Here is a 115,343-nt window from a genome sequence, read left to right on the forward strand (position 1 = left end):
ATCTGGAAAAGCTGATATGCGGTGGAGGCAGAAATTCTGTTTTCACCGTAAAACGTACCACAGGGTTATGGAAAGAGCTTGTTACGTTTTTTAACGCTTATTGCCGCTCATGGAGGCACCGGCAGAAGGTGCAAGGCTTGCCGCAAACGGCACAGCCAGCAGAGAGACCGCCCCGGTAACCAGAAAACCTACAGAAAAATCCCCCAAAGTGGGTGTGGCGTGGCCGTATATCTGGCCCAGCACCGTAAGCGTGCCCGCGGCAATGCATATGCCGGCAGAAAGCATGATCTGCTGCATGGTGGAATACAGGCTGGTGGCTGCGCTCATGTTGCTGGCGGGCACATCGGCATAGGCAATGGTGTTATAGGCCGAAAACTGGATGGCTTGCGCCGCCCCGGCTCCCGCCAGAATGAGAGAAAACAGCCACAGCGCATACGGTTGCCGAAATCCGGCGACCAATACAAACACCACCGCTGCGGAAACACCATTGAACATCAGCACTTTGCGGAAGCCCCAGCGCTTTAAAATGGCTGGCACAAAGGGGCGTGTTATCAATGCGCCAACAGGCGCTGTAAAAGTGACCAACCCGCTTTGTGCTGCATTCAGCCCCATGCCAATTTGCAAAAAGGACGGCAGCAGAAAGGGCAGGGACCCCACAGCAACGCGTGAGGCCGCGCCAGCAAAAACGGACACCCGGAAAGTGGCAATGCGCATGAGCCGGAAATCCAGCAAGGGCGCAGGAACCCGAAAGGCATGAAAACAGTAAGCCAGCATTAACAGGCTGCCAGCTCCAAGCATCAGCAGGCGTAGAGTTATCGAACCTTCTGCATGGCTAAACAGTTCTGCAAAAACAGAAAGCAGGGCCAGGCCGCCGCCAGAAAGCGCCATGCCCTTTAAGTCAAACGGTGTGGGGTTTGGTTCACGAATTTGGGGAATATAGCGCCATGTCAGCCCCAGCCCGATAAGCCCGATGGGGATGTTGAGGTAAAAATTCCATCGCCATGAAAACCAGGTGGTAACAAACCCGCCAATAACCGGCCCCAGCAAAGGGCCGAGTGTGGCGGGCAGCATCATCCACGTCATGGTGCGTACAAGCTGGTCACGCGGGGTGCTGCGAATAATCACCAACCGGCCTATGGGCACCATAAGTGCGCCCCCAATACCTTGGAGTGTGCGCATGCTAGCCAGAAAGATGAGGGAATTTGCCTGGGCGCACAGCAGGGAGCTGAACACAAACGTGCAGATGGCCACCATAAGCACGGAACGGCTGCCCAGCCTGTCTGCCAACGCGCCAGAAGCCGGTATGAAAATGGCCAGACCAATAATATACGATGTAAGTGCAACAGACGTTGCAACTGTATCAACGTTTAAACTGTTAGCGATAGAAGGCAGGGCTGTTGCCAGAATGGTGCCATCAAGCTGTTCCATAAACATCATGGAGGCAACGATCAGGGCGGTGAACTGCGCTTTGGTCGGGCGTGGCATGCCTAGTCAGAAACGTGTTTTTGCGGTCTGATGCAAGACATGATCCTGTAAGCACTGCCGTGTTACAGCAACAAAGCGTGCAGGATTGCACTCAAGTTTAAGGGATAAAGTCATGGCTGAAGATAAAATCAAGGATATTGAAAGCAAGGTTAAAGGCGCTGCCACAGATGCCAAAGGCCACGTTAAGGACGCCGTAGGCGGCCTGACAGGCAATGTTGGCATGCAGGCTGAAGGCAAGTTTGACCAGTTTGCCGGCCACATGCAGCAGGATTTTGCAGACCTGTATGAAGAAGGTGAAGGTGTGATGGAAAAAGCCGCCACCTTTGTGCGGGATAAACCCCTGCTTTCATTGGGTATTGTATCTGCTGTGGGCCTCATTCTGGGCTGGCTGATCTTCCCGCGTCGCAAGCGTTCGTGAAAATTTAGTTTACCGGGACTCTTGCGCTCCTAGGTAAAAAAATGCTTCTCCTTTCCTGCGGAGTCGCAGTTGATGCGACTCGGTTAATTTAGCCGAGTCGCATCAAATGGATGAAAAGAGAGGCAATGCCGGACTTTACGCGGGAACAGAAGCTGGGTGGCCGGGTGGCCGGGGTGGATGAAGTGGGCCGTGGCCCACTGGCAGGCCCCGTGGTGGCTGCCGCCGTCGTGTTTGGCGCGGGTGTTCCCGATGATCTTGCCGCCATTATTGATGATTCCAAAAAATTAAAACCAGCTGTGCGCGAAGCCATAGCGGAACGCCTGCCACAGGTGCCGGGTATAGAAATTGGCATTGGGGCAGCTTCCACTGCGGAAATAGATAAGCTGAACATCCACCATGCAGCTCATCTGGCCATGCAAAGGGCGGTTGGCCGCCTGCCGCGCCTGCCAGACCATGTGCTGGTGGATGGCAACAAGCTGCCGGATTTTGGCTGCGATGCACAGGCTATTGTGGGCGGAGACAGGGTGAGCCTGTCTATTGCTGCGGCATCCATTGTGGCCAAGGTGGTGCGTGACCGTGCCATGGCCCGGCTGGATGCGCGCTGGCCTGATTACGGCTGGGAGAAAAACGCGGGCTACGGCACGGCTGTTCATCGCAAGGCGCTGATCAGCGTGGGTATTACACCGCACCACAGAAAGACGTTCGGCACAGTGCGCCGGCAGCTAGAAGAACATTATTCGGCGGAGAAGCAGGTATGAGCGGCGCAAAATCAGCATCCATGGAACTCCCTCTTGATCAGATCCTCCGTGGTGAATGTGTGGAGACCATGCGCTCCCTGCCTTCTGGCTCTGTAGATTGCGTGTTTGCAGATCCGCCATACAACCTTCAGCTGCGCGGGGAACTGCGCCGCCCCGATGACACGCTAGTGGACGGTGTGGATGATGATTGGGACAAGTTCTCCGATCTGGAAGAATATGACCGCTTCACCCGTGCGTGGCTGTCTGAAGCGCGGCGTGTGCTGCACAAGGATGGCACAATCTGGGTGATTGGCTCCTACCACAACATCTACCGCATTGGTGCCATTTTGCAGGATCTGGGCTTCTGGATTCTGAATGATATTGTGTGGCGCAAATCCAACCCCATGCCTAATTTTCGGGGGCGCCGTTTTACCAACGCGCATGAAACCCTTATCTGGGCCGCGCGTGGGCAGGATAGCCGCTACCGCTTTAACTATCAGGCCATGAAGGCGCTGAATGATGATGTGCAAATGCGCTCAGACTGGTATCTGCCCCTTTGCACAGGCAATGAACGCCTGCGGAATGAGCACGGGCTGAAGCTGCACCCTACCCAAAAGCCGGAAAGCCTGCTGCACCGCGTGTTGCTGGCCTCTACCACGGTGAATGACGTTATTCTGGATCCATTTTCTGGCACCGGCACCACAGCCGCCATGGCGCGCCGTTTGCGGCGGCATTTTGTGGGGATTGAACGGCATCCGGATTACGTGGAAGCTGCCATGGCACGTGTGGCCGCAGAAACGCCGCTGGAAGCCGATACCGTGCAGACCACGCAGGACAAGCGGGAAGCACCGCGTATTCCTTTTGGTTCCTTGGTGGAGCAGGGGGTTATTACAGCCGGCACTGTGCTGTGCGATAAAAAGCGCCGCGTGCATGCAACAGTCTCGCCAGATGGTACGTTGGTCAATGGTGCCAAGCGCGGTTCTATCCATAAGTTGGGTGCGCAGCTTACAAATGCACCATCCTGCAATGGCTGGACGTTCTGGTATTTTGAGCGGGCAGGAGAGCTTCTGCCGCTTGATGTATTGCGGCAGGAAACACTCCAGAAAACAGCGCAGGTCTAACTGCGCCCGTTTTGGCTTTAGAAAAGCTGTGCCAGCATTCTACGACTGTTTGTTAAGAAGTAGCTTTATTAGCTGCCGCCAAAGCCCAGAAAACCAATAGAGGGCTGGGCGGTGCCACCTGTGCTATCATACCGTTTGTCTTGCTGCCGTTCTTCCTGTTCGTAACGGGCATTGTTGATGCCGCCTGAAACAACAGGTTCCGCACCCCCATCATCCATATTGCCACCATAAGAACGGGAACTGTCTGGCGGAGAGCGCAGGGACAGCAGAAGGAAGGTAATGGGGTTTCGGTTCAGGTCGATGGACATATCCAAAGGGGTCTGACCCAGAATATTATGCCCGTGTAAGTCCGCCCCACGGTTGATGGCATCTTTTGCAGCAGAAATACTGCCGCGGTTGATGGCATCAAACAGGGCTGCTGTGGGTTCTACATCCTTGTTGGATTTATCCCCATCATCTTCATCCAGCCCAGCCGCACCGGGAATATTGGTAGGGGGCGCGGCCCGTTTGGCATCCTGGGCTGCTTCGGCTTTTTTGGCGGCTTCTGCTGCCTCTGCTTCCTCACCCCCCTGTGCCCAGACAGGAGTGGCGGCAAAACAGGCAAAACCGCCCATAAGCAGGGCAGAAGAAGCAAGGCGGCAGAAACGGGTCATTGTCTGTCCATCATTACACGTATGCGTCATGCTATCACACCGCATAATGGCGGGAAAGTGGAGAGAGCATGTGCATACTCACTCTTTCCATCCGGCATCAGTTCCGTCCTTCACGCCACCATCCGGCAAAAAGGAAGGCTAGAGATAAAAGCATCATGCTCCATGTGGGCAAGAGGGGCTCAGCACTTTTGCCTGTTACAATATGTGCGCCACGCTGCGGAAAGGCCAGCCAGTCTGTGCCGTGCAGGGTGCCGGATTCTGCCATCCGAACAGTGGGGATGGACAGTTTGCCGGGTGCGCCCAACCAGAACACACCACCGCCAGACTGTTGCGCAACAGTGGCCAGTTTAGAAGCCGTGGCCCGTAAATCTGTCATTTCACGTAGGTCACTCTGCACAGGGGCGGCGTAGGCGGCATGGATGCCATCACTCACCTGCCAGATGCCGGATTCATTTGCTGGGAGAGTAGCCGTCTGGGTGCCATCCTGTGGGGCTGCATGCAAATGCACGGTTGTTTGTGTGCCCGAAGGTGCCGTTACAGTCACGGATGGCGGAGTGGCTTCCGGGCTGATGCTGTGACGTGTGATGGTTAACACATTGTCGGTAATGCTGGCGGTCAGTTGTTCTTCTTCCAGTTCCGGCTCTTTCATCAACCAATGAGAAATCCGGCGCAGCAGTTCCGCCTGTGGTCCTCCGCCACCTTCCCCGCGGGACCAAAGCCAGATCTGGTCTGAAAGAAGCAAGGCTACCCGGCCCTGATCCACCCGGTCCAGCACCAGCAGAGGAGCGGCATCTGGTCCGTTCATCAGCACTTCACCATGGGTGCTGTCTGGCTTTAGGGCGCGGTACCATGGACCCCATGCCCCGGTAACGGTTGTAATGTTATCCGGCACGTTGGCATCTGGTGCGCCGGAAAGAGCAGCCGTCACCGGGTGCTGGCGGCCCTGAGCCGTCAATCTGGGTCGGAACTGACGTTCCACCATACCGGTTTCTGGTGGCACATGCGCGGGCAGTACATCACCCACCGGCGTTTCCTGAAGGGATCCGGGGCCAACAAATTCTGGCCCGGCAGTTAGCAGCAGTCCGCCGCCACGGCGTACAAAATTGGCAATGTTTTCCAGATATGTGTGGGGCAGAATGCTCCGGTTTTCAAACCCATCCAGAATAATCAGATCAAACTGGTTGATCTTGTCCTGAAACAGTTCCTTTACGGGAAAAGCGATCAACGCCAGATCTGATAGCGGGGTGCCATCATCTTTTTCCGGTGGGCGCAGAATGGTGAAGTGGATGAGGTCCACCGCAGGGTCAGCCTTCAGCAGCCTGCGCCAGATACGTTCCCCTTGGTTGGGGGTGCCGGAAATCAGCAATACGCGCAGCCTGTCTCGTATGCCCATAATATGGGTAATGCTCTGGTTATTCAGTTGCGAGACTTCGCCCGCCAGAGGGGAGATGGAAAGGCTGATAAGCATCTGCCCCGGCCGGGCAACGGGAATACTGATATCCTGCGGCGTGCCTGTGGTTACAGGTATCGCCACAGGTTCTTCGCCATTCACGCGCAGGGTGAGCTCAGCTGGCGTGCCTGTATGTGTGCCGGGGCCAGAATCTTCGGCCAATACACGCAAATGCGCGGGCTGCCCGGCAATGGCATAAGGCGGAGCTTCCAGTATCTGGAGCTTACGGTCTGTTTCCTCCCCTTTGGCGCTCAGGAGCACATGCAGGGGCAGAGTGGTTTGTGCTCCTGTAGCCGTGCGTGGGCGCAAACGCTCTGGCAGAGTGGGGGGCACATCGGCCACCTGCCCATCTGTTATCATCATGGCGCCTGCAAGCTGATCAGGCGGAATATCCGCAGCGGCCTGATCCAGAGCTTCAAACAGGCGGGTGCCATCATGCCCGTTCTGGCGCACGGTAACAGTACGGACATTCAGTCCATCTATCTGCATATGGGCCAACGCATCTGCTGCCTGCCGGGCAATGGCCGCCCGCTGCCCGATGGCCATGGAGGGAGATTGATCCACCAGCATAAGGGCAGTTTGGGGCAGGTTGTGCCAGCTTTCGCGCAGATGTTGCGGGCCTGCCAGCCAGAACAGAAGCGAGGCAATGGCCGCCAGACGGAACAAAGCCCCACGCGCGCCATTATACAGGTTCCATGCACACAAAAACACGCCCGCAATGCCGAGCAGAGCCAACACCCATAAAGGCAGCAGGGGCGCAAAGCCGATGGATTGCATCAAACTGTTTATCATGGCCGGTCTTCCAGCCGTTTTAGCAGCATGGGCACGTGTACCTGATCCGCCTTGTAGCTGCCGGTAAGTGCGTAAATAACAATATTAAGCCCAAAGCGATAAGCCAGCAGGCGCTGTTCCGCTCCGCCGGGAATAACCGCAAATGGCGTATTGCCAGATGAATCAACAGCCCACGCATGCGCCCAGTCTGCCGAGCCAATAATAATGGGGCTGACCTCATCATTCCCGGCATCGCCTTCGCGCGCCACCCAAATGGGGTTTCCGGCATAACGGCCCGGAAAATCATGCAGCAGATAAAAAGTATGCGCTAACAGATGGTGGTCATCCATTGTCACCAAAGGTGGCACTGTCAGCCCGGTTGTGGCGCGGCGCAGGGCTGCGCGTGTGCCGGGGGCATCTCCGGCAAAGCTGGTGTCATCTGCGCTACCGTCTGGCGTATCCTGCCCCTGTGTATCAATCAGCAGAATGCCCCCATGCGCCATAAAGCGGTTAAGTGCCGCTATCATGGCGGGAGAGGCGTGGGCATCTGGCGTAATTGGCCAGTATAGTAGGGGGTAATAGGCCAGATCATCCGTTTCCGGGTGCACGCCATCGGGGTGCCCCAACACGGCAGATGTGCGGGCATTGGTAAAATCCGCCAACCCCTGAAGCCCTTGGCAGGAGGTTTCATCCACATCATTGTGGCCAGTCAACACATAGGCTAGGCGTGTTTCAAGCGCTGCACCGGGTACGGTAGATGTGCCTTGCGGGGCAGGCGGAGGCGTATCTGCAGCATGGGCTGGCGCAGCCAGCCCCAACAGCATGCCGCCCATAACCCATGTGGCCGCATGGGTGCGGCTGGATGCCAGCAGCCCCTTGCGCATGAGTGGAATAAGCACACCATCAAGCAACAAAAGAACAAGAGCTGCCAGAAGGCAGAAGCGCCCCAATGGCACATCCGGCTGCTGGCCTGCCGGATCTGTAATAATGCCCACAGCCTTTTCAGGATACAGTGCGGCAATGTGGTCTGCCGTATTTAAGGCGCGGCGGCCGGAAGTGGGACCGTACAGGCCCGGAGGATGCGCTGGGGAAACATTCGTGGTGGCAAAGGCAGAGGCTTTCAGCCCGCGTGCATAAGGTGGCGGAGGGCCCGCAACGCCCGCACCATCCAGCGTGAGGGCTGGCTGCAATATGGCATCATCTGCGGGTACGCTTACGCCATTTGCATGGTCTGTCAGCCTTTGCAGCATGGAAACAAACAACCCGGAAAGCGGTAGGTTAGACCAATCCGTTGTGCTGCTGACATGAAATAGAACAATTTCGCCTTTCCCCAATGCGGCGTGTGTTACCAACGGCGTGCCATCTGCCAACCGTGCCCATGTATGCTCGGTAAGAGTGGCGGAAGGGCGCGCCAGAACCTGGCGGGAGACCGTGACATCATTGGGGGGTGTTAGCCCCGCAAAAGGGGATGTTGCATCAAATGCCGCAAGTTTTTGCGGTGTGCCCCATGTCATGGAGCCGCCAAGTTGGCGCGCGCCATCCAGCAGAGGCACGGGTAACAGGTCTTGCGTGGTTTGTTGGGGGTTTTCACGCTCTGGGGGTTCAGAGCCATCATCATGCTGGGCGCCGGCAAGGGCCGGGCCAGCAAAGCGGATGAGCGTGCCACCATTTTTCACCCATTCGCGCACTTTTTCCCGTGTTTCGGGGTCTGCCAGCGTGCCATCGGGCGCGATCAGAACAGAAAGTGGGCGGCTTAAAAGCGAGGTAGGCGTGCCTTCATGCAATTCGGCAGAAGGTGCCAGAGCGCGGCGCAAATAGAACAGGGATCCAACCAAAGGTGTATCCGCGCCGCCGGATGCCAAAAGCCCTACCGGATGCAGGCGGCTACTTTCGTCCATCAGTGTTGTGGTGGCCGCACTGGCTATACCTGCAAGGGTCAAGCTGTCTATGCGGTTGCGTATAGTGACGGGAAGGCTGACGGAAATATCGGCATGGCCAGATTGTGCGGGCAAGGTTACAGGCACCACTGCCAGCGTGCCGCCATCCTGTGTGTGTGCAATGGCATTAAAGGTGCGCGGAGCCGCCATTGGCATAGCCACAAGGCGTGCCATGACGTTGCCGCCTTTTTCTACAACCGGAGCCAATGCCACCGCATTTTTGGGCGGGAAACGCACTTCCCGCACGCTGCCCAGGTTTTGTAGAGCATGCGTAAACACACCATCACCCGGTGTGGCAATACCATCTGCCAGATAGAGCACGCTGCCAAATGTCTGTGTTGTCAGATGCTCCAAAACATGGGCCGTCGTTTCTCTGTCAACCTGCCAGGGTTCTGGGCGCAACGCGTTGAGATGTTGCCTGACTTGAGCCGCGGGAAGAGGCGCATGGTTTTCTGTTACAGATGTTTCTGCTTCTGGCGCAGTGCTCAGCAGTAATACAGGGCGTTTTGCGCGTTCGGCATCATCCAGCAGGTTGTGGGCAGCTGTTAGCCGGGTATTCCAGTCTGCGGCGCTGAACATGCCATTATCTATAACAAGCAGCACCGGCCCGGCGCCTTGTTGGGCCACGTTGTGCCCCGGCAATACAGGCCGGGCAAGGCCAACAACCAGCAAGGTAACGGCCGCAAGGCGCACCAGCAGTAACCATAAAGGGGAACGTGCAGTTTCTGTCTGGCGCGGTTTTAAAGTGGCCAGAAGTTTTACGGGCGGAAACACCTGTTGGCGCGGGCGCGGAGGTGTTGCGCGTACAAGCCACCATACCAGCGGAAGCGTAAGCAGGCCCAGCAGGGCAAAAGGCGCCAGAAAGATCATGCGCGGCGGCTCATCAGATTATGCAGGGCCAGTAAGGTGGGTGTGGCTGGGGTATCTGTAACGTGGCAGAGGTAATCATGCCCAAGGCTGATGGCCATGTGCTCAATCTGGCTGCTGCGTGCTGCTGCCAAGTGGGTATAGTCTGCACGTAATGTCTGCACATGTGGCAGTTCAATGGGTGGTTCATGCTCCAGCCCCGTAAATTCAACACGCCCTTCATAGGGAAGCGAAAGTTCTGCCGGGTCTGCAATATGGAGCATATGGGTGCGCACGCCGCACGCTGCGCATTGGTGCAGCAGCCCACGCAATGCCTCTGTTTCGCACAGCAGATCGCTGGCCAGGAGCAAATGAGCGTAGCGAGGGAGAGCCGCTGCGGCTGGCAGAGCGTTTTTTTGTGGTGTGGATGCCTGAAAGACCAAGGCCAGCGCCAAACGTTCCAGCAGGCTTCCGCCGGGGGGCAAATGCACCATACCAGATGCGCAAAGCAGGCGGATACGCTCTCCACCGCGGGCCAGAGCGGCAGCCATTGCCAGTGTTAGCAGAATGGCGCTTTCCTGCTTGGTGGGAATGTTAGTGCGGGATTGCCAATTCATGGAGCCAGAAAGATCACACCATAGCAGAATGGTTTGCGCGCTTTCGGCTTCTGTTTCGCGCACATAGGCGTGGGTGCTGCGGGCAGATTGGCGCCAGTCTATATGCGCGGCGGCCTCTCCCGGCTGGGCTGGACGATATTGCCAGAAGGTATCTCCCCATCCTGCGCGATGTTGCGCATGCTGCCCTGCGGCCAGCGTGGCGGCAGTACGGTTTGCCTGCACAATCAGATCGGGCATGCGGGCCGCCAGAGCCTGCGCCTGTTGGGTAAGGGCGGCAGGTTGGCGGATATCAGCAAAATCCGGCTGCGTGGCAAAGTGTGCGGCCTGTGTAGTGCCAGCCTTATTGCGGTGGAATGCGGCAGTCAGAAAGGAAGGGCCACGCAATGGCTTTAACCCAGCCGTTGCAGAAGGCGAGAGATAACATCCTGTATCTGCACCCCTTCCGCACGGGCGGCAAAAGTAAGTGCCATACGGTGGGCCAGAACAGGCTGGGCCAGTGCGGCAACATCATCAAGGCTGGGTGAGAGCCTGCCATCCAGCAGGGCACGGGCGCGCGTGGCCAGCATAAGCGTTTGGGCAGCACGCGGGCCGGGGCCCCATGCAATCTGTTCACGCAATGTGGCATCCTGCGTGGTTTCTGGCCGGGCGTTACGTACCAAATTGAGAATGGCATCCAGCACTTTTTCACCCACCGGAATACGGCGCACCAGCGCCTGTGCTTCTAGCAGGCTTGCGGCGTCCATCAGGGTTTGGGGCTGTTCTGTTTGTGCGCCGGTGGTGGCCAGAAGCATCTGCCGTTCTGCTGCTTCATCGGGGAAGGAGAGCGGAATTTGCAGCATAAAGCGGTCAAGCTGCGCTTCTGGCAGCGGGTAGGTGCCTTCCTGCTCCATAGGGTTTTGGGTGGCCAGCACATGGAATGGGCGGGGCAGAGGGTATTCTGTTCCGGCCACGCTGACGCGGTGCTCCTGCATGGCCTGTAGCAGAGCAGACTGTGTGCGTGGGCTGGCGCGGTTAATTTCATCCGCCATCAGCAACTGGCAAAACACGGGGCCGGGCACAAAGCGGAAGCTGCGATGGCCGGAGGCATCTTCATCCAGAATTTCGCTGCCCGTAATGTCAGAGGGCATAAGGTCTGGCGTAAACTGCACGCGGCGCGAATCAAGCCCCAGCACTGTTCCCAAAGTTGTGACCAGCAATGTCTTGCCCAAACCGGGTGCACCCACCAAAAGCGCGTGCCCACCAGCCAGAATGGTAGCAAGCGTTTGGCGGATAACCTGTTTTTGGCCAAAAACAATGCGAGAGGTTTCCTGCTGCACGGCTTGCAGCCGTTCGCAGATACGGTCTGCCTCCCGCACTTCGGGAGGAGAGGAGGGCTGGTGCGCGGGCTGCGATGCGTCTGATGCGGTCATGGTTCCAGTGTGAAGCACATACGGGGCTTACATCAAGCGGGGTATCATCCCTATATCATCAGGATGACGGTATGGACACGTATTACAGGATGATAGGCCAGTGAAAGGCGAACACGCAGCACGTAGCGAGGGTCTGGCCTGTTCAGGGCATCAGGAAAGCCCGGAAAGAAAAAGGCATGACTTGGGATATCTGCCTTTTCTGGTCCGGCGCGATGGCGTGTGGCTTTACAGGGGCACGCCCATAAAGCGTAAGGCCATGCTGTGCATGTTTGGCTCCATGCTTACGCGGGATGAAAAAGGAGCATATCTGCTCCGCTCTCCGTTTGAGACCGGGTATATCGAGGTGGAAGACGTACCTTTTCTGGCGGTGGAGCTGGATTGGTCTGGTTGCGGCAAAATGCAGCGCCTGTGTTTTCGCACCAATATGGATGAAGTGGTGGTGGCTGGCCCCGACCACCCGATTCGGACAGAGTGGGATATGCCGCCAGAGGCCTGCCCGGAAAGTTGTCCCCCCTATATTCGGCTGCGGGAGGGGGATGGGCGTTTTCCGCTAGAAGCACGTTTGTCTCGCCCAGTGTGGTATGAACTGGCAGCTTTGGCAGAGCCGGGCACATGCAAGGGTGTGCCCTGCATGGGGGTATGGAGCTGCGGCTGCTTTTTCCCGCTTGCCAGGCAAACATCCGGCACAGATTGCGACGCATGACCGCAAACCTGTTGGCGCGTTTGGAGCCCGCACGTCTGCATGCTCTGGAGCAAATATGGGCTGTGCTGCCTCAGGCCCGGCTTGTTGGCGGTGTGGTGCGTGATCTGATGGCACAACGCCCCATTGCAGATGTTGATCTGGCCGTGCCGCAACCGCCAGAAGAGGTGATGCAAAGCCTGCAAGCGCAGGGCATAACTGTTGTGCCTACAGGCTTGGCGCATGGTACCGTAACAGCGGTTATTGCGTCTGCCCCCTATGAAATCACCACCCTGCGGCGTGATGTGGAAACAGATGGGCGGCACGCCGTGGTATGCTGGACGGACAACTGGCAGGAAGACGCTGCACGGCGCGATTTTACAATCAATGCCATGTCCTGTGATAGCGCAGGCACTGTACATGATTATTTTGGCGGCCAGCATGATCTGGCAGAGGGTATTGTGCGCTTTGTGGGCGATGCCACGCTACGGATACAAGAAGATGCCCTGCGTATTCTGCGGTTTTTTCGCTTTTGGGGGCGTTACGGCCAAGGGCAGGCAGATACACAGGCCATGCAGGCCATTACCACACAGGCAGAATTACTGAATGGTCTGTCTGTTGAGCGGATATGGTCCGAACTCAAGCGTATTCTGGTGGGGCCGAGAGCATTGGATGTTGTGTATCTAATGCAACAGGCCGGTATTTTGCCTGTGCTTTTGCCAGAAGGGTCACATGTGCACCTGTTTGCGCAACTTATGGCATTTGGTCCACCAGCAGATGCCATATTGCGCTTGGCAGCCTTGGTGCCGGAAAAAAGTGCTGATCTGGCGCGTCGTCTCAAATTTTCCCGTGCCGAAGCCGCGCGCCTGAAAGCTATGCAGGCCGAACCTGTGCCTTTGCCCACGATGTCGGAGGTGCAATTACGCCATTTGCTGGCAGATACCCCGCCAGATATTCTGGCGGCACGCAGTTGGCTGTATCAGGCGCGGCATCCTGACGTTTCAGGCACAGATCTGCGACAACGCCTGGCACAGCTTGAAATTCCTGTTTTTCCATTGGCAGGGCGGGATCTTCTGGAGGCAGGCTGCCAGCCGGGGCCGCATATTGGCCGGGTGCTGAAAGATGTGCGTAACTGGTGGCAGCAGGGCGGTTGCAATGCGGATAAACAGGCCTGTTTGGCCCATGCATTAGACATGGTAGGCAGGGGGCCGTGAATAAAACCATGCGTCAGCCTCTTACGCGATAGGGCGGGAGGCTGTTAGAGAAGACGCATGACGTCACAAGCATCTGCTTCCTCTACGCGTTCTTCCCGTTCTTCCCGCGATATGTTGCCGGATGATACACGTGTCCTTCTCAAGAGGTTATGGCGCGAGCAGGTGCGCCATTATCCCGGCAATCTTACGGCCGTTGTGCTGCTTACGGTGCTAACTGCCGGGTTAACGGCATTGTATCCGCTGGTTATTCAGCGGGCGCTGGATATGTTTTCCAGCCACGATTCCCGTATTCTGTATCAGGTGCCCTTACTGGTGGTGCTGATTACAGTTGCCAAGTCCATTTCCCAATATGCGCAAACGCTGGCGTCTCAGGGGTTGGTGCTCAAGGTCATTCGCGGTTTGCAGGGTGAGATGTTCGCACATCTGGTGCAAGCGGATATTACCGATGTAGAGCGTGAGGCCCCGGCCAAGCTGGCAGCCCGCTTTACCACGGATGCTGTTTCTATTCGTGAAGCCATGATCCGGGCCGTGAACTCATTGGGGGATGTTGTCACCGTGGTGGGGCTGATTGCCTCCATGTTCTACATGGATTGGGAACTCAGCTTAATTGCCGGTCTGCTTTACCCCATTGCTGCGGTGCCTATTCAAAAACTGGGCAAGCGCGTGCGGCGTGCCTCTGGCGGCATGCAGGAACGGATTGGGGAAACAGCGGCGTTTTTAACAGAAAGTTTCAGTCAGGCGCGTACAGTCCGTGTCTATCGGCTTGAACAGCGTGAGGAAGAGCGGGCCGCCATTTCTTTCGATCATCTGCATCAGGCCATGCTGCATATTACGCGGGGCCGTGCGCGTGTTGACCCCTTGCTGGAGGCTCTGGGTGGGTCTGCCGTAGCGGCTGTGCTGGGGTTTGCGGGCTGGCGGGCCGCCATGGGGGGCGCCACGCTGGGCGATTTTTCCGGCTTTGTGGCGGCTTTGCTGTTGGCGGCGCGTCCGTTGCGGGCATTGGGGGCACTGAATGCCGCCTTGCAGGAAGGTCTGGCCGGGCTTGTGCGCATTTTTGAAATTATTGATGAAAAACCCGCTGTGGCAGATAGCCCAAATGCGGTGCCGCTTGGAGCCGGACAGGGTGATCTGGTTTTTGAAAATGTCGGCTTTGTTTACCCCGATGGGCGAGTTGGTCTTTCTGGCCTGAACTTTGAGGCCAAGCCGGGCTTTACCGTGGCGCTGGTGGGGCCATCTGGGGCAGGTAAATCCACTGCACTTTCTTTGGTACCGCGGCTGCATGATGTGACTTCAGGCCGTATTCTGCTGGATAAGCAGGATCTGCGTGATCTTACACTGGCCAGCCTGCGTGATGCCATTGCCTATGTTAGCCAAGACCCGCTGCTGTTTGATCTTTCTGTGCGTGATAACATTCTGATAGGCCGCCCTAACGCTACACAAGCAGAGGTACAGGCTGCGGCACAGGCCGCAGCGGCAGAAAAATTTATTCTCACTTTGCCCGCAGGGTATGAAACCATAGTGGGGCCGGGCGGGCAGCGCCTATCGGGCGGGCAAAGGCAGCGCGTGGCTCTGGCGCGGGCTTTATTGCGTAATCCGCGCCTTTTGTTGCTGGATGAAGCCACCAGCGCCCTGGATAGTGAGAATGAAGCCGCAGTGCAGGATGCCTTGGCTACCTTGCGCAAAGGCCGCACCACGCTTGTGGTGGCGCATCGGCTTTCCACAGTGCGCTCGGCAGATCTGGTGGTGGTCATGCAGGAAGGCCATGCTGTGGAATGCGGGAATCATGATGAGCTTATGACGCAAAATGGCCTGTATGCTCGTTTGGTAAGAACGCAGGGTCTGGAGCGCTAGATACAGCGCGCCAGACTGCGTCTTTTTTACAGCAGGATATTAAAAACCAGACCATATATGTGCTGAGAGCCAAGAGCGACTTGATGCCTGCCTTTGAACATGCCACAAAACTGACCGACCAGTTCGGTCAGAAGCAGATTGACCGAAAAGCAGGGTATGCGCCGTGCGTTTGAGATGGCAGGGAACAGAATGACCGACGAGCACAACGACCAGTCTTCCGCAAATTCCGGCGCGCCAGCCAAGCCAGAAGAAAAGAAAAAAGAGAATCCCCGCCGCAAGATCATTCTTACCGGAATTATTGCCGTGCTGGCTGTGGGTGCCGGTGTGTACTGGTTTATGACCAGAAATGAAGTTGAAACTGATGATGCCTTTACCGCAGGGCGCGCCATTACTATTGCGCCGCATGTCAGCGGATATGTGACAGAACTGTTGGTGAACGATAACCAGTTTGTACGCAAAGGCCAGCTTCTGGCGCGTATAGACCCGCGAGACTGGAAAGCCGCGCGGGATCAGGCCGCTGCACAGGTTGAAAGCGCACAGGCCGCCAAAAATGCCAGTGACATGATGCACATGGTGGCCATGCTGGAGTTTCCCGGCAAGCTGGTGCAGGCCAAAGGCCAGTTGGCAGAAGCTCAGGCCCAGCAGTTTAGGGCGCAAACAGATTTTCGCCGCCAACATGTGGTGGAACGCGCAGCCACATCGCAGCAGGATATAGATTACGCCCGCGCCGCGCTGGATGCCGCCAAGGCCCGCGTTATGGAAGCACAGGGTGCCGTGCAGATGGCCATGCCCGTGCAACCCAATATTCAGAATGCCGCCATTCAGATCAGTCAGGAAGAAGCAGCGGTTAAAACTGCGCAGGCCCGGCTGGAAACAGCAAACCTAAATCTGGAATGGACAGAAATTCGTGCCCCGCATGATGGCTGGATCTCTCAGCGTAATCTGGAGCAGGGCAATTACGTGCAGCAGGGGCAGAATATACTGTCCATTGTAGAGCCGGAAGTGTGGGTGGTGGCCAACTACAAGGAAACGCAGATTACCCGCATGAAGCCCGGCCAGAAGGTGGATATCAAGGTAGATGCCTATCCATCCCTCAAGGTGCATGGGCATATTGATTCCCTGCAAAAGGGCACGGGCGCGCAGTTCAGTGCCTTCCCGCCAGAAAACGCAACAGGCAACTACGTAAAAATCGTGCAGCGTGTGCCGGTTAAAATCCTGATTGATGATGGGCTGGACTCCAACCAGCCGCTGGCACTTGGCATGTCCGTGGTGCCAACGGTGCATGTTGATACACAAGGCCATTCCGATGCTCCGCCGCGTGATGGCGCAGATCCTGCAACTCCGGCCCCGGCTGCGCAATGAGCACACAGGCCGAAGTAGCCCCCGGCGGGTGGAAGCCAAAGCATAATCCGTGGACTGTCGCCTTTGTTGTCACCATGGCGGCGTTCATGGAAATTCTGGATACAACCATCGTGAACGTCTCTCTGCCACATATCGCAGGGAGCCTGTCCAGCACGTATGATGATGCTACGTGGACACTCACGGCCTATCTGGTGGCCAACGGAATTGTGCTGACAATTTCTGGCTGGCTGGGCAAGGTTTTTGGCCGCAAGAATTACTTTCTTATCTGTATTGTTATGTTCACCGTATCATCGTTTTTGTGCGGTACGGCCACCAGCCTTGCTGAACTGGTGATTTTTCGGCTTTTGCAGGGCTTTTTTGGCGGAGGGCTCCAGCCCAACCAGCAATCCATTATTCTGGATAGCTTCCCGCCTGAAAAGCGTGCCGCAGCCTTTGGTCTTACTGCCATTGCTGCCGTTGTGGGGCCGGTTATTGGCCCAACGCTGGGTGGGTGGATTACGGATAACTTCTCATGGCGCTGGATCTTTTTCATCAACGTGCCATTCGGGTTTTTAACAACCCTGGGGGTGATGGCGCTGGTGGAAGACCCGCCGTGGGCGCGTAAGCAGAAGGCCCCTGTGGATGCCATAGGCATCAGCCTGATTACCATTGGCTTTGCCAGCCTTGAAGTAATGGTAGACCGTGGTGAGGATGCAGATTGGTTTGGCTCCACCTTTATCCGCATTATGGGTGTTCTGGCGTTTCTGGGCATTGGTGGCGCTATTTTGTGGCTGCTGCACACCAAAAACCCGGCAGTGGATTTGCGTGTGTTCAAGGATCGTAACTTTGCGGTGGGCACAGCGCTTATGGGGGCAATGGGGGCACTGTTATATGCGTCTGCCATTATTGTTCCGCAGTTTGCCCAGCAGGTTATGGGATACACGGCCACCATTTCCGGCCTGCTGCTTTCTCCGGGTGGGATTGCCGTTATCTTCCTGATCCCGATTGTGGGGAAGTTGATGACGCTCATGCCTGTGCGCAATGTGATTGCACTGGGTTTTGGGCTTATGGGTATAGCCCTGTTCTGGTCTGCCCATTTGCTGCCATTGCTGGACTTCCACCACCTCATGCTGTTCCGCATGAGTCAGACGGCCTGTTTGGCCTTTCTGTTTGTGCCACTTTCCACCATTGCGTATTCCACCATTCCCGAAAGGCTGAATGCAGATGCCTCAGCCCTGTTCAGTATGGCGCGTAACGTATTGGGGTCTTTGGCGATTTCCGGCGCTACAGCGTTGCTGACAGAACGGCGGCAGGCGCATCAGTCCTACATGGTGCAGTGGATGACGCCGTACCATCAGCCGTATAATGATTATCTGGCACAGGCCAAAGGCGTGGCCACAGCGCACGGATATGCCCCTGGTGCCGCGCAGGCCGTGGCCCAGCACACCCTGTTTCAGGAATTTACCCGGCAGGTAGCCATGCTTTCTTACAACGAAGTGTTTATGATCTTGGGTATCGGCTCGTTCCTGTGCGTGCCGTTCTGCTTCCTGTTTTCTGCCATTACAGGCAGTGGCAAAACGACTGGCGCACACTAAAAAGCGCAGCAGAAAGCCAATAAAAAGCTCCCTGACTATGGTTGGTCAGGGAGCTTTTTATTGTGCGTTATGTTTATGCACGGGGTTTTGCAAACTGTGCAAAATCCTGCACCAAGCGTTCATAAATCGGTTTTTTAAACCCGACATTCTGCTGGGGCAGGGTGGCAAGGTCTATCCACTGCCACGCATCAAATTCCGCAGGGGTTTGGGCATCCAGCCGGATATCGGCATCCGTACCTTCAAAGGCTAAGGCAAACCATTTTTGTGTCTGGCCCCGATATTTCCCCCCTAATGCGCGGCCTATAAGCTGCTGTGGCAGATCATACGTAATCCATTCTGGATGTTCGGCCAGAATACGCACTTTGTCTGTGCCAATTTCTTCCGCAACTTCACGCAGTACGGCTTTTTCTGGTGCTTCTCCGGCATCAATGCCGCCTTGGGGGCATTGCCATGTACCTTCGCTCAATGGCCCACCCGCGCCGGGCATATCCGTGCGCCGGGCAATGAAAATGCGCCCATCGGTATGAAAGATCATGGCCCCCACATTGGGGCGATACGGGAGAGATGGAGAGTTTGCGTCTGTCATTGTTGCGGTTGGCCTTGTTGCTGCTGCACACGTGGGTTGGAAAGGTTCACATGCATGCTGCCATCTGCGGCGGCAGGGCCATAGGCGGACATATCTGGCGGCAGAACAATCTGGCTGACTGGCACCAAGGCAATACCCATATCTTTCAGGTGCGGTAGCCATGCGCGCAGGCAGGCCATGGCTACAGGCCGCAACGGCCCTAAAATACCAATGGCGCGCCCATTCTGCCGTGCCATCTGCTGAAGTTTGAGCAACTGGATATCAATATTTACAATATCTGTATCCGTATTCACCACAACATCGGCGGTGGCTGCACTGCTGGCCCCTTCGGCTTGTGTGCCCGGTGTGGCATCCAGATAAAGCAGGCCGCGCTGATCTATGGCTTTTACCAGAGATTTAAAGTTTTCAGATTGTGGAAAGCTGCCGCCATTCTGTCCGGCAAAAGCATTGGTAACCCCCACATACCCCGCCAGATGAGAAAGCGCCCAGTTCAGATTATCCATATTCTGCTGGGGTGAAAGCAGTAGCCCAAGCGCTTTGGGGCCTGCATCTGTGTTCTTGCTGGCGTTGTCCTGAATGGGGAGTGAAAGCAGCGTTTCATGCCGGTGCTGGCGTGCTGCGTTCATCAGTTCTTCAGGGTTGGCGGCATAAGGTGAAATACCCAGAGAAACCGGGCCGGGTAGAGCGTTTATGGCTTCTGTTGTCAGCTCATCGGTCTGGTCTATGCCGTCAATCAGCAGGGCCACCATGGGGGTGCCGGGGGGCACATCCACAGCAGGGGCGGCATAAACCTTTTTGGGTGTGCGATCATGCGCGCCCACTTTGGGGAGGGGAAAACCCCCAGGCCCATTTTTACTTTCCAGCAGATCTGCCTGCGGGCCCGGAATGGTGGTGCGTTGCGCCGGGGAGGATTGTTTGGCAGCAGAATCTGCCGAAACATCAATATCCTGCCCTTCAATGGAAAGGCCAGGTGGCCCCATAACCTGTAGCCCTATGGCAAGGGCCACGGCAGCTGTGGCGCACCCACCCCAGAAGCGAATAAAGGCACGTCCGTTAGCAGGCAGTTGCTGCCAGAGCGATGGCGTGTGCATGGCCTTTCCCTTTCGCGCCCTTAGTGGTGCGTTGCACTATCCGTTTTGGCGGGTTGTTTGGCAGGCGGCAGAGAGGCCGCGGGGTCTGGTGCGGGCAGGCCTGCCATAGAGCGCACAATGCGCAAGCCTTCCTGAAGCTGGAAGTCTGTTGCAGGCTTGTCATATTCAAACTCTGGCCAGTTTGCTGGCGGCTCGTTTGGAATATCCTTGGCAATGGCAGGCAGATCTGTGCGGGGCTGTGCCTTGGTCTGGTTGCCACCCTGGTTTTTCAAAATATGTTCCAGATCGGCTTCACGCAGGCTGAAAGCAGGATCTTCCCGCGTTTCCTTCACCACAATATCGGGGGTAATGCCCAGCGCCTGAATAGAGCGGCCAGAAGGTGTATAATAACGCGCGGTGGTTAGGCGTACGGCGCCATTGCCCGGAATGGGGATAATGGACTGCACAGACCCCTTGCCAAACGTGCGGGTGCCAATAAGCACCGCGCGGTGATGATCCTGCAATGCGCCAGAAACAATTTCGGAGGCAGAGGCAGAGCCACCGTTAATCAGCACCACCAGTGGCAGGCCATCTGTAATATCGGTGCCGTGGGCATCCCACCGCTGGCTGTCTTTGGGGTTACGCGCGCGGGTGGAAACAATTTCGCCCGAACGGATGAAGTTGGAGGACACATCTACAGCCTGATCTAGCAGGCCGCCTGGATCATTCCGCAGATCCAGCACCAATCCGGCCAGTTTGCCGCCAGCCTGCTGCTTGAGACTGTTATAGGCCTTCAGAAGCTCTTTTTCCGTGGTTTCGTTAAACTGTGCTACGCGAATATATCCTACCCGGTCATACAGCGCGGATTTAACAACATCGATGTGAATCACTTCACGCGTCAGCGTTACCACAATCGGCTTGGGGGTTTTCTCGCGCACCAGTGTCAGGGTGATTTTGGTGTTGGCCTTGCCGCGCATTTTCTTCACGGCTTCATCCAGCGGGGTGCCGTCAATCGGGTGGCCATCTACGGCAATAATGTAATCACCCGGCTTGATGCCAGCCCGAAAACCCGGAGTGCCATCAATGGGGGACACAACGCGAATATGCCCATCCTGCTGCTGAAGTTCCAGACCAAGGCCGCCGAACTCGCCCTTCATCTGCACCATCATGTCATCATACTGTTTTTGCGTCATGTAGGAGCTGTGCGGGTCCAGCCCGCTCAACATGCCATTCAGCGCATTAGTAATCAGATCACGGTCTGAAACAGGTTCTACATACTGCTGGCGGATCATATCCATAACCGTGCCAAACAGGGTGAGCAGCCGGTATGTTTCAGCATGGTTTGTGGTGGGCGTGGCATCTGGCGTGGTGGCCGCCTGCGCGGGGGCTGCAATAAGGGCAGAGCCAGAAAAGTGGCCCGGATGAAAAGCCAGGGCAAGGCCGGTTAAGGCAGTGGCGCCGAACATCAGACCTGTGCGGAACTTCATGCGATCGTCTCTCCTGTCGCAGGGCTGTATGTGGCCCGTGCGTGTTCTTCCTGTCTTTTCAGCCAGCACAGTAGTGGTGTGGCCAAGGTTTTACGCGCATAGCCAGATGTTCTGGCGCTTGTTGGGCAGAGTAACCTTTGTGCCCCTGCTTGGCAAAGTGTGCGTGTGTTTTCTGCCATTACAGAAAAGGCGCGGGATTGATGGTTTTCTGCCCATAGCGCAACTGAATGAACAGCGTGCCAGAGCCACCGGAACTGCCCATCTGTCCTATTGGTGCGCCCTTTGTCAAACTCTGGCCCATATCTACGGCCAATCCGCTCAAGCCGGCCATGATAAAGCGGTAATGGCGGCCACAATTTAAAATCAGCATTTGCCCATAGGTGCGGAAAGGGGCTGCAAAATCAACCGTGCCAGCGCAAGGGGCGCGCACACTGGCACCGGGGGGCGTGCGGTAGGTTATGCCTGTGGCGGGGCCAGATTCGGTGGGAGAACCCCATGTGGAAACAAGTGTGCCTGCAACAGGCCGCAGGCCAGACCCGGCAGAAGGATGCTCTGCCAGCCCAGGCCCCTGGGTTTTGGCCATGGCCGCCATTTTACGGCGTGCGGCTTCTGCCCGCGCGGCTTCGTGCGCGCGTTCTGCGGCAGTGATTTCTTTTTGCAGGGCGGCCTCGGCCTGTGCCTGTAAGGCATCCAGTTTGGAGACAGCATCCTGCAAAGTAGCGGCGCGTTGGGTTGCTGCCTGTAATTGGTGATCAGTTATTATAGCCGCGGCAGAGGCCTGCTTTTGCGCTTCCCGCGCAAGGGCGGCCTGCTGGCTTACGGTATCACGCTGATGGCTTTGGGTTTGCTCAAGTTGGCTTAGTTGCGCCAGCTTGTTTGTAAGTGTTGTGTTCAACGCCACAAGCCGGGTCTGACGGGTGCGCATGCCTTGGGCTTCCTGCTCCATCTGGCGGGAAAGGCCGCGCAAAACCAAAAAACCGGTAATGGCATCACCCTGCGGCATGGGGGCTGCCAGCAAGGTATCGGAAGGGTAAAGAGACAGGCGCTCCGCCAAAGGCAGAATAGGGGCAAGAGCGTGGGCATCCTGCACAAGGGCGGCTTGTAGGGAGGCCTGTTCCTTTTTTACATCCGATATCTGATCCTGCAGATCTGCAAGCTGCTGTTCTGTATCATGCAGTTGAGATGTGGCGCTGACTGTTGCGGCAGAGAGTGCAAGGGCACGGCTTTTGGCTTCTTCCGCAGTTTCTCGCGCAGCTTCATTCTGGCTGCGAGATTGCGCAACGGCTGCGGCTTGCCGCGCCTTTTCCTGCTCCATGGCCTCACGCTGTGCATGGGTTGCATTTACGGCAGCCTGTGCCGCCCGCACAGAACGATCAGACATGACAGAAGCGGCTTCGGTTTTGCGGCTTTTGCGCGCATGTGTGCTGTGGGGCTTGCTTTCCTGTACCGTTGCCTTGGCTGAAGTGTGCGTGGCGTGATGTGCAGATGCTGTTTTTTTATGGTGTGTGGATGCAGCCTGCCCAAGTGTTGCCGTACACATGAGCAAAGCAGGAGCAGCAACCAGAATGGCCGTATATCCAGCCAGTTTTCCCCCATGGGAAGAAGAAGGGCAGGGAGGGAAAGAAAATGGCTGGATACGTTTCATTCAGCGTTCAAGCAGGGAAGAACCCGTCATTTCCGCAGGCTTTGGCAGGTTGAGAATGGCCAGCAGCGTGGGGGCAATATCTGCCAATCTGCCTCCATCACGCAATGCAGAAGCGCCAGAGCCATAGGCAATAAACGGTACAAGGTTAAGCGTGTGCGATGTATGTGGCCCGCCGGTTTTGGGGTCTTTCATGGTTTCGCAGTTGCCATGGTCTGCTGTGACCAGCAACGCGCCATGCTGTTCTGCTATGGCCTGCGCAATGCGGCCCAAACCGGTATCCACGGCTTCAACAGCCTTTACAGCGGCATCCAGCTTGCCCGTGTGGCCCACCATGTCCGGGTTGGCAAAGTTGAGAACAAGCAAGTCATATTCACCACTTTTAATGGCGGCTACGGCTTTGTCTGTCAGTTCCGGGGCGGACATTTCGGGCTGAAGGTCATAGGTGGCCACTTTGGGGGAGGGCACCAGAATACGGTCTTCTCCTTCAAACAGCATTTCACGCCCACCATTCATGAAGTAGGTGACGTGGGGGTATTTTTCCGTTTCCGCCATGCGGATCTGCTTGAGCCCAGCGCGGGAGACAACCTCGCCCAACAGGTTTGTCAGCACCTCTGGCGGGAACAGGATGGACATGCGTTTGGAAAGCGTATCGCTGTAATGTGTCATGGCCACAGCGGCGGCAAATTGAACAACCTTGCCACGTGTAAAGCCATCAAAATCAGGTTCCAGCAAGGCATCCATCAACTGGCGGATGCGGTCTGCACGGAAGTTGAAGGAGAGAATGCCATCTCCATCCTTCATGCCGGCGTAGCCTTCCAGCACGGTGGGGATGATGAACTCATCCGAAATATCGGCCTTGTAGGCGGCGTTCACCACGTCTTCCGGCGTGGCAGCATTTGGGCCTTTGGCGCTGACAATGGCATTGTAGGCTTTTTCTACCCGGTCCCACCGTTTATCGCGGTCCATGGCGTAGTAACGGCCGGAAATGGTGGCGAGCTTTACGGAAGAAGGCAGATCCGTCCGTAGTTTTTTCAAAAACTCCAGCGCGGAACGTGGTGCGGTATCGCGCCCATCTGTAAACAGGTGGAACGCCACCGGCACACCCGCTTGCGCAACAATATGTGCAAGGGCTGCGGCATGATCCTGATGGGAGTGCACGCCACCGGGAGAAACAAGGCCCATCAGGTGGCAGGTGCCGCCGGTTTTTTTCAGCGTGGCAATAAAGTTTTCCATCACCGGGTTACGGGCAAGGCTGCCATCCCGAATGGCGGTAAAAATGCGCGGCAGTTCCTGCATGACTACGCGGCCTGCGCCAATATTCAAATGGCCCACTTCGGAATTACCCATCTGGCCATTTGGCAAGCCCACATCTTCGCCACTGGTGCGCACAAAGCTATGCGGGTTGTTCTGCCAGAGCTTGTCAAAATTGGGGGTGCGGGCAATCTGCACCGCGTTGTCGGACTGATCCTCTCGCCATCCAAACCCATCAAGGATGACAAGCATAACTGGTCTTTTTTGTGGGTGCGATGTGGAGGTCATAGGTTAAGCCTTTTTATGTTTTTTGTTTATGCGGGAATAATGCCACCAAATTGCAGGAAGACAAAGAGGGCAAGTGCAACCGTAATGGCCCGCCCAAATGCAAAGGGCAGCCCCACATAATGGAACTGCCCCTGTAAAAGCCTTAACACCTAAAAGTTTTCAGGCGCGGCGCACAATGTAGGATTTACCCAGCTCCTGTGTGATAAGGGCCGCGTGTTCAGGGTCTCGTGCCTCTATCATCACTTCCAACTGCGCAGCCTGCACGGAAGGGGCTGCAAACAGGCGCTGGTGCGATACTTCGATAATATTGCCGCCAGCTTCCCCAATGCTTTTGGAAATATCGGCCAGAACACCGGGGCGATCTGGAATTTCCATAATCAGGCGCAAAATGCGGCCATCACGCAGCATGGCGCGCAGCAGGGTATTGGCCAGAATACGGCTATCAATGTTGCCGCCAGAAATAGGCAGGGCCACCTTTTTGCCGCGGAACAGATCCGGGTAGGTCAGCAGGGCGGCAAGCCCCGCAGCGCCTGCGCCTTCACTCACCTGCTTGGCACCTTCGGCCAGCAGGGTAATGGCGTTTTCAATAGCGGATTCAGAAACAACCAGAACCTGATCAACCAGCTTGCGGATGACTTCATCCGGCTGGCGGCCAATTTGCAAAACGGCAATACCTTCCGCAATGGTTGCGCCGCCATTGGGGTGCGTAGCTGGGCCGGGGAAGGCGCAAAGGGAATCATACTTTTCCACCTGCACGCCAATCAGCTTGATATCCGGGCGCATGGCGCGGGCTGCTACAGCGCAACCAGAAAGCAGGCCACCCCCGCCAATAGGCACCACCAGTGCATCCAACGGCCCGGCATCCTGAAAAAGCTCCAGCGCGCAGGTGCCTTGGCCCGCCATCACTGCAGGGTCATCATACGGGTGGATAAAGGTACGGCCTTCACGCGCTTGCAGGTCTTCTGCAAACATCAGGGCCTCTGCAAAGCTTTCGCCTTCCAGAATAACGCGCGCGCCCCAGTTGCGGGTGCGCACCACTTTGCCTGCCGGTGTAAACTTGGGCATGACAATAACGGCATCAATACCCAGCAGGCTGGCATGGCGGGCCACGCCCTGCGCATGATTGCCAGCGGATACGGCAATCACACCACGGCTGCGTTCTTCGGGTGTCAGCAGGGCCAGCTTGTTGGCGGCACCACGCTCCTTGAACGACCCAACGGCCTGAAGATTTTCAAGCTTAAGGGTAATATCAGCCCCGGTGGCCTTGGAAAGCGCGTGGGACGCAATGGTGGGCGTGCGGATCACATTGCCACGGATACGGTCTGCCGCGGCTGTGACATCCTCAAACGTGATCATCTTAGATGAATTTGACGGAAAGGATTTCGTAAGTCCGATCTCCGCCCGGTGCGGGCACGGAAACGGTATCACCTTCCTCCTTGCCAATCAGCGCCTTGGCAAGCGGAGAGGAAATGGAAATTTTGTGCTGTTTGATGTCTGCTTCGTGCAGGCCAACAATCTGGTATGTAATTTCCTTGTCCGTATCTTCGTCTACAAGGCAGACGGTCGCCCCGAACTTGACCTGCTTGCCGGAAAGGGAGGTGGGCTCAATAACTTCTGCGGTGGAAATAAGTTCTTCCAGCTCCAGAATACGGCCTTCAATAAAGGACTGCCGTTCCCGCGCTGCGTGATATTCCGCATTTTCAGAAAGATCGCCGTGGCTACGGGCTTCCGCAATGGCGCGGATAACGGCCGGACGTTCTTCTGCTTTCAGCTTGCGCAACTCATCTTCTAGCTGCTGCAGGCCCTTGCCCGTCATTGGAGTTTTCTGCAAGACGCATCCCCAGACTTAAAAAAGCGGCCGGAACCAGCGGGTTCCGGCGCAAAAGTTAAACAGTTACACGGGCAAGGCATACCCTGCAAAAGCAGGCTGCCACCCGAACATGGCTAAGGGGGCGCAGGCAGGTTATGCCTGCACCTTCAGCTTAGAATGTTCCACTAAAGTATGACTGAAGTGGCGCAACATCAAGCGGTCCTTCACGCATTGCCGCAATTGCATGAATTGCAGCACGTGCTCCGGCCATGGTGGTGTAGTGTGGAATACCCAGCACAAGGGCAGAGCGGCGGATATCAAAGCTGTCTGCCACAGACTGCGCACCCTGCGCCGTGTTGATAACCATCTGCACCTCGCCAGAACGGATGGCATCCACACAGTGTGGGCGGCCTTCCAGCACCTTGTTGACAAGATGCACCTCAATACCGGAATCGCGCAGTTTTTTGGCGGTGCCACGGGTGGCCATGATACGGAAACCCATGGAAGCCAGCAGGCGGCCCAGTGGCGGCAGCTGGGGTTTGTCACTTTCACGCACGGACAGGAACACCGTGCCTGATGTTGGCAGTTTAACACCCGCCCCAAGCTGGGATTTGGCAAAAGCACGCTCGAAGGATGTATCCAGCCCCATCACCTCACCCGTGGAGCGCATTTCTGGCCCCAGAATGGTGTCTACTTCCGCAAAGCGGTTGAAGGGGAATACGGCTTCTTTCACCGCAACATGCGGCACCACAGCCCGGTCATCCAGATTAAAGCCGGAAAGTTTGGCGCCAGCCATAACGCGTGCACCAATCTTGGCCACCGGAACACCCGTTGCCTTGGCCACAAACGGCACGGTGCGGGATGCGCGTGGGTTTACCTCAAGAACAAAGATTTCCTGATCCTTGATGGCGTACTGCACGTTCATCAGGCCCACAATACCCAGTTCCCGCGCCATGGCTTCTGTCTGGGCTTTCAGCTCAGTGACAATCGCGGGGGAGAGGGTATAGGGCGGCAGGGCGCAGGCACTATCGCCAGAGTGGATGCCTGCTTCTTCAATGTGTTCCATCACGCCAGCCACATACACATCCGTGCCGTCTGCAATGCAGTCCACATCAGCTTCAATGGCTTCGTTCAGGTACCGATCAAGCAGGATCGGGCCGGAAGAAATATCGTGCCCGGCCATTGTCAGCACATCGCGCATGTAGCGCTGCAGGCCGTTACGGTCGTACACAATTTCCATGGCGCGGCCACCCAGTACGTAGGAAGGGCGGACCACAACCGGATAGCCAACTTTTTCGGCCACGGCTTCGGCTTCTTCCGGCGTGCGGGCAATGCCGTTTTCTGGCTGACGCAGGCCTAGTTTGTGCAGCATGGTCTGGAAGCGTTCACGGTCTTCTGCCCGGTCAATGGCATCTGCTGGGGTACCCAGTAGCGGAATGCCTGCGGCTTCCAGAGCGCGGGAGAGTTTAAGAGGTGTCTGCCCGCCATATTGCACAATGCAGCCCTTAACCGTGCCTTTCTGCTGTTCGCAACGGATAAGGGAGATCACGTCTTCAGCCGTCAGCGGTTCAAAATACAGACGGTCGGAGGTGTCATAGTCGGTAGAAACCGTTTCCGGGTTGCAGTTGACCATGATGGTTTCATAACCGGCTTCACGTAGAGCGTAAGCGGCATGAACACAGCAGTAATCGAACTCAATACCCTGCCCGATACGGTTGGGGCCACCACCCAGAATAACAATCTTTTCCCGGTCGGTCGGGTTGGATTCACAGGTTGGCGGCGCAAACTGCCCTTCGTAAGTGGAATACATATACGGGGTGGAGGATGCGAACTCACCCGCACAGGTATCAATGCGCTTGTAAACCGGCGTAACACCAGCTTCTGCCCGCAGTTTGGCTACTTCTTCAGGCTGCGTGCCAGACAGGCGAGAAAGCTGCACATCCGAGAAGCCAAGGGCCTTCAGGCGGCGCAGGCTCTGGGCATCCTTGGGCAGGCCGTGGTTTTCCACTTCCCGTTCTGCGTGAATGATTTTTTCCATTTCACGCAGGAACCAAGGCTCAAACTTACAGGCTTCGTGAATGTCATCCACGGAAAGGCCCGCACGTAGCGCCTGTGCGGCCATAAGGATGCGTTCCGGCTTGGGCTGGGAAAGCGCTGCGCGGAAGGCATCTTCCCCACCATCGCCGGGTTGTTCCACTGGGTCCAGCCCGTGCAGGCCGGTTTCCATGGAGCGCAGACCCTTCTGCAAGGCTTCTGGGAAGGAGCGGCCAATGGCCATGGCTTCCCCAACCGATTTCATGGAGGTGGAAAGCAGAGCTGGTGCGCCGGGGAACTTTTCAAACGTAAAGCGCGGGATCTTTACCACCACGTAGTCAATGGTGGGTTCGAAGGAGGCTGGAGTGGTGCGCGTGATGTCGTTTTTCAGTTCATCCAGCGTGTAGCCCACGGCCAGCTTGGCGGCCACTTTGGCAATGGGGAAGCCAGTCGCCTTGGATGCCAGCGCAGAGGAGCGGGACACGCGGGGGTTCATTTCAATCACCACCATGCGACCATCTTTGGGGTTGATCCCAAACTGCACGTTGGAGCCACCTGTTTCCACGCCAATGGCCCGCAGGCAGGCAATGGAGGCATCGCGCATGCGCTGATATTCTTTGTCAGTCAGCGTGAGCGCTGGGGCAACGGTGATGGAATCCCCCGTATGCACACCCATGGGGTCAATATTTTCAATGGAGCAGATGATAATGCAGTTGTCCGCCTTGTCGCGCACAACTTCCATTTCATACTCTTTCCAGCCCAGCACGGATTCTTCCACCAAAACTTCCGTGGTGGGGGAGGCATCCAGCCCGGAAAGCACGATCTGGTCGAACTCTTCACGGTTATAGGCAATGCCACCGCCGGAACCACCCATGGTGAAGGAAGGGCGGATAATGGAGGGAAAGCCAATCTGCTTAAGCGCATCATGCGCTTCTGCCAGCGTGTGGGCAATAAAGCTGCGCGGGCTTTCAATGCCAATGGCATCCATGGTTTCACGAAACTTCTGGCGGTCTTCCGCCCGGTCAATCACCTCGGCGTCTGCGCCAATCAGTTCCACGTTGTGCTTGGTCAAAAAGCCCGAGGCATGTAGCGCCATGGCGGTGTTCAGCGCTGTCTGGCCGCCCATGGTGGGCAGCACGGCATCTGGCTTTTCCTTAAGGATAATGCGTTCCACCACTTCCGGCGTAATGGGTTCCACATAGGTGGCGTCCGCAAGGCCGGGGTCTGTCATGATGGTGGCCGGGTTGGAGTTTACCAGAATAACCCGGTAGCCTTCTTCCCGCAGGGCCTTACAGGCCTGTGCGCCAGAGTAATCGAACTCGCACGCCTGCCCGATAACAATGGGGCCAGCGCCGATGATGAGGATGGAGCGGATGTCTGTCCGTTTGGGCATGATACGTTCGTTCCCGTTATTTCTTGGCGCTGTTAAGGTCGATCAGGGTGACAAAGCGTTTGAACAGATAGAAGCTGTCAGACGGGCCGGGGCTGGCTTCGGGGTGATACTGCACGGAAAACGCCGGATATTTGTCTGATGCCAAGCCTTCGTTTGATCCATCAAACAGGCTGACATGCGTTACATGGGCATCGGCGGGCAGGGTATCGGCATCCACGGCAAAACCGTGGTTCTGGCTGGTAATTTCCACCCGTTTGGTGGCCAGATCCTGCACCGGCTGGTTGGCCCCGCGGTGGCCGCGTTCCATCTTGTAGGTTTTTGCACCCAGCGCACGGGCCAGAAGCTGATGGCCAAGGCAGATGCCAAACAGTGGCACGCCAGCATCCAGCACAGCTTTAATGGCAGGCACAGCATATGTGGCTGTTGCTGCCGGATCTCCCGGGCCGTTGGAAAGGAACACGCCTTCTGGCTTAAGGGCCAGAATTTCCTCACCCGTGGTGGTGGCAGGCACAACGGTGACATCACATCCAGCGGCCACAAGGCAGCGCAGGATGTTACGTTTTGCGCCGTAATCCACAGCCACAACCTTGCGGCGGTTTGTGGGGGCTTCCTTGCTGCCTTTAGGCCATTCCCACACGCTTTCTGTCCACGCATAGGGGGCAGAGCAGGTGACTTCCTTGGCAAGATCCATGCCTTCAAGGCCGGGCCATGCTTTGGCTTCTGCCAAAACGGCATCCAGATCAAACTTGCCATCCTGCGGGAAAACCAGCGCAGCCGTTTGCGCACCCTTGTCACGGATTTTCAGGGTGAGGGAGCGGGTATCCACCCCGGCAATGCCGGGAACGCCGCGTTCCTTTAGCCACGCATCAAGGCTTTCTGTTGCGCGCCAGTTGGCCGGTGCTGTGGGGTCTTCCTTTACCACAAGGCCACGGGCAAACACTTTTGCGGCTTCATCATCTTCAGCATTCGTGCCCACATTGCCAATATGCGGGAAGGTGAAGGTAATAATCTGCCCAGCAAAAGATGGATCCGTCAGTGTTTCCTGATACCCGGTCATGCCGGTTGAAAAGCAGATTTCTCCAATAGAGGGCTTGGAGGTAAAAGCGCCAAAGCCTTTCCCCCACAATACGGTGCCATCTGCGAGAACAAGCGCGGCGGTTGCGCCATCGGGGCGGGCGTCGGGCATGGATGATCCTGTCTTGCTGTCTCCCGCATGGGGGGCGGGGCGGTCTGTTGGAATGGGCTGGAGGTCTTCCAGGGAAAGGCCTGTGGCCTGCGCAATAACTGGCCAATGGCGGGGCGGAATGGCCTGCGCCTGCCGCCATTTACGGATGGCTTCTGTGCCAACGCCTGTCAGCTTGGCTGTGGCGTCTGGGCCGCCAATCCGGGCAATAATGGTATCTATGGACAAGGGCATGTACGTGCTTGTGCCTCCCGAAGCCGTCTTCTAGCACTCGATTTCCAAGGTGGGAAGAAATTTCCCACGCGCAAGATGGGGTGATGGAAATGGGTGGGAAGTTTTTTCCCGCAGTGTTGCATACGTGCCGCGCAGGAGGAGATGAGGTTCTTTATTTTCCACCAGATGTTTTTTGTGAGTCTGGGTGATAAGGTGCGCCCGATTGCAGCACAGAAAGAGCGGAGCAGATGCAAATGACACTACGTGAACGCCTGATGGCAGACCTGAAAACCGCCATGAAGGCAGGTGAAAGCGCCCGTGTGGCCACAATCCGCATGATTACGGCTAAGCTGAAAGATGTGGAAATTGCAGGCCGCGCCAAAGGGCAGGAAGGGCTGAATGAGAATGAAGCCATTGCCGCCCTGCGCGGAATGGTAAAGTCCCGCACGGAATCTGCTGGCATGTACCGTGATGGCGGCCGCCCGGAACTTGCGGAAAAAGAAGAAGCGGAAATCAAGGTGATCCGTGGCTATCTGCCGCCGGAAATGGATGAAGCCTCCCTGAAGGCTGCCGTGGAAGAAGCTGTTGCCGCCGTAAAGGCCGAAAGCCTGAAGGATATGGGCAAGGTGATGGCTGAACTGAAAAGCAAGTTCGGCGTGGCGCTGGGTATGGGCAAAGCCAGTGCTGCTGTCAAAGCACGTCTGGGCTAGGCATTTTTTAAACGTAAATCTTGCACCAAATACGTATCGGCCCGATCTGGAATGGCTTTGTGCCCTCTGGTCGGGCTGCGTGATGAAACGGACAGTCAATGGCGATTGATTCAGCTTTTCTGGATGAATTGCGGGCTCGCACGCCCATTGCGTCCGTTGTCGGGCGTCGGGTCAAACTGGCCCGCTCCGGGCGGAACTGGAAAGGGTGCTGCCCCTTCCACGGTGAAAAAACGCCGTCCTTTTATGTGTATGATGATCATTTCCACTGCTTTGGTTGCGGTGTGCATGGAGATGTCATCTCCTTTGTCATGCAGATGGAAGGCAAGAACTTCCCTGAAGCTGTAGAGGAATTAGCCTCCAGCGCAGGCATGGAAGTGCCCAAGGATACGCGCCGCACGCAGGAAGAAGTGGCGCATGTGCGCTCGCTGGAAGATGTGCTGGTAGCTACACAGGAAATCTGGTCTCACGCCTTATACAGACCGGAAGGGCGTGCCGGGCTGGATTACCTGTTGGGGCGTGGCCTCACGCGGGAAACGCTGGAAACCTTCGGCCTCGGCTGGGCGAGCGAGAGGCGGGGAGAACTGGTTTCTGCCCTCGCGCCCAAAGGCATTACGCCCGAAATGATGGCTGAAGCCGGCCTGATGCGGGTGGATGAGCACGGCCACCCCAAGGGCGAGTTGTTCTGGGGGCGTGTTACTTTCCCCATTCGGGATCGCAAAGGGCGGCTGGTTTCCTTTGGTGGGCGTATTCTGGGTGATGGGCAGCCCAAATATCTTAACGGGCCGGAAACCCCTGTTTTTTCCAAGCGGCGGCTGTTGTTCGGGCTGGATCGTGCCCGGGCTGCCGTGCGTGCGCCGCGGCCCAAAGGTGTATTGGCGCCGGATTTGGTGGTGGTGGAAGGGTATATGGATGTTATTGCCCTGCATCAGGCCGGTTTTACGGGGGCTGTGGCCCCGCTGGGCACAGCGTTAACGCCTGAGCAGCTAGAGGCGCTCTGGCAGGTCGATCGTGCACCCATTCTGTGTTTTGATGGGGATGCAGCCGGGCGCAGGGCTGCGGTTAAGGCGGCGGAAACCGGGCTGCCGCTGCTCAAGCAGGATTATTCCCTACGCATTTGTCTGCTACCCGATGGAGAAGACCCGGATAGCTTGGTGCGCACACGCGGGCACCAGGCCGTGGCGGAAATGTTTGCGGCTGCCCAGCCTTTGTCTGAGGTGCTGTTTGATCTGCTGAGCGCAGGCATCAACAATCCGGGGCCAGAAGAGCGAGCGGCACTGCGGCGCAGGCTGACAGAAGTTGCCGCCCTTATTCCAGACAAGGTACTGGCATCCGAATATCGGTCCACGTTGCTGGATCGGTTTTTTGCAACATTTCGGCGTGGCGGTGGCAAATGGGGCGGGCAGGGCCGTAACAAAGCCAATGTGCCGGCCTCTGTGCCCGGTGCGCTGCCAGTAGAGATGGACCAGGCGCGTGAGCGTCAGCGCCTGATGCTGGAATTGCTGCTTTTACATCCAACGTTGGTGCCAGAGGTAGAAGAGGCTCTGTGTCGGCTTGATCTGCCCGCGGATTTTGCCGAGATACGTGCCCTTTTGCTTGATCTTTCTGCCGAAGGTGAATTGCCACAAAGCGGTGCCGCGTTATATGTATGGCTGCGGGAAGAAAACGCGGAAGAAACCATTCGCCCCGTAATGCGTGAAAGCTGCGCGGCTATGGCAGAAAGTAAGGCAGAAGACCCTGCACGCACTGTTGCGGCAAGAACACAGTGGTGGCATTTTTATGGTTTGCTTTACGGCCCGCAATTTATTCAGGAAGTCAATAGGGAGGTTGCGCGGTTTGTTGAGAAAGGCGGAGATTCCGCTGAATGGCAACGCTTACAGGCGCGACTGCAGGCGATGGAACGCCTAAAACGCGGCGGTTTGGACGACGCCGAGCTATAAGGCAATAAATGTGTTCAGGGCGTGTTCCCCTTGACTTCACGCGCAGGATATCCCACGTCCTGCCCGCCCTGAAAAGAGAACAGTACATAGTAAACTGGTCGTTCTGCATTCTGTTCGGATGCGGGCGGGGAGGAGCAGGTCTGGCATGGCGACAAAAACGGCATCAACCAACGCAGCGCAGGAACAGGATGGGGATACCACTCTGCTTGATACGCGGTCTTCTGCAGTCAAAAAACTGATTGCCAAAGGGCGTGAGCGGGGATGCATCACGTTTGATGAGCTGAATGCCGTGCTCCCGCAGGACAAGATGTCTTCTGAACAGATTGAAGACATTATGGCCGTGCTGTCTGAAATGGGTATTCAGGTTGTCGAAAACGAAGATAACGACAACGAGGAAGCCGAACCCAAAAAAGCTGCCGCGGAAAGCGAAGATGCAGAGGAAGAAGCCGAGGCCGAATCCGAAACGGAAACCGAAAGCCCAACCGGCAATGTAAATGCCGAAAGCGTAGGCCGTACGGATGACCCCGTGCGGATGTATCTGCGTGAAATGGGCACGGTGGAATTGCTCTCTCGCGAGGGCGAAATTGCCATTGCCAAGCGGATTGAGGCCGGCCGCGATGAAATGATTGGCGGCTTGTGTGAAAGCCCGCTGACATTCCGCGCCATCATCTCGTGGCATGAGATGATCCGGAACAATGAAATGCTGCTGCGTGACATTGTAGATCTGGAAGCCATGCAAAGTGGCGGCAACCCGCTGGAAGAAGGCGGAGACGGCACGTTTAGCGAAGCCGAATCTGATTCGGATGCGGAAGAAACAGAAGAGCCGGAAAACGAGGGCGAAGGCGATATTGAAAGCGAAGGCAGCGGCCTTTCCCTTTCTGCGCTGGAAGAAAAGCTCAAGCCGGAAATTCTGGCGCATTTTGATGAAATTGAGCCGCTTTACGCCGAACTGCGCAAGTTGCAGGTGCAGCGGATTGAAGCCCTGACATCTGGTGAAGATGTTGATGGCAATTTTGAAGAAAACTACGTTGCCCTGCGTGAAAAACTGGTGGGCAAAGTGGAGCAGGTGCACCTGCACAACAACCGGATTGAAGATCTGGTGGCCCAGCTCAAGCAGATGTTCCAGAAGCTGAACATGCTGGAAGGGCGGATGCTGCGTCTGGCAGAAAGCTGCCGTGTTTCGCGTGAAGATTTCTTGCTGAAGTATCGTGGACGTGAGCTTGATCCAGGCTGGATGGAAATGGTCTCCGGTTTGTCCGGGCGATCATGGAAGAACTTTGTAGCCAAACATGCCAATACGGTGGTGGGGCTGCGTGATCAGGTTGCAAAACTGGCGCAGGAAACGGGTTTGCCAATTGGTGAATTCCGCCGTGTGTATGCAACGGTTGCGCGTGGTGAGCGTGATTCTGCCCGCGCCAAAAAGGAAATGATTGAGGCCAACCTGCGCCTTGTTATTTCCATTGCCAAAAAATACACCAACCGTGGCCTTCAGTTTCTTGATCTGATTCAGGAAGGCAATATCGGCCTGATGAAGGCGGTGGATAAGTTTGAATATCGCCGTGGCTACAAGTTCTCCACCTATGCAACATGGTGGATCAGGCAGGCTATTACGCGCTCCATTGCAGATCAGGCGCGTACAATCCGTATTCCGGTGCATATGATCGAAACGATCAATAAGCTGGTGCGCACCTCTCGCCAGATGTTGCATGAAATCGGGCGTGAACCTGCACCGGAAGAACTGGCTGAAAAGCTGGGTATGCCGCTGGAAAAAGTGCGCAAGGTGCTGAAAATTGCCAAGGAGCCCATCTCCCTCGAAACCCCGATCGGGGATGAGGAAGATAGCCATCTGGGTGATTTTATTGAGGATAAAACAGCCATTATCCCGCTGGATGCCGCTATCCAGACCAACCTGCGTGAGGCCACAACGCGCGTTCTGGCCTCTCTTACCCCGCGTGAGGAACGTGTGTTGCGTATGCGCTTTGGTATTGGCATGAACACGGACCATACGCTGGAAGAAGTTGGCCAGCAGTTTAACGTAACGCGTGAACGTATCCGCCAGATTGAAGCCAAGGCTCTGCGCAAGCTCAAACATCCAAGCCGCAGCCGTAAGCTGCGTTCCTTCCTGGATGATAACTGATCTAAACTTTAATGCCGAATCCACAACGCGCATGAAGGTTATTGTAACCTTCATGCGTATGGTTTCTCCGCCACAACATACGCCACTGGCTTTGCCGGAGGGATGGTGTGTGCAGGAGCATATTCGGCCTGATGTGGCTGGGTACCGGCTTTTGCAGGACCGGGTTGGGCGAGAGTATTGCTGGTGGATGCGGCAGGCAGCTTCGGATAATTCCCTGGCGCATTTTCTGCAAACTGCACCCGTTAATATCGGCCTGTTACGGCATGGGCAGCAGATCCAAGGTTTTTTTGAGCTGGATCTGGCAGATCCACAGTCTGTAAACCTTTCTTATTTTGGCCTGTTTCCCGAAGCCGTCGGTCATGGGGTTGGGCGCGCTTTTCTGGATCATGTGCTCCGTTTGGCATGGCGCAATGGCCCGCAATCTGTGCGTGTGAACACCTGTAATGCAGATCATCCACGCGCGCTTCCTTTGTATCAGCAGGCAGGTTTCAAGATTATCCGGCGTGTTGAAGAAGTTTGGGATGTGCCCGATAGGCTGGGTATTCCTGTGCCACAGCATTTGCGTGTGTGAATCTTTCTTGCTTTTACCGTCTAAATATGATTGAGACTGCACTTTCCCTGCCGGGTTCATGGCATTGGCCCGGCTATACCCGCAGCTTCAGATTTTAAAACTCTGTGGCACCGTAAGCCGGAAGGGTTCGGCACGGGTGGGTTGATTGTATCCGAAGGGAGTAAACATGCCACTTTATGAAACCGTGCTGATTGCGCGGAATGACATTTCCCAGCAGCAGGTGGATGCCATTCTTGATGGTATTGCCGCCCAGATTGAAGCCGATGGCGGTGCCGTGCGCAAGCGCGAGTACTGGGGCCTGCGCAGCCTTGCCTATCGTATCAAAAAGAACCGCAAGGGCCACTATGCCCTTCTGGGTCTGGAAGCGCGTTCTGAACTGGTGAAAGAAATTGAACGCCAGCTTGCTCTGAACGAAGACGTTCTGCGTCTGCTGACACTGCGCGTTGAAGAAATTGACGAAGCTCCGTCTCCGGTTCTGTCCCGCAAGGGTGATGACCGCGGTGACCGTGGCTTCCGTGGCCCCAAACAGTCTGGTGGCCGTTTTGAAAGTGGCCGGAACCGTCGCAGCGGTGGTGAAGACCGCAGCAACGCTGAACAGCCAGCTGACAACGCAGCAGCGGAGTAATCCAGAATGTCTGATACAATGGAAGTCAACCCCGCCGCCCGTCGCCCGGCCGTGGGTGCGCGTCGTCCGTTCTACCGTCGTCGCAAGTCCTGCCCGTTCTCCGGTCCCAACGCGCCGAAGATCGATTACAAGGACGTGCGTCTGCTCAGCCGCTTCCTGTCCGAACGTGGCAAGATCGTGCCGAGCCGCATTACGGCGGTTTCCGCAAAGAAGCAGCGTGAACTGGCGCAGGCTATCAAGCGTGCCCGCTTCCTGGCTCTGCTTCCCTACGTTGTAAGCTGAGGGAGCGATCAATGGCTGCTACAGAAGTAATCCTGCTTCAGCGCGTCGAACATCTGGGTCAGATGGGCGATGTGGTGAAGGTACGTCCGGGTTTTGCCCGTAACTATCTGCTGCCACAGGGCAAGGCTATTCGTGCGAACGATGCCAACCGTGCCCGTTTTGAGCGTGAACGCGCTCAGCTGGAAGCACAGAACATCAAGCGTCGTGAAGAAGCTGAACGTCTGTCCGAACGGATGGAAGGTCTGGCTGTCATCCTGATCCGTCAGGCTGGCGATAGCGGTAGCCTGTATGGTTCCGTCAGCACGCGCGATGTTGCGCAGGCTGTTACGGAAGCAGGCTTCACCATTTCTCGCCAGCAGGTTTTCCTTGCACACCCCATTAAGTCTCTGGGGCTGTACGAAGTGAAAATCGCGCTGCACCCGGAAGTGGTTGTGCCGGTTATTGTCAACGTGGCACGTTCTGAAGAAGAAGCAGAACGTCAGGCTCGTGGCGAAGCTGCTTCTCCTGAAGAAGAAGCTGAAGTTGCAGGTGATGACGCCATTGTTGAAGGCGAACTCATTACCGATCCAGCAGAAATTGCTGAAGCAGAAGCTGCTTCGGCAGAAGCTCACGCTTAATCTGCTATCTGCATTTTTCATGCGGAAGAAGCCCGGAAATTCTTTTCCGGGCTTTTTTTTTGCGCGTATGCTGCAATCAATTTTCTGAAGGAGACGCGGCATGAAGCACGTTCTTGATCGTATTCTGCGGCACTTTATTGCAGATGGTCAGTTGCAGGTGCGCTGGCCTGATGGAAGCACAAGCCTGTATAAAGGGCGTAATCCCGGCCCATCAGCAGGTGTTGTGCTGCATAATCAGGCTGCTGTGCGAGCCATGGTGATAAACCCCGGCCTTGGGTTTGGTGAAGCCTATATGGACTCTCACCTCGATCCACTGGATTGCACACTCTATAATTTGCTGGATGTGCTGATGCTTAACGCCATGCGCCCCGGTGGCCATGTGGCGGAACGTCTGGCTTCGGCCCTGCGGTATGTACGCCGTGGATGGATACAGTTTAACCCCATCAAGCGCGCGCAGCAGAATGTGGCGCATCATTATGATCTGGATAACCGGCTGTATTCTTTGTTTCTAGATAAAGACTGGCAATATTCCTGCGCCTATTTCCGGCATGGAACAGAAACGCTGGATGAGGCGCAAGCTGCCAAAAAGCACCATATTGCAGCCAAGTTACTGCTTAACCGGCCGGATTTGGAAGTTCTGGATATTGGCTGCGGTTGGGGCGGTATGGCCCTTACCTTGGCCAAGGATTACGGAGCGATTGTAACTGGCATCACCCTTTCTCATGAACAGCTGGCCTTTGCACGCAAACGTGCTACGGATGCCGGGTTGGAAGGGCGCGTACGGTTTGAACTTCTGGATTATCGCAACCTGCACCGGCGTTTTGACCGGATTGTCTCGGTTGGTATGTTTGAACATGTAGGGGTAGGGCATTACCGCCAGTTTTTTGATGTTATCAAAAATGCGCTGGTGGAAGATGGTGTGGCTCTTGTGCATTCCATTGGCCGAAGCGATGGGCCGGGCACAACAAACCCGTGGGTAAACAAATATATTTTCCCCGGTGGATATTCCCCAGCGTTAAGTGAGGTCTTTGCAGCTGTTGAACCCACTGGCCTGTGGGTAACGGATTGTGAAATCCTGCGTTTGCATTACGCCAAAACCATTGCCATCTGGCGTGAACGTTTTGCGGCCAAACGTGCTGAGGCTGTGGCTTTGTATGATGAACGTTTTGCCCGGATGTTTGAATTTTACCTCAATGCTGCGGAACTGGCTTTCCGTGTGCAAGGGCATATGAACTTTCAGCTTCAGCTCTCCCGTTCCATTTCTGCCGTGCCGTTTACGCGGGATTATATGGCCGCAGCAGAAAAGGAATAAGGCGCTTCAGATTTATTGCGCTGATAAGGCAAAATGCGCACGTGCCAAGCGGTCAAACTCTGCAATATCCAGAGTTTCCGCGCGGCGCGTGCCGTCTATTTCCGCCGCAGCCAAAAGCGTCTCACCATTCAGTCCTTTTAGGGCCCCGCGCAGCATTTTCCGCCGTTGCCCAAAGGCGGCTGCCGTAACGCGTTCCATTGCTTTGAAAAGAGCTGGCTCAGGCTGCTGGGCATGAGGTGTAATGCTGGCAACGGCAGACCACACGGCTGGAGGCGGTGAAAAGGCACCCGGCGGCAGCTTCATGACAATGGCACAATCTGCACACCATTGGGCCAGCACCGCCAGACGTCCGTAATGTTGGCTGTTGGGGGCGGCGCAAATGCGTTCAGCCACTTCCAGCTGAAACATCAGGGTAAGCCGCTCCCACGCGTTCCCTTGCCTAAGCCAGCCAACCAAAAGCGGGGTGGCCACATTGTAAGGCAGGTTGGCAATAATCTGGCGGGGTGCGGGGCAAAGCTGTGTGAGGTCACACTTTAATGCATCGGCTTCCACCACCTTCAGGCGGTTTGGATAAAAGCTGGCCAGTTCCTGAATTACCAGTACTGCACGGCTATCCAGTTCCACTGCTGTTACGGATTCTGCAGGGCCGTTCAGCAAAGCCCGTGTCAGCCCACCGGGGCCGGGGCCAACTTCTACAACATGGCGGCCTTTTAGGTTGCCGGCCAATGAGGCAATGCGTTCTGTAACACCCGGATCAAGCAGAAAGTGCTGGCCAAGGGCTTTGCGCGCATCCAGCCCATGCCGATGGATAACATCGCGCAGGCTTTCCAGAGATGGGGCAGACAGGGCCTTATACCCCCTTCAGTTTGATATGCTTGTCAATAATGGCGCGGCGGTGCAGGTCACTATCCAACTGGCGGGCAGCCTGTTCCACACGTTCGTTCATCAACTGGTCGGCAATTTCGCTGGGCGAGCGGTTGGAAAAGTTCTTTTCCTTTTTGGTGCAGACCATCAACAGGTCAATCCCATCGCGCGAGACCAGCGGGCGCGATACCTTGCCTTCGGGAAGATCAGCCAGCAGAGACTGCATTTGCGGGTTCAGGCGTTCCAGCGGCATTTCACCCGGATCTGTGGGGCGTTTTTCACCTTCTGCCTTGTTAAGGGCTTCCATTTCCGTGCAGCTATGGGTGTTCTGGATCACCTGCATGGCTTTTTGCAGGGTGGATTCCTGCTGCGGCGTAATATGCTGCGGGTCCAGCGGTGTATCAAAGGACAGGAACACCTGCCGAATGGTAATCAGGTGGCCCATTTCATGCCCGATTACACGCTTGCCGTTAAGCGTGATGATCACATAGCCACCCGGTACCTTGATGGGGTTGGAGATAGCCCCAACGCCAACAGGCATTTGCCGTACAACCTGCACCACAGAAGGGTCGAGTTCATCTTCCTGCACCCAGCCCATGGAGCCCCCGTCCAGCGCTGTCTGACTTTGGGAGAACTGGGCCGCCACAATGGGGAAGGGTGCGCCCTTATGCAGTTCCTGAATAACCGTGTTGGTGAAATCCAGCTCTTCCTGATCGTGCCGGGGATCTTCCACTTTTACAAAAATTTCGGCCAGTTCATATTCCGTGCGGCCGTCTTCACGCTTGAGCGCAGCCTGACGTTGGGCAATGTCCTGCGCAGAGACGCGTGAGCGCGCGCCCAGTTCCTGCCTGAGCACCTGTATCCAGCCGATCTGCACACGGATCTGGTCGATCAGTGTGGTGAGGGAAACACCATCCTGCGCAAGGTGCTCGCGCAGTGTCCCTTCAGGCATGCCGTTGCGGCGCTCAATATTGGTAATGGCGCCTGCAATCTGTTCTGGCGGCACATTGATATGGCGGCTGAGAATTTCCTGTGTGCGCAGGCGTTCATCAATAAGCTGGCGGATAATCTGGGGCCGCAACCGTTCCATCAGATCAGGCGTAAGCGGCAGGCCGGTGGAAAGGGCAAACAGTTTGCCACGGTTATCAACGTCACGCTTGGTAAGCGGAATACTGTTGATAACAGCCAGAATCATGTCATCCGGTTCGGGCTGCGCAGGGGCTGCTGTCTGCTGTTGTGTTGTTGCGCTGGAGGTATGGCGTGTAGCGGCCTGCGCATAAGGTGCGCCACTTAGGGCCGGAACAGAAAGCGCGGCAAGGGAACAACAGGCCAGTGCAAGGGAACGCAGGCGCATACGGAACAGTCTTTCAGCTTTCTGCCAGATCAGGAACTTCGTTCCCTGATACCGGAGCGCGAGGCATTTTTGAAGCAGTTCTTACTTAAGACCGAAAGACCCAAGCGTTTTCAGGCTAACGGTGAACAGGAAGGTGGAGTTACGCTGCTGCCCGCCAATGGTGGTGTACTGCTTGAGATACATGAAATCGAGGCCGAAGCAGTCATTCGTGTACCCAATATCTCCACCCAGAGAAACAAATTCATGGCGGGAGAGGCTGCGGCGGGCAAAAGCGGAAAGATGCCAGTTGTCCCAGTCGGAGGAGAAACCACCACTGATTTCATTCGTGCGGACAGTGTAGAGCTGGTTCGGGTTATAGGAGCGATAGTTGGTGGCGTAGTAGTAATAGGGTGTAACTGGCTCATACACATAGCCGCCACGGATGCGGAAGTGTGGTACCCCGGCGCTGAACAGGGCATCACCAAAGTCAAATTTGCCGGTATAGGGGTTCAGCCGCATACGGGCGTTGAAGTCGAAATACTCGTTGGGTGAAACGCGGGCACGCGCTACGATATCCGAGGCATGATGATCCAGCCCGGAATAGGGCAGGCGGTCATGCTCGATATGTTCCTGAAAACTTTCCCCGGCCAGCAGGTCCACTTCATGGCCATCCCATGTCCAGTTGGCATGCACCCCAACATTGCCGCGCAGGCCGCCATCCAGCCTGTCCGTGCCCTGATAGCGGTTGAGTGAGAACAGCGTTGAATCCGTAAATTCATAGGCCATGCTGTCTTCGTTCGGAATCATGTCATTTGAACCCATCCCGGTGTTGGGGGCATAAATGGCCTGCACAATGGGTTCAATCAGCTGGGTGCCACGTCCCCGTTCAAACGAGCGTACAAACGGCCAGTTTGTTTTAAGGGCGATGGTTGGCAGAACCTGCCCGCTTACAACTGTGCGTGCTGTATTGTAGTAATTGGGCTGCTGGTACAGCTTGCGGGCGCGGTACACCATGGAATCAAGCCGCAGAGTAAGCAGGAACTGCTGGCCCTGACGGGAGCGCCACAGCCTATCCCAATTCAGCTGCAACTCACCGCGCTGATCCGCAGCACCGTTTTTACGATACACGTAAAAATCTGTGGTGTTTACGCTGGTGCGGCCGCCCAATGCATCGGGCTGGCCCACAAAGCTGTAGGTATAACGTGGCAGCGCCCACGGCAGATCGGTGTTGTGAATAACACCTTTGTTCAGGCCCTGATAGTATTGCCCATCAATACGCGTATAGGCGCCAGTGCCAAAGCCTTCAATATAGGCGTTGGAGTTTAGGGTATCAGACCCATAACCCTGCACACGGTAATCGCGCATATAGTCAGCAGAGGTGGCAAGGTTGATATTGGCCCCGGCGCGCCAGTGCTTGTCTATGGAGAACTGGCCGCGCGCAAACAGATAGCCCTGCACACCATGGTTGCCGCCACGGCCCACATCATCACCAAAGCCGTTGGTGTAACTGTTACTGCGATGCGTATCGTAAGCCAGACCGCCCTGAATGTTGATCTTGCCGAAGTTGAAGAAGTTTCGGTACTGCGCGCTGATCTGCGGCCCTGTTTTGGTGGAGAACAGACCCTGCACAGTCAGATCGGACTGATCATCAATCACCCAGTAATAGGGGATGGTGAAATACGTGCCCAGATAACGGTCATGCGGTGTAATGCCGGGCATAAGAAACCCGCTGTGCCGTTTTGCTGAAGGATCTGTCATGGAGAAATAGGGCAGGTAGATAACCGGAATGCCCAGAATATCCAGATAGGCATCACGGAAATCAATCTTCTTGTGTTCCAGATCCTGCGTGGCGTCATAGGCGCGGAACTGCCAGAATGGCGCACGGGTTTTGTCTTTTTCGCAAATTTCGCAGGCCGTATAAACAGCGCGGCTCATGACATTGATCTTGCCTGCCGTACGCCGCAGCCCGTTTGCCGCCAGTTTGGCGTTGTCCTGCATGGTGGCGTTCACGTGCATCATGATGCCATCCTTCATGCCGCCAGAAAGTTCGGCATAATGGGTGTACAGCACGGAACCATCGGGCTGGATGGTGGCCACGTTGCCGCGCGCGGCTATAACGCCGGTATCGCGGTCATATACAATGCGGTCTGCCCGCAGCACATGGTCGCCCTGCCATACCTGCACATTGCCAGTCCAGGTAACGGTGTGCTCAACATCGTTGTAGTCAACCCGGTCAGCCTGAAAGGTTGCGGGTTCATCCGGAGATGTCGGGCGTCCGGTATCAAGGTGCATCACCTGTGGGCGGAACTGCGCGTGCGCGTGCTTGGGCGGGTTGATGAAAAGACACGCGGCCATGCCCCCCAATGCGGTTGCCGCACTCAGGGTGGAACGACGGCGCAGCAAAGGGCTGCGGAAAGGCCGGCGGGCCACGGTCAATCAGCCATCCTCCAGATGAAGCAGCAACGAAACAGCCAGACACAACCCGGCCAGTGTAGGCGCCCATGCAGCCAGCATCGGCGGGAGTGCCCCCGAATTCCCGAACTGCTCTGCAACCTTGGATACGGTGAAAAGCAGAAAACCAGCCGCAACGCCAGACCCGATCATGCGGGCAACGCCCCCGCGCCGTGATGGACGCATGGAAAAACCCGCCGCAACCAGTGCCATAGTGCCTGCCAGCATGGGCAATGCCAGCAGGGACTGAAAATGAATACGATGGCGAATAGAAGAGAAACCGGAGCGATCAAGCAAGGAAATAAAGCCCGGCAGCGCCCAGACAGATAATGTTTCGGGGGAAGAAAAACTTTCCTGCACACGGCTGACCGTTAAATCTGTTGGCAGATCAATCTGGCCGACGGGGTGCAGCAGATCATTGGGGCGCACGACGGAGGCATCGTTTAAAATCCATTTCAATGTTCCCAGATACCCCTCAGGCGCCTCGATTCGCATCATCAGCCTGTCTTGGTGATCAAGGCGGAACACGCTCACATTACGGATACGGAGCAACCCATCCTTAAGTTGCACACCGCGCGCATGCAGCATGGCAACACCGTGGGGGTCAAACTGGGCATCAGATTGCCGTAGCCACAATGATCCGCTGGAAAGGCTGAGGGGGCCGCCGCCCGTGCGCAGATATTGCTGATCCAGTTCTTCTGCCCGGCGGTACATGGAAGAGGAAACCGGAGAAATTAGAGTAGTGAAAATGGCGCCAATCAACATGGCGCAGGCTACAGGGGCCGTTAGAAACTGCCATGCGGAAATACCAGCCGCACGTGCCACAATCAGTTCGGAAGAGCGGGTCAGCCGCCAGAAGCAGACAATCCCCCCCAACAGCATGCCAAAGGGCAGAATTTCCGTGGCAAAATAGGGCACATGCAGGGCTGCAATTTCTGTGACCACATTGGTGGAAACATCTGGCTTGGTGGCCACGCGGCGCAGCAGATCAATAAAATCAAACAGGCAGACAATGCCGGTGAGAGAGGCGATCATCGCCACAACGGAAAACACAAACTGCCGCGCAATATAGCGAGAGAGGGTAACGGCAACAATCATCAGGCCGAAAGCCCCTTCAGTTCTGTGTCAGGCGGGCAGCGGCGCGGTCTGCCAGCATTTCCGGAATAAACAGCACGCCTGCGCATATCAGCCCCGGCAGCAATGCCACAAGCGGAATAAGCGGGATAAGGGCCATGTTGCGGCTGGCCAGATTTTGCAGCAACAGGTTAATGGCCAGCAGCCCCACCACAGCAAGCACTGCGGCAAGGGGCCGCTTGATATTGCCGTAGCGCGAAAAAGCGCCCCGCAGCACAGCCATCAACCCCACCATGGCAAAGGAAAAGCAGGTAAGGGGGGATGTCAGACGGCGCCAGCCTTCTACCTTAAATTTGCCTGTATCACGCACGGAAACTTCTTGGGGGTCCGGGTGCAGCAATTCCCCCAAAGACATTTCAGCCGCATCCCGAAAGCGGGCATCTTCTTGGTGTGCAGAAGACAGGTCCATGGAATCCTGCTTGAAAATCAGCATGTTCAGGCGGCCTGTCTTGTGGTCGATCACCTGCCGCGAACCATCATACAGGATCACGCGTGGGGTATCATTCACGATCATCATGGACCCATGATTGGCCAGAATTGTGGCCTGATTACCCGGTTGCCGATCATCTTCCACCATAATGCCGTGCAGCGTGCCATCATGGCTGCGGGAGCGGATATACACCGTCATCGCATCCGAAACCTTGGTGAACACGCCTTCTTGCAGCATGAATGCGGCCATCTTGTTGCGGATATCAAATTCGTACTGTCGGAAGGCGTGGTAGGATGTGGGCACAATCCAGAGGTTCAGCAAAAAACCTGCCATAGTGGCCATAAGTGCACACCCCAGCCCGGCTTTGGCCAGCGCAAATTGCGAAAGCCCGGCCGCCTGCATAACCGTAAGCTCCCGGTCCCCCGCAAGGCGCTGATACACAAACAGGCTGACCACAAAAGTGGTAATGGGCAGCACCACGGCCACGAAGGAGGGAATGAGCAGGCTTGTCAGCTCTACAAACACACGCAGGGAAAGCCCTCTGTCCACTACCAGAGAGACAAAGCGCAGAGATTGCATAAGCCAGATGAGCGCGGCCAACCCCCCGGTGGTTGCCAGCAGTGCCACCATAAGCTGGTGGAACACATACCTGTCCAGCGTGAGGAAACGCGATTTCAGCCAAGACTGAAGTGAACGGACGGTCATACGTCTGTTATCTACTTCACCTGTGCGGGAGGCAACAGCCTTGTCATGCATAAAGCCGGTGGCGGCGTGTTGCTTTAGCCCGGTTTTTCTTGAAAAGTGACAGTTCTATTGGCGGAAACGCTGGGAAAACCTGCGTTTTCTTTTTTCGGTTTCCGCCAGATTCCTAGAAAAGAAGAATCACACCACCGGCAGCCGTGTTGTCGCTTTCCTTGTAAGGGCCATGCGCAGCAGAAGATGTATGCGTGTATTCGCCCACCAGATTGAGCCAATCCGTAAGCTGGTAAAATACAGCCCCCACTTCAGACTGGTTGCGCCGCACAAGGGTCGGGCTGTTTTCACCCGGGGCCTGATACAGGTTACTTACGCCATAACTGCCCACCAGCTTAAGCCTTTTGGTGGCATGGTAGGCCCCCTGCACATAATACCCTTCAGAGGCGCGCTTGCGGCCGTTTTGGCCTACACCATCAAAAAACAGCCCCGTCGTGCCCAGCCCACTGCCGCGGTAGTAGTAGGCAACGCCTTCAAGCGGGCCATAGGTTACTTTGGTGCCAATGTCTCCGGCTTCTGCCGTTACACCCTTGCGGCTATCCGTATTCAGCAAATTGCTTTGTAGGGCCTGCTGGTGCTGTACCAGAAAACTGGCCCAGATCCGTGTCTGCACTTCACCCAACTTGAAATCGTAGGTGACCTTGCCCTGAATCATGGGAGAGGAATGGTGCTCGGATGAAGACGATAGATCGCCCCCGGCAAAGTTGAATTCATCCAGCGGCTGGAAGATGCCAACGGTTCCCTGGAAACCATGGATTGTGGGGGAGGCGTAGGAAATCTGTGGAATCCAATCTGCGTACACATAACCCACGCCAATACGGCCTAAAGATGTGTTGCCCGGAGCAGCATTGTTGCCCGATGCGCCTACGCTCAGCAGCGTGGCATCATTCAGGATAGCATCGGAGCCGAACAGTGCCAGATCACGCCCAACCTTGAATGTGCCGATATTTTTATTGCCAAACGTGACGTAAACCTGACGCAGATCGATACCCGCTGTGCCAAGCCCAACGGGGCTACCGCCCGTGTTGGCGTTAAAGGCCCCGTTCTTGGCGTTATCAATGCCCGGATACATGCCCAAAACAGCAGAAATATCCATGCCGCGCTGAACAGTGCTAAGCTTGAGCACAAACCCGGCAGGCAACAGACCGTTACGTACTGCTGATGAATCAAACCCGCTGGAACCAGTGGAAACACCCCCCGCCACAGCCTGCCCGCCAGCGGGGCTGTTATAGGTGTAAAATCCGTTCACAAAGCCAGAAAGATTGATGTTGATAGGCCCCGCCATAAAGGTAAGGCCCTTGCCGGGCACATATTTTGCCACCCGCACCACATCATTGCCCTTAAGGGATTTGGCTGCTTCTTCTGCCGAGCGTGCGCTGGCTTCTGCGCGTTCTGCGGCACTTTCAGCCCGCATGCCAGAATTTTCTGCGCCGGGGTCAAACTTAATGCCGGGTTCGTATTCATCACCGCCCGTGCCATGCCCCCCAGCATGGGCTACCAGCCGGTGGCGTGCGCCGGATGTTGCCGAGCGTGCGGAACCAGAGCCACCCCTACCGCCAGAAGATGCGCGCTCGGTCTGCGCGGGGGAGGCCGCGTGGCGCACATGTTTGGCCAGCAGCGTATCATATTCATGCTTGGTCAGGCTGCCTTTGGCACGCAACACATCCAGCAGATCACTGTAATCATCAGCCAGAGCAGCTTTTGGCAGCATGGTGGGCGAACCAGCAACCGATGCGGCCATAACCGTGGCAACCAGCGCCTTTTTTCCCGATGCCATAAAACTGTGCTCCCCTAAAAACCTGCTCTCTCTTACTGTGGATCAGACTTCGCGCCGTCAATACGGCGCGAAAAGACAGCAGCTTTGTGAGCTTGAGATGAAAGGATGCAGGAAAACTGAGCACATTGGTAGGGAGTTCGCGGCTGTTTGATAGGGAACAAACAGCAAAAAATGTTGATTCCCAAATGTAACAAAATAAAGAGAATCTTTTAATATCAAAATGTTACAGGCGCTTCTTATGTCTTGAGAATGATATATCTGACTATAATAATTTAAAATGAAGTAAGCAGCTTTGGTGGGAAAATGCTATACACGCAACACCAAAAGTGAAGAAAAGTGCATCTGCAAAGGTTCCCTACATCACGGAGTTTTTATGGTTATAACAGGCGTTTGCGTCATTCCGTAATGCTTTTTGGGGCGCGTCTGGCTGAATGGTGCAAGAATTTTCCCGTAATTGCAGTACTTTGCCAGCTGGCATTGCCATCATGCCGCCGTGTTCGGGCCTCACAGCACTTTTTGGTGTCCTTAAAATTCAAGCTTAGGTGAACAGAGCGTGCGTTCTGCTCAATCAGAAACGGAAGCAAACACGGTGTCGGCGGAAAAAGAAACACACGCTCAGGCCATGCCTCATGGTGCGCAACAGCAGATACATTCTGCTGAGCCTGTTATAACGGTGCCAGATACGGAGCTGCCCCAATATGCAGGGCGGCCCGTGGCGTTTTTGCTGCGTTACATGCGGCATCGGCCCATGGGGCACGCGCTGGTGTTTGGGGCTGTTGGGCTGGCCATTGGTTGTATTGTGCTTTCCTCCAACGGAATCCGCCATCTGGTGGATTTGATGACAGGCACATCCCCCACGGGGGATGTTATGGCCGTCTGGTCTGCCGTTGGGGTGCTGATTGGCCTGATTGTGGCAGACAATATCTCGTGGCGTATTGCCGGCTGGTTTGCCGCCCGTACTTTTGTGGCTGTTACGGGGGATATCCGGCAGGATCTGTTTCGGTTTCTAACAGGCCATTCTCCGGCTTATTTTGCAGACCGTATGCCCACATCTCTTGCAGCACGCATTGCTACAGCCGGGAATGTCAGTTTCACCATAGAAAATCTGCTGGCGTGGAGTGTGCTGCCGCCCAGCCTGAATGTGTTGCTTTCTGTTGTGCTGATGTTGTCTGTCAGCACCATTATGGGCAGTGTGACGGTGGTTTTGGCCATCGGGCTTTGTTTTCTCATGTTCCGTCTGGCGGTAAGGGGACGTGCCCTGCACGGGGATTACGCAGCTGCTGCCGCTGGGCTGGAGGGTGAGACGCTGGATGTTATGGGCAATATTGCGCTGGTGCGGGCCTTTGGTATGCGCAACCGTGAGCGCGAGCGTTTTAACGCCCTGACACAGCGGGAAATGGAAGAACGCCTGAAGTCTTTGCGGTACATGGAAAAGCTGCGGATGATCCATGCATTGCTAACAGCCGTGCTCACCACCGGGCTGCTGATCTGGGCTGTATTGCTGTGGCAGTGGCAGCAGGCAACGGTTGGGCAGGTGGTCATGATTATTACGCTGGGCTTTGCCATTTTGCATGGTACGCGGGATCTGGCTTTGTCCATGGTGGAAACAATTCAGCACAATGCGCGGCTATCCGAGGTGCTTTCCTCGCTTCTGGTGCCGCATGACATGCCGGATGCAGAAAATGCCGTAACTCTGAAAGGCCCTGTGCTGGGGGATGTGCAGTTTCGGGATGTGGTATTTGCCTATCCGGGGGGTGCGCCGGTGCTGGACCATTTTAACCTGCATATTCAGGCAGGTACCCGTGTGGGGCTGGTCGGGCGTTCCGGCTCTGGCAAAAGTACGGTGTTGGCTTTGTTGCAGCGTATGCGTTTTGTGCAGTCTGGCAACGTTCTGATAGATAATCAGGATATTCGTGATCTGACGGAAGATGCGTTGCGAGCTTGCCTTTCCATTGTGCCGCAGGATGTTTCTTTGTTGCATCGGTCTGTTATGGAAAATATTCGCTATGGCAGGCCGGATGCCACAGACGCAGAAGTGCGTGCTGCGGCAGCTGCCGCTGGATGTGCCGGGTTTATTGAGGAACTGTCTGAAGGGTTTGACACTATTGTGGGGGACAGAGGGGTTAAACTGTCTGGTGGCCAGCGCCAGCGCATTGCCATAGCGCGTGCATTTTTACGCAATGCCCCCATTCTTATTCTGGATGAAGCCACGAGCGCTCTGGACACAGAAAGTGAGCAGCACGTACAACAGGCACTGGACAGATTGATGGTTGGCCGTACGGTTATTGCTGTTGCGCACCGTCTTTCCACATTACAAAATTTTGACAGAATCGTTGTGATGCAGGAAGGCAGGATTATTGAGGATGGTTCTCCTGCACAACTTGAACGGCAGGATGGCCCTTACAGACAGTTTCTTAACAGGCAGATGACACACGCATAATGACAACAATACAAGCACCACAGGCGTGGAACAACCTGCGACCCGAAGGACGAGGTGAAGCACGGGGCGCTCTTGCGGCCTATGCTTACCAGCAGATACGTGACAGGCTGATTTACTGCCATTATCAAGGTGGTGAACGTTTGGTTTTGCGCCCCCTTGCAACATCTCTGGGGTTAAGCCCAACCCCGGTCCGTGAAGCGCTGCTCCGTCTGGTTTCCGAACAGGCTCTGGAACTGGATGAGCGCAATACAGCCCGTGTGCCAAGCACAACGCGCGCCCTGTTTTTGGAAATTCATGGTGTGCGCGGTGATCTGGAACAGCGTGTGACCAGAGATTTGGTAACACACATTACGCCGGAACAGGTTGCGCTGCTGCGCGAAAAGCACCACGATTTTATTGTGGCGTACGAAAATGCAGACCCACATGGCGCGGCTGTGGCCAATGCCATTTTTCACAGCACTGCGGCAGGTTTTTCCCGCCTGTTGTTTACAGTGGGAATGATCCGCGGTTTGTGGGCGCGTATGGGGCCAATTTATGCGGCAGCCAATAGCCTGCCGACCATGAGCCCAGCAGATCCGACCCATCCGCATTTGCAAATTCTGGCAGCCTTTGAAAGGCGTGATGTTGATGCAGCAACAGATGCACTGCACCATGACTTCTGGCAGGCCAGAGAATGGCTGGAACCATTGCTGCCAGAAGAACAGCCAGTAACACTTTGAAATTGAAGTAAAATACACAAGCCTGCCAGACCTTTAAGATCAGGCAGGCTTGTATGTTATATCTGGCTACGTTGTGGTTGCGCAGCCCCGGTTATCAGGCCGGTTTGGTTTTGCCACCTGTCGCAGGTTTGCCAGATGCGGCATTCTTGGCCTTGTTATCTGCTTTGTCAGACAGGCCCGGTACTTCCACATCAATTTCCAGCATGGAGCAATGTGCGCCACGGTCCAGCTTGATCTGTACCTTGTCCTGATCTACCGCAACGTGCCGTTTGATAACTTCCATAATTTCACGGTGTAGCTGGGCCAGCAGATCATCCTTGCCGTCCCCCACACTGATGCGTTCATGCGCCAGCAGAATCTGCAACCGGTCACGCGCAACAGGAGCAGATGAGCGGCGCTTAAAAAGATTGGAGAGGAAGGTCATGAGACTCTCCGTTTGAACAGCCAGTCAAACAGGCCTTTGCGTTCAGTTGGGATGGTAACTTCCACTTTTTCACCCAGCAGGCGGCGTGCTGCTTCTGCATAAGCACGGGCAGGGGGGCTTTCCGGCTCGGCAATGGTTACAGGGGCACCCACGTTGGATGCTTTCAGAACATCCGGGCTTTCTGGAATAATGCCAAGCAGTGGAATGGAAAGAATTTCAAGCACGTCATCCGTGGCCAGCATGTCACCACGTGCGGCGCGCTGCGGGTCATACCGTGTCAGCAGCAGATGCTTGTCTATTTTCTTGCCACTTTTGGCTTTTTCCGTCGTGCTGTCCAGCATGCCGATAATGCGGTCACTGTCTCGAACAGAGGAAACTTCCGGGTTGGTGACAATAACAGCCATATCAGCATGGTGCATGGCCATTTGGGCGCCGCGTTCAATACCTGCGGGGCTATCACAGATCACCCAGTCGAACTTTTTACGCAGTTCATCAATAACCTTGGCAACACCTTCGGGGGTCAGGGCATCTTTATCGCGTGTCTGGGAGGCCGGAAGAAGGGAGAGGGTATCAATCCGCTTATCTTTGATAAGTGCCTGTGCCAGATTGGCGTCACCCTGAATAACATTGATAAGGTCAAACACCACGCGGCGTTCTGCCCCCATCACCAGATCAAGATTACGCAGCCCGACGTCAAAATCCACCAGTACAACTTTCTGGCCGGTTTTGGCCAGTGCGGCTCCCAAGGCTGCGGAGGTTGTGGTTTTACCCACACCACCTTTGCCTGACGTGACGACCAGAACCTTTGCCATCAGTATTCCTTTTTATATATTTTTGCGAAGCCATCTGGATGATGCCAGAATGACCTTATATGCCGATAACATGACAAGCTGTACCTAAAAAGAAAACTGCCAATGTCTATTTCATGTTCGTTTTCTTTTTATTTACAATTTTCATGGGAGTGGACGGAAGATAAGAGCCTCTCCCGATAGCAGCACCTGTGCCGGTTTTTCCGTGCAGGCGGGGTCCATTTCTTCCGCCGTAGCATAGAATCCATCTATGGCCACAAGTTCGGCTGCCAGATTGCGCGTATAAATCCGGGCATTACTGTGCCCGCCAATGCCGGCAATGGCACGCCCGCGTAATGCCCCATAAACATGGATGGAGCCGCCGGCAGAAACTTCTGCGCCAGAAGCCACAGCACCCAGAATAATGATGTCACCATCTGGCCAGACAATATGCTGGCCAGAACGCACGGGGTCTTCCACCAAAAGGGTTGTTGGCTCTGGCGGGCCTTCGGGCTTTTCTTCCGGGGCGGTAATGGGGCCGGAGGAACGGCCACCCACGGGGCTTTCGGGCCATTCCCACTCTGCCACGGCAGGCCAGGAGCGATCTCCGTTTTCTATGCCAATCACACGGATGCCACGTTCCTTTAGTGCAGGCAGCAGAAAGGCAAGGTTGGGGGTATCTGCCTGCATCATGCTCAGATCAAGGATAATGGGCTTGCCGGCAAAAAAGCCAACAGACCGCGTGATCTGATGATCCAGCGCCACCAGCCAATCTTCCAGCGGGGCTTCCGGCGTGAGGGTGAGCGCCAGAAAAGAGCGCCCAGACATGCGAATACGGGGGAGTGGAGGATGTGTGCCGGACAAGAACAGCCGCTCTCGATAAAGATCAGGGATAACAGATGCACAGAATAGGGGTGTTAGGGTGCAGTTGGGAAGTGCCTGTTACGCATTGGATGCATGAAGGCAAGGGGATGGTAGGAATTTGATGTGCTTTCATGCGGTTTTCCCTCTGGCGCTGGGGCTGGCAATGGCATAAATCATCAGGCATGCGTACCCTCTTTCATTTTCCCCTCTCTCCTGCCAGCCGCACTGTTCGGCTTGTACTGGCGGAAAAGCGCCTGCCGTTTGAGGCCATTATTGAACGGGCATGGGAACACCGGCCCGAATTTCTGGCCATGAACCCAGCAGGTGATGTGCCGGTTCTGGTGGAAGATAACGGGCTGATTGTGCCGGATTCGTATGTGATCTGCGAATATCTGGAAGAAGCATATTCCGATACACCGCTGCTGGGCCGTACGCTGGCAGAACGTGTGGAAGTACGCCGCGTGATGGCGTGGTTTGATACACTGTTTGCGCGTGAGGTTTCTGGCCGGTTTATTGATGAACGGGTGATGAAGCGCCTGAGTGGGCGCGGCAACCCGAATGGCACTGCGCTGCGTGAGGCCTATGCCGCCATGCGCCCGCTTATGAAATACGTGAATGATCTGGCAGAAAACCGGAACTGGCTTGCAGGTAATTTTCTGTCTCTGGCAGATTTTACGGCTGCGGGGCATCTGTCCTGTCTGGATTTTATTGGCGATATTGATTGGAGCAAAGTGCCTGCCGTGCGGGATTGGTACGCACGCATGAAGTCTCGCCCCTGTTTCCGTCCACTTCTGGCGGATCGGGTTTCTGGCATTACGCCGCCTGAATACTATACCAATCTGGATTTCTGATCTTTTGAAACACCAAGCGGCGTGGCACGCGCCAGATGTGCTGGTTATTGGCGGCGGCGCCGCAGGGCTTATGGCCGCCATAACGGCAGCCCAGCGCGGGAGCCGGGTTGTGGTGGTGGAGCACGGGCCGGAAGTGGGGCGCAAGATCCTTATTTCTGGCGGTGGACGCTGTAATTTTACCAATACGGACATGCGGGCAGACCGGTTTTTGTCTGCCAACCGGCATTTTGTAAAATCAGCCCTTAGCCGTTACAAACCAGAAGATTTTCTGGCGCTTTTGGCCAAACATTCCATTGCGTGGCACGAAAAAAAGCTGGGCCAGTTATTTTGCGATCATTCAGCGCGGGATATTGTGGCCATGCTGCTGGCGGAATGTGCCGCAGCAGATGTACGTATTTTTACAGACACGCGCATTCGCCACATAAGCCAGTCAGGAGATGCGTTCCGGGTCGAGAGTTCTGCTGGTGAGTTTCAGCCAAAGGCTGTTATCTTGGCCACGGGTGGGCTTTCCATTCCCAAGTTGGGGGCTAGCAGCTTTGCGTATGATATAGCCCGGCAATTTGATGTGCCCGTTATCAAACCAGAACCCGCGCTTGTGCCTCTGGTGTTTGATCAGCCTCAGGATGGTTGGTTGAAAACACTGGCCGGGGTTTCTTTGCCTGTGCGGGCCAGTTGCGGCAAAACAGCATTTGATGAAGCCTTGCTGTTTACGCATCGGGGGCTTTCTGGCCCCGCCTTGTTGCAGATTTCCTCTTATTGGCAGGCTGGTCAGGCCATAAAGGTGGATATGCTGCCGGGGCAGGATCTGGCCGCATTGCTGATGGGGCTGAAAAAATCTGGCTCCAAGGCCAAGGCGCCAGCCGCTTTGGCCCGGTGGCTGCCCCAGCGTTTGGCTGCAGCTTTGGCGGCCCAAAAGGCATCTGACCGCCCGATGGCGGAATGGGCAGATAAAGATATTCAGGCCTTGGCGCAGCGTGCGCAGAACATGCAACTTCATCCCACAGGCACAGAAGGCTTTGCCAAGGCAGAAGTGACACGCGGCGGCGTGGATACACGTGCGCTTTCCTCTCGCACCATGCAGGTAGAAGCTGTGCCCGGCCTGTTTATGGTGGGGGAGGCTGTGGATGTTACGGGCTGGCTGGGTGGCTATAACTTCCACTGGGCATGGGCCAGCGGCCACGCTGCGGGGGAAGCCGCAGCGCAGTTTAGGGCCGTATAGGTTTTAGCTTTTTGCAGCCTTAATTTCGGCGGCCAGTTCCAACGCGCGCGTATAAACGGTGCGCTTTGGTAAGCCCGCTGCTGTTGCCGCTAGTGCTGCGGCATCTTTAACAGAATGTGTTTCCAGCAGGCTGCGCAAGGTGGTGTCCAGATCATCTTCAGATGTCTGTTCCGGCTCGGCTGGGCCAAGCAATACGGTTATTTCTCCGCGCGGCGGGGTGGTGGCGTAAAAAGCAGCCAGCTCACCTACGGTATCACGCCGTACTTCCTCAAACTTCTTGGTCAATTCTCGCGCTACGGCACAGGGGCGTGTGGGGCCAAAAATTTCTGCCATGTCGGCCAGAGTGTCTGCCAGCCTGTGCGGGGCTTCGTGCCAGATCAGGGTGGCGCTCAAGCCAGCACGCTCAGCCGCATGGAGCTTGGCAAAGCTTTCCTTGCGGGCCGATGAGCGTGGTGGCGGAAAGCCAATAAACATGAACGGATGCGGCGGCAGGCCAGAAAGCACAAGCGCAGTCAACGCCGCATTGGGGCCAGGCACAACCGTAACTGGCACATTGGCCTCTATGGCCGCTCGTACAAGCCGAAAACCAGGGTCAGACAACAGAGGCATGCCTGCATCAGAAACCAGCGCAATATTGGCGCCATCCTGCAAGCGGGCAATCAGGCCGGGGATGCGCTGGCGTTCATTATGTTCATGCAGGGCTTCTGTGCGGGCAGAAATACTGCGTTCTGTTAGCAACCTTGCTGTGGTGCGCGTGTCTTCACACAGAATCAGATCCGCGCTTGCAAGAGCTTCCGCACCCCGTGGGCTGAAGTCTCCTAGATTGCCAATGGGTGTGGCCACCAAGGTAAGGCCGAGGGAAGAAGGCGCATGACTTGGCGGCTTTCCTTCGCTATGGAGGGGGAAAGTCCGGTCGCGGTGTTCATCAGGCCGGTTGTTTGTGGAGGACGATCTTGATGATGACGCGTGCATGTTCGCTCCTGTCTGGGCTTTCCAACCAAGGTCTGGCGGGAAAACAGACATGGCGCAAGGCCGGTCTGGCTGCGTTAGGCATAACGGGCATGGCTTTGGCTGGCTGTGCAGACCAGTCTCCCTCTGCCGGAGGTGGGGCTTCCAAGCCTGTTGCCAGCCATAAAATTGGGGTGCTGCTGCCGCTAAGTGGCCCAAATGCGGGGCTGGGGCATGAATTGCTTGCTGGCGCACAGCTTGCCGTTGGCACCACCGTACCAACTGATCCGACTGGTTTGCAGTTGGATGTGCATGATACCGCTGCCACAGGGGGCGCATCTGGCGCGGCCACGGCTGCCGTAAATGCTGGAGACGGCATTCTGCTTGGCCCGCTGACCAGCGGTGATACTGCAGTTGCCGCACCGGCTGCGCAATCTGCTGGTATTCCGGTTTTGGCCTTCACCAGTGATGTCTCTCAGGCGCATGCCGGTGTGTGGGTTATGGGCATTACGCCGGAAGATCAGGTTCAACGTCTGGTGGAACAGGCGCGGCAGGATGGACGGCGTAAATTTGCGGCACTTTTGCCCAACAATCCACTGGGCCATGCTTTGGGGAGCGGTTTGCAGTCTGCTTGCCATGATCAGGGCTTGCCGGAACCAACAGTTGTATATCACTCCGGCACTGCGGCCAGTATTTCGCAAAGCCTGCGTGATATTTCCAATTATGATACGCGCCTGCAAGCTGCAAAAGGCAGCAGCACTGAGCCCGCGCCGTACACACCAGATACAGCCACGACAGATGCAGATGCCACCAAAACGGCAGAAAAGCTTCCTTCCAATCTGGCGGCAGCATTGGGTACGGATGGCAGCACGCCTGCACCAACAGATGCGCCCAAAGCAGAAACGCCCAAGCTGGAAGCGCCTCCGTTTGATGCCTTGCTACTGGGTGATACCGGCCTGAACCTGAAAAATGTGATTGTGGCGCTGAATGAAACCCAGATCAGTCTGCCATCCGTACGTATTATGGGGCCGGGTTTGTGGGCGGCATTTGCCACCAAGTTGGGTGCCATTAAAGGGGCATGGTATGCCGCACCCGATCCAACCTCGCGTCAGACTTTTGTTTCGCGCTTTATGGCGGTTAACCACCATATGCCCAAGCCCTTGGCGGATTTGTCTTACGATGCCGCCAATGTGGCCAAAACCGTGGCACAAAGTGGAGTTGCGGGGTATCCGGCAAGTGCATTAACACGGCAGGAAGGGTTTTCTGGCGTAAATGGCCCGTTCACCCTGCTGCCTGATGGCCGTGTGCGCCGGGCCTTGGGTGTGTTTGAGGTTATTGGGGGCGGAAGCCCAGCCAAAATGCAAAGTGCTCCAGCAAAGGCCAGCGCAATATCAGGCTGATCTGTTTGTATCTGTTTAAAATATAAAAAAGGCTGCCTGGATATTTTTTCAGGTAGCCTTTTTGTTTGCCAGAGAGTTGGCAGAAGTTATTTTTTACGCTTTGCCAGAATAGCTAAAACCTGTGCCACGCGTTGTGCCACATCATCCCATTTTCTGGGTGTGGTCTGGCGGATAATCTGTAGGGTTGGATACCATGGGCTATCTGTGCGTCCGCTAAGCCAGCGCCAGCAGTTATCATATCTGTCCATCAGGAGCACCGGCTTGCCCAAACCGCCAGCCAGATGCACCACAGAGGTATCAACCGTTACCACCACATCAAGAGACATGATAAGGGCGGCGGTATCATCCATATTATGGAGGTGCGCGGTAGGATCATGCAGCACCATGTTGGGAGGGGGATGATGGATCTGCTCTGCATAAAGGCCTTTTTGCAGGCTGATGAGGTTAATACCTTTCACATTTCCCAACGGTGCAAGAGTGTGCAGATTCATTGAACGTCTGCGGTCCACAATATGTGGAGAAATTGTATTGGGCCGGGGCGCGCCACCCCATACCAGCCCGACATTCAGGTTATTGTTTGCAGGAAGCAGTGCTGCCATTTCGCGTATTTTTAGGGTATCTGCCCGCAAATAGGGCACGGGTGCGCCCATGGCATCTGGCGTGGCAGAAAAAACACGTGGCAGACTGATAAATGGGCAATGCCAGTCAAATTCCGGCGTAGTGCCACCCACTTGCACAATTTGCGCACCAACAACGCGGCGGCAGAGTTCTCCCAGTGTTTCAGGCACCCATAAATGTGGAATGGCGCCTCGGTCTGAAAGTGGCCTGATGTAACGCAGATACATTAATGTATCGCCAAGCCCTTCTTCCTGCGTAATCAGGATCCGTTTGCCGCGGATGTCTATATCCGGGTTTAATGATGGCATAAGCGTGCTGCGGGGCAGGCTGGTATGGCCGGGCAGGCGCAGGCGCCATTCATGCTCTATCCAGCCTTGTGCGTAGCGCCCCGCTTTAAGCAGGGTAATGGAATGGTTCAGGCGGATTTGCGGCTCTGTGGGGCGGAGTGAAATGGCGCGTCGGTAATAATCCAGCGCTTCGTTCAGCTGTCCTTTGCCTGCAAGCATGCACCCGATATTGGAAAGGGTACCTGCATGATCTGGCTGGCTTTTTAAAACCTCTCTTAGATGTGCCAGTGCTTCATCAAAACTGCCACGCTCAAGCAGCGCCATTGCCAACAGGTTATGGGAATGCATGCAGTTGGGGCGCAAGCTAATAGATTTGCGCAGCAGGCTAACGGCTTCATCAAACTTGCCGCACTGCACCAAAAGATTGGCGAGGGTATCATAAATACGCGCATCATGTGGCGTAAGCTGAAGGGCGGCGCGGCATGCGGCTTCTGCCAGAGGCCTTTTGTCCAGCTCAGCTATCAGGTCGCTGAGTTCTTGTAACGGGTGCTCCGTATCTGTGTGGCGTGCAGCAATGTCGCACAGAATTTCTGCAGCTTTTTCTGGTTGGCCGATTCCTGCAAGGCAATATGCGTACAGGGCCTTGGCCCGATCACTCTCACCGGTGCTGAATGGCTCCAAAATGGCAAGCATTTCATTGAAATGGCCAGCAGTAATTTCCGAACGTGCGCGCCGCAATGTGAGCTGATCGGGCAGACTGGGGGCAGAAGCAGCAGATGTATTCATGATGTGATGAGGTATCGTTTAAAGGAGAAAATGAATAACAAGAGAGAGAAAACAAGAAAGCAAGAAAAAACCCGGCATGATAGTCTATCATGCCGGGTGATGAACCTGAATGTATAAAGTAACGGAATGTAAAAGGTTCAGGCAGCTTTCATAACTGCTGTCAGAGATTCCAGAACTTCAGTCGGGTCTTTCTTTTCCAAAACAGCCACTTCGGCCACAAAACGTTCCTGCGCGGCTTCAAACAGCTTGCGTTCGCTAAAGCTGCCATCCAGGCTATCAACATTCCGGCGCAGGTCACGCAGCACTTCAGCAATCTGTACCAGATCACCCGAATTGATTTTTTCCTGATAAGCAACAGCGCGGCGGGCCCACATGCCTTTGCTGACATGCGGCTTACCCTTGATAATGGCCATGGCCTTATCCACAATCTCGCGCGAGACAATTTTGCGCAGGCCAGCCTTGCGGGCTTTGCTAAGCGGAATGCGCAGTGTCATCTGGTTGCCGGGGAAGGAAATCTGGATCACTTCCAGCTTTGTTCCGGCAATTTCATCAACCCCTATCCGGTCTACCCGGCCCACGCCGTGGGCGGCATAGACAATGGCATCGCCTTCCTCAAAAGGATCTTCATCCTTTACTTTTGTTTTTGCCTGGGCTGCCGTAGCAGCAGCAGCGGTGCGTGCCATGGCGTCTGTCACGCCGCCTTTCGGAGGTGCTCTGAACGTGTTCATAGCTATAGCTTATAGCATAAAACCACGGCGTTGTCTTGTAAAAGAGAAAAGCGCGGTTCTGCCATTCAGTATTGCACACCGTTTATTGCAACAAGAGGCGGGGCTGTGGGGTCTCCGGTTGGTTGGATAACATCAATTTCAATATTGCGTGCCATGGTGGCCATGGGCAGCGCATGTGGTGTGCCGGAAAAAGGTTCCTGCAAATCATTTGCGCTTTTGTCCAGCACCAGAAACAGGCAGCCCACAAGAGATGAACCAAGGGGTGTAATCCATTCCAGTGTCTGCACCATGGAAAGGGGCAGTACAATGCAAAAGATATTCACCAATGTGCGCGGCAAAGCCGAAAACTGCATGGGCAGCGGGGTGTTGCGAATACGCTCCAAACCGCCCTGCGCATTGGCAATGTCAGACAAAATGCGGTCAATCTGCCCATGTACTGCGCCATCAATGCCCTTTTTGTTAACCTCTTCCGTTACCCCCAGCCCGATCTGATACAAAATGGCATTGGGTTTATTGCGGTAAGTGGCAATGGCATCTTGCATATAAGGGGGCAGCAGGCGCTGGATATCGGCCGAGGCATCTTCCTTACCCAAAGCCATACGCAGGGCGTGTGGGTAAGCGGCAATAGCGTACATCAGATCATGCCGGTCTCCCAGCAGGGTGCCAGCCTGTCGGCCAAAGGAGCGGCAGTTGTTGGTAATGGCCCCCCATAGGGTACGGGCCTCCCACCAGCGCGCGTAGGCGCTGTTGCTACGGAATCCCATAAACAACGCCAGTGCTGAACCAATAAGGGAAACCGGCAGGCTGGGCTGCTCCATCCACTCCTGATGATAGACCTGAAAAAGGATAACAACAATAAAATCCCACCCAGCCATGAGCAGGATAACACCTAGAATTTCTTTTCCGATAATGCGTAGCCCGACCCTCTGGTCAACAATCATTCATAAATCCCCACATGTCAGAAAAGCGTTCTTGCCTGAACCAGTATCAACATGGCACGAAAAAAGGAGTTTCATATTATTCCATATTTTCAGCATGATTGCAGATTTTTGATGGAAAGGAAGAGGCAAAAATGGAGAAGCAACAACCCGGTTTGCACTTGTGTGAGGAGCATATGTGCCACAGTGGCAAAGTGCAGTTTTATAAACACTTTTCCCACACATTGGGGCTTGAGGCCCGGTTTGGTGTTTTTTTGCCGCCCACAGCCTGTGCCGGGCAGAAGGTGCCGGTTGTATACGCACTGGCAGGGCTAACCTGCACAGAGGAAACATTCCTTATTAAATCCACCGCATTGGCAGAAGCTGCGCGGTTGGGGCTGGCTTTGGTGGCCCCGGATACATCGCCCCGTGGTGCGGGCGTGCCCGAGGAAGATAAAGATTGGGATATGGGCACCGGGGCAGGTTTTTACTTGGATGCCACACAGCAACCTTGGTGCAAGCATTACCGCATGGGCAGTTATATTGCTCAGGAACTGCCGGAAGTTGTAGAGCAGGCGCTGCCGCTGGATGGAACGCGCCGTGGCATTATGGGCCATTCCATGGGCGGTCATGGTGCGCTGGTGCATGGTTTGCGTGCGCCGCAGTTCTGGAAATCCGTTTCCGCGTTTGCGCCTATTGTGCATCCGGCGGCGGTGCCTTGGGGCCAAAAAGCTTTTACTGCATATTTGGGGCCAGATAAAACCACATGGCGTGCGCATGATGCCGTATGTTTGTTGGAAGATGGCCATAAGCACCCCAAGGCCCTTCTGGTCGATCAGGGAGAGGCCGATCAGTTTTTACAACGCGAACTTCAGCCGTGGCATCTGCAACAGGTGGCGGAACGGGTGGGGCAAAAGCTGAATTTACGCCAGCATGCAGGGTACGATCATTCCTACTGGTTTGTGCAAAGCTTTGTGGCAGACCATTTGCGCCACCATGCTGCAAATTTGCAGGAAAGCTGAAAATATCAGGAATGAAGGGCGTGGCTGAGGCTGGGAGATGTTATGCCCCCTAGCGCGCCCAGCCATTTGACGTATTCCAAAGCCAGAAGACGTAAAGAGGAACGGCGCATGGGGTGTTCCATGGCTGGTGGCAGTACCGGGTAGGGGTACAACATAACGCCCGGCAGCGTACGGCTTAATTCCAGCAACGCCCGGCGCATATGATAACTGGCCGTAACGACTATGAGTGAAGTAATGTGGTTATCAGCCACCCAAACGGCTGTTTCTGTTGCATTGCCAATGGTGGTACGTGCCTGATAGCCCAGTGTAATACGTTCTGCCAACGTTGAGGGCGCTGTGGCGGGAAGAAGCTCGTTGAGCGTGGTTTGGGTGTCCACTCCGGAAATTAGCAGCTTATCACCCTGATTACGTGCCAGTAAGTTGAGCGATGTATCAACCCGGCCCACACCGCCTGTAAGGGCCACTATGCCATCCGTGTGCGGAAGATACCCCGGTGGACGCAGGGCATCATTTACAAACCAGCCAAAACCGCCCGCAAAGGCAAGGCAGGCAAGAAATGCCAGCCGGAGGGACAGCCGTATGAAAAACATGACCGGGCCAGAAGGGCGCGGGCCGGGGGCATGTGGATGAGAGATTAAGGAAGGCGCCGTAGCCATAGGCGCACCATGCTTTGTGTTGTAATCCAGCAGATAAAGGCAGCTGCAAATGGCAGCGCGGCAAAAGCCACCAGCATATCTGTTGGAATAACGTTTTGCAGGGTTTTCCAGTCTGGCAGCAAAAGCGTATCAGACTGGAACGAGATATTGGCAAAAGGGGCTGCCATTCTAAACAAAACCAGCAGGGGCACCATGGCCAGAACGGTGCCTGCCAAGCTGCCGCCCAGCCCCAGCATGGCCGTGCGCCAAGCAAAACGGCCAGCAATATAGCCATCGGATGCGCCCAGCCCGTGCAGAATTTCAATAATATCGCGCCGGGTTGAAAGGCCAGCACGCGTGGCAAGGCCGGTAACAAGCGTGGCAATACCACCAACTGTTAAGAGCGCCAGGCCCGCACAGGCCAAAAGACTGTTGGCCAAGGCTTTCAGCCGTTCTCCCCAGCTTGCGTTGTGTTCAACAATAGTGCCGGGTACGTGGGCCGTAAGGGTTTGCTCCAGATCATTCGGCACCTGGGTGCGGTCTGGCAAACGGATGCGGATAATAGCGGGCAGAGGTAGGGCGGAATTATCTGCTTCACCCAGCCACGGTTCCAAAAGTCGCGCCAGTTCCTCTTTATCCAGACGGTGCACCACCGTACCGGGGGGCAGGGTGTTCAGGTCCGCCAAAACAGTTTCCGCGCGGGAAGGGCCGGTGGGGTCTTTCTTGTTGCTGGTAGGTTTAAGAGGTTGGTCTGGGTCTGGCACCTGTACAGTTACAAGCTGGGCAGCACCCCCAGCCCAGCGGGCAGAAAGGGCGCGTGCTCCCGTTGCTCCTGCCAAAGTCAGGGCGGCCAGAAAGCTCATCATGGCAACAAGCGTAAACAGGCTGCGGTCTGGCAGGGCCTCAGAAACAGAAAGACCATCCTTGCGGCCAGAAAAAGGCATCATCACGGTGCTGCCCCTTCATCTCGCACCAGTCGGCCGCGTTCCAGATACAGGGCAGGGCGTTCCAACCTGCGGATCAGGGCCTCATTATGCGTGGCCACAACCATGGTGGTGCCCATGTCACTTAGTTCGGCAAACATATCCAATAGCCGGTGGGCCTGACTTTCTTCCAGCGCGTTGGTGGGCTCATCTGCCAAAATCAGGCCGGGGCGATGGATAATGGCGCGGGCAATGGCTGTGCGCTGCTGCTCTCCACCAGAAAGGCTGGCGGCAGGCGCGTTCAGGCGCTCACCTAGGCCCACCCATTTCAGAATAGCTTGGATTTCATCCTGAATTTCATCTTCAGGGCGTTTTTGCAGGCGTAAAGGCAGGGCAACATTATCGGCCACGCTTAGGCCGGGAATAAGTTTGTAATCCTGATGCACCATGCCGATTCTCTGCCGCAGGCGTACAAAATGCGCACGTTTTTCCGCCTTGGAAACAGGCTTGCCCAAAAGCAGCATCCGGCCTTCTGTCGGCAATGTTTCAAGGTGCAGCAGGCTGAGCAGGCTGCTTTTGCCAGCCCCGGATGGGCCAAGAAGCCAGCGGAATCCCCCTTGCGGAATGGAGAAGGAGAGATCGGACAAGACCTGCGTATTCTGCTTTTTGCTCCGCCGCCATGAAACGTTTTCCAGACGGATCATGCTGGAGCCATGCAGGGCAGGAGCGAAACAAAGCGGAATGGTTGAGGCATAAGAATATTGTAACCGAGAGGCAGGGGAAGTGTCGATTGAAAGACACAACATAACCCTTAATAAACGGCGTATTCCATCTTTTTGGCGCGATGTCTGGCGCGAAGAGGTGTTACCTGTGCTAAGGAAGGCACCAAATCTGTTCTTCCGTTCGATGCCTTAGCCTCGTATCTGCGTGCAGCAGGCGCCAGGAGGAAGGCAGCCTTGTATCAAGAGAGTGTTCATGAAGATCGTCTGTCCTTCCTGCGGTGTGGCCTATCAGGTTCCAGAGGCTCTTCTTGCCAAAAGGCAAATGCTCAAATGTTCTGCCTGTGGCGTTAAATGGCGGGTTCAGCTCCCGCAGCCGCAGCCCGCACCGGCAGCGGAGCCTGTGCCTCATGAACATGCAGCCCCTACCGCTGCGCCACAAAAGAGCACGCCACCGGCTGCACCGCCGCTGGAACCTCTCGCGGCGGCTCCCAAGCCAGATTCGGCACCGCCTTCTGTCGCAGAAGCATCTCCCAAAAAGCAGGCTCCCGCTCAGGACACTATCGCCAAAAAAGAGGTTGAGCCTGCCAAACCTGTTAAGGCTCCAGCCCCCAAGGTTGCGCAGCCTACACGCCCAGCTGCGCCTCCACTTCCGCCCCCTAAAGCTCAGGTTCGTCCGCCAGAAGCGCTTCGTCCCGCACCAGCGCCGGAACGTGTTTCTGCACCAGCACCCAGCGCGCCAGAATCCAAACCGGAAGTACCTGTTCCGGCTGCACCCCCTGCGGCTGTGCGGCAGGTGCATGTTACACAAACACCACCTCCACCAGTTCAGCCCCATATTGAGCCAACGCCAACCGCGCAGCCAAGGGCACCCTTTCCACCGGAGCCTCCAAAGCAACCGGCACAACAAGAAGCTTCTGCACAAACGGGCCAATATTATGAACCATTGCGCAAGGCCTCTCCCGCAGTTCCTCCTTCAGAGCCGCGTGTAGCAGCAGAAGCTGGGGGAACGGGCCAATCTCGGCCAATGGGTGGCGCTTCCAAATTGCGCCCAGAAGCAGCGCAGGCTTATGCTCAAACCGCTGCGGCCAGCAGAGCACAGCCGACAAAGGCGCAATCTGCCCGCAAACTGGATCTGACCGGCCTGCTTTTAACAGAAAAGTTTTGGAAAATGGCTTGGGTTATCAGCCTTGTTCTGGCTGTTGTTGGCTTGGTGGCCATCTGGCATTGGTGGAATGCCATTGTGCATGCATGGCCTGCCGCGGCGCGTTTGCACCGCGCAGGTTAAAGGTACAATCAAAAAGTAAAGCAAAACATATGGCAGCATAAAAAATAGGTGTGGGTTTACCCTGTTTTTACATGCTGCGCCCGGCCAATGTTGCCAGTGTTGCGCCCGCCGCGGCCAGAGCCATCAGCATAATTCCATCCCAGATCAGGCCGCTGGCGGTGAGGTCATGCCCGGCAATGGTAAGATGATGCGGGATGGCAGAGGCCACATTGGCAATGGCATCACGCGCCTGCGGGTCTGCCGATGCGGCGGATTTTGAAAGTGCACCCACCAATGCAGGCAGGGCTGCCCATGCCACGCCGGCAATCAGCAGAAGTGGCGCAAACAGTTCGGCTACCTGCTGCACAAAATAGAAAGCAAAATAACAAACAGACCAGATAGCCGTACGCACCAGGCCAAAGGCCGAAATGCCAGAACGAGAGGCTGCGGAAGACTGGGAGGAAAGCGGCATGCGCGGGTCCATGGATGTATTTCCTTGTCGGCCGTAAACAGGGCCGCGTTGTTTTGCTCTATCCAACCCACAGAGCGCGCAGGCGGACTATTCTTGCCCTTTCTATACAGGCACAGGGTAACGCATGCCAATGGATAGCCATATGAAGTGTGCAGGGCATGTTTTCATGCTGGTAACGCATTCGCGATGAGGAAGGTAAGGCGGAGGTTTGATAAGCTGCGTTTTTTACTCAGACCTCCAAAAAAGGACATGCCATTGGTTTTGTGCCGGTGGCGGTAAAATTTATGGATTTTCTTTCCTGCTCCATCCTGTTTGTCGGGGTGGATGCGGCTTGGCAGGCGCATTTGGAAACCTTGCTACAGGCGCGAGGTCTGCACGTTAACAGCGTGGCGGATGGCCGTTCTGCCTTTGCGGGGTTTGATGAGGATCTGCCCGATCTTCTGGTTGTGCCAGCGCGTCTGCCAGATATGCCTGCCACGCAGCTTTGCCAGCGTTTGCGGTTAAATGCCGCCACACGGGGGATTCCGGTTGTGGTGTTGCTCTCTCAGCCCAATGCCCGGCAGGAAGCCGACATTTTAGAACGTGTGGCAGATTGCTGTTTTAGCATGTCGGACAATCCGGTTTTGCTGGTTTTTCGTATCTGCGCCCTGCTGCGCGAATATGATGAAGACCTGGCCGGACGCGAGGGTGTGGTTTTTCGGCAGCCGCGTATCGTAATCATGACAGCTCCAGGCGGTGTGCTGTGGGCGTGGTCTGACAGGCAGAAACCCGCAAGTTTTGAACCAGTAAGAGGTGGGCAGCCCTATCTGGTGGAACTGCTGCAACAGAATGGGGAAGATGCCTTGCTGGTGGAAGATCCAGAAAAGTTGGATTTTTCCAGTATTACCAGCAGTCATGCTAGCCCGGACTGTGTGGTGATAGATTTGGCCTGTCCGGCGTTTGATGGGCTTGCGCTTGCCCGCACAATAGCTGCGTTTCGCAGGCGTAGCCGCCAGTGCACGCGTATTATGGGCATGGTGGAATATGGCAGCCTTTCTGGTGATCAGGTGGCCCGTGCCTTCCATGCCGGTATTGATGATCTTTTGGATGCAGATACTCCGGTAGATCTGCTTGTCAGCCGTATTGGCAGCCTTGTGCGGCGCAAAACCTTGCAAGATGAAGCCCGGCGGGAAGAAGCGCATATAGAAAGCGCCCGCGCACGTATGGCGCTGGCCGATGCCCTGCGGCGTGTTAATGCAGATCTGGCAGCGGCCAACCGCAAGCTGATAGAGGCACAGGCCAAGTTAGTGCAGTCTGCCAAAATGGCATCCCTAGGGGAATTGGCCGCCGGTATTGCGCATGAATTCAATAACCCGCTGGCCTTTGTGTTGGCGCATGAAAATACAGTCAAGCGCAGTATGGCCAAAGCGCTTCATGCTGTGAGATCACAGGATATGGAGGGTGCAGAAACCGCGCTGATAAAGGGGAGTGAGCGCCTATCTGCCTCTCTTATCGGGCTTTCCCGCATGCGGGATCTGGTGGCCAGTCTGCGCCGTTTTTCTCGGCTGGAGGAAGGAGAGTTCCGCCGGCTGGATGTGCCAGAAGCAATTGGCATGGTGCTGACATTGCTTGCCCCCAAGCTGGGGCAGGATATTGAGGTCACGTGCAAGTTAGAAGCCCCGCCGGAACTTGTCTGCCAGGCTGCACTTGTAAATCAGGTTGTTATGAACATTGTCAGCAACGCGGCAGATGCCATTTTGGATAAACGCCGTGAGGCTATCCAAAATGGTGAAGCTCCGCGTGTGCAGGCAGATCGCATTCTTATCTCCTCATTTCTGGAGCAGGCGGAAAACGGCGAAGGCGAAGAATACGTGATCCAGATTAGCGATACCGGGCCCGGTGTGCCCAAAGAATTGCAGGAACGTGTTTTTGAACCGTTTTTCACCACAAAACCTGTAGGGTCTGGTACGGGGCTTGGGCTGGCCACCGCATATGGTGTGGTGCAGGCCCACGGCGGCAATGTTGTTGTAACCAATGCAAGCACGCTGGGGGGCGCCTGTTTTACCCTCCGCGTGCCATACAGAGCAGGAGAGGAGAGGCGCGGTGATAACGTTGCCTGACCTGAAACAGCGTCCCACCGTGCTTGTGGTGGATGATGAACCGGAAATTCTGGTTGCGCTGACAGACCTGCTAGAGGGAACCTACCACGTTCTTTCTGCTTCATCAGGAGAGCAGGGTTTGGCGTTGCTGCGTGCAAACCCGGATGTAGCGGTTATTATCTCGGACCAGCGCATGCCCGGCATGACGGGTGATGTCTTTTTGGCACAAACGCGTGATATTTCGGGTGCGGGTGCCATTTTGCTTACGGGATATGCCGATATCTCTGCCGTGGAAGCTGCGCTGAACCGCGGGCAGATTTCCTTTTTTGCGTACAAACCATGGGATGATGAAACACTTCTTTCCATGGTTGGGCAGGCAGCAGCACGCTATTTTCTGGAAAAAGAGCTGGAATGTGAGCAACTTTTGCTACGTGGATTGCTGGAAAACCTTCCCTTCGGGCTGGGGTTCAAGGACCAGAACGGTTGTTTTATCCGCCTGAACCAGCAAATGGCGCGAGAGTTCGGGCGCAGCGTTGCGGAATGTCTGGGCCAGAAAGAGGAAGATCTGGTAAACGGCCCGCGGCAGGAAAGCCTGGAAGAAGCACGTCAGGCGCTGGAAACATCTGGGCGCGATCAGCAGGTTTTGCAGCTTCCGGGGCCGGATGGGCAAAACCGCTGGCATGATCTTACCCGTGTGCGGCTTGATAGCCTGCTGAATGCGCCGGTACGTTCGGGTCTGTTATCTGATTATTCCATCCTGATTGATCGGGATGTAACAGATCTGCTGGGGTTGGAGCAGCGCTTGCGGCAAGCCCAGAAAATGCAGGCCATTGGCACATTGGCTGGCGGCATTGCGCATGATTTCAATAATCTGCTCACGGCCATTCAGGGTTCACTGGAACTGGTGCAGGATCTGGAACCCCCGCGTGATCCGGGGGTGTCACGCCTGTATCAGAACGCCATGGAGGCCGCTCGCCGTGGTGGCACACTTACGCGCAAACTGCTGGATTTCAGCCGCCCGCGCCATTTGGTGTGCCAGCGGGTAGAAGTGCAGGAGGTCATGCAAAACCTTCAGGGCTTTATGAAGCAGGGCAAGGTGCCGGAAGATATCCGCGATGCGCTGGATCCCGCCTTGGTGGAAGGCAGCGGGCGCTTTAGCAGCGTGCAGTTTGTGTTGCCCGATGAGCCTCTGCCGCCTGTATGGACAGACCCGGTGCAGCTTGAACTGGCGGTGTTCAGCCTGTGCATCAATGCCATAGATGCACAGCCGGAGGGAGGACGCACCAGTGTTTCCGTGCGGCAGGTGGCGCGACTGTTAGGCCGCCATGTGGGTAAGGACCATCCGGGCGCATGGGTGGTGGTGCAGGTTTCGGACAGAGGCGTGGGCATGACGGAGGAAATGCGCGCCCGTATTTTTGATCCGTTTTTTACCACCAAAGATATGGGGCAGGGCACAGGGTTGGGCCTGTCCATGATTTACGGCTTTATCAGCCATTGCGGTGGCGAGGTGCGGGTAGAAAGCACGCCGGGTGGGGGCACATCTGTAGAATTGTGGTTCCCGGCTATGGATGCGCAGTTTTCTGCTGCACTCCCTCCCATCTCCAGCACAGGCAATAGCACCAGCAATATACGCACGTTGGCTGCCACGCCGCAGGGCCGCGCTATTCTGGTTGTGGATGATGAGCCGGGCGTGCGGGCCGTAACAGCAGGCTTTTTGAGCCGCGCGGGGTATGAGGTTCTGGAATCTGCCAGTGGGGCAGAGGCCGTGGAAACTGTGCGTAACAGGCCAGATATCGCCCTTGTGGTGATGGATGTGATGATGCCCGGCATGAATGGGGGCGAAGCCGCACAACGTATTCATGCCGAACGGGCAGAACTGCCAGTGCTGTTTGTAACAGGCTATGCAGATCTCGGTATTCTGCCAGAGGGCGTGGCCGTGCTGCACAAACCGTACACGCGTGATGCGCTTTTAGGAGATGTGAAGGCTATGCTGGCTGCATAGGCCAACCCCTTGTTCTGGGCGGAATAAGGCTTATCTGAGGAAGATCATGCATACTTTTCACACAGCTTCCTCATCCCATGATCCCGTCGGCTGGCACGGGACAACCATTCTCTGCGTGCGGCGCGGGGCCGAAGTTGCCATGGCGGGCGATGGTCAGGTCACACTGGGCAGCACGGTTGTTAAGGGCAATGCCCGTAAGGTGCGCCGCATAGGCCCGCAGGATAATATTCTGGCGGGTTTTGCGGGGGCCACGGCAGATGCCTTTACCCTGCTTGAGCGGCTGGAAGCCAAGCTGGAACGCTACCCCAACCAGCTTGAGCGCGCCTGTGTGGAGCTGGCAAAGGATTGGCGGACAGACCGTTACCTGCGCCGGTTGGAAGCCATGATGGCCGTGGCAGATGCCGAACATTCCTTTACCCTCACAGGGAATGGCGATGTGCTGGAGCCAGAAGATGGCATTATCGCTATTGGGTCCGGCGGCAATTATGCTCTTTCTGCCGCCCGTGCCCTGCTGACGGTTGATGGGCTGGGGGCAGAGGAAATTGTGCGGCGGTCTATGAAGATTGCTGGTGATATCTGCGTTTACACCAATCATTCTGTCCGGGTGGAAACACTCAAGGCTGATACAGATCAGGAGAGCCGGTAATGGATGCTCCTAACTTTTCTCCGCGTGAAATTGTAAGCGAGCTGGACCGGTTTATTGTCGGTCAGCAGGATGCCAAGCGGGCCGTGGCCATTGCCATGCGCAACCGCTGGCGGCGTGCGCAGCTTTCTGAAGGCATGCGTGAAGAGGTTGTGCCCAAAAACATCCTCATGATCGGCCCTACCGGCTGCGGTAAAACGGAAATTGCCCGCAGGTTGGCCAAACTTGCGCAAGCCCCTTTCTTGAAGGTGGAAGCCACCAAGTTTACCGAAGTGGGGTACGTGGGCCGTGATGTAGACAGCATTGTGCGCGATCTGGTGGAAGTTTCCATCACCATGCTGAAAACATCTCGCCGCAAGGATGTTGAAGAAAAGGCCCAGCAGGCAGCGGAAGAACGTATTGTGGATGCGCTGGCGGGGGAAGGATCTTCGGCCGACACAAAAAGCAAATTCCGCAGCATGCTGCGCAGCGGCCAGCTTGAAGACAAGGAAATTGATATTGCCGTAACCGAGCAGCCCCCTGCCGGAAGCAGTGACATGCCCGGAGCCGTGCCGGGGCAGGCCATCAATGTAGGCGATATGATGAAAGCCTTCATGAATCGTGGCCCCAAGCAGAAAAAGCTCAAGGTTTCTGTGGCACGCGAATATCTGAAGCGCGAAGAAGCGGACCGCCTGCTGGATGGTGAGGCCCTTACGCGGGAAGCCGTAGCCAATGCGCAGGAAAATGGCATTGTCTTTTTAGATGAGATAGACAAGGTGTGTGCCCGTGCATCAGAAAGCGGTGCAAAAGGTGGTGATGTCTCCCGCGAAGGGGTGCAGCGTGACCTTCTGCCGCTGATTGAAGGCACAACCGTTTCCACCAAACATGGCCCGGTGAATACAGACCATATTCTGTTTATTGCCTCTGGCGCATTCCATTTGGCCAAGCCGTCTGACCTGTTGCCAGAACTTCAGGGGCGTTTGCCTATTCGGGTAGAATTACAGCCGCTCAGCCGTGAGGATTTGCGCCGTATTTTAACAGACCCGGAGCATTCTTTGCTCAAGCAATACATCGCGCTGATGGGCACAGAAGGCGTAACCCTGAACTTTACGGATGATGCCGTGGATGCGTTGGCCGAACTGGCAGCAGATATTAATGACCGCGTAGAAAATATTGGGGCACGGCGGCTTGCCACGGTGCTGGAAAGATTGTTGGAAGATGTCTCTTTCACGGCATCGGACCGGAAGGGCGAAACCGTGGAAGTAAATGCTGCAATGGTGCAGGAAAAAGTCGCGCCACTGGCGCGCAAGGGAGATCTGAGCAGGTTTATTCTGTAATGGAAGCACCATTTGTAACGCCGCAGGAAGATACGGCAGAAGAAGCTATTGAAGCCATCCGTGATGAGCTGGAAATCTTTGATGATTGGATGGAGCGGTATCAGTACATCATAGAAATGGGGCGCAAGCTGCCCCCATTCCCGAAAGAATGGTGTGATGATGCCCACCGCGTGCCTGGCTGTCAAAGCCAGGTATGGCTGGAAGAAAAGGAAGAGGACGGCAAACTGTATTTTGCAGGCCTGTCTGACGCCGCCATAGTGTGCGGGTTGGTGGCCTTGCTATTGCGCGTATATTCCGGCCGATCCAAGGAAGAAATTCAGGCAACAGACCCCAAGTTCCTGCGTGATCTGGGGCTTGTGCAGGCTCTTTCCACTAACCGAGGAAATGGGGTGGAAGCTATGGCGCGGGCTATTCGTTCCGTTGCGGCTTCTGCTGTGGCCTGAACTGAATGTGAATTGCGCCGCCTTTATAGAGGTGGTGCAATTTCAAATAAAAAACCGGCGTGCTGGAAAAATCCAGCCGCCGGTTTTTTTATGCCTGCTTTACAGAAAAGCGGGTGCCTGAAAAAATCAGGCGTTCCCTTTTTCTTTCAGCGCTTTCAAGATATCAGCAGGGCGCACGGGCAGATGCCGCATACGCACGCCAACAGCATTGAAAATGGCGTTGCCAATAGCTGGGGCAATGGTGGTGACACCCGGTTCACCAAGCCCCATGGGTTTTTCTGTGCTGGGCAGGAATTCAATATCCATATCCGGCACATCTGTAATACGCAGGGGCGTATAGGTGTTCAGGTTACGGTCACGCACGTTGCCGTTTTCAATTTCCGTGCCTTCAAACAGCGCCATGCTCAGGCCCCACAGTGCACCGCCTTCGGTCTGGGCCAAAGCGCCGTCCGGGTCAATAATCGTGCCGGCATCCAGCACCAGCCAGATTTTCTGGCAGGTTACAACGCCTGTTTCGCGGTCAACATGCACCTGTGCGGCACCTGCTGTCCATGTTGGCATGTTGCGTTCCTGTCCAAAGGTGGTGGCAATGCCAATGGCCGTATCTTTAGGCAGGCTAACTTTGCCGTAACCGCACTTTTCCACCAACTTTTTAAGCACATTGGCCTGACGGGATGCCCCACCAACAGAGTTGGGAGCACTGCCAGCATTACGGCCCTTGCAGGTTAGCAGCCCAAGGCGGAAATCAACTGGGTCTTTCCCATAATCATGGGCCAGTTCATCCAAAAAGCTTTCATGCGCCCAAGGTGTCCAGCCGGAACTGACCGAACGTAGCCAGCCGGGGCGGAAGGTGGCATCGGCCAGATCATTATCCAGCGCACGCACCAGAATGGGGCCAACATCGTACCAGTGGTCAGCGCCTGCAATGGCGAACTGATCGTATGGTTTGCCGTCTTCACCTTTTTCCATAAAGGCAGCAGCCATCACGCCTGTTGGCCAGCCGGCGGAAGCATGATGTTCCCACCCGTTAATGGAACCATCCTTGTTAACACCAGCGCGCACTGTTTGGATGGAGGGGGAACGGATGGAATCAAACAGCACGTCATCAGAACGGGTGAAGACGAGTTTAACAGGCTTGCCACCCAGCGCCTTGGAAATAAGCGCGGCGGGAACTGCGTAATCCCCGTTCAGGCGGCGGCCAAAGCCACCCCCCAGCAGGTAGCTGCGCATCACCACATCGGATTCAGGAACCTGAAGCGCTTTGGCAATAACGGGCAGGAACAGGGTCTGCCACTGGTTGCCGCAATGCACTTCCCACTTGCCTTCATGCTGGCGGGCAAGAGCGTTCATGGGTTCCAGCTGATAATGCAGCACGGAAGAGCACGTATAAGTGCGTTCCACTACCTTATCGGCTTTGCCCAGTGCCTCATCCACTCCGGCATCATTGAAGATGCGCGAACCGCCGGTTTTTTCGGCAATCTGCTTGCGGCCGTATTCAATAATGTCCTGTTCGGTCACGTTGGCGGTTTTACCCGGCGTCCACGTTACTTTCAGGGCATCTGTTGCGCGGATGGCAGCAGGGTAGGAGGAAGCCAGAACAGCTACCCAGCCCGGTACTGTGTTGGAGGGATCATCCAGCACAATGTAGCGGATATAGCCCTTAACCTTTTTGGCTTCTGTATCATCAACAGAAACCACTTTGGAGCCATACCGCGTGGGCGGCATTTTGGGGCGGGCATACACCATGCCTTCCAGCTTGGCATCAATGCCATAAATGGCCGTGCCATCTGTTTTAGATGGAATGTCCAGCGCTTTAACTTCACGCCCGATCAACCGATGTTCGGATGAGGGTTTTAGCGGCAGCTTGGCCATTTCATCTGGCGTAAAGGTGCGGGTGGGGTGCGCACGGCTTACAATTTCGCCGTAGGAAATGGAGCGCTTGCCCGCAATAACCTGCCCATTACGTGCAATACAGGCAGATGGCGCCACACCCAGCAAGCGTGCCCCTTCATCCACCATTACAGTGCGGGCTGCAGCCCCAGCCTGACGGAACTGATCCCACGTCATCCAGACAGACCAAGAACCACCTGTAACCATCAGGCCCCATTTGGGGTCTGTATCCACATAGGTGATCTTAACCTTGTCCCAGTCTGCTTCCATTTCATCGGCAATAATCCGGGCAAGGGCGGTGCCAACATGCTGGCCCATTTCTGCACGGATAACGTTTACGTTCACCCAGCCATCCGGTGCAATGGAGCACCAGATTGTGGGTTCAAACGCACCACCGGCGGGCAGATTGGCTGCGGCCTGCGGATAAACCTGCGCAGCATTACCCTGCCGTGCAAAGCCGAACATAAAGGCCGAGCCCATGGCCGTAAGCAGAAAACCGCGGCGTGTGGGCCCACGGCCAGCGGCCCGATCCTGCCGGGCTGCAATGCGTTCCAGCTTACCCATGAGATGCCTCCTCCTTCTGCATGGCGGCGGCTGCTTTCTTGATGGCCTTACGGATGCGCACATACGTCATGCAGCGGCACAGGCTGCCGCCCATAACACCATCAATCTGCTCATCCGTCGGGTCTGGATAATCTTTCAGAAGGCTAACAGCCTGCATGATCTGGCCGGACTGACAATAACCACACTGTGGAACCTGAATATCTTTCCAGGCTTCCTGCACAGGGTGTTTGCCTTCTGGGTGCAGGCCTTCAATGGTGGTCACATCAGCGCCTTCAATGGAGCTGATGGGCGTAATGCAGGAGCGGGTGGCACGGCCACCCACCAGTACGGTGCATGCACCGCACTGGCCTACGCCACAACCAAACTTTGTGCCTGTCTGGTCCAGATCATCACGCAGGGCCCACAACAGGGGGGTATCTTCTGGCACATCGACGGAAACGTCACGGCCATTGAGTTTGAACTTTATCATCTCTTGCTCCGTGTTCCGTCTTAGTGCGAAGAATTGACAGGAACTGGCTGGACGGTCTTGCGCACTTCGGCGGCCTTTTTCTCAAGGTTTGTCCACGGTGGCAGTGTGGTGCGGGTGCGGCGCAGATAAGCGGCAATGCGGGCCATATCCTTGTCGGACAACGCATTGTAGAAGCTGGGCATGGCCACGCCAGATTGCCCTTCTTCCGCCGTAAGCCCACGTAGCATGACTTGATACAGGTTTGTGGGTTCATCCAGCCACAATGCATTGTTCAGCGCCAGATCCGGGCGACCCAGAACAGGCGTGGGCGCTGCGTTGTAATGGCAGGCCGCACAGGCGCCCTGATACAGCTTTGCATCCGGGTCCACATTCGGGCCGATCAGATCGGTTTTGGATTCTTCCATGGCGCGGGCCAGTGCGGCCTTGTCGTTCTTTTCACGCTCGGCGGCATGGTCCACATCCGCAAAGTAATGCGCAATGGCGTGCACATCTTCTTCCGGCACGGTGGACAGGAAGCGATGCGGCACGGGGGACATAGGCCCGCCAGCCGGGCCGTGCAGCGGGGCTACACCAAACCGCAGATACTGGTACAGCTCATCTTCGGTCCATGTGGTGGGGGTTGGGTTGTGCTCGTTAAGGGCAGGCGCAATCCAGTTATCCACCACAGCACCTTCGTAGGCAGAGCCTTTCTTTTCGGCCCCCATAAGGTCACGCGGGGTATGGCACGCGCCGCAATGGGCATTGCCTTCGGCCAGATAGGCGCCGCGGTTCCACAACGCATCATGCCGAGGGTCGGGCTTGTACACGCCGGGGCGCAGATATAGCAGCTTCCAGCCTGCCTGAAGAATACGCAGGCTGAGCGGGAAGGGCAGCTCGTTCGGGCGGCGAGACATATGCACGGCCGGGCGTGTCATGATGTACGCATACAGGTCAGAAATATCCTGATCCGTCATCTTGGTGAAATGATCGTACGGGAAAGCCGGGATCAGATGCGCACCCTTGCGGGAAACACCAAGATGCATGGCGCGGCGGAAGGCCTCTTCCGACCAGGCGCCAATGCCCATTTCAACATCTGGTGTGATGTTGGAAGAATAGATGGCCCCAAATGGAGTATCCATTTTATAGTCACCGGCCAGTTCCGGGCCACCACCGTTATCTGTGCGGGTGTGACATTCTGCGCAATACCCTTCGGCCGCCACAATCCGCCCGCGCTCTATCTGCTCGGCAGAAAAGCTGGCGGGGTTTGGCCGCTCAATCGGGGCAATTGGTGGATACCATGCATAATATAAGAACCCGAGCCCCCCAAGGACCCCGGCCGCGGCTACTCCCGCTAGAAGACGTTTGATCACTCTACCCCCAATCCCGTGAAAAACGTACCATCTGGCGGGTGGCATGCAGACCAGCATGCCTTGAGCCGATGGATGAGCGTCTGAGGTTCGTTTCCTGATTCAGGACAATTCTTATCTGGATTTGCGATGTAAATAAACGCATAGGTTCCGCTGTATTGCAGCAGAATCTGAATAAGATTTATTTGCCCTGCGAGAATATTGCAGAAAAACAGGGAGTTTTGTCTTTATCTATATTTTTGCATATATAGTTAAGTGCTGCTTTTGCATGTATGCCATGCACTCAGTTCTTGAAAGAAATCATATTTCAGCGATGAAAGAGGCCACCGCACCCTCTGTCCTGCCCATTTTCGGGGCGTATGGACCACAGGATGCGGTGGCAAAAGGCATGAACGCCTAAGGCAGATTAGCCCATATGCTGGGCAAGGGTTTTGCGTGTACCCTGCGCGCGTATATTCTGGCGGAGTTTGACAACATCCGCACCAAATTCTGGATGATCTTTAAGGTTCCAGCCGGCAAAAACGGTCATCTGCAAACCTGCGGCCAGATCTTCCGCACGTGCCAGCGTCAGTTGCGCGGCGTTAAGTGCCGGTTCTGTAATGGTGTAAGGCTTGCCTGCATCTGTGGTGCCACGCAGATATTCCAAAAAACAGGCCGTGCCAAATGCCAGCCGCCAATGGTCACGCCCCGCACCCAAAACACCATTGACCGTATCGGTCAGGAAAACAGGTAGTTTGGAGCCGCTATCAGAAGCAATGCGCAAAAGCTGATCGCCCACAGCGGGGTTGCGGAAGCGATGCAGCACTAACTGGGCATACTGCGCCAGCGAGACACCGTGGGGTGGTGTAATGAAAGGTGAGGCATCTTCTGCCAGAAAACGTTCCAGATGCCCCAGTAGCAACGTATCTTCTATGGCATGCGGCACGGTGTCATACCCCATCAGCACACCGGGCAGGGCCAGCATGGAGTGGGAGGCATTGAGCATCCGCAGTTTCACCTGCTCATAAGGCCCAACATCATCTGTAAACTGTACGCCCACAGTTTCCAGTTCGGGCCGTCCATCGCAGAAATTATCTTCAATCACCCATTGGGTGAAGTCTTCTGCAAAAATGGGCATTTTGTCGGCAACGCCAGTTAAGGCATCCAGTCGTGTTATGTCGGCTTCGCCAACAGAAGGTGTAATCCGATCCACCATGCTGGAGGGGAAGGAAACATTTTCTTGCATCCATGCGCCCAAAATAGGGTCACGCGCTGTAGCATAGGTGCAGAAAGCCATGCGGGCGACCTTGCCATTATGGCGCAGATTATCGCAGCTGAGCACTGTAAAGGGGCCGGTGCCGCTTTCACGCCGCTGGCGCAGGGCCTCACATACCAGACCAAAAGCTGTTTCAGGCACATCCCGCGCAAGATCTGCTTTAATATCAGGATGATCCAGCATAAAGTTGCCTTTGGCATCCAGATAGTAGCCACCTTCTGTAATGGTGAGGGTAACAATTTTAATATCTGGGTCTGTCAGGCGCTTGATAGCGGCGGCACGATCTTTGGCGGCATGTATATATTCTTTAATGCTGCCGATAACGCTGCTTTCATGAGAACCATCGGGCGCAAAGGTGGTCAGGGTATATAAATTATCCTGTTCCGCCATAATGGCCGCACGTTTGTCCTCCCGTGCGGAATTGCGCAGGCCTATGCCAACAATGGCCCAGCCTTGCTGGCCCGCGCGTTCCAGCACCTTGTTGATATACATGGCCTGATGGGCGCGATGGAAGTTGCCCACGCCAAGATGTGCAATGCCTGCCGTGGTTTTCTGCCGATCATAGCGCGGCGTGGTGACCTGAACAGGAAGCTGGTGCAGTGTGGCGTTGGAAAGAGGAATCATGAAAGCCGTGTACCTCGCTTAAAAATATCTGTTGGGGAATAATGTTGCACAAAACGCAGCATAAGCAAGAAAGCTGCGCATGTGAGGCTTGAAAGTGATGGGGCTTTCCGTTAAGGGAGCGCATTCGCACACGCGTCCGGGCTTGTAGGGCATGCCCGGCCGTGGTTGGTTGCCTTAATAATTTAAGGTAACATTATCCAGATTTGTTCAGGAGTGTTGAAATGCCCAAGATGAAGACCAAGTCGTCGGTCAAAAAGCGGTTTAAAATCACCGCAACCGGCAAGGTGCTCTCTGGTCCGTGCGGTAAGCGCCACGGCCTTATCAAGCGCCCCCAGAAAATGAAGCGCTCCGCACGCGGCACGCAGACCATGACCCCGCAGGACGGCCGTACCGTCAAGCAGTGGGCCCCCTACGGGCTATAAGGAGCATCTGATTCATGGCACGTGTAAAACGGGGTGTGACCACCCTTGCTCGTCATAAAAAAGTTCTGGAACTGGCCAAGGGTTATCGCGGCCGCTCCTCCACCAACTATCGCATTGCGCTCGAACGTGTTGAAAAGGCACTGCGCTATGCTTACCGTGACCGCCGCAACAAAAAGCGTGAATTCCGCGCTCTGTGGATTCAGCGTATCAACGCTGCGGTGCGCGAACATGGCCTGACCTACAGCCGTTTCATCAACGGTCTGGACAAGGCTGGTATCGAAATCGACCGTAAGGTGCTGGCCGCCATTGCGTTTGATGATGCCGCAACCTTTGCTGAAATCGTAAAGAAGGCTCAGGCTGCTCTGGCTGCCTGATCTGCCTGTCTGATACGATAAGGTTGAAGAAAAGGCCGTCCCACGTGGGCGGCCTTTTTGCTTGGTGCCGGGGAGGGAAGATGTGGTCTTCCCTCTTGGGGCTTTTCTCCCGCTGCGAGAGATTGTATCCGCCCGGTAAGCATTTTCTCCTCGCGTGAGGTTTCATGAGCAACGATCTTGAGATTCTGCGGCAGGAAGTCCTGTCCGAACTGGCTGGCGCCACAGACCTAAAAGCATGGGATGCCGTGCGTGTTAGCACACTGGGAAAATCCGGCAGGCTGACGGCCTTGCTCAAGGCGCTGGGGAAAATGCAGCCCGATGAACGCAAAGCCCGCGGCGTGGCGCTGAACCGCCTGCGTGATGAACTGACCCGTGCGATTGAAGCCCGCGGCAAGGAACTGGAAGCCGCAGCACTGGAAGCCCGTCTGGTTGCCGAGCGGGTGGATGTTACCCTACCCCCGCCACCTGTAGAGCGTGGCTACCTGCACCCCATCAGCCGCACGATTGAAGAAATGACCGCCATTTTTGGCGCCATGGGCTTTAAGGTGGCAGAAGGGCCGGATATCGAAACTGACTGGCACAATTTCTCCGCCCTCAACACGCCCGCTCATCATCCTGCCCGCACGGATCATGATACGTTTTATCTGCCGCCACAGCCGGGGCTGGACGTTACGCGCGTGCTACGTACCCAGACATCTGGCGTGCAAATCCGTACCATGCTGGCGCAAAAGCCGCCTATCCGCGTGATTGTGCCGGGCCGCACTTATCGGGCGGATCATGATGCCACGCATTCCCCCATGTTCCATCAGTGCGAAGGCCTCGTTGTGGGCAAGGGCATTACACTGGGGCACCTTAAGGGCTGCCTAATTGAATTTTTGCGGGCGTTCTTTGGCAAGCCAGACCTGCCGGTGCGCTTCCGGTCTTCCTACTTTCCGTTTACCGAGCCTTCTCTGGAAGTGGATATTGGCTGGTCGCGCAAAACCGGTGAGATTGGAGGCGGGGAAGACTGGCTGGAAGTGCTGGGGGCAGGCATGATTCACGCCCGCGTGCTGGCTAACTGTGGGCTGGACCCGCGTGAATGGCAGGGCTTTGCCTTTGGTATGGGCATTGAGCGGCTGGCCATGCTGAAGAACGGTATTCCCGATCTGCGTTCGTTTTATGAAAGTGATATCCGCTGGCTGCGCTATTATGGGTCAGACCCACTTGCGCCCGCGCTACTGCATGAGGGGGTGTGAGGAATGAAGTTCACGCTATCTTGGTTGTATGACCATCTGGATACACAGGCCACGCTGGAAGAAATCTGCGCAAAGCTGAACCAGATCGGGCTTGAGGTTGAAAGCGTTGAAAACCGCGGTGCGGCAATTGAGCCATTTTTAACCGCGCGTATTCTGGATGCCCAGCCACACCCCAATGCAGACCGCCTTCAGGTTTGTCGGGTAGATGCAGGCCCCGGTTTTCAGGATGTGCAGGTGGTGTGCGGTGCCCCCAATGCCCGTAAGGGGCTGGCCGTTATTTTTGCGCCACCGGGCACTTATGTGCCGGGGCTGGATATTACCATCAAGGCAGGCAAAATCCGTGGTGAAGCCAGCGGCGGCATGCTGTGTTCCCTGCGTGAGTTGGGCCTTGGTGAGGAAAGCAACGGCATTGCCGAACTGCCCGAAGATACACTTCCCGGCCAGTCCTATGCTGATTTTGCGGGCCTTGATGATGTGGTGATTGACATTGCCATTACCCCCAACCGGGGCGATGCGCTGGGTGTGCGCGGCATTGCGCGGGATCTGGCCGCTGCCGGGCTGGGCACGTTGCGCCCGTGGCTGGCAGAAACGGTGGAAGGCAAGTTTGATTCCCCCGTGGTGTGGGATATTTCCTACCCGGAAGCCTGCCCCTGGGTGCTGGGCCGCACTATTCGTGGTGTAAAGAATGGCCCCAGCCCGGAATGGCTCCAGCGCAAGCTGGAAAGCATTGGCCTGCGCCCGATTTCTGCACTGGTGGATATTACCAACTATTTCTGTTTCGACCTCGGCCGCCCGCTGCATGTGTTTGATGCGGCTAAAATTGCCGGTAGCAAGCTGACTCTCTGCCGCGGTGCGGGGGAAAAGTTCCGTGCGCTGGATGGGCAGGATTATACTGTTGGCACTGAAGATTGCGTCATTGCAGATCAGGCGGGCGTGCAGTCTCTGGCCGGGATTATGGGCGGTGAGGCCACAGGTGCCACGGCAGAAACCATAGATGTGTTTGTGGAATGCGCACTGTTTGACCCCGTGAAAATTGCCCTGAGTGCCCGCCGCGTCGGCGTTTCCTCAGATTCCAGCTATCGGTTTGAGCGTGGGGTAGATCCTGCTCTGCCCGTTTCGGCTTTGGAAGCTGCAACACGCCTGATTATTGATCTGTGCGGTGGTGAGGCCAGTGAGGTTGTTTCTGCTGGGGCGCAGCCTGCATGGCAGCGTGATGCCACGTTGCGTTTTGCCCGCCTGCGCGATCTGGGTGGGTTGGACGTGCCTGCCGATGAAAGTGTGGATCTGCTGGAAAAGCTGGGTTTTGAGGTGCAGGACCGTGATGATGCGCAGGTGCGTGTCAGCGTGCCCTCATGGCGCAATGATATCGCTCAAAAGCCTGTTCTGGCACAGGGCGAAGGCATACCGGCTGATGTTGCGGCGAAGGCTGCGGAAGGTGTTGCCGCCATAGAATCAGAAAGTGACCTGGTGGAGGAAGTGCTACGCCTGAAAGGGCTGGATGCTGTACCTGCAGTGCCGCTGCCATCTGTGGTGGTTGTGCCCGAAGCAGCACTCACACCTCGGCAGGCGCGTTTGGCATTGGCACGACGTTTTCTGGCTGCACGCGGGCTAACAGAAACAGTTGGTTTCTCCTTTGTCTCGCACGAGGAAGCTGAACGGTTTGGTGGCGCGCCGGAATCTCTGCGTCTGCTTAACCCCATTGCATCTGATCTGGACCAGATGCGCCCCACACCCATGATCAACCTGTTGGCTGCGGTTAAGCACAACAGCGCACGTGGCTGGGGTGATCTGGGGCTGTTTGAAGTTGGCCCGGCGTTTGCAGAAAACGGCCAGCAGCCAGTGGTGGCTGGTGTGCGCTCTGGCCATACACCGCGTTATCCGGGGCAGGCGGGGCAGCCTGTTTCTCTCTGGGCGGCCAAGGCCGATGCGCTGGAACTGCTGCAAGAGCTTGGCGTAAACCCGGATGCACTCTCCACCACCACAGATGCACCGGGCTGGTACCACCCCGGCCGTTCTGGCGTGCTGCGGCAGGGGCCTAAAAACGTTTTGGCCTATTTTGGTGAATTGCATCCATCTCTGCTTCAGGCCGAAGGCATTGATGTGCCGGTTGTGGGGTTTGAGCTGATGCCGGATGTGGTGCCAGACCCCAAGCGTAAAAAGAAAGCCGCGCCGCGTCTTTCTGCGTTCCAGCCTGTGCGGCGTGATTTTGCATTTGTTGTGGCGCGTGATGTGCCGGGTGAAAAACTGTTGCGGGCCGTGCGGGGGGCAGAGCGCCAGCTTGTGGCGGATGTAAGCCTGTTTGATGTGTATGAAGGCCCGCATGTGCCAGAAGGGCATCGCTCCATCGGTGTGGAAGTGACCCTCCAACCCATGGATAAGAGCCTGACAGATGCAGAACTTGAGGCTGTATCTGAAAAAATTGTTGCCGCTGTTAGCAAGGCAACAGGCGCAACCCTGCGTTAAGTAGCAAGGAGCAGGGCTGTATGAAGGAAAAGCGCATCATGGCAGGCAGGGCTGAAAACATGGGTTGGAAAAAAACTGTTTTCCTGTCTGCCTTGTTGTGTGGCTTGGCGGGCGCTGTTTTGCCACAGGCACGGGCCGAGCAGATTACAGGGGCCGGGTCCAGCTTTGCCGCGCCCTTGTATCAGTCATGGTCAGCACATTCTGCGGCGCAAACCGGTGTGCAGCTTAATTATCAGACCATTGGCTCCGGCGCCGGGCAGAACCAGGTTCTGGCTGGTACAGTGGACTTTGGGGCGTCTGATGCTCCTATGTCTCATACGCGGCTGGAAGAGGGGCACCTGCTCCAGTTTCCTACCGCTATTGGGGGCATTGTTGTTACCGCCAATGTGCCCGGGGTGCCAGAAGGGGGTTTGCGCCTTACCGGCCCAGTTCTGGCCGCCATTTATGATGGATCCATCACACAATGGAATGACCCGCGCATTGCGGCACTCAATCCGGGTGTAACATTGCCAGATCTCCCCGTGGCTCCTCTGCACCGGGCAGATGGATCTGGTACAACCTATGTGTTTACAGAATATCTCGCACGGGTTTCCCCCACATGGGAAAAACAGGTAGGGCGCGGCACATCCGTTGCATGGCCTATGGGAGCTGGCGCACGTGGGAATGATGGCATTGCCGCCTACGTTAAAAATACAGAAGGCAGCGTAGGGTATGTTGAATATGCCTATGCTGAGCGGAACCATCTTTCCACGGTTGTTTTGCAAAACCGGGCAGGGGAATTTGTTGTGCCGTCTGTAACCAGCTTTATGCGTGCAGCAGAAAATGCCACGTGGGACCAGACAGACATGACAGCCTCATTATGCGATGCAGATGGAGCCGGAAGCTGGCCAATTGTAACCACCACATATGTGTTGGTGCCGCGTGAGGAAAATGAGGCAAACCACGGAAAAGCCGTAAGAACTTTTTTCCGGTGGGGGCTGACAGAAGGTGAGGATGCCAGCAAGGAGCTGGACTACGTGCCGCTGCCGGTTGTGGTGCGGGATGCAGTTTTGGAACGGCTGAAATAAACCCATATTCGGTTCATCCCGTTCATTCCATTTTCATTCTGCGGTTGTCCCACGTTTCATCCACAGATTCTGTGGATAACGTACCCGATAAGAGACGTTATTGCACCCATGCCTGAGAGAACAAAAGCTGGTTTACGGTTGTAAACAGCAGGTTTTTCAGGCGTGGGGATGTTAAAATCACGGCATCTTTTTCAATGGCCGGGGCTACGGGGGCCTGTTCCATCACCAGCCTGTCTGCTTCCTGCCACAGGGCGTTCTGTGCCTGGACAGGCAGGCTTACATCCGTTTTGGCTTTATCCATCAGGCTTTGCACATCATGATTGCAAAAGCCGGGAATATTGATGGAACTGTCTGAACCGGGATGAATATTTTCACACCCCAACAGGGCATCCAGAAAATTGGAGGCAGAGGGATAATCGGCAGACCATGATGCCACGCCAATCTGCACGTGGTTATCCGAGTTCTGCATGTAAGAAAAAGCCAGCGCACTGCTCAGCGGGCGCAGATTGGCATGGTAACCAAGATTTTGCAGCATATCCCGCACCCATGTTCCCATCGCCAGATCCACACTGGTATTGGCGGCAATTACGGTAACTTTCTGGCCGTATGTTCCGCTTTCACGCACCAGATTACGGGCTTTTTCCATGTCCACTCCACGCCACATGGGCGCGGGAGATTGGGGAGAGGCATCTTTGGTATAAAAACATTGTGTGGAGGATGCCGGCAAAGTGGAAGGCAGCATTCCACATAACGGACGGGCAATACCGGGGCCACCATATAAAATGGTCATGGCCTTGCGGTTAAGTGCGTAATTTACGGCCTGCCGCGCCTTGAGGGAAGAAAAAGGGGCCTCACGCATGTTCATGGGCAGAAAATACATGGCCGGGTGCCGTAATACATGTGTCTGGCTTGCAAAACGGCTGCCGAGTTCTCCCAGCCGGTCTAGTGGAATGGGGTCTGCCATCCAGTCATACTGCCCATTTTCCACAGCCGTTACAGCGGCTTCGTCAGGAATGCCAAAAGTGTATTCTATCCGATCAGGATAACCAGAAGGCTGGGCCTGTGCGTTCCATTCCTTGAAATACGGGTTGCGTTCCAGCTTTAAAAGTCGGTTTGGGTCATATGCTGTCAATTGGTAGGGGCCGGTGCCTGGCAGGGGCACGTTACCGGTATCATGGTCGGGCGTATTGGCTGGCAGAATAACGGCATGTGTAAAGGCCAGCTTATGTAAAAATTCCGTATCCGGTGTTGTCAGGTGGAAGGTAATGCTGCGTGTGGCAGGGTTTGCCACAACACCTTCAAGCTTGCAGCTTGCAGGTGCGCGCAGGCAGGCATCTGCTCCTTTGATGGCCCCATAAAAAGCGCCAGCGGTTGGGCTGCCCACACGGAAAATCCTGCGGAATGAGGCCACAACATCCGCGGTTGTAACAGGCTGACCATTAGAGAAAGTAATGCCTTCACGCAGGTGAAAGGTATAGGTTAGCCCACCATCTTCAGGCTGCGGAAGCTGCTCTGCCAGATCCGGCACAACCTCTGCCCCGGCCAAACCATCTGCTTTGCGGAAGGTTGTTAAGCCATCATACACACCGGCAAACAGATTGATGTATTTGCCGGTGTAATTGATCTGTGGATCCAATGTGCCGCCAGAGGATGCGGCAACCAACCGCAGAGTGCCCCCTATGTGTGGGTGTGGCGGCACAAGTGGAGTATCAGACGCATGAGCTGCCATACCTGCTTTTGTGGTGCTGGCAGCAAGCAGAACACAAAAGCAGGCAAAGCGCACCAATCTGCCTGATTTACTGGCCAGAACTCTGCTCCAAAGCCGCTTCGGGGGAAGATGATGTCATGAGCGTGCTCAGGTTTTTGTAAAGGGATGACACCATCATTATACCCACAATTATTGTGGCGATAACAATGCAGATTCGTACGAATTTACTGGTCATAACGCATGGCACCGCCGCCATAGTTGGTGGTGGAGTGCTTATACGGGTTGGTGCCCTGCTGCGGGGTAAGAGGGGGGCGATACCAACCCGGAGCCGCGCGCCCATGGTTGGAATTAGGGTGATAATAATGCCGGTGCGGCTCATGCCCACAGGCAGCAAGGCCAAACCCGGCCAGCAACAAAAGGGCGACCTTGTGAGCGCGCCGCACTGAAGAAAACTGTCTCATCATAATATCTCCAACATAGCGCTGTTTGGCGCCGCGCGCCAAGACTAAAGCGGTAGGTGCTCAATATGTGGCGTGCAAGCCATGTACCGCCACATAATGGGTGGAAAATGAGGGAATAATGAGGCCATGCCTCTGGGGAATATGGTGGGGAAAGGGTATGCCATGTTAGGGGTAACGCATATAAGGTGCGCAGGCTGCCATTTCCTTGCCTTATCATGATGATAACGGCAGGCGCAGTGTGGATGTTGGTGTTGGAAATAGGGAATAGCGTGGCATGGCGGTAACGGGTTTGGCAGCGGTACTGCTTGTTATTGCACTGCTTTTGGTGGTGGTTAGCACCGTGCAGCCCATTGCGCGCAAGCTGGAACTGTCTGAAACGGTTCTGCTGGCCATTGTGGGTATTATCATTGGTTCTCTGGCAGATGTTGTCTTGCGCAGCACCCACAGCACGGCCCTTAATGGCATTGCAGAAGCACTGCTTGATTTCCCGCTGAATAGTGAAGAGTTTCTACTTATCTTTTTGCCTGCGCTGGTGTTTCAGGGCGCGCTGGCCATAGATGTGCGCCGCCTCGCGCATGAAACAGGCACTGTTTTGCTGCTGGCTGTGGTGGCCGTGGTGATTGCCACAGCTACTATTGGCTTTGCGCTATACCCATTTGCCCAGATGCCGCTGGTGGTCTGCCTGCTGCTTGGCTCTATTGTGGCCACCACGGATCCGTCCGCCGTGGCGGGTATTTTCCGTGATATTGGTGCTGCAACACGCCTGACCCGGCTTGTGGAAGGTGAGGCGCTGCTGAACGATGCCGCCGCCATTTCCATCTTTTCCATCCTTTTGCCGTCTGTCACGCTGCACAAGGCCATCCATCTGGGTGATGCGCTCATCTCGTTTGTGGTTTCCTTTGTGGGGGCGCTGATTGTCGGGGTGGTTGTTGGGCGGCTGACATTGGTCATGATGTCTGCCATTGCCAGTTCGGCGGCGGAAATTACGCTTACTGTCGCGCTGCCTTACGTTGTGTACATCCTTTCAGATGAAATTCTGGGGGTTTCCGGGGTGGTGGCCACAGCGGCAGCCGGGCTTACGCTCTCTGTTTACGGGCCTTCCACCATTCGGCCGCAAACGTGGTTGTTTCTCAATCAGCTTTGGCAACAGTTGGTGTTCTGGGCGGGGTCCTTGGTGTTTGTGCTGGCCTCCATGCTGGTGCCGCGCCTGCTGGTGGGCATGACCCGGTGGGACTGGGTGCTTATTCTTATTGCCAGCGTGGCTGGTTTGGTGGCGCGTGCAGCCGTGGTGTTTGGCATGTTGCCTTTATTGGCATGGACACGCCTTTCTCCCCCCGTGCCAACACCGTTCAAGGTAACAATGGTGTGGGGTGGTTTGCGCGGGGCCATTACGTTGGCGCTGGCCTTGGCTGTTACGGAAAACGAGCATGTTTCCACTCCTGTTGCGCATTTTATCGGGATTATTGCCACCGGGTTTGTGCTGATCACGCTGCTGGTTAACGGCACCACGCTGCGGTCTCTTGTGCTGTTTCTCAAGCTGGACCGGCTTTCCCCCATTGATGAGGCCATGCGCCATCAGGTGCTCAGCATTGGGCTGGGCAATGTCTGTAATCGCGCCAAGGAATTGGGGGATGAGCTTGGTTTTAGCGCAGATGCCACACGCTCGGTTGTGGATCATCTGGCGCGCCGTGCGGAGGAAGAGCAGGCCGCTAACGAGTTTGACCGTGCGCTCTCCGATATCCAGCGCGTTAATCTGGCGCTGATTACCATAGCCAGTCAGGAACGCTCCATGCTGTTGGACCTGTTCCGCATGCAAGGGCTTTCCCGCCGGGTGATGGAAACGCTGTTGCGGTCTTCTGAAGCAGCTATTGATGGTGCACGGTTGGAAGGGCGTTTGGGGTATGTGCGGGCATTGCGCAAGCGGCTGAGCCCCTCTCTACGCTTCAAACTTGCGCAGTGGGTGCATAATCATTTGCGTCTGGATCGGCCGCTGATGTTGTGCATGGCGGAACGGTTTGAAATGCTAATGGTGGCGCATTTTATTTCCATCTCGCTCACACGCTTCATGCACGAACGGCTGGAACCCACGCTGGGGAGCCGTATTGGAGAAATTGTGGCCGAGGTGCTCTCTCGCCAGCGCAAGTTGCTGGATGAGGCACTGGAAACCCTGCGGCTGCATTATCATGGCTATGCCGAGGCGCTGGAAAACCGCATTTTCCGCCAGATAGCCCTGCGTCTGGAAAGCGAGGAATATACCACTCTGCTGGCAGAATCCTTGATCAGTGATGAGCTGAGCCGGGAACTGCTCAAAGAGCTGGAACGCCGCAGGCATCGTCTGGTCAAGCGGATGAGCTTTGATTTGCGCAGTGGTATAGAAGACCGGCTAAAACATGCCGCCATCTTCAAGGGGCTGCCCGGGGCGGAACTGCATGATCTGGCCACCACAACATCTCTGCGCTTTGTGGCTCCGCAGGAGGTTATTTGCCGAAAAGGGCGCAAAATGCGCGCTATCTATTTTATCAGTGCCGGTCTGGCAGAAAGCCACGTGGCCGGGGCAGATGTGCTGTATGGCGCGGGGGATCTGATAGGCGCGCAGGAAGCTCTGCATAACTGGCGGTGCCCCGGCACCATTCGTGCCGTGCAGTTTGGGCATTTCATGGTCATTACAGCCAGCCGCTTCAAACGTCTGATAGAAGATTACCCCATAGTGCTGGAAAATATTCAGGGCATTTTGCGTAAGCGGGAAGCAGGAGAGCGGCCAATAGCTCTTTTGCCGGGGGCTAATCGGAAGGTGGAGGATGATGCCGGTAAGGATGCGCTTATGCTACTGGCCCCAAAAGAGGATGCACCACCACCGCCGGATGAAACAAAATAGTTCTGGCATGTAGATATAAAAAATGGCGTGGACCTGTAAGCTCCACGCCATTTTTATATTTGTGTTGTAAAATTTACAGGCGGGTAATGGGTGGGGGCACAGAGTTGCTCTGGCGCAGGGCCAAGCCAATTTGTAGCCAGCTTATGCCACTTACAATCAGTTCTGCGCCCACAAACGTGCCAATCAGCCACAGGCCAGACCACGGCAGGGTGAAGTAAAGACACAGGCCCACCAGCAGGCTGATAAGCCCACTGCCCAGAATAATGCCCCAGCCGGGCATGCCGCGTGCTTGCAGGGCCAGAACACAGCGCAGTACCCCCACAACCACAAAGCAGGCAGATACAAAAATGGTAATGGCCACAGAACCGGTGGCAGGTTCTTTTATAAGAAGGTAGCCACCAGCTGCATAAAGCAGCCCGCACAACAGGGAGAACATAAAGCCGCCCCAATCCCGCACGGCAAAAGCATGCACCAGCTGCATAATGCCCGCCACAATGAGCAGCGCGCCAATAAAGATGGTACTGGCAAGGGTAACGGAAACAGCATCAATACAGGCAATAAAACCCAATATGATCAGGGCGAGGCCCAACCCCACAAATAGCCCCCATTTTTTGGCAAATGGCATGCTAAGCAATCCTTTCTGTTCAATTTTGTGTTCCAATGTTCACGACTATGCACTGCAGAATAGAAGAAAGCGCAATGGAAAAAGTTGACACTGCGCCCGGGGTTTCGTAATTCCTGCCTCCATTGCCGGGAATGTGGACAAATCGGCCAGTAGGGGAACATGCCCCGCTGGTAATACGGTTTGCGCCCGCTCCGATCCGTGGTGGACGGAGACTACCGGTGTAACGACGGACATCCGCCCGATGTTCCGCCTGTTAAGAGAGAAGAGCGCACTATGAGCAAGCGCCTTGAGAGCAAGTATAAAATTAACCGTCGCCTTGGTGTAAACCTGTGGGGTCGCGCCAAATCTCCGGTTAACCGTCGCGAATATGGTCCGGGCCAGCATGGCCAGCGCCGTAAGGGCAAGCCGTCTGACTTTTCCGTTCAGCTGATGGCCAAGCAGAAGCTGAAGGGTTACTACGGCAACATTACAGAAAAGCAGTTCCGCCGCTATTATCAGGAAGCCGTGCGCCGCAAGGGTGATACGTCTGAAAACCTGATCAACCTGCTGGAACGCCGCCTGGATGCCGTTGTGTACCGCATGAAGTTTGCGATCACGCCGTTCGCTTCCCGTCAGTTCATCAGCCACGGCCACATTCTGGTTAACGGCAAGAAGATGAACATTCCTTCCTACCTCGTGAAGGATGGTGACGTTATCGAAGTGCGTGAAAAGTCCAAGCAGCTGGCTATTGTTCTGGATGCCGCACAGTCTTCCGAACGCGATGTGCCGGAATACATGGAAGTGGATCATCGCCAGATGAAGGGCACGTATCTGCGTGGCCCGCAGCTTTCCGATGTGCCGTATCCGGTGCAGATGGAACCGAATCTGGTGGTTGAATACTACTCCCGCTAATCGGCGGTTAGGTTCGTTTTATGCCGCGCCGGGTGGAGGGGTTTCCCTTCATCCGGCGTTTGCCGTTTTTACTCATGTTTGTTTCGGAACAGAGCCCTTATGTCTGATACCGCATCCGCCCCGCTTAGCAGTGACATTACCCGCCGCCGGACCTTTGCTATTATCTCGCACCCGGATGCCGGTAAAACCACGCTGACAGAACGGATATTGAGGGCAGGTGGGGCTATTCAGATGGCGGGCAACGTGCGCGCCAAGGGTGAACGCCGCCGCACACGGTCTGACTGGATGGGCATTGAGCGGGACCGTGGGATTTCCGTTGTCAGCTCGGTCATGACGTTCGATTACGGCGGCTGCGTGTTCAACCTGCTTGATACGCCCGGACATGAAGACTTTTCCGAAGATACTTATCGTACCCTAACAGCCGTTGATTCCGCCGTCATGGTGATTGACGCCGCCAAGGGTATTGAAGACCGCACACGCAAACTGTTTGAGATTTGCCGCCTGCGCGATATTCCGATTGTTACCTTCATCAACAAGATGGACCGTGAGGCGCAGGATCCGTTTGCCCTGCTGGATGAAATTGCATCATCCCTCGCGCTGGATACATCACCCGCCACATGGCCGGTTGGGCGTGCGGCCACGTTTGTTGGTACGTACGATATTCTCACCAAAAAGCTGCACACAACGGTTGAGCTACCGGAAAATGATGCCCGCCTTGTGCAGATGCGTGAGGAGCTGGAACTGGTGGAAGCCGCGCTGCCAGAGTTTGATAAAGAATCCTTCGATGCCGGGCACCTTACCCCCGTATTTTTCGGGAGTGCCATCAAGGAAATCGGGGTGACCGATCTGCTAGATGCACTGGTGGCCTTCGGCCCGCCACCGCGTGACCAGGCCGCAGAAACCCGCGTGGTAAAGGCCACGGAGCCAAACATGACGGCGCTCGTGTTCAAGATTCAAGCGAATATGGACCCCAACCACCGTGACCGTATTGCCTTTGCCCGTATCTGTTCTGGCAAGCTCAGCCGCGGTATGCGCCTGAAGCACACGCGTACGGGCAAAAGCTTTGCCGTGCATACGCCGCAGTTCTTTTTTGCGCAGGACCGGCATCTGGCGGAAGAAGCCTTTGCAGGTGATGTGGTGGGTATTCCCAACCACGGCACCTTGCGTATTGGCGATACACTGACGGAAGGTGAAGATATCCAGTTTACCGGCGTGCCACACTTTGCCCCGGAAATCCTGCGCCGTGTACGGCTGGATGATGCCATGAAGGCCAAAAAGCTCAAACAGGCGCTGGTGCAGTTGGCAGAAGAAGGCGTGGTGCAGCTATTTCGCCCGCAAGATGGTGCGCAACCCATTGTTGGGGTGGTGGGTACCTTGCAGCTTGATGTGTTGCAATCTCGCCTGAAAGCAGAATACGGCGTGGCCATTGGCTTTGATTCCACACCTTATTCTCTGGCACGCTGGATTACCGGCCCGCGTGAGAAAATTGAGGCTTTTGCCGCAGCACATCGCTCCGCTATGGCGGATGATCTGGATGATGATCCGGTATTTCTGGCTACCTCAGCGTTTATGATGCGCCGTACAGAAGAGCAGAATCCAGATATCAGTTTTCATGATATCAAACAGATTGGCATAGAAATTAAATAAGCAATGTATTTGCCGCGTATTACAAAATGCGCGGCATTCTGCCTTTTGCTTCATGCTGTAAAAGATACTGGCTGGTGGGCAAAATGGCGTTTTGTGCCATCCATGTTGCTATGTTCTGGGCAGGCACACAAGCCAGTTGGTCATATTCCCTGTTAGCATGGTGTTCCCAGCTTTCTTTTACGTTTTTAAAGGAAAGCGGGGTTTTGATCATAAGCCCAATATCCAGCACGCGGGTTTTGGGGTGCCTCACCGCCATAATTGGGCGGCTGACCTGGAGACTTTGTGCATCCAGCCCCAGTTCTTCCTTGGCTTCGGCCAGAATCTGCTCGGCCAGATGCACACTCTGTGTGTTTGTGCGTTTTTCAATGCTGCCAGCAGGTGGGCTTTGCCAGAAATTTCCCTGATAGATGGATGAAGGGTGACGCCGGCCCAGCACATATCCTTCTGGCGTGCGCAACAGCCCCACAACAGCCAGAGGTTGCAGGCGCAGATACGCAAAAAGTGCAGGATTCTTCATTTGCGCAAAGACGCGGCGATATTCTGTCCAGTAGCCTTTAATAGCTGTGCGCGTTACGCGGGAAGCTGAAAACACACAGCCATTAAACAGAGCCGGCGTGGCCTTACAGGCTTGTTGCCATAGGCGCGTGATTTCCTGCTCAATATCAGCCGAAACCGCCGGAGGTGGTGGTTCCACATCAATGCGGAAGCAATCAGAAAGGGGCAGGGCAGGCCACAGGCCACCAAAAGAACGGGTCATGCCTTACCCTAATGCGATGTATGGCCAAAAGAAAAGGGAGCCATAAGGCTCCCTCTCCATCGCAATCGGTTTTTGAACAGCCGGAATGCAAAGTATCAGGCAACAGCCTGTTTCAGAGCTGCCGTCAGATCCTTTGTGGAGGCATTGCCGCCCAGATCCTTCGTGCGCACCGTACCGTTGGTGATAACCTTTTTGATACCGGCATCAATACGGTCAGCCAGATCATTCCGGTTTACATGGCGCAGCATCATAACGGCTGCCAGCAGCAGAGCCAGCGGGTTGGCAATGCCTTTGCCTGCGATATCAGGCGCAGAACCGTGCACGGCTTCAAACACAGCGGCTTTTTCACCAATGTTTGCGCCCGGTGCCATACCCAAACCACCAACCAGACCGGCCGTAAGGTCAGAAAGGATGTCACCAAACAGGTTGGTGGTCACAATCACATCAAACTGCCACGGGTTGATAACAAGCTGCATGGCGCAGGCATCTACAATCCGTTCATTGAATTCAATGCGGCCCTTATATTCTTCTGCAACCTTGCGGCCTTCTTCAAGGAACAGGCCTGTCAGCAGTTTGAGGATATTGGCCTTGTGAACAATGGTCACCGTTTTACGGTTGTTCTTGACCGCATATTCAAAGGCGAATTTTACAATCCGGCGACATTCTGCGCGGGAGTTAAAGCCGGAGCTCAGCGCAATGCCTTTGGGGTCTTCACCCACCGGAATGTAGTGTTCCATTGCTGCGTAATAACCTTCAAGGTTTTCACGGAACAGAACAAGGTCGATATCATCAAACCGACCACCGGGAATGATGGTTTTGGTTGGGCGCAGGTTGGCAAACAGGCCAAATTCCTGACGCAGGGTTACGTTGATGGATTTGAACCCACCACCAACAGGCGTTGTCAGCGGGCCTTTCAGGGCCAGGCCCGTGCGCCGGATGCTTTCAATTGTCTGTTTGGGCAGCGGGTCATTTACCGCGTCCACACCCGCCATACCGGCCAGCTGGCGATCCCATACAAATGGGGCACCAACGGTATCCAGAATTTCGGTAACTGATTCAACAATTTCAGGGCCGATGCCATCACCTGCAATAAGAGTGGCTGGAATGGTCTTGCTGTCTGTCGTCATTCTGAGAAGCTCCCTTCAACTTCGTAGCCTGTTTTGCGCCCGTTTTACGGTGCACGCGATTCTCAATTTCGTGACCAGAGGGGAAAGACTCCGTCTCTCACGCCCTCTTGAGAGGTGCGCATGCCGTTTTCAGCCATTTCTGTGCATCAGATGGCAGGTGAGGGCCTACCTGATCCAAGATTTGAGCATGGTACGCATCCAGCACGGCCGTATTTTCCGGGCCTAACAGGGCCGGGTCAATCAGCCGCCTGTCAAAAGGGGCCAATGTAAGGGTTTCAAATTCCAGAAAAGCACGCTCAGAATCTGTCGTATGATCGGGGCGGACCATCACCAGTGTTTCCAACCGGATGCCGTAAGCGCCGGGTTTGTAAAATCCGGGCTCGTTGGAAATCACCATGCCTTCCTCCAACGCAATGGGAGAGGGCATTTTGGAAATACGGGCGGGCCCTTCATGCACGGAAAGAAAACTGCCAACGCCGTGGCCAGTGCCATGATCATAATCCAGCCCGGCCTGCCACAGGTCAAACCGCGCCAGTGCATCCAGCGCATGGCCTTTGGTGCCAACCGGAAAACGTGCACGGCCCAAGCGCAGATTGCCTTTCAGCACGCGGGTAAAGACGTCTTTCAGGCTAGCAGGAGGGGCATTGGGGCCCGTCCAGACTGTACGGGTCACATCTGTTGTGCCTTCAGGGTACTGGCCGCCGCTATCAATCAAATAGACTTCGTCGTCGTGTAATTTCCGGTCACTTTGCGGCGTGACACGATAATGAATGATTGCGCCATTGGGGCCAGAGCCGGAAATGGCGGGAAAAGATTCTTCCCGGTAGTCCTTGCCTTCAGCCCGGAAGGCATCAAGCCGTTTGGCGGCTTCAAGTTCTGTGCAGTTGTGGCCTTTTGTATCCAGCCAATGCAAAAAACGGCACAGGGCCACGCCATCTCGCAGATGGGCTGTGCGCATGCCAGCCTGTTCCACCTTGTTTTTGCACGCTTTGGGCAGCAGGCACGGATCTGGTGTTTCCTGCACGGTTGCACCATACCGGGTAAGGGTTTGGCCAAACCAGACAGCATTGCTGGCAGGATCAACCCCAACGGTTTTACCGTTGAGCGTTGCTAGAACCTGCTCCATATCCTGCGGCGCGTGAACACGCACAGAAGTGCCGAGCCAGTCTTTGATATTTGTCGAAACTTTTTGTAGTGCAATAAACAGATCAACCGAGCTGTTTGCGTGCACCAGTGCAAATGCCAGCACCACAGGTGTGCAGGGGATATCGGAACCACGAATATTCAGTAGCCATGCAATAGAGGCTGAATCACTTAAAACCGCAGCATCCTGGCCATTCTGCGTAAGAATTGCAGAAATCTCCTGCCGCTTTTGAACAGAGCTTTTCCCCGCAAAAGCAAGGGGATGTACACAGGCTGGTGATGCGGGAAATGCAGGGCGGTCTGCCCAGATATCATCTACCAGATTGCGCGTGGTGGGTACCAGTTTCACCCCACTTTGGGCTGCGAACGGGCGCAGTTCCGCAACACTCATAACGCGCGGATCATACCCCACGCGGGTTTCCGGTTTGGTTTGCTCTTTCAGCCATAAGGCGGGCGGTGTCTGGCTAATATGCAGGCGTTGCCAGCAAGTGCCATCTACCTGCTGATCCATTTGGGTAATGTAGCGTCCATCAGAAAACACGGCGGCTGTGTGCGGTAGTACAATGGCGGTGCCTGCGCTGCCTGTAAAACCTGTTAGCCATGCCAGACGCTCTGCGCAGGCTGGCGTGTATTCCCCCAAAAATTCATCGCTATGGGGCACAATCAGGCCATCCAGCTCTTCGCGTTGCAGGAGGGTGCGCAGTGCGGCAAGACGGGTAGAAGATGCAGACGCCATGAAAACCGTGTCCTGAAATAACGTAGGAAAAGATAAAGCTGCTTAGGCTGTTTTGCGGATAGGAAGATTGGGGCGGCGCAGGATAAGGGTGGCCCATTCTCCCTCCACCAATTCCTGCTCCAACACCAAACCCTGCCGGCGGTGTGCTGCCAGCACCATGCGCACCTGTGTGCGCAGCAACCCGGCCAGAATAACTGTGCCACCGGGGGCCAGATACCGCGCCAGATCCTTGGCCATCAGGCATAAGGGGCGTGCCAGAATATTGGCAAAAACCAGATCAAACGGGGCGGCTTTCCAAATGGCAGGGGTTTTCCAGCCATTGCCCAGCCGGCATGTCATGGCGCGCCCCAGCTGGTTACGCTTGGCATTTTGTGCCGCTACACGCACAGACCACGGTTCAATATCCACAGCCAGGACGTTCTGGTGCAATAATGCCGCAGCAGCCATGGCCAGAATACCGGTGCCACAACCCAGATCCAGAATACGGCGCGGGTGGCGATAAGCCACACGTTCCAGCGCACGCAGGCACCCGCGGGTAGAACCATGCTCGCCAGATCCAAAAGCCACGCCCGCATCCAGTGTCAGCACAATGCGCGTGGCATTTTTGGAATCGGGCAAATGCGTGCCACGCACCACAAAGCGGCGGCCCACTTCCTGTTCGGGAAAAGCCTCATACGTGCGGGCCAGCCAGCCTTCGGCTTCTGTGCTGGTGCGTTCCAGCGGGGCACTGACACCACTGGTGAGTTCTGCCAACGCAAGGGCTGCTGCCAGTTCATCTTCCCGGTGGCCGGTGTCTTTTACACCTTCCACCCGCCATTGGGTGCCTTCGGGGTTGGCTTCAAAAATGCCAACTGTGGCGCATACGCTGCCAATGGCGTTTTCGTAAGCTTCCACCGCCGCTTCCGGCACAGTGACAGAAATGGTTTCAAGGCTGGTGGCATGACGGCGGGAAGGAGGAGCCATTAGATTTTCTCGATAAAGGATGAAAGAAGACGTTTGGTGCCAACAGAATCAAAAGACACTTCAACATGGTGCCGATCTGCTGAAATCACGATACCTTCGCCAAAGCGGGGGTGGCGCACATGGTCGCCCAGTTGCAGAGCTGGTGCGGCCTCCAGCATGGGGTCTTTTCTACGGCGGGCAATAAGGGGGCCGTTATCAAATACGGATTCGGACAGGTTAAGCCCCTGCCGCTGGAATGTGCTGCCTTCATCATGGCGCAGCACGTGCTCATCTGGCAGTTCATCCAGAAAGCGGCTGGGCATGGAGGGCTGCCAGTTGGCGTAAATACGCCGGCGGCCAGCATGAAAGATAATGGCCTCCTGCCGGGCACGTGTAATGCCCACATAAGCCAACCTGCGCTCTTCCTCCAACCCTTTCAGGCCGCCTTCATCCAGCGTGCGTTGGGAAGGGAAAACGCCTTCCTCCCATCCGGGCAGGAATACCGTATCAAACTCCAGCCCCTTGGCGCCGTGTAGCGTCATGATGGACAGGTAATCATCCTGCCCGTTTTCATCATGATCCATAACAAGAGCAACGTGCTCCAGAAACTCGCCCAGAGTTCCAAAATCGGCCAGTGCGCGCGTCAGTTCTTTCAGGTTTTCCAACCGCCCCGGTGCATCGGGGGAGCGATCCTGCCGCCACATGTCCAGATACCCGCTTTCTTCCAGCAGGTGTTCTACGGCCACTACATGTCCTTCGCGCGCCAGAATATCGCGCGTGCTGGCAAAGGCTTCCATCAACTGGCGTAAATGGGCGGCAGATTTTCCTTTAAGGGCGTTATCTTCCAGCAGTTTTTCCGTGCCGCCTGTAAGGGGCAGGTTATTGGCGCGTGCTGCTGCATGTAGCTTTTGCAGCCCGGCCGGGCCAACACCACGTTTGGGCACGTTGATAATGCGTTCAAAAGCCAGATCATCCACTGGTTGGCTTAATACGCGCATATAGGCCAGTGCATCACGTATTTCTGCGCGTTCATAAAAACGCAGCCCGCCGACAATGCGGTAAGGCAGGCCCATTTGCATCAGGCGCTCTTCAAACGCGCGGGTTTGAAAGCCCGCACGTACCAGAATGGCCATTTCGTTCAGGGCATGACCTTGCCCGCGCAGTTTCTCGGCGTGTTCGCACACCATGCGGGCTTCTGTATCCGAATCCCAAACACCAGTGACGCTAACCTTTTTACCTTCTGCATCTTCTCGACCGGGGCGGAGTGTTTTGCCCAGCCGTTCGCTATTATGGGCAATAAGCCCTGCGGCAGCCCCCAGAATATGCCGGGTGGAGCGATAATTGCGTTCCAGCCGTACAACCTTGGCGGAGGGGAAATCTTTTTCAAACCGCAGAATGTTTTCAACTTCCGCGCCGCGCCATGAGTAGATGGACTGATCATCATCCCCCACACAGCAGATATTGGCTGGGCCTTCGGCATGTTTGGCCAGCAGGCGCAGCCAGAGATACTGAATGGTGTTGGTATCCTGATACTCGTCCACCAGAATGTAACGGAACAGGCGGTGATACTGGGCTAGCACATCTGGCCGTGTGCGCAGGATCTCGGTCACATGCAGCATCAGGTCACCAAAATCGCAGGCGTTTAGCTGCTTCAGGCGGGCCTGATACGCGGTGTAAATGGCGCGGGCATGGCCATTGGCAAAGTCCGAATCCTCGGTGGGGGTAATGCGCTCGGGGGTTAGCCCACGGTCTTTCCAGCGTTGGATCACGCCTAAAAGGCCCGGTGCTGGCCAACGTTTGATATCAATCTGCCACGGTGCCATCACCTGTTTAAGCAGGCGTAGCTGATCATCCGTATCCAGAATGGTAAAACTTTGTGTCAGCCCCACATATTCCGCATGGCGGCGGAGCATACGCGCGCATAGGGCATGAAATGTGCCCAACCATAACCCTTCTGCCGGACTGCCCAAAAGCAGGCCGATACGCTCACGCATTTCGCGCGCAGCTTTATTGGTAAAGGTTACTGTCAGGATCTGCCACGGCTTGGCGCGGCCCGTAAGCAGGATATGCGCAAAGCGGGTGGTTAAAACCCGTGTTTTGCCTGTGCCAGCACCAGCCAGCACAAGCAGAGGGCCATCCGTTGTTTCAATAGCTGCGCGCTGTTCGGGGTTGAGACGAGCCAGATAACTGTCACCCGAGGCAGACGGAGATGAAAAAAGCGGGGCGGAGGGGTGTTCGGACGTATTCACCATGCCTTTATATAAGCATGTGCGCTTCAGGCCAAACGGAGCAATGGAATGGAGAGACAGTCAGCGGGACAGAAAAGGCAAAAAAAGCCTGAGCATTCCGTTGCAAAGGCTGGCACAACCCAAGGTTGTCAATCTGCGCCTCAAGCTTCCATACCTGCTTTTGAAAGTACTGGCCCCACAGGGCATCGTAAACGCATGCGCCAGCGGGTAATGGCGCAGGGAGCCGCTGCTCTTGCTGATTATGAATTGCTGGAAATGCTGTTGTATGTTGGGGTTCCGCGTAAGGATACAAAGCCGCTGGCTAAAAGCCTTATCAATGCGTTTGGCTCTTTTCAGGCAGTTATAGAAGCAAAAGAAGAAGATCTGCGCCAGATTGGCGGTGTAACGCGCGCCAGTGCGGCATTATTACAGAATGTGGCCCGCGTGGCAGACAGGTTGCCAGAAAATGGTGCAGAATCACGCCGTTTTTTGGGGAACTGGGACAGTATTTTAGAATATGCAGATGTGTATCTGGCGCATACGCCCAAAGGGCAGGTGCGGGCTTTGTTTCTGGATAGCCGTAACCAGTTGATTGCGGATGAAACTGTGCCGGCCTTTTTGCATGAAGACAGCAGCCATGAAGCCATGGCCTGTATTCGGCATGCTGTGGCGCAGGTTTTGCAACGTGCACTGGCCTTGCATGCCTGCGCATTGGTAACTGTGGATCTGGTAGCGGAAGATCAAACGTTGGATGAAAGCCTTGCACAAAATGCACCATTTGTGCGGGAATTACAGCGGAGCGCCCCATTGTTGGCTGTGGAGGTGCATGATCATATTGCTATAGGACGCGGAGAATGGCGCAGCTTTAATCACTCTGCAGGTTCAAAATCTTGAAGCGTCCGCCCACAAAGTCAGAAAAAAATGCCACCGGTCAATTTGCTGATGCTACACATTTCCGGCTGAATGTTGCAACTGCGCAAACCGTTCCATTTGCCGCCGAAATGCATGAGCGCGCAGAGCAGACGTTTCCGGGAGCAGAAGATACGGATTTTACCCTGTTATGCAGCCTTATATTGCAAGCGCAGCCCAGGAATATAAAAGCAAATGAACAGGCACAGAATTTATTGCAAGAATATGGAAGTCTGGCAGCAGTAATGGCTGCAGTAAGTTGGCAGGAAACAAGTAAAAGTATAAAAACTTTGCCAGAAGCTGTGCGTGTTCTGCTTATGCTGGTGCGTGAATCCGGGTTGCGTATCCAGCGTGCAAGATTGCAACATTCCGGCATATTGGCAGAACAACAACAGCTGTATGCTTATTTGCGGGCCATAATGGGGCCGGAAAAGCGCGAGCAAGTGCGTGTTCTTTTTCTAAATGACCAGCATCAACTTCTGGCTGACGATATTATGGGGCAGGGTACCGTAGACCATACTCCCGTTTACCCGCGGGAAATTGTAGCCCGCGCGCTACAATTAAAGGCAACCCTGTTGGTATTGGTGCATAACCACCCCAGCGGTGACCCAACACCTTCAGCCGATGATGTAGTGATGACAAACCAAATCTGTGGGGCGGCAAAAATTATGAATATCCATGTTTGGGATCATATCATTGTTGCCGGAGAAAAGCTGTTGAGCATGCGTGAAGCAGGGTTTTTGTAAGTATCTGCTTCACGCAGTGCCTTAACTGGCAGATGTCTCTTCTTCCACAGCGGCCGTTTTGGTGGCCAATGGGCCCAAGGCATCCTGAATACCCAAATTGCCTGGCAGCGCACCGTAGGGGAACAGAACATTTACATGCCCCATTTTACGGCCCACTCTGGCTTCTGCCTTGCCATATAGATGTGGAATAAAGCCCTGCGTGGCCATAATTTGCGGCAGCAGCGCCATATCTTCCGGCCCGACCAGATTTTTCATGATCGCATCAGAATGGCGCACAGCGTGTGGCAAAGGCAGCCCCGCAACTGCACGGATATGCATGTCAAATTGGTCCTGCGGGCAGGCATTCATGGTCCAATGACCAGAATTATGGGGGCGCGGGGCCATTTCATTCACCAGCAGGTTGCCGGTGCGATCAACAAACATTTCAACGCCCAGAATACCAACCAGCTCCAGCTTTTCTGCAATGGTGGTGGCTAGTTTTATGGCCTGCGTGGCAATATCTGGGTCAATGGGGGCGGGGGCTAATGTCAGATCCAGAATACCGTTCCAGTGCCGGTTCAGGGCCGGGTCAAAGCACCTTACCGTGCCATCTGCACCACGCGCCACCATAACACTAATCTCGCAGGCAAAATCCACCATACCTTCTGCAACCAGAGGATGTGGTGCCAGAGCGTTGAAAGCCTCTTCCAGATCATGGATGTGATGCACACGGCGCTGGCCTTTGCCATCATATCCATTGCGAGTGGTTTTGAGAATCAGCGGCAAACCCACTTTTTCTGCGGCTTCGTGTAGCGTTTTGACATCGGTAACCGGATGCCATGGCGCGAGCGGAATACCCGCAGAAGCAAAAAAAGTTTTTTCTGCCAACCGGTCCTGACTGATGCGCAGAATATGCCCCGAAGGATGAACAGGGCAGTGTTTGGCTAGGCGGTCCAGTGCATCTGCGCTGATGTTTTCAAATTCAAAGGTAACAACATCAACAGCGCGGGCAAAGGCATCCAGTGCTGTCGGGTCATCATACTTGCCGCATGTTACGGAGTGAGAGACCTGAGCCGCCGGGCCGTTGGCCTCTGGCGTAAGAATATGCGTGCGAAAACCAAGGCGCGCGGCAGCAACAGCAGACATGCGGCCAAGCTGGCCCCCCCCCACAATGCCGATAACGGCATTGGGCTTAAGCGGAGAATGTAAAGAGGTCATTTATCTTCGGTAATGGGAGAGTTGGGGACAGAGGCCGTCTGCAATGCGCGCCATGTTTCAAGGCGTGCGGCAAGGGCCGGGTTATGCAGTGCAAGAATGGAGGCGGCCAGCAAGGCGGCATTTTTGGCGCCGGATGCCCCAATAGCCAAAGTGCCCACAGGCACGCCGCCGGGCATCTGCACAATGGAAAGCAGGCTGTCCATGCCTTTAAGAGCGCGAGATTCTACCGGAACACCCAGCACGGGCAGGCGTGTCCATGCCGCGCACATACCCGGCAGATGCGCAGCTCCACCAGCTCCGGCAATAATCACATCCAGGCCGCGTTCGGCTGCCGTACGCGCATAATCCGCCAACCGGTCTGGAGTACGATGTGCTGAAACAATGAGGGTTTCATGCGGAATTTCCAGCTCTGTCAGCAATGCGTCTGCATGGCGCATGGTTTCCCAGTCTGACTGGCTGCCCATGATAATGCCCACAACGGGGGCAGAGGCTGCTTTATCTTCTAAAGCACTGGAAGCAGAGGGCAGGGGGGCGGTTTCGCTCACGGTGGGTATCTATCCGGTTTTTTAAAGTCTGTAACGGAGAGGTTCAGGCAATGTCATCAGGGATCAGAAGGCTTTCAACCTTGGTAATCTGATCTTTTAACAGAAGTTTACGTTTTTTCAGCCGCTGGAGATAGAGTTGGTCAATAAAAGTGGTTTCATGCGCCATGCGGTTGATAACCGTATCCAGATCTCTGTGTTCACTCCGGAGTTCATGCAGTTGGGCAAGCAGTAAATCGCGATCTCGCAGCATGATGTCCTGTCTCCTTCACCATTGGTGCGGAATCGTGCGCCGGGTGTGGCGGCCCGCAAAGTGAATAGCATGCCCGAAGCAGTGTTTACCATGTAAGGCCCGGACGCCAGCCAGGATTACAAAAAAACTTCCATGCTCAGGCTGCATACCAGAAGGGCACGATATATGAAATTAACATGAACTTTCTTGACCTCGGTACGTTAGCGTTGACGGGTCATCAATCGAGTGGAGGCCACAAATGACACGCCTTTCAAGGATCGAAAGTCTTAAAACGCGCCATTTCCGTATTGATCAGAAAATTATGAGCGAAGGCGGACGCCCCAGACCGGACGCGCGCGTGTTGATGTGCCTGAAACTTCAGAAATTGCGAATTAAGGAAGAAATAGAGCGTCTTTCAACCTGATATTCAATTTGGCACACTGAACATTTCTGAGGCAGAAAACGATTGTTTTTCTGCCTCAGACTATAACGCGGTTTATTCTTCAGAAATACTAAAGCTTTCCACGTCTGTAACAGGTGCAGGAATTTCCTGCCCTTCACGTTCCAGACGCATATTGGCTTCATGCACGGCAGCGTTCAGGTCTGTCTGGCTGCACAGCCCCACTGTTACCGGATCACGCGGTTTGATGTTGGGGGTGTTCCAGTGCTGCTTGTTGCGCACTTTTGCAATGGTATCTTTGGTGGTGCCAAGAAGCTTGACAATCTGCTGATCGCTCAGCTGCGGATAGTTGCGTAGCAGAAAAGCAATGCCATCTGGACGATCATGACGCTTGGCAACAGGCGTATAACGCGCCCCTTTGGAGCGGCGGCGTACAGGATTGTTGGTTGGCAGAATTTTCAGCCGTGCGTTGGGGTCTTTCTCACAACGCTGGATTTCTTCCTGCTTGAGCTGATGATTCGCAATCGGATCATAACCGACAATGCCATGTGCCACTTCGCCATCTGCAATGGCCTGCACTTCCAACGGGTGCATACCGCAAAAAGCGGCAATCTGTTCAAAACTGAGCGCTGTTTTTTCAATCAGCCACACAGCGGTTGCTTTGGGCATTAACGGTAGGGTCGTCATGGTTTTGTATTCCTGTCGTCGGGCGGCGCTTGCGCAGGCACCGGGAACTTGACGGCCCGGAACGTGTTCCGCAGGCCTGCGTGCCTGCCGGCGCGCATCTGTGCCACGATATGGGGGGAGTGGCTGCTTCAGGTCAAGCCGCAATGCACACAACACCTACATTCTGCACAAATAAAATAAGGGGAAGCCGCAGCTTCCCCTTACCTTGCCAATATATGGTTTATGCGCACTGTGCCGTTATCAGGCCGCTGTAGCTATGCTTTGCGGGGCCTGCGGTTGTGTCGGCTGTTGGGCAGCGGAAACCACGGTATGTTCCGCAGGTGTGGAATTGACGGTTTTAACCGGAATGCGGCGCGGTTTGAGTGCATCGGGAATAATTTGTTGCACAGTAATACGGAGCAAGCCGTTGTTCATTTCCGCGCCGGTCACTTCAACATGATCTGCCAGTGCAAAACGGCGCTCAAACGCGCGGCGTGCAATACCACGATGCAAGATTTCGCCTTCATCCTGCGGTGTGGTGACACGGCCAGAAACAACAAGCGTGTTATCCTGCACAATCAATTCAATATCATCCGGCCCAAAGCCAGCTATCGCCATTGTCAGCGTGTACCGATCATTTCCCGTTTTAGCGATATCATAAGGAGGGAAGCTGGAATTGCCGGGAGACCGGGCAGCGCTATCCATCACCTGTGCCAGGCGGTCAAACCCAATTGCAGTACGCAGCAGCGGTGTAAAATCGTAACTCATGTAAGAACCTCCTCGTTCAGCAAGGTTCTGCCGGTTTTGCCAAGACCCCCGAAGGCAATCTGCCCGGCAGCGTTGTTTGGCGGAAACCCCATATACGGGCATTTCCATCCCTCTGAACGTGGAAAGCCCCGCACTCTTTTTCAAGAGGCGGGGCTTTTGAACCTGCGTAAAGAACTGAAAAATCAGCCTTTCTTGCGGGTGCCAATACCAGCAAAACGCTTGTTGAACTTGGCAACCTGGCCCCCGGTATCCAGCATACGCTGCACGCCTGTCCATGCTGGGTGAGACTTGGGGTCAACATCCAGACGGAGTGTGTCGCCAGCCTTGCCATAGCAGGAATGCGTCTTGAATTCCGTGCCATCGGTCATGACAACATTGATTTCGTGATAATCGGGGTGAATGCCGGGTTTCATGAAACTGGTTCTTTCGTTACAGCAGAAAGGGCCCGATACCGACCGGGCCAAGAGTGCCGTGCATATAAACGAAATGCGTGTGTTGGATCAACCGTTCATTTTGTTTTGCTTGGCAAGATGAAGATACGCCGCAAATAAATGGCCAATTACACCGTTTGTGCTGCATTTGTGCTACAGAACGCATGAAATATTAAGAAAAGTCTATCCATTTGGATACTATGGGCTTGAGAGCGCAGCGCTAAAACGGCTAATTCAGGGCAGTATTTCCCAGTATTTACAGGATTTTTTGTATGGCTGACCTTAAGTCTCACGTCCATGCCCCAGGTTGGGTGGGCGAATTCCGGGCATTCATTATGCGCGGTAATGTTGTTGATCTGGCTGTTGGTGTTATTATTGGTGCTGCGTTTACATCAATTGTAAACAGCTTGGTAAAAGACATTTTCAACCCACTTATTGGCCTTCTTATTGGCGGGATTGATTTTTCCAACCTGTTTATCACCCTTAAAGGCCCGCATCTGGCCACTCTGGCAGAAGCCCAGAAAGCCGGTGCCGTTACGCTGAACATTGGCCTGTTCCTGAACGCTGTAATCCAGTTTCTGATTGTGGCCATGGCCATTTTCTGGATGGTAAAAGCTCTGACACGCCTGCATGTGCGTGAAGATGAACAGCCCAAGGCACCGCCGCCGCCCTCCAAAACCGAAGTTCTGCTTGAGCAGATTCGTGATGAACTGGCAGCCAACAATAAAGATCAGGCTCCACATCAGGGCTAATCCGCCTTGCATGTGCCACCATAACTATAAAATGGTGGGTGTGTGATCTGTTTCCGGAAAGTAGGATATGGGATATGCTTCTTGTATGAAGCGCTCCCGATCCAGCTTTCCGGTTTTTTTTCGTTCAGCTTTAGGTGTTCTGGCTATTTTTGGGTTGGCCGGGTGCCAAAGCTCACACGGCCTTAAGGTGCAGGAAACACCGCGCACGCTGCTTTACAGCTACGTTATTGCCAATGGTATGGCGCGCGGACGTATGATGACAGAAGACCTACCGCCAGCTCAGGTTTTCAACATCGTTACAACAGACAAAAATGCGCTTGTGGCCATTCTGGCTTTTCGGGATAAACCAACCCGCAGCACGCTGCGGCAGGCCGGCCAGAAAGTGGAAGATTTTATTGGCGCTATAGAGCAACCCGCTCAGCCTCTTTCACCAGCAGTGTCTGGCCCCATTCTCCTTCCGCCTCCACTCACTCCCGGTTTTATCCATTAAGCATAAAAAAACGGAGCAGGGTGTATAACCCGCTCCGTTTTTTGTTGGTGTGGTGCAGATAAATAAAGACAGATCAGCTTTTCTGTTGTGCCGGAGCGGAAGGCGCCTTGGCGCCGCGTTTCAATCTGCCTTCTCCCATAAACAGCAGCAATGGTGCGGCAATAAAAATGGAGGAGGAAGTGCCCACCACAATGCCGAACAGCATTGTCCATGCAAAACCGGAAAGTGTGGCACCACCCCACAGTGCTAACGGAAGCGCTGCCAGAAATACGGTGCAGGATGTGCCCAAAGTACGGTTCAGTGTTTCGTTAATGGACAGGTTGATCAGTTCCATCAGCGGCATGGTGCGATATTTGCGCAGGTTTTCACGCACGCGGTCATACACCACCACCTTATCATTGGTGGAATACCCCAGAATGGTCAGAATGGCAGCCACCATAACAAGGTCAAATTCAAAACCGGTGAGCACCAGAAAGCCCATGGTTTTGGTGAGATCCAGCACCAGTGTAATAACGGCGCTGAGGGCAAACTCCCATTCAAAGCGGAACCAGATGTAAGCCAGAATCATGGCTAGGCTGAGCCCAAGGGCCAGCATGCCATTGCGGAACAGCTCGGCAGAAACAGAAGCGCCAACAGCATCGGCCCGCAAAATGGTGGTGCCCGGCTGTGCTTCTGTTACCGCGCGGCGCACCGTGTCCACCACGGCATCTGTGTTCTGGTTATCGCCCGCATCAAGGCGGATCAGCACATCATCAGGTGCACCAAAGGCCTGAAGTGAGGCATGGGAAATATGCTGCGCTGCCAATGCCGCACGCAGCTTGCCAAAATCTGCAGGGCCACTGGTTTTGGCTTCCACCACAATGCCGCCTCTAAAATCCAGCCCCAGTGTCAGACCGGGGTGGAAGAACAAAATGATAGAGGCAATAGAAAGCACAGCCGAGACAATAAGCCCCATGTACCGGCCGCGCATGAAGTTGATATGCGTGTCTTTGCGCACAAAACGCAGAAGAGGACGTCCGAACATAATGGCCTCGCTTCAGACAGGCAGGCTGGCAGGGCGCGTACGCGCATACCAGCGGGCCATAAGCATGCGGGAAAGCAGCAGGGTGGTGAACAGCGTGGTGGCAATACCAATGGTAATGGTCAGCGCAAAGCCACGCACCGGCCCCGTGCCAAAGACAAACAGCATGACATGGGCCAAAAAGGCCGTGGCATTACTATCTACAATGGTGGAAGTGGCGCGTTCAAACCCGGTTTGCATGGCGGCCAGAGGCGTGCGGCCGCGGGCCACTTCCTCGCGTATGCGCTCGTTAATCAGGATATTGGCATCCACCGCCATCCCCAAGGTCAGCAGCATACCTGCCATACCCGGCAGGGTGAGTGTGGCTTCAAAGAGAGAGAGAATAGCCACCATCAGAATAAGATTGGCCAGCAGGGCAACATCTGCGTACCAGCCAAAGCGGCCATAAAACAGCACCATAAAGACCACAACCAGCAAAAAACCAACGCCAAGGCTGAGAATGCCAGCCCGAATGGAATCGGCCCCAAGGGATGGTCCAATGCTGCGCTGTTCTACCACGCTCAGCGGTGCAGGCAGTGCGCCAGCCCGGAGCATAAGGGCCAGATCCGTGGCTTTCTGGGCGTCAAACCCGCCCGTAATCTGCCCGTTGCCACCTGTAATGGGGGTGCGGATAACAGGGGCTTCCACCACCTTGTTATCCAGAACAATGGCAAAGCGTTTGCCTACATTGGCCTGCGTAACAGATGAAAATGCCCGTGTACCAACTGAATCGAACGAGAAGCTGACCGCCCATTCGCCCGTCTGCTGGTCAATTACGGCGCCAGCATTTGTCAGGTCTGTGCCGTCCACATCCACATGGTCAAAAACGGGCAGGGGACCTCCTTCAGCCGGGTTGGCCATTGGTACAAGGCTTACACCCGGCGGCGGATAGGTGGCGTGCACCGGGTTGGAATCCACCAGCCGAAAGGTCATTTTGGCGGTGGTGCCAAGTAGTGCCTTGATCCGCTCTGGATCACTGATGCCGGGCAGTTCCACCACAATCCGGTCATCACCCTGGCGAGTGATTTCCGGGTCTACCGCGCCGGTGCCATCAATACGCCGCCGCACAATCTCGATAGACTGGGTGACAGCATCACGCGCGCGGGCCTTGATGGCATCGGCTGAAAGCACGAGGGCGACTGTGCCATCATCCTGCTTTTTTACGCTGAATTCATTGGGCACAACGCGGGGTAGTTTATCCAGCGTGGCAACATCTGCATCCGTCTCAGCCGCATCACGCGGTTGGAAGGAAACAGTGTTTTTATCAGTATCCACGTTGATATTCTGGTAACCCAACTGAGATTTCAGAAGGGTATCACGCGTGTTTTCCGCCAGTGTCTGGAGCCTGTCATGTGTAAGGCTTTTAAGGTCAACCTGCATCAGCAGGTAGGACCCGCCCCGCAAATCCAACCCCAGATGGATCTGACGCCATGGTATGGAAGGGAAAGGCTTGCGCATACCATTGGGTAGGCACAGCAGCAGGCCCAACAGGCACACGCCCAGCACCGAGGCCAGTTTGAGGCGGCTGTAATACATTCTCACCTGATCGCTTGCAGTTTTCTTGCCCGGAACATGCCGCCCCGGCAGGCGGGATGCAACCGTTGTGCTGCATTATTCGCGTTTCATACCTGTTGTATGGTCGCCACACCCAGATGTACGTGGCCAAACTGCATCAGTTTGCGGCAGGTCTGCCTGTTGTTGGGGGCGGCTTGCATTCGGCTGCGGGGGTGCTACGCCTGAGTGTAGTCTTGTGGTGCAGAAAAAGAAGGCGGATTTCATGGCTGAAACACTCAGGGTTGGCGTTATCGGAGCCGGGCATTTTGGGCGTTTTCATGCCTTGAAAGTGCGCCATGTTGCGCGGGAAACGCTGGTAGGGCTGTTTGACCCCGATACCAAGCGTGCCGCCTTGGTGGCAAAGGAAGCCGGATGCCCCGTTATGCAGGACGTGGATACCCTGCTGGCTGCGTGTGATGCTGTGGTGGTAGCGGCCCCGGCAGAGTTCCATTTTGAACTGGCTGTGCAGGCGCTGCGCGCTGGCAAGCATGTGCTGGTGGAAAAACCCATAGCAGCCACGCTGGAGCAGGCAGATTTTCTTGTGACCTTGGCGCATGAGAGCGGGCTGGTGTGTCAGGTTGGGCATCTGCTCCGTTATTCTGCCGAGCATGATGCCATTACCCAGCGTATTACACGCCCGCTTTATATAGAGGCCACACGTATCGCCCCCTATAAGCCGCGCGGCACGGATGTATCCGTTATTCTGGATCTGATGATCCATGATCTGGATCTGGTTCTGGCCATTGTAGATAGCCCCATTGCGCAGGTGGATGCCTTGGGGGCAGCCGTAAGCTCTGCGCATGAAGATATTGCCAATGCGCGTGTGCGGTTTGAAAACGGGTGTGTGGCCACCATTACCGCCAGCCGTATCTCACTTAAAACAGAACGGCGCATGCGTCTGTTCTCTGAAGAAGGCTACCTGTCCGCCGATTTCGTAAAACGGGAGCTGACAATGATTGGCCGAGAGCGTGGCTTGCCCTTGCCGGGTACGGGTGGATTCCGGCGTGAGCACATCACATGGAAGGAGCATGATTCGCTCTTGGCCGAACACGAAGCTTTTGTTGCTGCGTGCCTGGATGGTGCCCCTGTGGTGGTGGACGCAAATGCTGGTCGGCGTGCTCTGGCGGCGGCTCTGGCCGTGGCAGATGGTATTGCCGAATCTCGCCGCCGGATGGAGCTTTCCGGACTGATTCAGGCCGAATAAAACCAAACAGAAAACCGTGCCACAGAAGCGGGAGAAAACCGCCAGTTTCAAAATTTCAAGCCCCTTTTTCTGGCTTTGTGTGCAAAATTTCACTAGATATAGGGGGCAAGATGGCGCACAAGCACGAGATATGGTGCGGAGGCCAAGCCTCCCCATCCGACCCCGAAATTGACGCAGAAAAGAGCGGAGTAACCCAGCCATGACCCTGATTGACGTACAGGAAAATGACATTCGTCGTTCCTCGTCCGGGGGTGCTGAAGCTGGAGAGCCTGATCTGTTCAATTCCGGAAAGATGGAAGATATGGTGCAGTTGCCCGGCCATCATCAGGTGCGGGTGGACCGTTCGCGTGATGCGTTGCTGACACCTTTTGGTAAGGCCACGCTGGATAACCGCTACCTGCTGCCGGATGAAGGGTATCAGGATCTGTTCGGTCGTGTGGCTTCCTATTACGGGGCAGACGCGGCCCATGCCCAGCGTATTTATGATTACATCAGCAAGCACTGGTTCATGCCGGCAACGCCTGTTCTGTCTAATGGCGGAACATCACGCGGGCTGCCCATTTCGTGCTTTCTGAACGAGGCCAGCGATAGCCTGAAGGGCATTGTTGACCTGTGGAACGAGAACGTCTGGCTGGCCAGTAAGGGCGGTGGCATTGGGTCCTACTGGGGCAATCTGCGCTCCATTGGTGAAAATGTTGGCCGTAACGGCAAAACATCCGGCGTTATTCCGTTCATCCGTGTGATGGATAGCCTCACGCTGGCTATTTCTCAGGGGTCTTTGCGCCGTGGGTCTGCTGCGGTGTATCTGCCGGTATGGCACCCGGAAATTGAAGAATTTATCGAACTGCGTCGCCCAACAGGGGGAGACCCCAACCGTAAGGCGCTGAACCTGCATCATGGCGTGCTGGTGTCAGATGCCTTTATGCGGGCGGTGGAAAGTGATGATGAATGGGCGCTCGTTTCCCCCAAGGATGGCAGCGTTATCCGTAAAATTTCCGCCCGCGCATTGTGGATTCGTATTCTCACCGCGCGGATGGAACAGGGTGAACCCTACATTGTTTATTCCGACCACGTGAACAATGCGCGGCCTGAACACCACAAGCTGGCCGGGCTGGAAGTCAAAACCTCCAACCTGTGTTCCGAAATTACGCTGCCAACCGGCATAGATCATCACGGCAAGGCCCGTACGGCTGTGTGCTGTCTTTCCTCCCTCAATCTGGAAACGTGGGATGAGTGGAAAGACAATCCGCAGTTTATTGAGGACGTGATGCTGTTCCTTGATAACGTGTTGCAGGATTTTATCGACCGTGCGCCTGAAGACATGCACCGTGCCAAATATGCGGCTATGCGGGAGCGTTCTGTCGGGTTGGGTGTTATGGGCTTCCATACCTTCCTGCAAAGCCGCAACGTGCCGTTTGAAAGCGTGGTAGCAAAAGTCTGGAACCGTAAGATTTTCAAGCATATTCGTGAGCAGGCGGATGCGGCATCCCGCAAACTGGCGGAACTGCGCGGCCCGTGCCCGGATGCTGAAGAATACGGTATTATGGAGCGTTTTTCCAACAAGATGGCCATTGCGCCCACGGCATCCATTTCCATTATTGCTGGGAATGCCAGCCCGGGTATTGAGCCGATAGCGGCCAATGTGTTCTTGCAGAAAACGCTTTCCGGTTCCTTTACGGTACGTAACCGGCACTTGCAGAAATTGCTGGCAGAAAAAGGGAAAGATACGCCGGAGGTGTGGTCTTCCATCACCACCAGCAAGGGCAGCGTGCAACATCTGGACTTTCTGACCCAGCAGGAAAAGGATGTGTTCAAAACTGCCTTTGAACTGGATCAGCGCTGGATAGTGGAGCATGCGGCGGATCGCCAGCCGTTTATCTGTCAGGCGCAATCGGTCAATCTGTTCCTGCCAGCAGATGTGCATAAGCGGGATTTGCACCAGATCCACTATATGGCGTGGAAGAAGGGCCTGAAGTCTCTGTATTATTGCCGCAGCCTGTCTATTCAGCGTGCAGATACAGTGAGCAATGTGCTGGCCAAAAATGATGTGATGAACGTGGATTCATCCCAAGCGCAGTCTGGTCCCACATCCAGTGGGAATAACTACGAAGAATGCTTGGCCTGCCAGTAAGCATTGGCCACGAACAACTTGTTTATAAAAGAAATATGACGGCTTCCCGCGTGTTGCCGTCAAAAGGGGGCAGCATGAGCGCGCATATGTCTGGTCAGGAGCCGCAGCAGGAACAGAAGTTTGACCTGCTGACAGCCAACCCGGTTTACAAGCCGTTCCGCTATCCGTGGGCGTATGATGCGTGGCTGACGCAGCAGCGCCTGCACTGGCTGCCGGAAGAAGTACCACTTGCTGATGACGTGAAAGACTGGCACCGCGTTTTAAACGAGGGTGAGCAGCATCTTGTAACGCAGATTTTCCGCTTCTTCACCCAGTCTGATGTGGAAGTGAACAACTGCTACATGAAGCACTACAGCCGTGTGTTTAAACCCACGGAAGTGCTGATGATGCTTTCGGCGTTTTCCAACATCGAAACCATCCATATTGCCGCGTACAGCTACCTTCTGGATACACTCGGTATGCCCGAAACCGAGTATTCCGCTTTCCTTAAATATAAGGAAATGAAGGATAAGTACGATTACATGCAGACGTTCACGGTGGACAGTAAGCATGAAATCGCCAAAACGCTGGCAGCTTTTGGGGCCTTTACGGAAGGGCTTCAGCTTTTTGCATCTTTTGCCATTCTGCTGAACTTCCCACGCTTCAACAAGCTCAAGGGCATGGGGCAGATTGTGTCATGGTCTGTGCGTGATGAAACACTGCACTGCCTCTCCATTATCCGATTGTTCCGCGTGTTCATTCAGGAAAACCCGGAACTGTGGACAGAGCAGCTCCGTACGGAACTGACAGATATCTGCCGCACCATTGTGGAGCATGAAGAGGCCTTTATTGATCTGGCCTTTGAAATGGGTGCTGTAGAAGGGCTGGATGCGGAGCAGGTAAAAACCTATATCCACTTTATTGCAGACCGTCGTCTCACCCAGTTGGGGTTGGAGCCGATTTACAACACCACAACCAACCCGCTGCCGTGGCTGGATGATATGCTGAACGCAGTGGAGCACACCAACTTCTTTGAAAACCGCGCTACGGAATACAGCCGAGCCTCTACATCCGGCACGTGGGAAGAAGCCTTCGAAAATTCTGTATTCGAATAAGCAGGTTACAGCCCCGGCAACGGGGCGCCTTCTTCCAGCACTGTGCGGGCAGCCGGTGTAAAGGCCCCGTCTGCTTCATGCAGCACCAGCCCTGCCAGAATACGGGCAGGGCTTTTTACGCCCTTGCGGGCCTGCACCAACACAATGCGCGATTCTCGCCCGGCCTTTGGCCAGAAGGGATACAGCGTAACGCCTCCAAACCCAGCCTTGCAGAGGCAGAAAATGGCTTGATCTGCCAAGGCGGCGGGCAGGGCAAGCGTAATGCTGCCTTTATGGCGTAGGATTCGGGCTGCACCTTCAATCCATGTGGGCAGGGTGTCTGCGCCCATACGTCGGGCCAGATCACGCCGGGGATGGGCCGAGGCCGTGCCTGCCGGGGCATGCCATGGTGGATTCGCCATGCAATGGTCAAATGTTTGTTCCGGCTGCGCAGTGTCCGCCATAAAAACATCGGGAAATGTTGCGTTCAGAATCCTGATATTCTGCTGCGGGTTAGCTGCTACGTTTTGTTGGGCAAGGGCTGCTGTATCGCTTTCTTTTTCCACGCCTGTGCCATGAAGGGTAGGAATGCGGTAAAGCAGGCAAAGCAGCCCGGCCCCAGCGCCACAGCCAATTTCCAGCACATGTTGGCCTGTGCGGGCAGGTACAGCAGCGGCCATAAGCACAGGTTCCAGCCCTGTGCGGTAGCCTTGCAGAAACTGGCTATAGGAGATACGGCCACGCAAAAGCGTTCCGGGAGTAATGGCAAAACGAGCTGGCATGGTTTCCGATGGGAGCTATGTGTCTGGCTGGCTTGAATTCGTAGGCGCTTGACCGTTTTTCAGGTGCCTCGCATATAGAAGAACGTCAACTCATCCCATGGCTGGGGGATAAAACGTTTGGGTGTTGCAATCAGTCTGTCAGAAACAGGCAGAACCACAAGCCAGGATGGATCTGGAGTTTCAGTGAGTAAACCAGGAGAAGCAGGCCTGAAAGCGCTGGCCGATTATCTTGCGTCGGACATGCTTGCCTGCAATCAGGTCATTGTAGACCGTATGCAAAGCCCCGTGGCGCTTATACCGCAGCTTGCGGCCCATCTGGTTGCGGCGGGTGGTAAGCGGCTGCGGCCCTTGCTCACGCTGGCTGCGGCCAGAATGTGCGGCTACAACAATCAGGATGGGCGCATGCGGCATGTGGAAATTGCTGCATGTGTAGAGTTCATTCACACAGCCACGCTGCTGCATGATGATGTGGTGGATGACAGCCAGCTCCGGCGCGGGCTGGCAAGTGCCAATGCCATTTTTGGCAACAAGGCCTCTGTGCTGGTGGGGGATTTCCTGTTTGCGCGGTCTTTCCAGATTCTGACAGCAGATGCTTCTCTGGGAGTTATGGCCATTCTGTCTGCTGCCTCTGCCACGCTGGCAGAAGGTGAGGTTATGCAGATGACCACGCAGAATGATCTTTCCACATCGGTGGATCAGTATCTGCAGGTTATTTACGGCAAAACCGCTGCGCTTTTTGCGGCTGCGTGCGAATCTGGCGCCGTTATTGGTGAGGCCACACCAGAACAGCGCGAGGCCTTGCGTTTGTATGGTGCCAACTTGGGTATGGCTTTCCAGATTGTGGATGATGCGCTGGATTATGCTGCAGATCAGGCCACATTAGGCAAGGAAGTGGGGGATGATTTCCGCGAAGGAAAAGTCACTCTGCCAGTTCTGGCTGCCTATGATGCCGGAAATGAGGAAGACCGTGTTTTCTGGCGGCGGGTGATTGAGGAGTGTGATCAGCACCCCGGAGATCTGGAAGCTGCGTT

At 55.4% G+C, this 115,343-nt stretch carries 100 protein-coding genes (1 of these 100 only partly in view); 45 read left to right on the forward strand and 55 right to left on the reverse strand.

The features are described 5' to 3' along the window. Positions 1 to 90 precede the first annotated feature (90 nt). Positions 91 to 1,485, reverse strand: a complete 1,395-nt coding sequence (locus tag CSR02_RS10730) for an MFS transporter (protein ID WP_099541622.1) — start codon at positions 1,483 to 1,485, stop codon at positions 91 to 93. A 112-nt stretch (positions 1,486 to 1,597) separates the two neighbouring features. Between CSR02_RS10730 and CSR02_RS10735 the strand changes: the two genes are divergently transcribed. The 3 genes from CSR02_RS10735 to CSR02_RS10745 all read left to right on the forward strand — a co-directional run bounded on the left by CSR02_RS10735 (position 1,598) and on the right by CSR02_RS10745 (position 3,761). Continuing rightward, complete coding sequence (locus tag CSR02_RS10735) at positions 1,598 to 1,903, forward strand: CsbD family protein (RefSeq protein ID WP_042786727.1); 306 nt, start codon at positions 1,598 to 1,600, stop codon at positions 1,901 to 1,903. 110 nt (positions 1,904 to 2,013) lie between these two features. Then, entirely contained in the window at positions 2,014 to 2,661 is a 648-nt protein-coding gene (locus CSR02_RS10740; protein WP_099541623.1) for a ribonuclease HII, read from the forward strand. After that, the gene (locus CSR02_RS10745; protein WP_042786725.1) at positions 2,658 to 3,761 is read left to right on the forward strand and encodes a site-specific DNA-methyltransferase; all 1,104 of its coding nucleotides are present in this window, start codon (positions 2,658 to 2,660) and stop codon (positions 3,759 to 3,761) included. The genes CSR02_RS10740 and CSR02_RS10745 overlap by 4 nt, the downstream gene beginning before the upstream one ends. Positions 3,762 to 3,829: 68 nt before the next feature. Here the strand turns inward: CSR02_RS10745 and CSR02_RS10750 are convergent, their stop codons facing one another. From CSR02_RS10750 to CSR02_RS10770, 5 genes are read right to left on the reverse strand one after another with little or no spacing between them, the layout of a single operon-like run. Next, positions 3,830 to 4,459 carry a hypothetical protein gene (locus CSR02_RS10750; protein WP_052013481.1) on the reverse strand — a complete coding sequence of 210 codons (630 nt, stop codon included), beginning with the start codon at positions 4,457 to 4,459 and terminating at the stop codon, positions 3,830 to 3,832. A 52-nt stretch (positions 4,460 to 4,511) separates the two neighbouring features. After that, a complete protein-coding gene (locus tag CSR02_RS10755; protein WP_099541624.1) occupies positions 4,512 to 6,656 on the reverse strand; it encodes a hypothetical protein in 2,145 nt (714 codons plus the stop codon). Further along, positions 6,653 to 9,442, reverse strand: a complete 2,790-nt coding sequence (locus CSR02_RS10760) for a DUF4159 domain-containing protein (protein WP_099541625.1) — start codon at positions 9,440 to 9,442, stop codon at positions 6,653 to 6,655. The genes CSR02_RS10755 and CSR02_RS10760 overlap by 4 nt, the downstream gene beginning before the upstream one ends. Further along, positions 9,439 to 10,419, reverse strand: coding sequence for a DUF58 domain-containing protein (locus CSR02_RS10765; RefSeq protein ID WP_099541626.1), 981 nt, complete (start codon positions 10,417 to 10,419; stop codon positions 9,439 to 9,441). Before CSR02_RS10765 ends, CSR02_RS10760 begins: the two co-directional genes overlap by 4 nt. A gap of 5 nt (positions 10,420 to 10,424) precedes the next feature. Next, positions 10,425 to 11,462 carry an AAA family ATPase gene (locus CSR02_RS10770; protein WP_099541627.1) on the reverse strand — a complete coding sequence of 346 codons (1,038 nt, stop codon included), beginning with the start codon at positions 11,460 to 11,462 and terminating at the stop codon, positions 10,425 to 10,427. 82 nt (positions 11,463 to 11,544) lie between these two features. Between CSR02_RS10770 and CSR02_RS10775 the strand changes: the two genes are divergently transcribed. The 5 genes from CSR02_RS10775 to CSR02_RS10795 all read left to right on the forward strand — a co-directional run bounded on the left by CSR02_RS10775 (position 11,545) and on the right by CSR02_RS10795 (position 18,124). Continuing rightward, a complete protein-coding gene (locus CSR02_RS10775) occupies positions 11,545 to 12,147 on the forward strand; it encodes a DUF1285 domain-containing protein (protein WP_042786718.1) in 603 nt (200 codons plus the stop codon). Then, positions 12,144 to 13,337, forward strand: a complete 1,194-nt coding sequence (locus CSR02_RS10780) for a CCA tRNA nucleotidyltransferase (RefSeq protein ID WP_099541628.1) — start codon at positions 12,144 to 12,146, stop codon at positions 13,335 to 13,337. Before CSR02_RS10775 ends, CSR02_RS10780 begins: the two co-directional genes overlap by 4 nt. A gap of 57 nt (positions 13,338 to 13,394) precedes the next feature. After that, positions 13,395 to 15,188, forward strand: a complete 1,794-nt coding sequence (locus CSR02_RS10785) for an ABC transporter ATP-binding protein (protein WP_099541629.1) — start codon at positions 13,395 to 13,397, stop codon at positions 15,186 to 15,188. Positions 15,189 to 15,344: 156 nt separating this feature from the next. Beyond that, on the forward strand, positions 15,345 to 16,550 hold the full coding sequence (locus tag CSR02_RS10790; RefSeq protein ID WP_099541771.1) for an HlyD family secretion protein: 1,206 nt from the start codon (positions 15,345 to 15,347) through the stop codon (positions 16,548 to 16,550). Next, entirely contained in the window at positions 16,547 to 18,124 is a 1,578-nt protein-coding gene (locus CSR02_RS10795) for a DHA2 family efflux MFS transporter permease subunit (protein ID WP_099541630.1), read from the forward strand. The genes CSR02_RS10790 and CSR02_RS10795 overlap by 4 nt, the downstream gene beginning before the upstream one ends. A gap of 73 nt (positions 18,125 to 18,197) precedes the next feature. On the opposite strand, the gene CSR02_RS10800 is transcribed toward CSR02_RS10795, so the two are convergent. From CSR02_RS10800 to carA, 10 genes are all read right to left on the reverse strand, one after another. Next, positions 18,198 to 18,710 (reverse strand): RNA pyrophosphohydrolase, encoded by a 513-nt coding sequence (locus CSR02_RS10800; RefSeq protein ID WP_099541631.1) that lies wholly within the window; start codon positions 18,708 to 18,710, stop codon positions 18,198 to 18,200. After that, complete coding sequence (locus CSR02_RS10805; protein ID WP_042786712.1) at positions 18,707 to 19,801, reverse strand: divergent polysaccharide deacetylase family protein; 1,095 nt, start codon at positions 19,799 to 19,801, stop codon at positions 18,707 to 18,709. The genes CSR02_RS10800 and CSR02_RS10805 overlap by 4 nt, the downstream gene beginning before the upstream one ends. Before the next feature lie 20 nt (positions 19,802 to 19,821). Next, complete coding sequence (locus tag CSR02_RS10810; protein WP_042786711.1) at positions 19,822 to 21,267, reverse strand: S41 family peptidase; 1,446 nt, start codon at positions 21,265 to 21,267, stop codon at positions 19,822 to 19,824. Between the two features lie 178 nt (positions 21,268 to 21,445). Beyond that, positions 21,446 to 22,912, reverse strand: coding sequence for a murein hydrolase activator EnvC family protein (locus CSR02_RS10820; protein ID WP_099541632.1), 1,467 nt, complete (start codon positions 22,910 to 22,912; stop codon positions 21,446 to 21,448). Then, on the reverse strand, positions 22,913 to 24,451 hold the full coding sequence (gene gpmI / locus CSR02_RS10825; RefSeq protein WP_099541633.1) for a 2,3-bisphosphoglycerate-independent phosphoglycerate mutase: 1,539 nt from the start codon (positions 24,449 to 24,451) through the stop codon (positions 22,913 to 22,915). It lies immediately after the preceding gene. A 26-nt stretch (positions 24,452 to 24,477) separates the two neighbouring features. Then, positions 24,478 to 24,600, reverse strand: a complete 123-nt coding sequence (locus CSR02_RS17165) for a hypothetical protein (RefSeq protein ID WP_264820423.1) — start codon at positions 24,598 to 24,600, stop codon at positions 24,478 to 24,480. Between the two features lie 10 nt (positions 24,601 to 24,610). After that, the gene (locus CSR02_RS10830; protein WP_042786707.1) at positions 24,611 to 25,807 is read right to left on the reverse strand and encodes a threonine ammonia-lyase; all 1,197 of its coding nucleotides are present in this window, start codon (positions 25,805 to 25,807) and stop codon (positions 24,611 to 24,613) included. 1 nt (position 25,808) lies between these two features. After that, positions 25,809 to 26,282 (reverse strand): transcription elongation factor GreA, encoded by a 474-nt coding sequence (greA, locus tag CSR02_RS10835; RefSeq protein WP_042786706.1) that lies wholly within the window; start codon positions 26,280 to 26,282, stop codon positions 25,809 to 25,811. 151 nt (positions 26,283 to 26,433) lie between these two features. Then, positions 26,434 to 29,688 (reverse strand): carbamoyl-phosphate synthase large subunit, encoded by a 3,255-nt coding sequence (carB, locus tag CSR02_RS10840; RefSeq protein WP_099541634.1) that lies wholly within the window; start codon positions 29,686 to 29,688, stop codon positions 26,434 to 26,436. Positions 29,689 to 29,704: 16 nt separating this feature from the next. Beyond that, positions 29,705 to 31,105, reverse strand: coding sequence for a glutamine-hydrolyzing carbamoyl-phosphate synthase small subunit (gene carA / locus CSR02_RS10845; protein WP_099541635.1), 1,401 nt, complete (start codon positions 31,103 to 31,105; stop codon positions 29,705 to 29,707). A gap of 233 nt (positions 31,106 to 31,338) precedes the next feature. Between carA and CSR02_RS10850 the strand changes: the two genes are divergently transcribed. From CSR02_RS10850 to CSR02_RS10885, 8 genes are all read left to right on the forward strand, one after another. Next, on the forward strand, positions 31,339 to 31,794 hold the full coding sequence (locus CSR02_RS10850) for a GatB/YqeY domain-containing protein (RefSeq protein ID WP_099541636.1): 456 nt from the start codon (positions 31,339 to 31,341) through the stop codon (positions 31,792 to 31,794). 98 nt (positions 31,795 to 31,892) lie between these two features. Next, positions 31,893 to 33,731 (forward strand): DNA primase, encoded by a 1,839-nt coding sequence (gene dnaG, locus CSR02_RS10855; RefSeq protein ID WP_099541637.1) that lies wholly within the window; start codon positions 31,893 to 31,895, stop codon positions 33,729 to 33,731. Between the two features lie 145 nt (positions 33,732 to 33,876). Continuing rightward, positions 33,877 to 35,868, forward strand: a complete 1,992-nt coding sequence (gene rpoD / locus CSR02_RS10860) for an RNA polymerase sigma factor RpoD (RefSeq protein WP_042786702.1) — start codon at positions 33,877 to 33,879, stop codon at positions 35,866 to 35,868. After that, positions 35,858 to 36,439 (forward strand): GNAT family N-acetyltransferase, encoded by a 582-nt coding sequence (locus tag CSR02_RS10865; protein WP_099541638.1) that lies wholly within the window; start codon positions 35,858 to 35,860, stop codon positions 36,437 to 36,439. The genes rpoD and CSR02_RS10865 overlap by 11 nt, the downstream gene beginning before the upstream one ends. 166 nt (positions 36,440 to 36,605) lie before the next feature. Then, entirely contained in the window at positions 36,606 to 37,064 is a 459-nt protein-coding gene (rpsF, locus tag CSR02_RS10870; protein WP_042786700.1) for a 30S ribosomal protein S6, read from the forward strand. A gap of 6 nt (positions 37,065 to 37,070) precedes the next feature. Next, entirely contained in the window at positions 37,071 to 37,346 is a 276-nt protein-coding gene (gene rpsR, locus CSR02_RS10875; protein WP_003622836.1) for a 30S ribosomal protein S18, read from the forward strand. An 11-nt stretch (positions 37,347 to 37,357) separates the two neighbouring features. Next, positions 37,358 to 37,963: a 50S ribosomal protein L9 gene (gene rplI, locus CSR02_RS10880; protein WP_042786699.1), complete on the forward strand. Its 606-nt coding sequence runs from the start codon at positions 37,358 to 37,360 to the stop codon at positions 37,961 to 37,963. Between the two features lie 100 nt (positions 37,964 to 38,063). Beyond that, positions 38,064 to 39,275 carry an SAM-dependent methyltransferase gene (locus tag CSR02_RS10885; RefSeq protein WP_099541639.1) on the forward strand — a complete coding sequence of 404 codons (1,212 nt, stop codon included), beginning with the start codon at positions 38,064 to 38,066 and terminating at the stop codon, positions 39,273 to 39,275. Between the two features lie 12 nt (positions 39,276 to 39,287). On the opposite strand, the gene rsmA is transcribed toward CSR02_RS10885, so the two are convergent. The 6 genes from rsmA to CSR02_RS10915 all read right to left on the reverse strand — a co-directional run bounded on the left by rsmA (position 39,288) and on the right by CSR02_RS10915 (position 48,017). After that, the gene (gene rsmA / locus CSR02_RS10890; protein ID WP_099541640.1) at positions 39,288 to 40,121 is read right to left on the reverse strand and encodes a 16S rRNA (adenine(1518)-N(6)/adenine(1519)-N(6))-dimethyltransferase RsmA; all 834 of its coding nucleotides are present in this window, start codon (positions 40,119 to 40,121) and stop codon (positions 39,288 to 39,290) included. A 4-nt stretch (positions 40,122 to 40,125) separates the two neighbouring features. After that, positions 40,126 to 41,493 carry a peptidylprolyl isomerase gene (locus tag CSR02_RS10895; RefSeq protein WP_042786696.1) on the reverse strand — a complete coding sequence of 456 codons (1,368 nt, stop codon included), beginning with the start codon at positions 41,491 to 41,493 and terminating at the stop codon, positions 40,126 to 40,128. Positions 41,494 to 41,574: 81 nt separating this feature from the next. Then, positions 41,575 to 43,902 carry an LPS-assembly protein LptD gene (locus CSR02_RS10900; RefSeq protein WP_042786848.1) on the reverse strand — a complete coding sequence of 776 codons (2,328 nt, stop codon included), beginning with the start codon at positions 43,900 to 43,902 and terminating at the stop codon, positions 41,575 to 41,577. Positions 43,903 to 43,908: 6 nt separating this feature from the next. Then, a complete protein-coding gene (gene lptG / locus CSR02_RS10905; RefSeq protein ID WP_099541641.1) occupies positions 43,909 to 45,021 on the reverse strand; it encodes an LPS export ABC transporter permease LptG in 1,113 nt (370 codons plus the stop codon). Positions 45,022 to 45,037: 16 nt separating this feature from the next. Next, entirely contained in the window at positions 45,038 to 46,243 is a 1,206-nt protein-coding gene (gene lptF, locus CSR02_RS10910) for an LPS export ABC transporter permease LptF (protein ID WP_042786694.1), read from the reverse strand. 112 nt (positions 46,244 to 46,355) lie between these two features. Beyond that, positions 46,356 to 48,017, reverse strand: a complete 1,662-nt coding sequence (locus tag CSR02_RS10915) for a hypothetical protein (protein WP_099541642.1) — start codon at positions 48,015 to 48,017, stop codon at positions 46,356 to 46,358. A 589-nt stretch (positions 48,018 to 48,606) separates the two neighbouring features. Between CSR02_RS10915 and CSR02_RS10920 the strand changes: the two genes are divergently transcribed. After that, the gene (locus tag CSR02_RS10920) at positions 48,607 to 50,457 is read left to right on the forward strand and encodes an ABC transporter ATP-binding protein (RefSeq protein ID WP_099541772.1); all 1,851 of its coding nucleotides are present in this window, start codon (positions 48,607 to 48,609) and stop codon (positions 50,455 to 50,457) included. Next, positions 50,457 to 51,176: a GntR family transcriptional regulator gene (locus CSR02_RS10925; RefSeq protein ID WP_099541643.1), complete on the forward strand. Its 720-nt coding sequence runs from the start codon at positions 50,457 to 50,459 to the stop codon at positions 51,174 to 51,176. The genes CSR02_RS10920 and CSR02_RS10925 overlap by 1 nt, the downstream gene beginning before the upstream one ends. Positions 51,177 to 51,270: 94 nt before the next feature. On the opposite strand, the gene minE is transcribed toward CSR02_RS10925, so the two are convergent. The 3 genes from minE to minC form a co-directional block, all read right to left on the reverse strand. Further along, positions 51,271 to 51,600: a cell division topological specificity factor MinE gene (gene minE, locus CSR02_RS10930; protein ID WP_042786691.1), complete on the reverse strand. Its 330-nt coding sequence runs from the start codon at positions 51,598 to 51,600 to the stop codon at positions 51,271 to 51,273. Continuing rightward, positions 51,597 to 52,412, reverse strand: a complete 816-nt coding sequence (gene minD / locus CSR02_RS10935) for a septum site-determining protein MinD (RefSeq protein ID WP_042786690.1) — start codon at positions 52,410 to 52,412, stop codon at positions 51,597 to 51,599. Before minD ends, minE begins: the two co-directional genes overlap by 4 nt. A 141-nt stretch (positions 52,413 to 52,553) precedes the next feature. Beyond that, positions 52,554 to 53,252 carry a septum site-determining protein MinC gene (minC, locus tag CSR02_RS10940; protein WP_042786689.1) on the reverse strand — a complete coding sequence of 233 codons (699 nt, stop codon included), beginning with the start codon at positions 53,250 to 53,252 and terminating at the stop codon, positions 52,554 to 52,556. Between the two features lie 131 nt (positions 53,253 to 53,383). Between minC and CSR02_RS10945 the strand changes: the two genes are divergently transcribed. After that, entirely contained in the window at positions 53,384 to 54,103 is a 720-nt protein-coding gene (locus CSR02_RS10945) for a glutathione S-transferase family protein (RefSeq protein ID WP_183172561.1), read from the forward strand. Positions 54,104 to 54,107: 4 nt separating this feature from the next. After that, positions 54,108 to 55,322, forward strand: a complete 1,215-nt coding sequence (locus tag CSR02_RS10950) for a BaiN/RdsA family NAD(P)/FAD-dependent oxidoreductase (protein ID WP_099541644.1) — start codon at positions 54,108 to 54,110, stop codon at positions 55,320 to 55,322. Between the two features lie 3 nt (positions 55,323 to 55,325). On the opposite strand, the gene rsmI is transcribed toward CSR02_RS10950, so the two are convergent. Then, positions 55,326 to 56,294: a 16S rRNA (cytidine(1402)-2'-O)-methyltransferase gene (rsmI, locus tag CSR02_RS10955; protein WP_099541645.1), complete on the reverse strand. Its 969-nt coding sequence runs from the start codon at positions 56,292 to 56,294 to the stop codon at positions 55,326 to 55,328. Between rsmI and CSR02_RS10960 the strand changes: the two genes are divergently transcribed. After that, positions 56,282 to 57,670: a penicillin-binding protein activator gene (locus tag CSR02_RS10960; protein WP_099541646.1), complete on the forward strand. Its 1,389-nt coding sequence runs from the start codon at positions 56,282 to 56,284 to the stop codon at positions 57,668 to 57,670. The genes rsmI and CSR02_RS10960 overlap by 13 nt on opposite strands. Positions 57,671 to 57,756: 86 nt before the next feature. On the opposite strand, the gene CSR02_RS10965 is transcribed toward CSR02_RS10960, so the two are convergent. From CSR02_RS10965 to CSR02_RS10975, 3 genes are all read right to left on the reverse strand, one after another. Further along, the gene (locus CSR02_RS10965) at positions 57,757 to 59,361 is read right to left on the reverse strand and encodes a tetratricopeptide repeat protein (RefSeq protein WP_099541647.1); all 1,605 of its coding nucleotides are present in this window, start codon (positions 59,359 to 59,361) and stop codon (positions 57,757 to 57,759) included. Positions 59,362 to 59,498: 137 nt separating this feature from the next. Then, positions 59,499 to 60,089 (reverse strand): CarD family transcriptional regulator, encoded by a 591-nt coding sequence (locus tag CSR02_RS10970; RefSeq protein ID WP_006115983.1) that lies wholly within the window; start codon positions 60,087 to 60,089, stop codon positions 59,499 to 59,501. Positions 60,090 to 60,154: 65 nt separating this feature from the next. Beyond that, positions 60,155 to 61,030 carry a bestrophin family protein gene (locus CSR02_RS10975; protein ID WP_042786686.1) on the reverse strand — a complete coding sequence of 292 codons (876 nt, stop codon included), beginning with the start codon at positions 61,028 to 61,030 and terminating at the stop codon, positions 60,155 to 60,157. 131 nt (positions 61,031 to 61,161) lie between these two features. Between CSR02_RS10975 and fghA the strand changes: the two genes are divergently transcribed. Continuing rightward, positions 61,162 to 62,028, forward strand: a complete 867-nt coding sequence (gene fghA, locus CSR02_RS10980) for an S-formylglutathione hydrolase (protein ID WP_099541773.1) — start codon at positions 61,162 to 61,164, stop codon at positions 62,026 to 62,028. A gap of 5 nt (positions 62,029 to 62,033) precedes the next feature. On the opposite strand, the gene CSR02_RS10985 is transcribed toward fghA, so the two are convergent. The 3 genes from CSR02_RS10985 to CSR02_RS10995 are packed head-to-tail and all read right to left on the reverse strand — an operon-like array spanning position 62,034 to position 64,392. Next, a complete protein-coding gene (locus tag CSR02_RS10985; RefSeq protein WP_099541774.1) occupies positions 62,034 to 62,618 on the reverse strand; it encodes a YdcF family protein in 585 nt (194 codons plus the stop codon). 44 nt (positions 62,619 to 62,662) lie between these two features. Then, on the reverse strand, positions 62,663 to 63,613 hold the full coding sequence (locus CSR02_RS10990) for a cell division protein FtsX (RefSeq protein ID WP_099541648.1): 951 nt from the start codon (positions 63,611 to 63,613) through the stop codon (positions 62,663 to 62,665). Next, positions 63,610 to 64,392: a cell division ATP-binding protein FtsE gene (locus tag CSR02_RS10995; protein WP_095045803.1), complete on the reverse strand. Its 783-nt coding sequence runs from the start codon at positions 64,390 to 64,392 to the stop codon at positions 63,610 to 63,612. The genes CSR02_RS10990 and CSR02_RS10995 overlap by 4 nt, the downstream gene beginning before the upstream one ends. 169 nt (positions 64,393 to 64,561) lie before the next feature. On the opposite strand from CSR02_RS10995, the gene CSR02_RS11000 reads away from it, so the two are divergent. After that, positions 64,562 to 65,593, forward strand: coding sequence for a zinc-ribbon domain-containing protein (locus tag CSR02_RS11000; RefSeq protein ID WP_244176950.1), 1,032 nt, complete (start codon positions 64,562 to 64,564; stop codon positions 65,591 to 65,593). A gap of 67 nt (positions 65,594 to 65,660) precedes the next feature. Here the strand turns inward: CSR02_RS11000 and CSR02_RS11005 are convergent, their stop codons facing one another. Next, entirely contained in the window at positions 65,661 to 66,056 is a 396-nt protein-coding gene (locus CSR02_RS11005) for a hypothetical protein (RefSeq protein ID WP_099541650.1), read from the reverse strand. Between the two features lie 272 nt (positions 66,057 to 66,328). Here CSR02_RS11005 and CSR02_RS11010 point away from each other — a divergent pair, with 272 nt between their 5' ends. From CSR02_RS11010 to CSR02_RS11030, 5 genes are read left to right on the forward strand one after another with little or no spacing between them, the layout of a single operon-like run. Continuing rightward, a complete protein-coding gene (locus tag CSR02_RS11010; RefSeq protein ID WP_099541775.1) occupies positions 66,329 to 68,143 on the forward strand; it encodes an ATP-binding protein in 1,815 nt (604 codons plus the stop codon). After that, entirely contained in the window at positions 68,127 to 70,124 is a 1,998-nt protein-coding gene (locus CSR02_RS11015) for a response regulator (protein WP_099541651.1), read from the forward strand. Before CSR02_RS11010 ends, CSR02_RS11015 begins: the two co-directional genes overlap by 17 nt. 46 nt (positions 70,125 to 70,170) lie before the next feature. Further along, complete coding sequence (gene hslV, locus CSR02_RS11020) at positions 70,171 to 70,770, forward strand: ATP-dependent protease subunit HslV (RefSeq protein WP_099541652.1); 600 nt, start codon at positions 70,171 to 70,173, stop codon at positions 70,768 to 70,770. Continuing rightward, positions 70,770 to 72,083 (forward strand): ATP-dependent protease ATPase subunit HslU, encoded by a 1,314-nt coding sequence (gene hslU, locus CSR02_RS11025; RefSeq protein WP_099541653.1) that lies wholly within the window; start codon positions 70,770 to 70,772, stop codon positions 72,081 to 72,083. Before hslV ends, hslU begins: the two co-directional genes overlap by 1 nt. After that, positions 72,083 to 72,526 carry a SufE family protein gene (locus CSR02_RS11030; protein WP_019090116.1) on the forward strand — a complete coding sequence of 148 codons (444 nt, stop codon included), beginning with the start codon at positions 72,083 to 72,085 and terminating at the stop codon, positions 72,524 to 72,526. The genes hslU and CSR02_RS11030 overlap by 1 nt, the downstream gene beginning before the upstream one ends. Positions 72,527 to 72,652: 126 nt before the next feature. On the opposite strand, the gene CSR02_RS11035 is transcribed toward CSR02_RS11030, so the two are convergent. From CSR02_RS11035 to CSR02_RS11050, 4 genes are all read right to left on the reverse strand, one after another. Continuing rightward, on the reverse strand, positions 72,653 to 74,980 hold the full coding sequence (locus CSR02_RS11035) for a xanthine dehydrogenase family protein molybdopterin-binding subunit (protein ID WP_042786677.1): 2,328 nt from the start codon (positions 74,978 to 74,980) through the stop codon (positions 72,653 to 72,655). After that, a complete protein-coding gene (locus CSR02_RS11040; protein WP_003622889.1) occupies positions 74,973 to 75,449 on the reverse strand; it encodes a (2Fe-2S)-binding protein in 477 nt (158 codons plus the stop codon). Before CSR02_RS11040 ends, CSR02_RS11035 begins: the two co-directional genes overlap by 8 nt. 20 nt (positions 75,450 to 75,469) lie before the next feature. Then, entirely contained in the window at positions 75,470 to 76,798 is a 1,329-nt protein-coding gene (locus tag CSR02_RS11045) for a c-type cytochrome (RefSeq protein ID WP_099541776.1), read from the reverse strand. A gap of 403 nt (positions 76,799 to 77,201) precedes the next feature. Beyond that, the gene (locus tag CSR02_RS11050) at positions 77,202 to 78,674 is read right to left on the reverse strand and encodes a mannitol dehydrogenase family protein (protein ID WP_099541654.1); all 1,473 of its coding nucleotides are present in this window, start codon (positions 78,672 to 78,674) and stop codon (positions 77,202 to 77,204) included. A 221-nt stretch (positions 78,675 to 78,895) separates the two neighbouring features. Between CSR02_RS11050 and rpmI the strand changes: the two genes are divergently transcribed. The 5 genes from rpmI (at position 78,896) to pstS (ending at position 84,235) form a co-directional block, all read left to right on the forward strand. Then, positions 78,896 to 79,096, forward strand: a complete 201-nt coding sequence (gene rpmI, locus CSR02_RS11055) for a 50S ribosomal protein L35 (RefSeq protein ID WP_042786675.1) — start codon at positions 78,896 to 78,898, stop codon at positions 79,094 to 79,096. A gap of 14 nt (positions 79,097 to 79,110) precedes the next feature. Beyond that, the gene (gene rplT / locus CSR02_RS11060) at positions 79,111 to 79,470 is read left to right on the forward strand and encodes a 50S ribosomal protein L20 (protein ID WP_003622900.1); all 360 of its coding nucleotides are present in this window, start codon (positions 79,111 to 79,113) and stop codon (positions 79,468 to 79,470) included. A gap of 164 nt (positions 79,471 to 79,634) precedes the next feature. After that, positions 79,635 to 80,705 (forward strand): phenylalanine--tRNA ligase subunit alpha, encoded by a 1,071-nt coding sequence (gene pheS / locus CSR02_RS11065; protein ID WP_099541655.1) that lies wholly within the window; start codon positions 79,635 to 79,637, stop codon positions 80,703 to 80,705. Between the two features lie 3 nt (positions 80,706 to 80,708). Then, positions 80,709 to 83,168 (forward strand): phenylalanine--tRNA ligase subunit beta, encoded by a 2,460-nt coding sequence (gene pheT / locus CSR02_RS11070; protein ID WP_099541656.1) that lies wholly within the window; start codon positions 80,709 to 80,711, stop codon positions 83,166 to 83,168. A gap of 20 nt (positions 83,169 to 83,188) precedes the next feature. After that, a complete protein-coding gene (gene pstS / locus CSR02_RS11075; protein ID WP_099541657.1) occupies positions 83,189 to 84,235 on the forward strand; it encodes a phosphate ABC transporter substrate-binding protein PstS in 1,047 nt (348 codons plus the stop codon). A 97-nt stretch (positions 84,236 to 84,332) separates the two neighbouring features. Here pstS and CSR02_RS11080 read toward each other — a convergent pair whose 3' ends face one another. From CSR02_RS11080 to CSR02_RS11085, 3 genes are all read right to left on the reverse strand, one after another. Further along, positions 84,333 to 85,964, reverse strand: a complete 1,632-nt coding sequence (locus CSR02_RS11080; RefSeq protein ID WP_306417290.1) for an ABC transporter substrate-binding protein — start codon at positions 85,962 to 85,964, stop codon at positions 84,333 to 84,335. A 67-nt stretch (positions 85,965 to 86,031) separates the two neighbouring features. Further along, positions 86,032 to 86,178: a hypothetical protein gene (locus tag CSR02_RS16645; protein ID WP_167384134.1), complete on the reverse strand. Its 147-nt coding sequence runs from the start codon at positions 86,176 to 86,178 to the stop codon at positions 86,032 to 86,034. Continuing rightward, the gene (locus tag CSR02_RS11085) at positions 86,168 to 86,407 is read right to left on the reverse strand and encodes a hypothetical protein (RefSeq protein ID WP_099541777.1); all 240 of its coding nucleotides are present in this window, start codon (positions 86,405 to 86,407) and stop codon (positions 86,168 to 86,170) included. Before CSR02_RS11085 ends, CSR02_RS16645 begins: the two co-directional genes overlap by 11 nt. A gap of 271 nt (positions 86,408 to 86,678) precedes the next feature. On the opposite strand from CSR02_RS11085, the gene CSR02_RS11095 reads away from it, so the two are divergent. Further along, positions 86,679 to 89,279: a cation:proton antiporter gene (locus tag CSR02_RS11095; RefSeq protein ID WP_099541659.1), complete on the forward strand. Its 2,601-nt coding sequence runs from the start codon at positions 86,679 to 86,681 to the stop codon at positions 89,277 to 89,279. Positions 89,280 to 89,352: 73 nt separating this feature from the next. On the opposite strand, the gene CSR02_RS11100 is transcribed toward CSR02_RS11095, so the two are convergent. Next, on the reverse strand, positions 89,353 to 89,904 hold the full coding sequence (locus CSR02_RS11100) for an HdeD family acid-resistance protein (protein ID WP_042786669.1): 552 nt from the start codon (positions 89,902 to 89,904) through the stop codon (positions 89,353 to 89,355). A gap of 273 nt (positions 89,905 to 90,177) precedes the next feature. On the opposite strand from CSR02_RS11100, the gene rpsD reads away from it, so the two are divergent. Further along, entirely contained in the window at positions 90,178 to 90,795 is a 618-nt protein-coding gene (gene rpsD / locus CSR02_RS11105) for a 30S ribosomal protein S4 (protein ID WP_003622919.1), read from the forward strand. A gap of 99 nt (positions 90,796 to 90,894) precedes the next feature. Beyond that, positions 90,895 to 92,442: a peptide chain release factor 3 gene (locus tag CSR02_RS11110; RefSeq protein WP_099541660.1), complete on the forward strand. Its 1,548-nt coding sequence runs from the start codon at positions 90,895 to 90,897 to the stop codon at positions 92,440 to 92,442. Positions 92,443 to 92,461: 19 nt separating this feature from the next. On the opposite strand, the gene CSR02_RS11115 is transcribed toward CSR02_RS11110, so the two are convergent. The 5 genes from CSR02_RS11115 to CSR02_RS11135 all read right to left on the reverse strand — a co-directional run bounded on the left by CSR02_RS11115 (position 92,462) and on the right by CSR02_RS11135 (position 99,399). Further along, the gene (locus CSR02_RS11115) at positions 92,462 to 93,199 is read right to left on the reverse strand and encodes a phosphohydrolase (RefSeq protein WP_099541661.1); all 738 of its coding nucleotides are present in this window, start codon (positions 93,197 to 93,199) and stop codon (positions 92,462 to 92,464) included. Positions 93,200 to 93,294: 95 nt separating this feature from the next. Further along, entirely contained in the window at positions 93,295 to 94,326 is a 1,032-nt protein-coding gene (locus tag CSR02_RS11120) for an isocitrate/isopropylmalate dehydrogenase family protein (protein ID WP_042786666.1), read from the reverse strand. Positions 94,327 to 94,423: 97 nt separating this feature from the next. Continuing rightward, positions 94,424 to 96,205 (reverse strand): aminopeptidase P family protein, encoded by a 1,782-nt coding sequence (locus tag CSR02_RS11125; RefSeq protein WP_099541662.1) that lies wholly within the window; start codon positions 96,203 to 96,205, stop codon positions 94,424 to 94,426. A gap of 42 nt (positions 96,206 to 96,247) precedes the next feature. Beyond that, complete coding sequence (locus CSR02_RS11130; protein WP_042786664.1) at positions 96,248 to 97,168, reverse strand: 50S ribosomal protein L11 methyltransferase; 921 nt, start codon at positions 97,166 to 97,168, stop codon at positions 96,248 to 96,250. Beyond that, positions 97,168 to 99,399, reverse strand: a complete 2,232-nt coding sequence (locus CSR02_RS11135; RefSeq protein WP_099541663.1) for an ATP-dependent helicase — start codon at positions 99,397 to 99,399, stop codon at positions 97,168 to 97,170. Before CSR02_RS11135 ends, CSR02_RS11130 begins: the two co-directional genes overlap by 1 nt. A 45-nt stretch (positions 99,400 to 99,444) precedes the next feature. On the opposite strand from CSR02_RS11135, the gene CSR02_RS11140 reads away from it, so the two are divergent. Both CSR02_RS11140 and CSR02_RS11145 read left to right on the forward strand, forming a co-directional pair. Then, on the forward strand, positions 99,445 to 100,269 hold the full coding sequence (locus CSR02_RS11140) for a JAB domain-containing protein (protein WP_099541664.1): 825 nt from the start codon (positions 99,445 to 99,447) through the stop codon (positions 100,267 to 100,269). Beyond that, positions 100,266 to 101,030 (forward strand): JAB domain-containing protein, encoded by a 765-nt coding sequence (locus CSR02_RS11145; protein ID WP_042786661.1) that lies wholly within the window; start codon positions 100,266 to 100,268, stop codon positions 101,028 to 101,030. Before CSR02_RS11140 ends, CSR02_RS11145 begins: the two co-directional genes overlap by 4 nt. Positions 101,031 to 101,051: 21 nt before the next feature. Here CSR02_RS11145 and CSR02_RS11150 read toward each other — a convergent pair whose 3' ends face one another. The 3 genes from CSR02_RS11150 to CSR02_RS11160 are packed head-to-tail and all read right to left on the reverse strand — an operon-like array spanning position 101,052 to position 103,022. Further along, positions 101,052 to 102,227 (reverse strand): 5-(carboxyamino)imidazole ribonucleotide synthase, encoded by a 1,176-nt coding sequence (locus CSR02_RS11150; protein ID WP_099541665.1) that lies wholly within the window; start codon positions 102,225 to 102,227, stop codon positions 101,052 to 101,054. Continuing rightward, the gene (purE, locus tag CSR02_RS11155) at positions 102,224 to 102,772 is read right to left on the reverse strand and encodes a 5-(carboxyamino)imidazole ribonucleotide mutase (RefSeq protein ID WP_099541666.1); all 549 of its coding nucleotides are present in this window, start codon (positions 102,770 to 102,772) and stop codon (positions 102,224 to 102,226) included. The genes CSR02_RS11150 and purE overlap by 4 nt, the downstream gene beginning before the upstream one ends. Before the next feature lie 43 nt (positions 102,773 to 102,815). Beyond that, positions 102,816 to 103,022: a YdcH family protein gene (locus CSR02_RS11160; RefSeq protein ID WP_042786659.1), complete on the reverse strand. Its 207-nt coding sequence runs from the start codon at positions 103,020 to 103,022 to the stop codon at positions 102,816 to 102,818. 238 nt (positions 103,023 to 103,260) lie between these two features. Here CSR02_RS11160 and CSR02_RS11165 point away from each other — a divergent pair, with 238 nt between their 5' ends. Further along, entirely contained in the window at positions 103,261 to 103,425 is a 165-nt protein-coding gene (locus CSR02_RS11165; RefSeq protein WP_095045800.1) for a YdcH family protein, read from the forward strand. A 72-nt stretch (positions 103,426 to 103,497) separates the two neighbouring features. Here CSR02_RS11165 and CSR02_RS11170 read toward each other — a convergent pair whose 3' ends face one another. From CSR02_RS11170 to rpmE, 3 genes are all read right to left on the reverse strand, one after another. Then, positions 103,498 to 104,088 carry a DUF1013 domain-containing protein gene (locus tag CSR02_RS11170; RefSeq protein WP_042786839.1) on the reverse strand — a complete coding sequence of 197 codons (591 nt, stop codon included), beginning with the start codon at positions 104,086 to 104,088 and terminating at the stop codon, positions 103,498 to 103,500. 240 nt (positions 104,089 to 104,328) lie between these two features. Next, a complete protein-coding gene (locus CSR02_RS11175) occupies positions 104,329 to 104,835 on the reverse strand; it encodes an Hsp20 family protein (protein ID WP_099541667.1) in 507 nt (168 codons plus the stop codon). A gap of 182 nt (positions 104,836 to 105,017) precedes the next feature. Continuing rightward, a complete protein-coding gene (gene rpmE, locus CSR02_RS11180) occupies positions 105,018 to 105,248 on the reverse strand; it encodes a 50S ribosomal protein L31 (RefSeq protein WP_042786657.1) in 231 nt (76 codons plus the stop codon). A gap of 290 nt (positions 105,249 to 105,538) precedes the next feature. Between rpmE and mscL the strand changes: the two genes are divergently transcribed. Together mscL and CSR02_RS11190 are read left to right on the forward strand one after the other, a co-directional pair. Next, complete coding sequence (mscL, locus tag CSR02_RS11185; RefSeq protein WP_042786656.1) at positions 105,539 to 106,018, forward strand: large conductance mechanosensitive channel protein MscL; 480 nt, start codon at positions 105,539 to 105,541, stop codon at positions 106,016 to 106,018. 67 nt (positions 106,019 to 106,085) lie between these two features. Next, entirely contained in the window at positions 106,086 to 106,508 is a 423-nt protein-coding gene (locus CSR02_RS11190) for a hypothetical protein (protein WP_099541668.1), read from the forward strand. 73 nt (positions 106,509 to 106,581) lie between these two features. Here CSR02_RS11190 and secF read toward each other — a convergent pair whose 3' ends face one another. Together secF and secD are read right to left on the reverse strand one after the other, a co-directional pair. Beyond that, entirely contained in the window at positions 106,582 to 107,532 is a 951-nt protein-coding gene (secF, locus tag CSR02_RS11195; RefSeq protein WP_099541669.1) for a protein translocase subunit SecF, read from the reverse strand. A gap of 12 nt (positions 107,533 to 107,544) precedes the next feature. Continuing rightward, complete coding sequence (gene secD / locus CSR02_RS11200; RefSeq protein ID WP_183172560.1) at positions 107,545 to 109,110, reverse strand: protein translocase subunit SecD; 1,566 nt, start codon at positions 109,108 to 109,110, stop codon at positions 107,545 to 107,547. A 235-nt stretch (positions 109,111 to 109,345) separates the two neighbouring features. On the opposite strand from secD, the gene CSR02_RS11210 reads away from it, so the two are divergent. From CSR02_RS11210 to CSR02_RS11220, 3 genes are all read left to right on the forward strand, one after another. Further along, positions 109,346 to 110,326, forward strand: a complete 981-nt coding sequence (locus tag CSR02_RS11210; protein WP_099541672.1) for a Gfo/Idh/MocA family protein — start codon at positions 109,346 to 109,348, stop codon at positions 110,324 to 110,326. Positions 110,327 to 110,525: 199 nt separating this feature from the next. Beyond that, a complete protein-coding gene (locus CSR02_RS11215) occupies positions 110,526 to 112,457 on the forward strand; it encodes a ribonucleoside-diphosphate reductase subunit alpha (protein WP_099541673.1) in 1,932 nt (643 codons plus the stop codon). Between the two features lie 74 nt (positions 112,458 to 112,531). Then, positions 112,532 to 113,551: a ribonucleotide-diphosphate reductase subunit beta gene (locus CSR02_RS11220; protein WP_042786650.1), complete on the forward strand. Its 1,020-nt coding sequence runs from the start codon at positions 112,532 to 112,534 to the stop codon at positions 113,549 to 113,551. 5 nt (positions 113,552 to 113,556) lie between these two features. Here the strand turns inward: CSR02_RS11220 and CSR02_RS11225 are convergent, their stop codons facing one another. Next, positions 113,557 to 114,312 (reverse strand): tRNA1(Val) (adenine(37)-N6)-methyltransferase, encoded by a 756-nt coding sequence (locus CSR02_RS11225; protein WP_099541674.1) that lies wholly within the window; start codon positions 114,310 to 114,312, stop codon positions 113,557 to 113,559. A 117-nt stretch (positions 114,313 to 114,429) separates the two neighbouring features. Here CSR02_RS11225 and CSR02_RS11230 point away from each other — a divergent pair, with 117 nt between their 5' ends. Beyond that, on the forward strand, positions 114,430 to 115,343 hold the 5' portion of the coding sequence (locus CSR02_RS11230) for a polyprenyl synthetase family protein (protein ID WP_042786648.1). The gene runs 157 nt beyond the window's last position; 914 of the gene's 1,071 nt are visible here — the first part of the coding sequence; it begins with the start codon at positions 114,430 to 114,432; the stop codon falls past the right edge of the window.

The organism is Acetobacter pomorum (assembly GCF_002738225.1).
Taxonomy (GTDB): domain Bacteria; phylum Pseudomonadota; class Alphaproteobacteria; order Acetobacterales; family Acetobacteraceae; genus Acetobacter; species Acetobacter pomorum.

Excerpts from the sequence above, each read along its gene's own strand:
- CSR02_RS10730 (WP_099541622.1), bottom strand. The coding sequence starts at position 1,485 with ATGCCACGCCCGACCAAAGCGCAGTTCACCGCCCTGATCGTTGCCTCC.
- CSR02_RS10735 (WP_042786727.1), top strand. The coding sequence starts at position 1,598 with ATGGCTGAAGATAAAATCAAGGATATTGAAAGCAAGGTTAAAGGCGCT.
- CSR02_RS10740 (WP_099541623.1), top strand. The coding sequence starts at position 2,014 with ATGAAAAGAGAGGCAATGCCGGACTTTACGCGGGAACAGAAGCTGGGT.
- CSR02_RS10745 (WP_042786725.1), top strand. The coding sequence starts at position 2,658 with ATGAGCGGCGCAAAATCAGCATCCATGGAACTCCCTCTTGATCAGATC.
- CSR02_RS10750 (WP_052013481.1), bottom strand. The coding sequence starts at position 4,459 with ATGCGGTGTGATAGCATGACGCATACGTGTAATGATGGACAGACAATG.
- CSR02_RS10755 (WP_099541624.1), bottom strand. The coding sequence starts at position 6,656 with ATGATAAACAGTTTGATGCAATCCATCGGCTTTGCGCCCCTGCTGCCT.
- CSR02_RS10760 (WP_099541625.1), bottom strand. The coding sequence starts at position 9,442 with ATGATCTTTCTGGCGCCTTTTGCCCTGCTGGGCCTGCTTACGCTTCCG.
- CSR02_RS10780 (WP_099541628.1), top strand. The coding sequence starts at position 12,144 with ATGACCGCAAACCTGTTGGCGCGTTTGGAGCCCGCACGTCTGCATGCT.
- CSR02_RS10785 (WP_099541629.1), top strand. The coding sequence starts at position 13,395 with ATGACGTCACAAGCATCTGCTTCCTCTACGCGTTCTTCCCGTTCTTCC.
- CSR02_RS10790 (WP_099541771.1), top strand. The coding sequence starts at position 15,345 with ATGCGCCGTGCGTTTGAGATGGCAGGGAACAGAATGACCGACGAGCAC.
- CSR02_RS10795 (WP_099541630.1), top strand. The coding sequence starts at position 16,547 with ATGAGCACACAGGCCGAAGTAGCCCCCGGCGGGTGGAAGCCAAAGCAT.
- CSR02_RS10800 (WP_099541631.1), bottom strand. The coding sequence starts at position 18,710 with ATGACAGACGCAAACTCTCCATCTCTCCCGTATCGCCCCAATGTGGGG.
- CSR02_RS10805 (WP_042786712.1), bottom strand. The coding sequence starts at position 19,801 with ATGCACACGCCATCGCTCTGGCAGCAACTGCCTGCTAACGGACGTGCC.
- CSR02_RS10810 (WP_042786711.1), bottom strand. The coding sequence starts at position 21,267 with ATGAAGTTCCGCACAGGTCTGATGTTCGGCGCCACTGCCTTAACCGGC.
- CSR02_RS10820 (WP_099541632.1), bottom strand. The coding sequence starts at position 22,912 with ATGAAACGTATCCAGCCATTTTCTTTCCCTCCCTGCCCTTCTTCTTCC.
- gpmI (WP_099541633.1), bottom strand. The coding sequence starts at position 24,451 with ATGACCTCCACATCGCACCCACAAAAAAGACCAGTTATGCTTGTCATC.
- CSR02_RS10830 (WP_042786707.1), bottom strand. The coding sequence starts at position 25,807 with ATGATCACGTTTGAGGATGTCACAGCCGCGGCAGACCGTATCCGTGGC.
- carB (WP_099541634.1), bottom strand. The coding sequence starts at position 29,688 with ATGCCCAAACGGACAGACATCCGCTCCATCCTCATCATCGGCGCTGGC.
- carA (WP_099541635.1), bottom strand. The coding sequence starts at position 31,105 with ATGCCCTTGTCCATAGATACCATTATTGCCCGGATTGGCGGCCCAGAC.
- CSR02_RS10850 (WP_099541636.1), top strand. The coding sequence starts at position 31,339 with ATGACACTACGTGAACGCCTGATGGCAGACCTGAAAACCGCCATGAAG.
- dnaG (WP_099541637.1), top strand. The coding sequence starts at position 31,893 with ATGGCGATTGATTCAGCTTTTCTGGATGAATTGCGGGCTCGCACGCCC.
- rpoD (WP_042786702.1), top strand. The coding sequence starts at position 33,877 with ATGGCGACAAAAACGGCATCAACCAACGCAGCGCAGGAACAGGATGGG.
- CSR02_RS10865 (WP_099541638.1), top strand. The coding sequence starts at position 35,858 with ATGATAACTGATCTAAACTTTAATGCCGAATCCACAACGCGCATGAAG.
- rpsF (WP_042786700.1), top strand. The coding sequence starts at position 36,606 with ATGCCACTTTATGAAACCGTGCTGATTGCGCGGAATGACATTTCCCAG.
- rpsR (WP_003622836.1), top strand. The coding sequence starts at position 37,071 with ATGTCTGATACAATGGAAGTCAACCCCGCCGCCCGTCGCCCGGCCGTG.
- rplI (WP_042786699.1), top strand. The coding sequence starts at position 37,358 with ATGGCTGCTACAGAAGTAATCCTGCTTCAGCGCGTCGAACATCTGGGT.
- CSR02_RS10885 (WP_099541639.1), top strand. The coding sequence starts at position 38,064 with ATGAAGCACGTTCTTGATCGTATTCTGCGGCACTTTATTGCAGATGGT.
- CSR02_RS10895 (WP_042786696.1), bottom strand. The coding sequence starts at position 41,493 with ATGCGCCTGCGTTCCCTTGCACTGGCCTGTTGTTCCCTTGCCGCGCTT.
- lptG (WP_099541641.1), bottom strand. The coding sequence starts at position 45,021 with ATGATTGTTGCCGTTACCCTCTCTCGCTATATTGCGCGGCAGTTTGTG.
- lptF (WP_042786694.1), bottom strand. The coding sequence starts at position 46,243 with ATGCATGACAAGGCTGTTGCCTCCCGCACAGGTGAAGTAGATAACAGA.
- CSR02_RS10915 (WP_099541642.1), bottom strand. The coding sequence starts at position 48,017 with ATGGCATCGGGAAAAAAGGCGCTGGTTGCCACGGTTATGGCCGCATCG.
- CSR02_RS10925 (WP_099541643.1), top strand. The coding sequence starts at position 50,457 with ATGACAACAATACAAGCACCACAGGCGTGGAACAACCTGCGACCCGAA.
- minE (WP_042786691.1), bottom strand. The coding sequence starts at position 51,600 with ATGACCTTCCTCTCCAATCTTTTTAAGCGCCGCTCATCTGCTCCTGTT.
- minD (WP_042786690.1), bottom strand. The coding sequence starts at position 52,412 with ATGGCAAAGGTTCTGGTCGTCACGTCAGGCAAAGGTGGTGTGGGTAAA.
- CSR02_RS10945 (WP_183172561.1), top strand. The coding sequence starts at position 53,384 with ATGCGGTTTTCCCTCTGGCGCTGGGGCTGGCAATGGCATAAATCATCA.
- CSR02_RS10960 (WP_099541646.1), top strand. The coding sequence starts at position 56,282 with ATGACGCGTGCATGTTCGCTCCTGTCTGGGCTTTCCAACCAAGGTCTG.
- rsmI (WP_099541645.1), bottom strand. The coding sequence starts at position 56,294 with ATGCACGCGTCATCATCAAGATCGTCCTCCACAAACAACCGGCCTGAT.
- CSR02_RS10965 (WP_099541647.1), bottom strand. The coding sequence starts at position 59,361 with ATGAATACATCTGCTGCTTCTGCCCCCAGTCTGCCCGATCAGCTCACA.
- CSR02_RS10970 (WP_006115983.1), bottom strand. The coding sequence starts at position 60,089 with ATGAACACGTTCAGAGCACCTCCGAAAGGCGGCGTGACAGACGCCATG.
- CSR02_RS10975 (WP_042786686.1), bottom strand. The coding sequence starts at position 61,030 with ATGATTGTTGACCAGAGGGTCGGGCTACGCATTATCGGAAAAGAAATT.
- fghA (WP_099541773.1), top strand. The coding sequence starts at position 61,162 with ATGGAGAAGCAACAACCCGGTTTGCACTTGTGTGAGGAGCATATGTGC.
- CSR02_RS10985 (WP_099541774.1), bottom strand. The coding sequence starts at position 62,618 with ATGTTTTTCATACGGCTGTCCCTCCGGCTGGCATTTCTTGCCTGCCTT.
- CSR02_RS10995 (WP_095045803.1), bottom strand. The coding sequence starts at position 64,392 with ATGTTGTGTCTTTCAATCGACACTTCCCCTGCCTCTCGGTTACAATAT.
- CSR02_RS11000 (WP_244176950.1), top strand. The coding sequence starts at position 64,562 with ATGAAGATCGTCTGTCCTTCCTGCGGTGTGGCCTATCAGGTTCCAGAG.
- CSR02_RS11005 (WP_099541650.1), bottom strand. The coding sequence starts at position 66,056 with ATGGACCCGCGCATGCCGCTTTCCTCCCAGTCTTCCGCAGCCTCTCGT.
- CSR02_RS11010 (WP_099541775.1), top strand. The coding sequence starts at position 66,329 with ATGGATTTTCTTTCCTGCTCCATCCTGTTTGTCGGGGTGGATGCGGCT.
- hslV (WP_099541652.1), top strand. The coding sequence starts at position 70,171 with ATGCATACTTTTCACACAGCTTCCTCATCCCATGATCCCGTCGGCTGG.
- hslU (WP_099541653.1), top strand. The coding sequence starts at position 70,770 with ATGGATGCTCCTAACTTTTCTCCGCGTGAAATTGTAAGCGAGCTGGAC.
- CSR02_RS11030 (WP_019090116.1), top strand. The coding sequence starts at position 72,083 with ATGGAAGCACCATTTGTAACGCCGCAGGAAGATACGGCAGAAGAAGCT.
- CSR02_RS11035 (WP_042786677.1), bottom strand. The coding sequence starts at position 74,980 with ATGGGTAAGCTGGAACGCATTGCAGCCCGGCAGGATCGGGCCGCTGGC.
- CSR02_RS11040 (WP_003622889.1), bottom strand. The coding sequence starts at position 75,449 with ATGATAAAGTTCAAACTCAATGGCCGTGACGTTTCCGTCGATGTGCCA.
- CSR02_RS11050 (WP_099541654.1), bottom strand. The coding sequence starts at position 78,674 with ATGATTCCTCTTTCCAACGCCACACTGCACCAGCTTCCTGTTCAGGTC.
- rpmI (WP_042786675.1), top strand. The coding sequence starts at position 78,896 with ATGCCCAAGATGAAGACCAAGTCGTCGGTCAAAAAGCGGTTTAAAATC.
- rplT (WP_003622900.1), top strand. The coding sequence starts at position 79,111 with ATGGCACGTGTAAAACGGGGTGTGACCACCCTTGCTCGTCATAAAAAA.
- pheS (WP_099541655.1), top strand. The coding sequence starts at position 79,635 with ATGAGCAACGATCTTGAGATTCTGCGGCAGGAAGTCCTGTCCGAACTG.
- pheT (WP_099541656.1), top strand. The coding sequence starts at position 80,709 with ATGAAGTTCACGCTATCTTGGTTGTATGACCATCTGGATACACAGGCC.
- pstS (WP_099541657.1), top strand. The coding sequence starts at position 83,189 with ATGAAGGAAAAGCGCATCATGGCAGGCAGGGCTGAAAACATGGGTTGG.
- CSR02_RS11080 (WP_306417290.1), bottom strand. The coding sequence starts at position 85,964 with ATGGCAGCTCATGCGTCTGATACTCCACTTGTGCCGCCACACCCACAC.
- CSR02_RS16645 (WP_167384134.1), bottom strand. The coding sequence starts at position 86,178 with ATGACCAGTAAATTCGTACGAATCTGCATTGTTATCGCCACAATAATT.
- CSR02_RS11085 (WP_099541777.1), bottom strand. The coding sequence starts at position 86,407 with ATGATGAGACAGTTTTCTTCAGTGCGGCGCGCTCACAAGGTCGCCCTT.
- CSR02_RS11095 (WP_099541659.1), top strand. The coding sequence starts at position 86,679 with ATGGCGGTAACGGGTTTGGCAGCGGTACTGCTTGTTATTGCACTGCTT.
- CSR02_RS11100 (WP_042786669.1), bottom strand. The coding sequence starts at position 89,904 with ATGCCATTTGCCAAAAAATGGGGGCTATTTGTGGGGTTGGGCCTCGCC.
- rpsD (WP_003622919.1), top strand. The coding sequence starts at position 90,178 with ATGAGCAAGCGCCTTGAGAGCAAGTATAAAATTAACCGTCGCCTTGGT.
- CSR02_RS11110 (WP_099541660.1), top strand. The coding sequence starts at position 90,895 with ATGTCTGATACCGCATCCGCCCCGCTTAGCAGTGACATTACCCGCCGC.
- CSR02_RS11115 (WP_099541661.1), bottom strand. The coding sequence starts at position 93,199 with ATGACCCGTTCTTTTGGTGGCCTGTGGCCTGCCCTGCCCCTTTCTGAT.
- CSR02_RS11120 (WP_042786666.1), bottom strand. The coding sequence starts at position 94,326 with ATGACGACAGACAGCAAGACCATTCCAGCCACTCTTATTGCAGGTGAT.
- CSR02_RS11125 (WP_099541662.1), bottom strand. The coding sequence starts at position 96,205 with ATGGCGTCTGCATCTTCTACCCGTCTTGCCGCACTGCGCACCCTCCTG.
- CSR02_RS11130 (WP_042786664.1), bottom strand. The coding sequence starts at position 97,168 with ATGGCTCCTCCTTCCCGCCGTCATGCCACCAGCCTTGAAACCATTTCT.
- CSR02_RS11135 (WP_099541663.1), bottom strand. The coding sequence starts at position 99,399 with ATGGTGAATACGTCCGAACACCCCTCCGCCCCGCTTTTTTCATCTCCG.
- CSR02_RS11140 (WP_099541664.1), top strand. The coding sequence starts at position 99,445 with ATGGAGAGACAGTCAGCGGGACAGAAAAGGCAAAAAAAGCCTGAGCAT.
- CSR02_RS11150 (WP_099541665.1), bottom strand. The coding sequence starts at position 102,227 with ATGACCTCTTTACATTCTCCGCTTAAGCCCAATGCCGTTATCGGCATT.
- CSR02_RS11160 (WP_042786659.1), bottom strand. The coding sequence starts at position 103,022 with ATGCTGCGAGATCGCGATTTACTGCTTGCCCAACTGCATGAACTCCGG.
- CSR02_RS11165 (WP_095045800.1), top strand. The coding sequence starts at position 103,261 with ATGACACGCCTTTCAAGGATCGAAAGTCTTAAAACGCGCCATTTCCGT.
- CSR02_RS11170 (WP_042786839.1), bottom strand. The coding sequence starts at position 104,088 with ATGACGACCCTACCGTTAATGCCCAAAGCAACCGCTGTGTGGCTGATT.
- CSR02_RS11175 (WP_099541667.1), bottom strand. The coding sequence starts at position 104,835 with ATGAGTTACGATTTTACACCGCTGCTGCGTACTGCAATTGGGTTTGAC.
- rpmE (WP_042786657.1), bottom strand. The coding sequence starts at position 105,248 with ATGAAACCCGGCATTCACCCCGATTATCACGAAATCAATGTTGTCATG.
- mscL (WP_042786656.1), top strand. The coding sequence starts at position 105,539 with ATGGCTGACCTTAAGTCTCACGTCCATGCCCCAGGTTGGGTGGGCGAA.
- CSR02_RS11190 (WP_099541668.1), top strand. The coding sequence starts at position 106,086 with ATGGGATATGCTTCTTGTATGAAGCGCTCCCGATCCAGCTTTCCGGTT.
- secF (WP_099541669.1), bottom strand. The coding sequence starts at position 107,532 with ATGTTCGGACGTCCTCTTCTGCGTTTTGTGCGCAAAGACACGCATATC.
- CSR02_RS11210 (WP_099541672.1), top strand. The coding sequence starts at position 109,346 with ATGGCTGAAACACTCAGGGTTGGCGTTATCGGAGCCGGGCATTTTGGG.
- CSR02_RS11215 (WP_099541673.1), top strand. The coding sequence starts at position 110,526 with ATGACCCTGATTGACGTACAGGAAAATGACATTCGTCGTTCCTCGTCC.
- CSR02_RS11220 (WP_042786650.1), top strand. The coding sequence starts at position 112,532 with ATGAGCGCGCATATGTCTGGTCAGGAGCCGCAGCAGGAACAGAAGTTT.
- CSR02_RS11225 (WP_099541674.1), bottom strand. The coding sequence starts at position 114,312 with ATGCCAGCTCGTTTTGCCATTACTCCCGGAACGCTTTTGCGTGGCCGT.